Source organism: Streptomyces sp. NRRL F-5727 (assembly GCF_000719555.1).
Classification (GTDB): domain Bacteria; phylum Actinomycetota; class Actinomycetes; order Streptomycetales; family Streptomycetaceae; genus Streptomyces.
The window spans coordinates 112020-201549 of sequence record NZ_JOGX01000008.1; the positions used below are offsets into that span (position 1 = coordinate 112020).

At 72.5% G+C, this 89530-nt stretch carries 59 protein-coding genes (1 of these 59 running past the window's edge); 32 read left to right on the forward strand and 27 right to left on the reverse strand.

Annotated elements, in window-relative coordinates:
- The 4 genes from IF73_RS0108945 to IF73_RS0108960 all read left to right on the forward strand — a co-directional run.
- On the forward strand, positions 1-680 hold the 3' portion of the coding sequence (locus tag IF73_RS0108945; protein ID WP_051716630.1) for a peptidyl-tRNA hydrolase. It extends 76 nt beyond the left edge of the window; the window shows 680 of its 756 coding nt (coding positions 77-756); its start codon lies off the left edge, out of view; it ends in the stop codon at positions 678-680.
- An 82-nt stretch (positions 681-762) separates the two neighbouring features.
- The gene (locus IF73_RS0108950) at positions 763-2316 is read left to right on the forward strand and encodes a DUF692 domain-containing protein (RefSeq protein WP_037878643.1); all 1554 of its coding nucleotides are present in this window, start codon (positions 763-765) and stop codon (positions 2314-2316) included.
- Between the two features lie 5 nt (positions 2317-2321).
- Positions 2322-3335: a TIGR04222 domain-containing membrane protein gene (locus IF73_RS0108955; RefSeq protein WP_051716635.1), complete on the forward strand. Its 1014-nt coding sequence runs from the start codon at positions 2322-2324 to the stop codon at positions 3333-3335.
- A 45-nt stretch (positions 3336-3380) separates the two neighbouring features.
- Positions 3381-4100: a TIGR04222 domain-containing membrane protein gene (locus IF73_RS0108960; RefSeq protein WP_031005345.1), complete on the forward strand. Its 720-nt coding sequence runs from the start codon at positions 3381-3383 to the stop codon at positions 4098-4100.
- A 163-nt stretch (positions 4101-4263) separates the two neighbouring features.
- Here the strand turns inward: IF73_RS0108960 and hemQ are convergent, their stop codons facing one another.
- Together hemQ and hemG are read right to left on the reverse strand one after the other, a co-directional pair.
- The gene (hemQ, locus tag IF73_RS0108965) at positions 4264-4977 is read right to left on the reverse strand and encodes a hydrogen peroxide-dependent heme synthase (protein WP_031005351.1); all 714 of its coding nucleotides are present in this window, start codon (positions 4975-4977) and stop codon (positions 4264-4266) included.
- A 17-nt stretch (positions 4978-4994) separates the two neighbouring features.
- A complete protein-coding gene (hemG, locus tag IF73_RS0108970; protein ID WP_031005353.1) occupies positions 4995-6467 on the reverse strand; it encodes a protoporphyrinogen oxidase in 1473 nt (490 codons plus the stop codon).
- 136 nt (positions 6468-6603) lie between these two features.
- Here hemG and IF73_RS0108975 point away from each other — a divergent pair, with 136 nt between their 5' ends.
- The 3 genes from IF73_RS0108975 to IF73_RS0108985 all read left to right on the forward strand — a co-directional run bounded on the left by IF73_RS0108975 (position 6604) and on the right by IF73_RS0108985 (position 9657).
- A complete protein-coding gene (locus tag IF73_RS0108975; RefSeq protein WP_031005355.1) occupies positions 6604-7710 on the forward strand; it encodes a DUF4349 domain-containing protein in 1107 nt (368 codons plus the stop codon).
- Between the two features lie 9 nt (positions 7711-7719).
- On the forward strand, positions 7720-9093 hold the full coding sequence (locus IF73_RS0108980; protein WP_031005357.1) for an FAD-dependent oxidoreductase: 1374 nt from the start codon (positions 7720-7722) through the stop codon (positions 9091-9093).
- A gap of 66 nt (positions 9094-9159) precedes the next feature.
- Complete coding sequence (locus IF73_RS0108985) at positions 9160-9657, forward strand: hypothetical protein (RefSeq protein WP_031005358.1); 498 nt, start codon at positions 9160-9162, stop codon at positions 9655-9657.
- 34 nt (positions 9658-9691) lie between these two features.
- Here the strand turns inward: IF73_RS0108985 and hemE are convergent, their stop codons facing one another.
- Complete coding sequence (gene hemE / locus IF73_RS0108990; RefSeq protein ID WP_031005359.1) at positions 9692-10768, reverse strand: uroporphyrinogen decarboxylase; 1077 nt, start codon at positions 10766-10768, stop codon at positions 9692-9694.
- A 90-nt stretch (positions 10769-10858) separates the two neighbouring features.
- On the opposite strand from hemE, the gene IF73_RS0108995 reads away from it, so the two are divergent.
- From IF73_RS0108995 to IF73_RS0109005, 3 genes are all read left to right on the forward strand, one after another.
- On the forward strand, positions 10859-11584 hold the full coding sequence (locus IF73_RS0108995) for a DUF3000 domain-containing protein (RefSeq protein WP_078867991.1): 726 nt from the start codon (positions 10859-10861) through the stop codon (positions 11582-11584).
- Between the two features lie 275 nt (positions 11585-11859).
- Positions 11860-12525: a response regulator transcription factor gene (locus IF73_RS0109000; RefSeq protein ID WP_015037008.1), complete on the forward strand. Its 666-nt coding sequence runs from the start codon at positions 11860-11862 to the stop codon at positions 12523-12525.
- Positions 12526-12606: 81 nt separating this feature from the next.
- Entirely contained in the window at positions 12607-13890 is a 1284-nt protein-coding gene (locus tag IF73_RS0109005; RefSeq protein WP_031005362.1) for a ribonuclease D, read from the forward strand.
- A gap of 67 nt (positions 13891-13957) precedes the next feature.
- On the opposite strand, the gene IF73_RS0109010 is transcribed toward IF73_RS0109005, so the two are convergent.
- On the reverse strand, positions 13958-15079 hold the full coding sequence (locus tag IF73_RS0109010) for an alpha/beta fold hydrolase (RefSeq protein ID WP_031005364.1): 1122 nt from the start codon (positions 15077-15079) through the stop codon (positions 13958-13960).
- A gap of 294 nt (positions 15080-15373) precedes the next feature.
- Between IF73_RS0109010 and IF73_RS0109015 the strand changes: the two genes are divergently transcribed.
- Positions 15374-16588 carry a thiolase family protein gene (locus tag IF73_RS0109015; protein WP_031005366.1) on the forward strand — a complete coding sequence of 405 codons (1215 nt, stop codon included), beginning with the start codon at positions 15374-15376 and terminating at the stop codon, positions 16586-16588.
- Positions 16585-18723 (forward strand): 3-hydroxyacyl-CoA dehydrogenase NAD-binding domain-containing protein, encoded by a 2139-nt coding sequence (locus IF73_RS0109020; RefSeq protein WP_031005368.1) that lies wholly within the window; start codon positions 16585-16587, stop codon positions 18721-18723. Before IF73_RS0109015 ends, IF73_RS0109020 begins: the two co-directional genes overlap by 4 nt.
- A 69-nt stretch (positions 18724-18792) precedes the next feature.
- Here the strand turns inward: IF73_RS0109020 and IF73_RS0109025 are convergent, their stop codons facing one another.
- The 10 genes from IF73_RS0109025 to ngcE form a co-directional block, all read right to left on the reverse strand.
- Positions 18793-19878 (reverse strand): hypothetical protein, encoded by a 1086-nt coding sequence (locus IF73_RS0109025; RefSeq protein WP_051716631.1) that lies wholly within the window; start codon positions 19876-19878, stop codon positions 18793-18795.
- A 105-nt stretch (positions 19879-19983) separates the two neighbouring features.
- On the reverse strand, positions 19984-21462 hold the full coding sequence (locus tag IF73_RS0109030) for an amino acid permease (protein WP_037878647.1): 1479 nt from the start codon (positions 21460-21462) through the stop codon (positions 19984-19986).
- A 214-nt stretch (positions 21463-21676) separates the two neighbouring features.
- Positions 21677-23596: a 1-deoxy-D-xylulose-5-phosphate synthase gene (gene dxs, locus IF73_RS0109035; RefSeq protein WP_031005374.1), complete on the reverse strand. Its 1920-nt coding sequence runs from the start codon at positions 23594-23596 to the stop codon at positions 21677-21679.
- 219 nt (positions 23597-23815) lie between these two features.
- Entirely contained in the window at positions 23816-25105 is a 1290-nt protein-coding gene (locus IF73_RS0109040; RefSeq protein WP_031005376.1) for a sugar ABC transporter permease, read from the reverse strand.
- The gene (locus IF73_RS0109045; RefSeq protein ID WP_031005377.1) at positions 25102-25881 is read right to left on the reverse strand and encodes an ATP-binding cassette domain-containing protein; all 780 of its coding nucleotides are present in this window, start codon (positions 25879-25881) and stop codon (positions 25102-25104) included. Before IF73_RS0109045 ends, IF73_RS0109040 begins: the two co-directional genes overlap by 4 nt.
- A gap of 236 nt (positions 25882-26117) precedes the next feature.
- The gene (locus IF73_RS0109050; RefSeq protein ID WP_031005379.1) at positions 26118-27182 is read right to left on the reverse strand and encodes a sugar ABC transporter substrate-binding protein; all 1065 of its coding nucleotides are present in this window, start codon (positions 27180-27182) and stop codon (positions 26118-26120) included.
- A gap of 122 nt (positions 27183-27304) precedes the next feature.
- Positions 27305-28525 (reverse strand): ROK family transcriptional regulator, encoded by a 1221-nt coding sequence (locus IF73_RS0109055; RefSeq protein WP_031005381.1) that lies wholly within the window; start codon positions 28523-28525, stop codon positions 27305-27307.
- A 178-nt stretch (positions 28526-28703) separates the two neighbouring features.
- Positions 28704-29636, reverse strand: a complete 933-nt coding sequence (locus tag IF73_RS0109060; protein WP_031005383.1) for a carbohydrate ABC transporter permease — start codon at positions 29634-29636, stop codon at positions 28704-28706.
- Positions 29636-30565, reverse strand: a complete 930-nt coding sequence (locus IF73_RS0109065) for a carbohydrate ABC transporter permease (RefSeq protein ID WP_031005385.1) — start codon at positions 30563-30565, stop codon at positions 29636-29638. Before IF73_RS0109065 ends, IF73_RS0109060 begins: the two co-directional genes overlap by 1 nt.
- A gap of 102 nt (positions 30566-30667) precedes the next feature.
- On the reverse strand, positions 30668-32116 hold the full coding sequence (ngcE, locus tag IF73_RS0109070) for an N-acetylglucosamine/diacetylchitobiose ABC transporter substrate-binding protein (RefSeq protein WP_031005387.1): 1449 nt from the start codon (positions 32114-32116) through the stop codon (positions 30668-30670).
- A gap of 516 nt (positions 32117-32632) precedes the next feature.
- Here ngcE and IF73_RS0109075 point away from each other — a divergent pair.
- Complete coding sequence (locus IF73_RS0109075) at positions 32633-33580, forward strand: FG-GAP repeat domain-containing protein (RefSeq protein WP_031005389.1); 948 nt, start codon at positions 32633-32635, stop codon at positions 33578-33580.
- Positions 33581-33659: 79 nt separating this feature from the next.
- Here IF73_RS0109075 and acnA read toward each other — a convergent pair whose 3' ends face one another.
- Positions 33660-36374 carry an aconitate hydratase AcnA gene (gene acnA / locus IF73_RS0109080; RefSeq protein ID WP_031005391.1) on the reverse strand — a complete coding sequence of 905 codons (2715 nt, stop codon included), beginning with the start codon at positions 36372-36374 and terminating at the stop codon, positions 33660-33662.
- A gap of 269 nt (positions 36375-36643) precedes the next feature.
- Between acnA and IF73_RS38585 the strand changes: the two genes are divergently transcribed.
- The 3 genes from IF73_RS38585 (at position 36644) to IF73_RS0109095 (ending at position 39841) form a co-directional block, all read left to right on the forward strand.
- Positions 36644-37783, forward strand: coding sequence for a hypothetical protein (locus IF73_RS38585; RefSeq protein ID WP_031005393.1), 1140 nt, complete (start codon positions 36644-36646; stop codon positions 37781-37783).
- A gap of 75 nt (positions 37784-37858) precedes the next feature.
- Positions 37859-38215 (forward strand): VOC family protein, encoded by a 357-nt coding sequence (locus tag IF73_RS0109090; RefSeq protein WP_031005395.1) that lies wholly within the window; start codon positions 37859-37861, stop codon positions 38213-38215.
- A 96-nt stretch (positions 38216-38311) separates the two neighbouring features.
- Entirely contained in the window at positions 38312-39841 is a 1530-nt protein-coding gene (locus IF73_RS0109095; protein ID WP_031005397.1) for a helix-turn-helix domain-containing protein, read from the forward strand.
- Positions 39842-40106: 265 nt separating this feature from the next.
- On the opposite strand, the gene IF73_RS0109100 is transcribed toward IF73_RS0109095, so the two are convergent.
- On the reverse strand, positions 40107-41360 hold the full coding sequence (locus IF73_RS0109100; RefSeq protein WP_031005399.1) for an McrC family protein: 1254 nt from the start codon (positions 41358-41360) through the stop codon (positions 40107-40109).
- The gene (locus IF73_RS0109105) at positions 41357-43210 is read right to left on the reverse strand and encodes a DUF4357 domain-containing protein (RefSeq protein ID WP_031005401.1); all 1854 of its coding nucleotides are present in this window, start codon (positions 43208-43210) and stop codon (positions 41357-41359) included. The genes IF73_RS0109100 and IF73_RS0109105 overlap by 4 nt, the downstream gene beginning before the upstream one ends.
- A gap of 187 nt (positions 43211-43397) precedes the next feature.
- Here IF73_RS0109105 and IF73_RS0109110 point away from each other — a divergent pair, with 187 nt between their 5' ends.
- The 4 genes from IF73_RS0109110 (at position 43398) to IF73_RS0109125 (ending at position 53783) form a co-directional block, all read left to right on the forward strand.
- Complete coding sequence (locus tag IF73_RS0109110; protein ID WP_031005403.1) at positions 43398-44087, forward strand: hypothetical protein; 690 nt, start codon at positions 43398-43400, stop codon at positions 44085-44087.
- Positions 44088-44192: 105 nt separating this feature from the next.
- Positions 44193-45524 carry a serine/threonine-protein kinase gene (locus IF73_RS0109115; RefSeq protein ID WP_031005405.1) on the forward strand — a complete coding sequence of 444 codons (1332 nt, stop codon included), beginning with the start codon at positions 44193-44195 and terminating at the stop codon, positions 45522-45524.
- 83 nt (positions 45525-45607) lie between these two features.
- On the forward strand, positions 45608-48571 hold the full coding sequence (locus IF73_RS0109120) for a DEAD/DEAH box helicase (protein WP_031005408.1): 2964 nt from the start codon (positions 45608-45610) through the stop codon (positions 48569-48571).
- A gap of 13 nt (positions 48572-48584) precedes the next feature.
- Complete coding sequence (locus IF73_RS0109125) at positions 48585-53783, forward strand: hypothetical protein (protein ID WP_031005410.1); 5199 nt, start codon at positions 48585-48587, stop codon at positions 53781-53783.
- A 48-nt stretch (positions 53784-53831) separates the two neighbouring features.
- Here the strand turns inward: IF73_RS0109125 and IF73_RS0109130 are convergent, their stop codons facing one another.
- Entirely contained in the window at positions 53832-54035 is a 204-nt protein-coding gene (locus IF73_RS0109130; protein WP_031005412.1) for a DUF397 domain-containing protein, read from the reverse strand.
- Positions 54032-54892, reverse strand: coding sequence for a helix-turn-helix domain-containing protein (locus tag IF73_RS0109135; RefSeq protein ID WP_031005415.1), 861 nt, complete (start codon positions 54890-54892; stop codon positions 54032-54034). The genes IF73_RS0109130 and IF73_RS0109135 overlap by 4 nt, the downstream gene beginning before the upstream one ends.
- 149 nt (positions 54893-55041) lie before the next feature.
- Between IF73_RS0109135 and IF73_RS0109140 the strand changes: the two genes are divergently transcribed.
- The 3 genes from IF73_RS0109140 to IF73_RS0109150 all read left to right on the forward strand — a co-directional run bounded on the left by IF73_RS0109140 (position 55042) and on the right by IF73_RS0109150 (position 59881).
- The gene (locus tag IF73_RS0109140) at positions 55042-55482 is read left to right on the forward strand and encodes an ATP-binding protein (protein WP_031005417.1); all 441 of its coding nucleotides are present in this window, start codon (positions 55042-55044) and stop codon (positions 55480-55482) included.
- 104 nt (positions 55483-55586) lie between these two features.
- Positions 55587-56012, forward strand: a complete 426-nt coding sequence (locus tag IF73_RS0109145) for an effector-associated constant component EACC1 (protein WP_031005419.1) — start codon at positions 55587-55589, stop codon at positions 56010-56012.
- Positions 56009-59881: a caspase, EACC1-associated type gene (locus IF73_RS0109150; RefSeq protein WP_031005421.1), complete on the forward strand. Its 3873-nt coding sequence runs from the start codon at positions 56009-56011 to the stop codon at positions 59879-59881. The genes IF73_RS0109145 and IF73_RS0109150 overlap by 4 nt, the downstream gene beginning before the upstream one ends.
- Before the next feature lie 17 nt (positions 59882-59898).
- Here IF73_RS0109150 and IF73_RS0109155 read toward each other — a convergent pair whose 3' ends face one another.
- The gene (locus tag IF73_RS0109155) at positions 59899-60939 is read right to left on the reverse strand and encodes a beta family protein (protein ID WP_031005423.1); all 1041 of its coding nucleotides are present in this window, start codon (positions 60937-60939) and stop codon (positions 59899-59901) included.
- Between the two features lie 214 nt (positions 60940-61153).
- Between IF73_RS0109155 and IF73_RS0109160 the strand changes: the two genes are divergently transcribed.
- The 6 genes from IF73_RS0109160 (at position 61154) to IF73_RS38590 (ending at position 76156) form a co-directional block, all read left to right on the forward strand.
- The gene (locus IF73_RS0109160) at positions 61154-68116 is read left to right on the forward strand and encodes a DEAD/DEAH box helicase (protein ID WP_031005425.1); all 6963 of its coding nucleotides are present in this window, start codon (positions 61154-61156) and stop codon (positions 68114-68116) included.
- Complete coding sequence (locus tag IF73_RS0109165) at positions 68113-70371, forward strand: UvrD-helicase domain-containing protein (protein WP_031005427.1); 2259 nt, start codon at positions 68113-68115, stop codon at positions 70369-70371. The genes IF73_RS0109160 and IF73_RS0109165 overlap by 4 nt, the downstream gene beginning before the upstream one ends.
- Positions 70372-70725: 354 nt before the next feature.
- Positions 70726-72651: a hypothetical protein gene (locus tag IF73_RS0109170; protein WP_158821963.1), complete on the forward strand. Its 1926-nt coding sequence runs from the start codon at positions 70726-70728 to the stop codon at positions 72649-72651.
- Positions 72648-72935, forward strand: coding sequence for a hypothetical protein (locus IF73_RS0109175; RefSeq protein ID WP_031005431.1), 288 nt, complete (start codon positions 72648-72650; stop codon positions 72933-72935). Before IF73_RS0109170 ends, IF73_RS0109175 begins: the two co-directional genes overlap by 4 nt.
- Positions 72932-73579: a nucleotide exchange factor GrpE gene (locus IF73_RS0109180; protein ID WP_031005433.1), complete on the forward strand. Its 648-nt coding sequence runs from the start codon at positions 72932-72934 to the stop codon at positions 73577-73579. Before IF73_RS0109175 ends, IF73_RS0109180 begins: the two co-directional genes overlap by 4 nt.
- A 72-nt stretch (positions 73580-73651) precedes the next feature.
- On the forward strand, positions 73652-76156 hold the full coding sequence (locus IF73_RS38590; RefSeq protein ID WP_051716632.1) for an Hsp70 family protein: 2505 nt from the start codon (positions 73652-73654) through the stop codon (positions 76154-76156).
- Between the two features lie 18 nt (positions 76157-76174).
- On the opposite strand, the gene IF73_RS0109190 is transcribed toward IF73_RS38590, so the two are convergent.
- Together IF73_RS0109190 and IF73_RS0109195 are read right to left on the reverse strand one after the other, a co-directional pair.
- Positions 76175-77728: an MFS transporter gene (locus IF73_RS0109190; RefSeq protein ID WP_199806627.1), complete on the reverse strand. Its 1554-nt coding sequence runs from the start codon at positions 77726-77728 to the stop codon at positions 76175-76177.
- A gap of 225 nt (positions 77729-77953) precedes the next feature.
- Complete coding sequence (locus IF73_RS0109195; RefSeq protein WP_031005438.1) at positions 77954-78367, reverse strand: RidA family protein; 414 nt, start codon at positions 78365-78367, stop codon at positions 77954-77956.
- A gap of 278 nt (positions 78368-78645) precedes the next feature.
- Here IF73_RS0109195 and IF73_RS0109200 point away from each other — a divergent pair, with 278 nt between their 5' ends.
- The 3 genes from IF73_RS0109200 (at position 78646) to IF73_RS0109210 (ending at position 81958) form a co-directional block, all read left to right on the forward strand.
- A complete protein-coding gene (locus tag IF73_RS0109200) occupies positions 78646-80310 on the forward strand; it encodes an AMP-binding protein (RefSeq protein WP_051716633.1) in 1665 nt (554 codons plus the stop codon).
- Positions 80311-80314: 4 nt separating this feature from the next.
- The gene (locus tag IF73_RS0109205) at positions 80315-81136 is read left to right on the forward strand and encodes a PaaX family transcriptional regulator C-terminal domain-containing protein (protein ID WP_031005441.1); all 822 of its coding nucleotides are present in this window, start codon (positions 80315-80317) and stop codon (positions 81134-81136) included.
- 297 nt (positions 81137-81433) lie between these two features.
- Entirely contained in the window at positions 81434-81958 is a 525-nt protein-coding gene (locus IF73_RS0109210; protein ID WP_078867993.1) for an ATP-binding protein, read from the forward strand.
- 3 nt (positions 81959-81961) lie between these two features.
- Here IF73_RS0109210 and argF read toward each other — a convergent pair whose 3' ends face one another.
- From argF to mmuM, 5 genes are all read right to left on the reverse strand, one after another.
- Positions 81962-82975: an ornithine carbamoyltransferase gene (gene argF, locus IF73_RS0109215; RefSeq protein WP_031005445.1), complete on the reverse strand. Its 1014-nt coding sequence runs from the start codon at positions 82973-82975 to the stop codon at positions 81962-81964.
- A gap of 160 nt (positions 82976-83135) precedes the next feature.
- A complete protein-coding gene (locus IF73_RS0109220; RefSeq protein WP_031005447.1) occupies positions 83136-84368 on the reverse strand; it encodes an arginine deiminase in 1233 nt (410 codons plus the stop codon).
- A 224-nt stretch (positions 84369-84592) separates the two neighbouring features.
- Entirely contained in the window at positions 84593-87163 is a 2571-nt protein-coding gene (locus IF73_RS0109225; RefSeq protein WP_031005449.1) for a polynucleotide kinase-phosphatase, read from the reverse strand.
- On the reverse strand, positions 87160-88641 hold the full coding sequence (locus IF73_RS0109230; RefSeq protein ID WP_031005450.1) for a 3' terminal RNA ribose 2'-O-methyltransferase Hen1: 1482 nt from the start codon (positions 88639-88641) through the stop codon (positions 87160-87162). Before IF73_RS0109230 ends, IF73_RS0109225 begins: the two co-directional genes overlap by 4 nt.
- A gap of 233 nt (positions 88642-88874) precedes the next feature.
- Positions 88875-89530 (reverse strand): homocysteine S-methyltransferase (mmuM, locus tag IF73_RS0109235; protein ID WP_078867994.1); only part of this gene is annotated, 656 nt, incomplete at its 5' end.

The following is an 89530-nucleotide window of genomic DNA, read 5'->3' on the forward strand; positions in this document are numbered from 1 at the left end:
AGTTCGTCCTGCCCCTGGTGGTGCGCATCGAGAAGGACGCGCCCCCGGCCCGTACGGACGCCCTGGAGACCGCGGCCCGGGCCGTGCTCCGGCTCCTGACCGACGAGCGGGCGGCCGGCGAGGGGGAATGGGCGCGGGCCGTCGCCGACTGGGAGGACGCCCGCATCCGCAAGGTCGTCCGGCGGGCGCGCGGCGCGGAGTGGCGGCGCGCCGGGGCCCTGCCCGGCATCACCGTGACCGGCGCGGCGGCGGAGGTACGGGTCTTCCCGCCGGTGCCCCTCGACGGCTGGCCCAAGGAGCTGGCCAAGCTCCAGGTCTCCGGCACCGACCTCGACGACCCGGCCGCGCCCGGCCCCGTCCCGGACGGCGCGGCCGTGCTCTGGCTCAATCCGGGGCTCGCGATGTCGGCGGGCAAGGCGATGGCGCAGGCCGGGCACGGCGCCCAGCTCCTGTGGTGGGCGCTGGACGGGGCCGCCCGTACGGCCTGGCGGGAGGCCGGCTTCCCGCTCGCCGTCCGCACGGCGGCCGAGGCCGACTGGCCCGCGCTGGCCGCGAGCGGCCTCCCGGTCGTCCGGGACGCCGGCTTCACGGAGATCGCGCCGGGCAGCGCCACGGTGGTGTCGGCGTTCCCCGGCGTCCTGGACGCTCCCGGGGCGCCGGTGGCCGGGAACCTCAAATGAAGCTCTGAACCTCCTCCCTCCGGGGTTCGACCGGCACCGCCGGGGTCATCACGTGGATGACTGAGGACCGAAGGAGGGGGACATGACGGAACTCGGCATCGGCATCGGCTGGCGTCCGGAGATCGCGGACGCGGTCGAGGACCTGCCCGTCGACTGGGTGGAGGTCGTCGCGGAGAACGTGTGCGCCGGCCATCTGCCCGACTCGCTCGCCCGGCTGCGGGCGCGCGGCGTCACCGTCGTACCGCACGGGGTGTCGCTGGGGCTCGGCGGGGCGGACCGCCCCGACCCCGAGCGACTGGCCGCGCTCGCGGAGAAGGCCGAGGCGCTGGGGGCGCCGCTCGTCACCGAGCACATCGCCTTCGTCCGGGCCGGCGGGCCGCTGACGGCGACGCCGCCGCTGGAGGCCGGGCACCTGCTGCCGGTCCCGCGCACCCGGGACGCCCTGGACGTGCTCTGCGAGAACGTGCGCATCGCGCAGGAGTCCCTGCCGGTGCCGCTGGCGCTGGAGAACATCGCCGCGCTGTTCTCCTGGCCGGACGAGGAGCTGTCGGAGGGGCGGTTCCTGGCGGAGCTGGTGGAGCGCACGGGGGTGCGACTCCTCATCGACGTCGCCAACCTGCACACCAACCACCGCAACCGGGGCGAGGACCCGGCGCGGGCCCTCGCCGAACTGCCGGTGGAGGCCATCGCGTACGTGCACGTGGCGGGCGGTGTCGAGCGGGACGGGGTCTGGCACGACACCCACGCCCACCCGGTCCCGGCGCCGGTCCTGGACATCCTGGCCGACCTCGCCGGCCGGGTCGCCCCGCCGGGCGTCCTCCTGGAGCGCGACGACCACTTCCCGGCGGCGGATGAGCTGGCCGCCGAACTCGCCGCGATCCGTTCCACGGTGACGGCGGCCCGGCGCGCCCCGGCCCCGTCCGGCCCGCTCGCCGCCCGCCACGGCGCCGGTGCCGCCGCCCTGCGCGCCGGCCGCGCCCTCACCGGCGGCGACGCCCTGCACATCGGCGCCGGCGCCCGTGTCTCGGGCGGCCCGATGCCGACCGCCCGGCCGGCTCCCGCCGCGCCGACCGGTCCGGCGGCCGGTCCGGCGGCCGGTCCGGTGGCCGGTCCGGTGGCCGGTCCGGCGGCCGGTCCGGTGGCTGGCCCGCCGACCGGTCCGGTGGCCGGTCCGGCGGCCGGTCCGGTGGCTGTTCTGGCGCGGCCCGAGGCCGCCGTCACGAGAGCCGCGCCCTCCGCGGACGCCGCCGCGCGGCAGCGGGTCGGGGTCGCGCAGGCGGCGGTGCTGTCGGCGCTGGTCGCGGGGACTCCGGTGCCCGAGGGCTTCGACGTGCGGCGGATGCGCGTGCAGAGCCGGGCGCTCGCCGCCAAGCGGGCCTCCGTCGTGGCGCGGATCGCGCCCGAGCTGCCGAGGATCCTCGGCGCGGAGTTCCGGCCCGCGTTCCTCGCCTACGCCCGCAGCCGGCCCATGCCGGGCAGCTACCGGCGGGACGCGCTCGACTTCGTCGAGGGGCTGCTCCTCGACGAACAGCGGCCCGAGCGGCGGGAGCTGACCCGCTGGTGGCGGGAGCGGACCGAGACCCGGCCGGCCGGCCGGGTGGCGCGTGCCGCCCGGCGCGTGTTCGGGGGGCGGTGACCGTCATGGACCTGCTCCTCCTGGCGCTCCACCTCGCCGCCGCAGCCGTGCTCGTCCGGCTGTTCGTGCTGGCCCGCCACATCCGGGGCGGGGGCGGCGGACCGCTCCACGACGTCTACGAGGCCGCGTTCCTCGGCGGCGGCCCCGGCCGGGTCGCCGACACGGCGCTCGCCGCCATGCACCTGGACGGCCGGATCGTCATCGGCGGCCCCGGGGTCGTCGCGGTCGTCCACCGGATCGCCCACGACCCGGTGGAGCGGGCCGTCCTCGACACCCACGCGGCCGCCCCGAGCGGCTCGCTGCGCGGGCTGCGCCTCGGGGTGATGACCCACCCGGCGGTGCAGGAGATCGGGGACGCGCTCGCCGGGCGGGGACTGGTGACCCTGCCGGGCCCCCGCCGCGCCCTGCGGCGCTGGTGCGTCGGTCTCGTCGTGGGCGCCGTCCTGCTGTTCCCGGTCGGCATCGCGGCCACCGTCGTCGAGTTCGCGGTGGACGGGCCCACCGTGCCGTTCGTCGTGAAGCTCCTGCCGCTCTTCTTCGTCTGCCTCGTCACCGCCCTGGTCTGCGGCACCACCTACACCCGGCAGGTCAGCACGGCGGGGCTCGCCGCGCTCGCCGCCTACCGGAGCGCGTACGGCTACGGCGGCGTCAACACCGTCGCCCTCGGCGGGATCCGGGCGCTGCCCGACCGCGACCTGGGGGAGCGGCTGCGGGACGCGGCCCGGCCCGACGGTTCGTTCCGCGGCGGCCGGAGCCGTACCGGGTCGTCGTCGCACCACTCCGACACCACCGCCGCCGCGGCCGTCGTCCTGTGGTGCGCGGGGGCGGCCACCGGCGGCGGGGACGGCTGGGGCTCGGACTCCGGGTCGGGCGGCTCGTCCTGCTCGTCCTCGTCCTGCGGGTCCTCCTCGTCGTGCGGCTCGTCCTCGTCCTCCTGCGGCTCGTCGTCGTCCTCGTGCGGTTCCTCGTCGTCCTCGTGCGGCGGAGGCGGCTCCTCCTGCGGAGGGGGCGGCGGCTGAGCCGTTCGGGTGGCGGGACCGGCGGTCCTGCCGTACAACTCGATCATGGTCTGGATCCCGCTGCTCCTCGTCACGTGCGTCGTGACCGCCGTCGCCTGCGCCCGGCTCTGCCGGGCCGCGGTCGCCGCCGGCGGGCCCGGCGCCCTGGCGGCCGGGGAGGGCGAACTCACCCTGGGCGAGGCCGCGTTCCTCGCCGGCGGGCCGGGCCGGGTCACCGATCTGACACTGGTCTCGATGCACCGGGCGCGGCGGCTGCTGCTCGCGCACACCGGCTGGGCCACGGTCGTCGAGGGCTCCGGCGGCGGGGACGAGCTGGAGCGGGCGGTGCTCGGCGCGATCGGGCCGGACGGCCAGGCGCCGGTGCCGCGGCTGCGCCCCGCGGTCGCCGCCGCCGCGTGCGTACGCCGGATCGAGGACGGGCTCGTGGAGCGGGGGCTCGCGGTGCCGGGGGCGGGCCGGCGGGAGGTCGCGGCCGGGCTGCGGGCGGTGCGCGGGTCCTGGTGGCTGGCGCTGGCGCTCGGGGCGGTGTCCGTGCCGCTGGCGGCGGAGGCCGAGCGGGCCGCGGCACTCGCCGGGTTCGCGCTGCCGCTGACGGCCTCGGGGCTCTGCTGGGCGATCGGCGGGCATCCGCGCGGCCGGTGGGCCTCGCACGCCGGTCAGCGGCTGCTCGCCGGGCTGTCGGCGGAGGATCCGCTCACCGCGCTCGCCACCCGGGGGCCGGTGGTGCTCGAACCGGAGCTGCGGGCCGCGCTGGGCGGGCCCTGAGAGGAAGGGACGCCGGTGCGGCGCGCTCGCGCGCGCCGCACCCGGTGCCGGACCCGGTGTCGCTGGAGCGGCCGGCCATGGCGTGGCGGCCGTCTGATCTTCCGGGTCGAGGGGCGGACGCCCCGGCTGGGAGCCGGGGCGCCGCCAGGTCGTGGGGCGGCCGTCAGGCCAGGCCCGCCACCAGGTCCGCGACGCTCTTGCGGCGGCCGGTGTAGAAGGGGACCTCCTCGCGGACGTGCATCCGCGCCTCGGAGGCGCGCAGGTGGCGCATGAGGTCGACGATGCGGTGCAGCTCGTCGGCCTCGAAGGCGAGCAGCCACTCGTAGTCGCCGAGCGAGAAGGAGGCGACCGTGTTGGCCCGGACGTCCGGGAAGCCGCGGGCCATCTTGCCGTGGTCGGCGAGCATCCGGCGGCGGTCCTCGTCCGGCAGCAGGTACCAGTCGTAGGAGCGGACGAAGGGGTAGACCGAGACGTAGTCGCGCGGGGTCTCGTCGGCGAGGAACGCCGGGATGTGCGACTTGTTGAACTCGGCCGGGCGGTGCAGCGCCATGTTCGACCAGACCGGCTCCAGGGCGCGGCCCAGCCTCGTACGGCGGAAGAGGTTGTACGCCGCCTGGAGCTCGTCGCTCGTCTCGGCGTGCCACCAGATCATGACGTCGGCGTCGGCGCGCAGACCGGAGAGGTCGTACGTGCCGCGGACGGTGATGTCCTTGGCCGCGAGCTGGTCGAACAGCTCCTGGACCTCGTCGGCGTAGCCGGCTCGGTCGGCGGGCAGGACGTCGCGCAGCTTGAAGACGGACCACAGGGTGTAGCGGATGACCTCGTTGAGGTCCTTCGCCTTCTTACCGGCGTTCGGGATCTTTTCGGGCGCACTCATACGCCTATTCTCGCCCGTCACGAGGAGTGCCCCGCACCGGGGTGCCCCGTTTCCGGCGTGGCGATGATCTCGTCCGCGACGGCGTCGGCCGCGCGGTGCGCCGAGGCGACGCAGGCGGGGATGCCGACGCCGTCGTACGCGGCCCCGGCGAGGCGCAGTCCGGGCAGCCCGGCGAGGGCGGTACGGGCCCGGGCGACGCGGTCCAGGTGGCCGACCGGGTACTGGGGCAGGCCGTCGGTCCAGCGGGTGACGGTGGTGGCGACGGGGCGGGCGGCGAGCCCGGTGGCGGCGCCGAGGTCCTTGAGGGAGGCGGCGACCAGGTCCTCGTCGTCCCGGTGCAGCCACGCCTCCTCGCCGTGCCGGCCGACGGAGGTGCGGAGCACGAAGAGCTCGGGGGCGGCCTCGCCGACCCAGCGCCACTTCTGGCTGGAGAAGGTGGACGCCTTGATGGTGTGGCCGTCGACGGGCGGCACGAGGAAGCCGGAGCCGGGCAGCTCCGGCAGGTCCGCGCGGCGGAAGGCGAACGTCACCAGGGCCATGGAGGCGTACGCGATCGCGTCGAGGAGCGCGGCCGCCTCGGGGGCGAGGCCGCCGAGGAGGCGGGCGGCGACGGGCGCGGGGGCGGCGAGGACGACGGCGTCCGCGTCGAGGGTCCGCTCCGGGGTGACGACCCGCCAGCCGGCCCCGGCCTGCAGCAGCCCGGTCGCGGGGGTGTCGGTGAGGATCGTGCCGCCGGCGGCGCGGACGGCGTCGGCGACCGCGCCGGGGAGGGTGCCGACGCCGCCGTCGAGGCCGGCGAAGACGGACCCGCCGAGGCCGGTGGCCGCGCCCGCCGCGTCGGCGGGGACGGCGGCGCCGGCGGCCTGGACGGCGCGGACGGCCGCGGTGAGGGTGGGGTGGCGGCGGGCGGCCTCGAAGAGGGCGGGGACGGCGGCCCGCATCGAGATGCGGTAGGCGTCGCCGGCGTAGACGCCGCCGAGGAGCGGTTCGACGAGCCGGTCGACGACCTCGTGACCCATGCGCTCGGCGACGTACGCGCCGATGGCGACGTCGTCGCCCGGCTCGGTGGGCGGCAGCTCCAGGTCCCGGCCGATCCTGCGCAGCGCCTCCGCGGAGAGGAGGCCGGCGACGGCTCCGGCGTCGCCGGGGACGCCCATGACGTGGCCCTTGGGCATCGGGACGAGACGGCCCCGGGACCAGACGGAGGCGGTGGTGGTGCCGGGGGCCCGGAGCCGGTCGCCGAGGCCGACCGCCTCGGCGAGGGCGACGGCCTCGGGGCGGCGGGCGAGCAGCGACTCGGCGCCGAGGTCCACGGGGGCGCCGGCGATCTCCCCGGCGAGGAGCTTGCCGCCCAGCCGGCCGCCGGCCTCCAGGAGGGTGACGCGCGCTCCGGCGGCGAGGAGCCGGCGGGCGGCGGCGAGGCCGGTGATGCCGCCGCCGACGACGACGGCGTGAGGTCCGGCGTGGGGTCCCGAGGTGTCCGCGTTCATGGGACCACTCTCTCAAATCGCCCGCGCCGCCCCGTTCCGAGGCCGGACCGTGACCGCATCGCTACCGGGGAACGCAAACCCGGGGCGGGTCCCGCACGTCCTAGGAGCATCGGTTCCGGCGACCCTGGGGGGCTCGGTGCACATTTCGGACAGGACGACAAGGACGGCACGGCGCGGCAGAGCGGGGGCGGCGCTGCTGCTCGCCGCCTCGCTGGCGCTGACGGCGGGCTGCGGCGCGGGCTCCGCGGACTCGGGCGGTGACGCCAAGGGGTCCGCCGCGCAGGGCGAGCTCGACCACAAGGGGGCGGCGGACGGCACGACGGGCGGCGCCACGGGCGGCGCCACGGGCGGCTCCTCGGGCGCGGAGGCGGACGCGAAGCCGGGCACGGCGAAGCCGGGCGGGTCGCGGGCGCCCGCCGCACAGCACGTGATCCGTACGGCCTCGCTGTCGGTGGAGGTCGAGCGGGTGGCGGAGACCGCCGACCGGGTGCGGGCCGTGGCGACGGCGGCGGGCGGCCGGGTGGAGTCGGAGACGACCGAGCGCGTCGACGACGAGTACGACCACTCCACCATGGTGCTGCGAGTGCCGCAGGACCGGTACGACCGGGTCCTCGCCGAGCTGGCCGGCACCGGGAAGCTGCTGGCCCGCAAGGCGGAGGCGCAGGACGTCACCGACCAGGTGGTGGACGTGGAGAGCCGGATCGCCACCCAGCGGGCGAGCGTGGCCCGGGTGCGGGCGCTGATGGACCGGGCCGAGCGGCTGACCGACGTGGTCACGCTGGAGGGCGAGCTGAGCCGGCGGCAGGCCGATCTGGAGGCGCTGCTCGCCCAGCAGGCGTCCCTGAAGGACCGGACCTCGCTGGCGACGATCACGGTGAGCCTGAGCGAGAAGGCGCGGGTCACCGTCGAGGACGAGCGGACCGACGACAGCCGCCCGGCGGTCGGCGACGCCCTGTCGGGCGGCTGGAACGCGCTGGTCGCCGTGGTCGCCTGGACCCTGGTGGTGCTCGCGGCGCTCGCGCCGTGGCTGGCGGCCGCACTGGCCGCGTACGCGGTCTGGCGCTGGGGCGTCCGCCCGCGCCGCCGGGCCCGTGCCGCCGCCCCGGCACCCCGGCCCGCGCCCGTCCCCGCCGCCGTACCGGGGCAGGCGGCGCGGACGAACGCGGCCGGGCTCCCGCTGCCCGACGAGGCGCCCGACGGACAGCCCGCCGGAGCACCGGACGCGGAGGGCTCCGCGCCGTAGCGTGGGCGCATGAGCGAACGACTGGTGGTCATCGGGGGCGACGCGGCGGGCATGTCCGCCGCGTCGCAGGCGCGCAGGCTCAAGGGGCCGGACGAGCTGGAGATCACGGCCTTCGAGCGGGGCCGGTTCTCCTCGTACTCGGCCTGCGGCATCCCGTACTGGGTGGGCGGGGACGTGACCGGGCGCGGGGAGCTGATCGCCCGCTCCCCCGAGGAACACCGGGCGCGCGGGATCGACCTGCGGACCCGGACCGAGGTGACGGAGATCGACCTCGCCGGACAGCGGGTTCTGGCCAGGGACCTGGCGGCCGGTACGGAGGCGTGGACGGGCTTCGACAAGCTGGTGATCGCGACCGGGGCGCGCCCGGCCCGGCCGGCGGTGCCGGGGATCGACGCGGCCGGCGTGCACGGGGTGCAGACCCTGGAGGACGGGCAGGCGCTGCTGGACTCGCTCGCCGGGACGGCGGGGCGGCGGGCGGTGGTCGTCGGCGCCGGGTACATCGGCGTGGAGATGGCCGAGGCGCTGCTGAACCGGGGCTACGAGGTGACGGTCCTCAACCGCGGCGAGCAGCCGATGGCGACGCTCGACCCGGACATGGGACGCCTTGTGCACCGGGCGATGGACGGGCTCGGGATCCGTACGGTGGGCTCGTCGCCGGTGACGAAGATCCTCACCGGCGACGACGGCAGGGTCCGGGCGGTGGCGACGGACGCGGACGAGTACCCCGCGGACGTGGTGGTGCTCGGTACCGGCGTGGTGCCGGAGACCTCGCTGGCGGAGGCGGCGGGGCTGCCGCTCGGCGCGCACGGCGGGCTGCTGACCGACCTGGCGATGCGGGTGCGGGGGCACGGGAACGTGTGGGCGGGCGGTGACTGCGTGGAGGTCCTGGACCTGGTGTCGGGGCGGGAGCGGCACGTGCCGCTGGGCACCCACGCCAACAAGCAGGGGCAGGTCATCGGCGCGAACGTGGGCGGCGACTACGCGACCTTCCCGGGGGTGGTGGGGACGGCGGTGTCGAAGGTCTGCGACCTGGAGATCGCCAGGACCGGGCTGCGGGAGAAGGACGCCCGGGAGGTGGGGCTGCGGTTCGTGACGGTGACGGTGGAGTCGACGAGCCGGGCCGGGTACTACCCGGGGGCGGCGCCGATGACGGTGAAGATGCTGGCCGAGCGGCGGACCGGGCGGCTGCTCGGGGTGCAGATCGTGGGCCGGGAGGGGGCGGCGAAGCGGGTGGACGTCGCGGCGGTGGCGCTGACGGCCCGGATGACGGTGGAGCAGATGACCGCGCTCGACCTGGGGTACGCGCCGCCGTTCTCCCCGGTGTGGGACCCGGTGCTGGTGGCGGCCCGGAAGGCGGTGGCGGCCGTTCGGGCGGCCGGATGACCCGAGCGGCAGAGTCACGCGCGGTGACGGGTTGCATGCGATACATCACCGTGCGTGACTCTTCATATGATCAGACATGCCGCGCGTGCGCTCTGCGCCGCCTCCCTCGTCATCGCCCCGCTCGCCCTGACCGCCACGCCCGCCCACGCGGCGACGGTCTGCCGCGTCAACGGCGTCCCCGCCTCGGGCCCGACGGTCAACGGCACCGCCGGGGACGACTTCATCGAGTGCTCCTCGGTGGACCCCGGCCACACCGTGAACGGCCTCGGCGGCCGTGACTACATCGTGCTGACCGGCCCGACCGCCGGCACCGTCACCGGCGGAGCGGGCCGCGACTACATCACCTCGCGGTCGGACGTCGTGGTCAGCGGCGTCATCGCCGGCAACGAGGACTCGGACTACCTCGTCGTCGACGGCCTGCTGGCCTCCGGCGGCGCCGTGCGCGGGAACCTCGGCAACGACTACGTCAAGGTCAACGTCAGCGACGGCACCACCAACGGCGGCGACGGCTTCGACGTCTGCCGGGTGACCACGGGCAACCCGCCGGTCAACTGCGAGTACTGACCCCACCCGGCACCGCCCCGCGGACGGCTCGCGCTCAGCGGGCCGTCCGCGTGTGCACGTACTCGACCAGCCGCGTCAGGGCGTCCGGGTCCATCGACGGCATGACGCCGTGACCCAGGTTGAAGACGTGCCCCTCCAGATCCTTCGCGGCGGCCAGCACCTCGTCGGTCTTGGCCTCGACGACCTCGGTGGCGGCGAAGAGGACGGCCGGGTCGAGGTTGCCCTGGAGCGCCTTGCCGGGGCCGACGCGGCGGGCGGCCTCGTCGAGCGGGACGCGCCAGTCGACGCCGACGACGTCCGCGCCGGCCTCGCCCATGAGGCCGAGGAGCTCGCCGGTGCCGACGCCGAAGTGGATGCGGGGGACGCCGTAGCCGGCGACCGCGTCGAAGACCTTGGCGGAGGCCGGGAGGATCGAGCGGCGGTAGTCGGCGGGGGCGAGGGCGCCGACCCAGGAGTCGAAGAGCTGGATCGCGGAGGCGCCGGCCTCGATCTGCACCCTGAGGAAGGCGGAGGTGATCTCGGCGAGGCGGTCGAGCAGGTCGGCCCAGAGCTGCGGGTCGCCGTACATGAGCGCCTTGGTGTGCTCGTGGTTGCGGGAGGGGCCGCCCTCGACGAGGTAGCTCGCGAGGGTGAAGGGCGCGCCGGCGAAACCGATCAGCGGGGTGTCGCCGAGCTCCTCGGTGAGCATGCCGATGGCCTCGGTGACGTATCGGACGTCGTCCGGGGTGAGGTCGCGCAGCCGGTCGAGGTCGGCGCGGGTGCGGATCGGCTCGGCGACGACGGGGCCCACGCCGGGCTTGATGTCGAGGTCGACGCCGATGGCCTTGAGCGGGACGACGATGTCGCTGAAGAAGATGGCGGCGTCGACCTTGTGGCGGCGGACCGGCTGGAGCGTGATCTCCTTGACCAGCTCGGGCCGCATGCAGGACTCCAGCATGGGGATGCCCTCGCGGACCTTCAGGTACTCGGGGAGCGACCGCCCGGCCTGACGCATGAACCAGACGGGGGTGTGGGGCACGGGCTCACGCCGGCACGCCTTGAGGAACGCGGAGTCGTACGTCCGCGACTGCTGCTTCGTCTGCTGGCCCGTCGGGCTGTCCATGGCACTCACGCCCAAATCTTCGCATGTGGCCGGAAGCCGCTCGTGCCGGGCGGGTGTCCCTCCCCGCATGGCGGCCCCGTTCCGCCTACTCTTCCCCGCATGGCTGCGGCTCAGGGACATTTCTCCGATCATTCCGACGGCATTCGAGGGACGGGCGACAAGGCGGACAGTACGGCGGGGACCCCGGTGCCGACGGCGTTCCGGAGGGCGGTGGACGCCCTCCGGACGGCGCGGCTGCGGTCCGAGATGGAGATCGAGGCGACCCGCCCGCCGCAGCGGCTCGCGCCGTACGCGTACGCGGTGGAGGCGGCGGTCGTCGACGGCGAGGAGGACCTCGCGGACGGGCGCCTGGTGCTGCTGCACGACCCGGCGGGCCACGAGGCGTGGAAGGGCACCTTCCGGCTGGTGACGCTGGTGCGGGCGGAGCTGGAGCCGGAGATGGCGGCGGACCCGCTGCTGCCGGAGGTGTGCTGGTCCTGGCTGACCGGGGCGCTGGAGGCGCGCGGTCTCGCGTACGGGGAGGCGAGCGGGACCGTGACCATGGCGGGCTCGCACTACTTCGGGGGGCTCGCGGAGCGCCGGCCGGCCACCCAGATCGAGATCCGGGCGTCCTGGACGCCCCGGGAAGGGCTCGGCGGGGTGCCGGACACCGCGGCGCACCTGGCGGCCTGGTCGGACCTGCTCTGCCAGATCGCGGGCCTGCCGCCGGCCCCGGCCGATCCGCCGGGGGCGACCGGCCCGACGGGGGCGACGGGTCCGGCGGGGACGGTGTCGGGGGCGGGGGTCGTCTCGCTGCCCCAGCGGCGCGGACCGCAGGGCGCCTGACCCCGCGGTCCGGACCGGGTGTGCGAGGGGCCCTTCGGGGCCCCTTCTCGCGTTCGTACAGGGGTCCCCCGTGGGGGTGAGGGAACGGGGGCCGCTCGTAGGATGATCGATCGCGCGTCCGAATTGCCCCAATTGTTACTCACTAAATCGTGATCTTTCCCTAAAGGCGGGCGGCCCTGCTGCCGAAGGAGTCATTGACCCCTTCAGAGCACGGGTTCGCCCCCGGCTTCTTCCCCGAGCCGGCTCCGTCCCGCACCTTCCCCCCAGGAGGCCGAGTGTCCGTTCTGCTCGAGCAGCCCGCTAGCCTGGTCGCCTACCGCCCGAACAAGCCGACGGCCATGGTCGTCGTGGCCGACCCGCGCGTCCGCTCCACCGTCACCCGCCACCTGTGGGCGCTCGGCGTACGCGACGTGATCGAGGCGTCGTCCATCGCGGAGGCCCGTCCCCGCGTCGGCAACCCGCGCGACATCTGCGTGGCCGACGTCCACCTTCCCGACGGCAGCGGCCTCACCCTGCTGTCCGAGACCCGCGCCGCCGGCTGGCCCAACGGCCTCGCCCTCTCGGCCGCCGACGACATCGGCGCGGTGCGCAACGCCCTCGCCGGCGGCGTGAAGGGTTACGTCGTCACCGGCACGCGGACCAATATCGGCCACCCGACGCGCCCCGGCGCCGCGCCCATCGGCGCCGCGGCCGCCCGGCTCGGCCACCGCCGCCCCCCGGGTGCCCCGAGCCACCCGGGCGGCTACCGCGAGCTCTCCGGCCGCGAGGTGGAGGTCCTCCGCCTGGTCGCCGAGGGCCAGTCCAACAAGGCCATCGGCGTCTCCATGGGACTCTCCGCGCTCACCGTGAAGAGCCACCTCGCCCGGATCGCCCGCAAGCTGGGCACCGGCGACCGGGCCGGCATGGTCGCCGTGGCCCTGCGGACCGGGATCATCCACTGACACGGCGGTGACGGAAACGCGGCGCCTGCCGACGGAACGTTCCGTCGGCAGGCGCTTGCCGTCGGCGGATACCCTTGACAGGTGACCGACGCCCAAGAGACCGCAGCAGACACCGCACTGCGCACCACCGGGGGCGGCCCCCCGGACGAAAACGTCCCTGCGAATGGGCTTCCGATCCCGTTGCTGGAGCCCCGTGAGGGCATCCCGCCGGTCGTCGCGAGCGAGCAGGCCCTCGCCGAGGTGATCGCCGCCTTCGCCGCCGGGCGCGGGCCCGTCGCCGTCGACGCCGAGCGCGCCTCCGGCTACCGCTACGGCCAGCGCGCCTACCTCGTCCAGCTCCGCCGCGAGGGCGCGGGCACCGCACTGATCGACCCGGTCGGCTGCCCCGACCTCTCCGGCCTCGGAGCGGCCCTCGACGGCACCGAGTGGATCCTGCACGCGGCCACCCAGGACCTGCCCTGCCTCCGCGACATAGGCATGCGCCCCTCCTCGCTCTTCGACACCGAGCTGGCCGGCCGGCTCGCCGGCTTCCCCCGGGTCGGCCTCGGCGCGATGGTCGAGTCCGTCCTCGGCTACGCCCTGGAGAAGGGCCACTCGGCGGTCGACTGGTCCACCCGCCCCCTCCCCGAGCCCTGGCTGCGCTATGCGGCCCTGGACGTCGAGCTCCTGGTCGACCTGCGCGACGCGCTGGAGAAGGAGCTGGACCGGCAGGGGAAGCTGGAGTGGGCCCGCGAGGAGTTCGACGCCATCGCCGCCGCCCCGCCCGCCCCGCCGCGCAAGGACCCCTGGCGCCGTACCTCCGGCATGCACAAGGTGCGCCGCCGCCGCCAGATGGCGGTGGTCCGCGAACTGTGGACGGCCCGCGACCGGGTCGCCCAGCGGCGTGACGTCTCCCCCGGCAAGGTGCTCAGCGACGCGGCGATCGTCGAGGCGGCGCTCGCCGTCCCGGTGAACGTCGCCGCGCTCACCGCCCTGCCCGGTTTCGGCCACCGGATGGGCCGGCGCCAGCTGGAGCAGTGGCAGGCCGCCGTGGACCGCGCCCGCGCCCTCCCCGAGAACGAGCTGCCGCAGCCCGGCGCCCAGGTGGCCGGGCCGCCCCCGCCGCGCGCGTGGGCCGACAAGGACCCGGCGGCCGCCGCCCGCCTCTCGGCCGCCCGGGCCGGCGTCACGGCCCTCGCCGAGGAGCTGAACCTCCCGCAGGAGAACCTGATCACCCCGGACACCGTCCGCCGCATCTGCTGGGAGCCTCCGGCCCCGCCCACCCCGGACACGGTCGCCGCCGCCCTCACCACCCACGGCGCCCGGCCCTGGCAGGTCGAACTGGTGACGCCGCTCCTGGTGACGGCGCTGTCGGCGGGCGCGTAGCCCTGCCGGAAGAGCCCCCGGCGCCCGGGACGGCGCCGGGGGCTCTCCCCTCTCCCGCGGCCGGTCCCTACGGGGCCGGGCTGAGGATGCCGTCGGGGTCCATGTCGAAGACGCCCTGGGTCTTGCCGTCGACCTTGAGGTGGTCGAGCCAGTGCTTCGAGAGGTTGTGCAGGTTCTTGTGCTGCATCTCCCACACCACCGAGTGGCCGGCGCAGGCCAGCTTGACCATGAGCTTGTGGGGGCCCGCGATGGCGTCGTAGAGGTCGGGCACGGAGAAGTTGAGCTCCGGGTCGGGGTTGTGCGGCGAGGTGTTCGCCTGGGTGTCGTTGTCCCCGTACACGATGAGCACCGGCACGCTGCCGCCGAGCACGCCGCCCTTCGCCGCGGTGGTCCTGTTCCAGCCCCACCTGACGAAGTTCCTGATCCGGTTGAACCCGGTGGGCGGCCCCCAGGTGCTGCCGATCGGGTCGCACTTCATGATCGCGTCCCATGCCGCGTCGGCGACGCCGGGTTCGCGCTGGTCGACGCAGTGCACCTCGTTGTCCAGACCCCTGACGAAGCCGGTCTTCCCGCCGATGAACATCGGGAAGCCCGGCTGCGGCAGCGGGGACGGCGGGGTGGAGGAGCCGTCGGGCGGGAAGATCGGGGCCAGCAGGAACAGGCTCTCGACCTTGTCGGGGTGGGCGATCGCGTACGGCCCCATGTGGAAGGCGGCGGCCGACCAGCCGATGAAGGCGAGCTTCGAGGCCCCGCTCTCCTCCAGGACGAACTTCACGACGGTGTCCAGCTCGTGCCGGTCGCTGTCCGAGTTGGTCAGCTGGTACGGGTAGCTCGGTGGGCCGGGCGTGAATCCCGGCGGCCGCGGGGTCAGCAGCTGCTGCTGGGCCGGGTTGACGTTGTGCGGGTCGTCCATCTTCGGGCGCGGCGACAGACCGGACCCCTGGAGGTCCATCAGGAAGACGTCGTAGCCGGCCTTCGCCAGCGCCTCGGCCCAGCTGTACGTCTTGTACTGGAGGTCGCAGCCCGCGAGCACCGGGACGCTCCGGCCGTGGAGCATCAGGACCGGCTTGCGCGGCTGCCCCGGGGGCGTGCCGTTCCGCTCCCGCACGAACAGCTTGACGACCTCGTCCTTGTTCGCCGGGACGCTGGATGTGTGGGTGACCTTGTGATCGGTGGTGACGACGGGCATGGGGGTCCCTTCTGTGTGGGTGGCGCCGGGGCGTTCGCGCCGCGGCCCCGGCCAGCCTCCGTTCGCCCCGGAGGCCGCGCCACGGCACGGCTTCCCGTCTGGGCCCATCGGGTTGTGGAACCCTCCGATCGGACGGGCGCGCGCAGGGGGCGCGCGCCCTGCCCGGATGTGACCTTCACCGCTTGCCCCTCAGGGGGTGGGCAGCTTGGTTACCCACAAGTAGCATGGGGGAAGCAAGCGCACGCTTAGTGGTGCGCCGCAGCAGTGCCGTCCCGCACCTGGAGGAGAGCCATCGTGCCTCGTACCGTCAGGGACGTCGTCTTCGTCGACGGCGTCCGCACCCCGTTCGGCAAGGCGGGCCCGAAGGGCATCTACCACGAGACCCGCGCCGACGACCTCGTCGTGAAGGCCATCCGGGAGCTGCTGCGCCGCAACCCGGCCCTCGACCCGGCGAAGATCGACGAGGTCGCGATCGCCGCGACCACCCAGATCGGCGACCAGGGCCTCACCCTCGGCCGTACCGCCGGCATCCTCGCCGGGCTGCCGCAGTCCGTGCCGGGCTACTCCATCGACCGCATGTGCGCCGGTGCGCTGACCGCCGTGACCTCGGTCGCCGGTTCGATCGCCTTCGGCGCGTACGACGCCGTCATCGCCGGTGGCGTCGAGCACATGGGCCGTCACCCCATGGGCGAGGGCGTCGACCCGAACCCGCGGTTCGTCAGCGAGAAGCTGGTCGACGAGTCCGCCCTCTTCATGGGCATGACCGCCGAGAACCTGCACGACCGCTACCCGCACATCACCAAGCAGCGCGCCGACGAGTACGCCGTGCGCTCGCAGGAGAAGGCCGCCAAGGCGTACGCCGACGGCAAGATCCAGCAGGACCTGGTGCCGATCTCGGTGCGGCGCACCGACGCCGCCGCCGGCGAGACCGGCTGGGGCCTGGTCACCGCCGACGAGCCGATGCGCCCGGGCACCACGCTGGAGTCCCTGGCGGGCCTGAAGACGCCGTTCCGCGTCCACGGCAACGTCACCGCGGGCAACGCGGCCGGCCTGAACGACGGCGCCACCGCCTCGATCATCGCCTCCGAGGAGTTCGCCCGCGAGAACGGCCTCCCGGTCAAGATGCGCCTGGTCTCGTACGCCTTCGCCGGCGTCGAGCCGGAGGTCATGGGCTACGGCCCGATCCCGGCCACCGAGAAGGCCCTGGCCAAGGCCGGTCTGACGATCGACGACATCAACCTGTTCGAGATCAACGAGGCGTTCGCCGTCCAGGTCCTCGCCTTCCTCGACCACTACGGCATCGCCGACGACGACGCGCGCGTCAACCAGTACGGCGGCGCCATCGCGTTCGGTCACCCGCTGGCCTCCTCCGGCGTCCGTCTGATGACGCAGCTGGCCCGCCAGTTCGAGGAGCAGCCCGAGGTCCGCTACGGCCTCACCACCATGTGCGTCGGCTTCGGCATGGGCGCGACGGTCATCTGGGAGAACCCCCACTGGGAGGGCAAGTGAGCACCACCGCCGAGCTTCTGAAGGGCGCCGCCGAGCTCTTCCCCGACGAGGTCGTCACCCAGGCCCACGTGCGCCACTTCGAGCTGCCCTTCGGGGCCGGCCGGTTCGCGCTCATCACCCTGGACAACGGCTTCGACCACACCAAGCCGACCACCTTCGGCCCGCAGTCCCTCGCCAACCTGAACACGGCGATCGACCAGGTCGAGGCCGAGGCCGCCAACGGCGAGATCGTCGCCGTCGGCCTCACCGGCAAGCCGTTCATCTTCGCGGTCGGCGCCGACCTCAAGGGCGTCGAGCTTCTGAAGAAGCACGACGAGGCGCTCGCCATCGGCAAGGGCGGCCACGACGTCTTCAAGCGGCTCTCCGCGCTCGCCGTGCCGACCTTCGCGTACTACAACGGCGCGGCCATGGGCGGCGGCGTCGAGGTCGGTCTGCACTGCACCTACCGCACCGTGTCGAAGGCCCTCCCGGCCTTCTCGCTCCCCGAGGTCTTCCTCGGCCTGGTGCCCGGCTGGGGCGGCTGCGCGATCCTCCCGAACCTGATCGGCGCCGAGAAGGCCGTCCAGGTCATCATCGAGAACTCGCTCAACCAGAACCGCCAGCTCAAGGGCAAGCAGGTCTTCGAGCTCGGCATCGCCGACGCCATCTTCGAGGGCGCCGACTTCCTGGAGCAGTCGCTCGTCTGGACCGCCGGTGTCCTCAACGGCACCGTGACCGTCGAGCGCCCGGAGATCGACCGGGGCGAGGGCTGGGACGCCGCCGTCGCCAAGGGCCGCGCGATCGCCGACTCCAAGGTGCACGGCGCCGCCCCGGCCGCCTACCGCGCCCTCGCGATCATCGAGGCCGCCAAGGACGGCGACCTCCAGAAGGGCTTCGACGCCGAGGACCAGGCCCTCGCGGACCTGATCATGGGCGGCGAGCTCCGCTCCGGCATCTACGCCTTCAACCTGGTGCAGAAGCGCGGCAAGCGCCCCGCCGGCGCCCCGGACAAGTCCCTGGCCCGCCCGGTCACCAAGGTCGGCGTCGTCGGCGCCGGTCTGATGGCCTCCCAGCTGGCCCTGCTCTTCCTGCGCCGCCTGGAGGTGCCGGTCGTCCTGACCGACATCGACCAGGAGCGCGTGGACAAGGGCGTCGGCTACGTCCACGGCGAGATCGAGAAGCTGCTCGGCAAGGGCCGCATCAACCAGGACAAGGCCAACCGTCTCAAGGGCCTGGTCTCCGGTGTCCTCGACAAGGCCGAGGGCTTCGCGGACGCGGACTTCATCATCGAGGCCGTGTTCGAGGAGATGTCCGTCAAGCAGAAGGTGTTCGCGGAGGTCGAGGCGGTCGCCCCGGCGCACGCGATCCTCGCCACCAACACCTCCTCGCTGTCGGTCTCCGAGATGGCGTCCAAGCTCCAGCACCCGGAGCGCGTGGTCGGCTTCCACTTCTTCAACCCGGTCGCCGTCCTGCCGCTCCTGGAGATCGTCAAGGGCGAGCAGACCGACGACGCCTCCCTCGCCACCGCCTTCGGCGTGGCGAAGAAGCTGAAGAAGACCGCGGTCCTCACCAAGGACGCCCCGGCGTTCGTCGTGAACCGCATCCTGACCCGCTTCATGGGCGAGATCCAGAACGTCATCGACGAGGGCACCCCGGTCGAGACGGCGGAGAAGGCGGTCGAGCCGCTGGGCCTGCCGATGTCGCCGCTGGTCCTCCTGGAGCTCGTGGGTCCGGCCATCGGCCTGCACGTCTCCGAGACCCTGAACCGCGCCTTCCCGGAGCGCTTCACCGTCTCCCCCAACCTGAAGGCGGTCGTCGAGGCCGGCAAGCGCGGCTTCTACGTCTACAAGCCGGAGAACGGCTTCAAGCCGGAACTCGACCCCGAGGTCGCCGCGCTGCTCAAGCAGGGCGACACCGTCCTCACCGAGCAGCAGGTCCGCGACCGCGTCCTCGACGCGGTGGCGCAGGAGATCGGCCTCATGCTGGAGGAGGGTGTCGTCGCCGAGGCGCAGGACATCGACCTCTGCCTGATCACCGGTGCCGGCTGGCCCTTCCACCTGGGCGGCATCACGCCGTACCTGGACCGCGAGGGCGTCTCCGAGCGCGTCAACGGCAAGCGTTTCCTGGCGCAGGGCGTGGCGAGCGTCCCCGCGTAACACCCGGGACCCCATGCGGAAGGGGCCGGTGGCAGTCGCCACCGGCCCCTTCCGTCGTGTCCCGCCGTCCTACAGCCGCGTCCAGGCGGCCAGGGCGAGGCCCGGCTCGGCCTTCTGCCGGGTGACGACCACACCGCCGTCGGCCGCCAGCGCGGCGACCGCCGCCGAGCCCTCGGCGTCGGCCGTCAGGGTCGGCGGGCCGAGCACGGGCGGGCCGGACGGGGTCCAGTGCAGGCCGGTGTCCTCGCGCTCCGTGAGGTACGCCGCCAGGGCCGCGCCGCCCTGGTCGTCGCACTGGGCGAGCAGGGTGCAGTCGTAGCCGTCGATCATGCAGCGGCCGGCGTTCAGCGGGCCGCCGCCGACCGCGTCGGCGAAGGGGGTGGGCTCCAGGCCGCGGCCCGGGGACCAGGCGCAGATCCGGCCCTCGCCGTTCGCGTAGAAGAGCGTGACGTGCCCGGAGTCGCCGGTCACCGCGGCCAGCGTGCCCTGGACGACCGGGGTGGTCAGCAGCGGTTCCAGGACCGGGCGGGCGCCCGGCTCCTTCTGCACGTACCGGAGCAGCCCGCGGTCGGTGGCGGTGTACAGCTCGACGAGGCCGTCGCCGTTCACCGCTGCCACCGGGTTCTGGTCGGTGCGGCCGCCCTTCAGGTCCCACCAGGGGTGCCAGCCGCCGGCGTCCTTCTGGACGCGGGCGCTGACGCCGCCGCCGCGGTTGCGGACGAAGACGTGGACGCGGCCCTTGGCGTCCACGGCGACCGCCGGGTTGCCGTACCACTCGGCCTTGCCGTTGGCGTTGCCGATGGACTTCCACTCCACGTTGGGGCGGCCGGTCTGGAACTGGACGCTGTGCACCAGCTCGACGTGGTCCTCACCGGCCTCCGCGCCGGTGTCGGTGGGCCGGAGGCCGACCAGGTGCACATAGCGGTCGGGGCCCTGGGCGGCCGCCAGGAAGGGCAGCAGACCGCCGCCGCCGAGCGCCTCGGGACCGGTGAACCGGCCGCCGGCGCCCTCGGTCCAGCGGACCACCTCGCCGTCCCGGGGGACGTACACGCTGAAACGTCCCTCGGCACCCCGGGCCAGCCAGCCGCCGTGCAGGCGGGGGGCGCGCGGGGTGCCGCGGGAGGGGTCGGCGGGGGCCTGGGGTCGGTTCACCATGGGGGGATCCAGCGCTCCGGGTCGAGTGGGGTCGGTTCCCACCGACTGTATCGGCCCGGCCCGGCCGCCTTCCCCGCGCCCGCCGCTCCGTGGCCGGTACCGGGCCTAGTACAGGGCGTCCCGGCCCTCCCGGCCCAACCGGCTGTGCCGGCGCCCGTACAGGAAGTACACGACGATGCCGATCGCCATCCAGACCGCGAAGCGGAACCAGGTCTCGCCGGGCAGGTTGAGCATCAGCCAGAGCGAGGCGGCGATGGAGAGGATCGGCAGCACCGGCACCCACGGGGTGCGGAAGGCGCGGTGCAGGTCGGGGCGGGTGCGGCGGAGGACCATGACGCCGGCGGCGACCATCACGAAGGCGAAGAGGGTGCCGATGTTCACCAGCGTCGCGAGCTCGTTGATGCTGGTGAAGCCGGCCACGATGGCGATGACCACGCCGAGCAGGATGGTCGGGCGGTACGGGGTCTTGAACCGCGGGTGGGTGACCGAGAAGAAGCGGGGCAGCAGCCCGTCGCGGCTCATGGCGAAGAAGACGCGGGTCTGGCCGAGCAGCAGGATCAGACAGACCGTGGTGAGGCCGACGGCGGCGCCGAAGCTGATCACGCCCGCGTAGAAGGGATGGCCGGCGGCCTTGAAGGCGTCGGCGAGCGGGGCGCTGACGGACAGTTCGGTGTAGTGCTGCATGCCGGTGACGACCAGGGCGACCGCCACGTACAGCACGGTGCAGATGAGCAGCGAGCCGAGGATGCCGCGGGGCATGTCGCGCTGCGGCAGCTTGGTCTCCTCGGCGGCGGTGGCGACCACGTCGAAGCCGATGAAGGCGAAGAAGACGATGGAGGCGGCGGTGAAGATGCCCATCACGCCGAAGTTGGTGGGCTCGTAGCCGAAGAGGAGCTGGACCAGCGGGGAGTCCCAGTTCGAGCCGCCGCCCTCCGGGGTCACGGCCGGCGGGATGAACGGCTTGTAGTTGTCGCCGACGATGAAGAACAGGCCGGCGACGATCACGATCATCACGACGGTGACCTTGATCGCCACCACGACGGCGGTGATCCGGGCGGAGAGCTTCATGCCCAGGACGAGGATCACGGTCAGCACCAGGACCAGCAGGAAGGCCAGGATGTCGAAGGTGCCTCCCGGCGCGTCGGGGCCCTCCAGGGCGGCCGGCAGATGCCAGCCGATGTTGTCCATCAGCGAGCGCACGTACCCCGACCAGCCGACCGCCACCACCGCCGTGCCCAGCGCGAACTCCAGCACCAGGTCCCAGCCGATGATCCAGGCCGGCAGCTCGCCGATGGAGGCGTACGCGAAGGTGTACGCCGATCCGGCGACCGGCACCGTCGAGGCGAACTCGGCGTAGCAGAGCGCGGCCAGGGCGCAGACGATGCCGGCCGCGACGAAGGCGAGCGCGGTGGCCGGTCCGGCGTTCTCCTTGGCGACCTTGCCGGTCAGGACGAAGATGCCGGTGCCGATGATGACGCCGACGCCGAAGACCGTGAGGTCCCAGGCGGACAGGGACTTCCGGAGCGCGTGCTCCGGTTCCTCGGTGTCCCGGATGGACTGCTCGACCGACTTGGTCCGGAACATTCCGGTGTTGGCCCGTGGGGGGCGCTGGTCCGTGCTCACCGTCGTAACCTCCGCGTCGTCTGTGACGTCGGGTCTCGTGGCCCCGCGGACGGGAATGGGGGGGCGCTGCCCGCGGTGAAGTCAGGATGCACGCGAAAGGGCCGGTCGGCACCCCGGAGGGTGAGCCGACCGGCCCAATGGTGACGCCGGGTGACCGGTCCGCCGGGGGCGGAGGTCAGTCGCGGGCGGGCTCCACGGCCTGCTCCCGGGCCTCGAACCGTCCGTCGAGGCGCGAGACCAGTCCGGTGACCTGGCGCGCGATGTCGGGGGCGGTCAGCCCGATCTCGGCCATGACCTCGCCGCGGGAGGCGTGGTCGAGGAAGACCGGCGGGATGCCGAAGTCACGCAGCGGCACGTCGACGCCCGCGTCGCGCAGCGCCTGGGCGACGGCCGAGCCGACGCCGCCGACGCGGCTGTTGTCCTCGACGGTGACGACGACCCGGTGGTCGGCGGCGAGCGGGGCGAGGGCCTCGTCGACCGGCTTGACCCAGCGGGGGTCGACCACGGTGGTGGAGATGCCCTGCTGGTCGAGGAGACCGGCGATCTCCAGGCACATCGGGGCGAGCGCGCCGACGGAGACCAGCAGGACGTCGGGCCGGTCGGTGCCGGCCTCGCGGAGCACGTCCATGCCGCCGACCCGGCCCACGGCGGGGACGGCGGGGCCGACCGCGCCCTTGGAGAAGCGGACCACGGTGGGGGCGTCGGTGACCTCGACGGCCTCGCGGAGCTGGGCGCGGACCTGGTCGGCGTCGCGCGGGGCGGCGAGCCGCAGGCCGGGCACGACCTGGAGGATCGACATGTCCCACATGCCGTTGTGGGAGGCGCCGTCGGTGCCGGTGACGCCGGCCCGGTCCAGGACGAAGGTGACGCCGCACTTGTGCAGGGCCACGTCCATCAGGACCTGGTCGAAGGCGCGGTTGAGGAAGGTCGCGTAGACCGCGAAGACCGGGTGCAGACCGCCGGTGGCGAGGCCGGCGGCGGAGACGGCGCCGTGCTGCTCGGCGATGCCGACGTCGAAGACGCGCTCCGGGAACTCCTTGGCGAAGCGGTCCAGGCCGACCGGCTGGAGCATGGCGGCGGTGATCGCCACGATGTCCTCGCGCTCCTTGCCGAGCGCGACCATCTCCTCGCCGAAGACGCTGGTCCAGTCGGCGCCCGAGGTGGAGATCGGGAGGCCGGTGTCGGGGTGGATCTTGCCGACGGCGTGGAAGCGGTCGGCCTCGTCCTGGAGGGCGGGCTGGTAGCCGCGGCCCTTCTCGGTGAGGCAGTGCACGATGACCGGGCCGCCGAAGCGCTTGGCGCGGGTGAGCGCGGACTCCAGGGCCTCGATGTCGTGGCCGTCGATGGGGCCGACGTACTTCAGGCCGAGGTCCTCGAACATGCCCTGGGGGGCGATGAAGTCCTTGAGGCCCTTCTTGGCGCCGTGCAGGGTCTCGTAGAGCGGCTTCCCGACGACCGGGGTGCGCTCCAGGATGTCCTTGCCGCGGGCGAGGAAGCGCTCGTAGCCGTCGCTGGTGCGCAGGGTGGCCAGGTGGTTGGCGAGGCCGCCGATGGTGGGCGCGTAGGAGCGCTCGTTGTCGTTGACGACGATGACGAGCGGGCGGTCCTTGGCGGCGGCGATGTTGTTGAGCGCCTCCCAGGCCATGCCGCCGGTGAGGGCCCCGTCGCCGATGACGGCGACGACGTGGTCGTCCTTCTTCAGGATCTGGTTGGCCTTGGCGAGGCCGTCGGCCCAGCCGAGGACGGTCGAGGCGTGTGAGTTCTCGATCACGTCGTGCTCGGACTCGGCCTGCGAGGGGTAGCCGGAGAGGCCGCCCTTCATCTTCAGCTTGGAGAAGTCCTGGCGGCCGGTGAGCAGCTTGTGCACGTAGCTCTGGTGGCCGGTGTCCCAGAGGACCTTGTCCTTCGGGGAGTCGAAGACGCGGTGCAGGGCGATGGTCAGTTCGACCACGCCGAGGTTGGGGCCGAGGTGTCCGCCGGTCTTGGACACGGCGTCGACGAGGAAGGTCCGGACCTCCGCGGCCAGCTGGTCCAGCTGTTCCGGGGAGAGCCGGTCCAGGTCGCGCGGTGTCCTGATACGGGTCAGCAGGGCCACCCGTGCCTCCTTGCGTTCTGAGCTGGTCGAGCTTGCCGATTTTGCCGAGTCTAATGTTCCGTCTTGGATCGTGGGCATCGGGCCAGGCGGAGTGGCATCACCCGCATGGGGGATGTACTGCTCCGGACGCGACGGTGCCCGGCACCGGTTCACCGGTGCCGGGCGAATGTGGCGCGTCTTACCCGAGACGTGTCACACGCGTCGCGCGTGTCCCGCGTGTCACGCCCGTCCCGCGGACTTCTGGGTCTTGCGGGAGACGGAGTCGATGATCACGGCGATGAGGAGCACCGCGCCGGTGATCATGTACTGGATGGCGTTGGACTCCAGGTTGAGCTGGTTGAGGCCCTGGACGATCGACTGGAGCACCAGGATGCCCAGGAGCGCCGACCAGACCTTGCCGCGGCCGCCGAAGAGGGACGTGCCGCCGATGACCGCCGCCGCGATGCACATCATGAGCTGGTTGCCGCCGCCGAGGGAGCGGTCGGCGCCGCCGGTGGCGGAGGCCAGGAAGAGGCCGCCGACGGCGCCCAGGGTGCCGGAGATCATGAAGACGGAGATCCGGATCCAGGCGACGTTGATGCCGGCCCGGCGGGCCGCCTCGATGCCGCCGCCGACCGCGAAGACCTGGCGGCCGTAGGTGGTGCGGCGCAGGACGAAGTCGGTGACCAGCAGGATCACCAGGAAGATCACCAGGGAGAGGGGCAGGCCCTTCTCCTGGTTGAAGCCGTACGCGGCGACCAGGACGAGGGCCGCGAGGACGCCGGTGCGCAGCAGGATCTCGCTGTGCGGGCGGTGCGGCAGCTCGGCGGCCTTGCGACGGTTGGAGTCGCGCAGCTGGGCCAGGTAGAAGGCGGCGATCACCGCGACGGCGAGGCCGTAGGCGGCGGCGACGTCGGAGAAGTAGTACTTGGTGAGGTCGCCGACGAAGCTGCCGATGGGGGTGGGGATGGTGGAGCGCTCGCCCATCACCCAGGTCTGGAGGCCGGCCCAGCCGAGGAAGCCGGCGAGGGTGACGACGAAGGCGGGTACGCCGATCTTGGCGAAGACCAGGCCGTGGAAGGCGCCGAGGAGGGTGCCGGAGAGGATGCCGAGGAGGATCGCGAGCGCGTCCGGCATGTCGGTGGCGAAGACGCCCCAGACGGATCCGGCGAGGCCGGCGACGGAGCCGACGGCGAGGTCGATCTCGCCGAGCAGCAGCACGAAGACGATGCCGACGGCCATGATGCCGGGGCCGGCCGCGTACAGCGTGATCTGGTCGAGGTTGTACGAGGTGATGAAGTTGCCGGTCAGCGCCTGGAAGACGATGCCGATGACGATGAGGCCGACGACGACGGGCAGGGAGCCGATCTCGCCGGAGCGGATCTTGCGCTTGAACTCGTCGACGTAGCCCTTGAGGCCCTGCTCGCGGACGAGGAGGCGGGGGTCGACGGCGGGGATCGCGGCGGCGGCCTCGGCGGTGCGGGGCTCGGGGACCTCGGCCTTCTCGGTCGCCTCGGGGGTCGTGCTCACTGGGCTACCTCCGCGGTGCGGGCCTGCCGGCGGGTGACGGCGTTGTCCGTGGCGCCGGTGATCGCGGCGATGATCTCTTCGTGCGTGGTGGTGGCGACCGGGAAGGTGCCGTTGTTGCGGCCGAGGCGCAGGACGGCGACGGTGTCGGCGACCGCCTTCACGTCGGCCATGTTGTGGCTGATGAGGATGACGCCGAGGCCCTGCTCGCGCAGCCGCTCGACCAGGTCGAGGACCTGGGCGGTCTGCTCGACGCCGAGGGCGGCGGTGGGCTCGTCCAGGATCACGATCTTGGGGTCGCCGACCAGGGCGCGGGCGATCGCGACGACCTGCCGCTGGCCGCCGGAGAGGGCGGCGACGGGGATGCGGACGCTGGGGATGCGGATGGAGAGGGTGGAGAGCAGGTCCTTGGCGCGCTTCTCCATGGCGACCTCGTCGAGGACGCCGCCCTTCTTGAGCTCGCGGCCGAGGAAGAGGTTGGCGACGACGTCGAGGTTGTCGCAGAGGGCGAGGTCCTGGTAGACGGTGGCGACACCGAGGTGCTGGGAGTCCTGCGGGCGGGAGATCTCGACCGGGCGGCCCTCCCACTCGATGACGCCCTCGTCGATCGGGTGGACGCCCGCGATCGTCTTGACCAGGGTGGACTTTCCGGCGCCGTTGTCGCCGACGAGGGCGACGACCTCACCGGCGTGGACTTCGAGGTCGACACCGGAGAGGACCTGGACCGCTCCGAATCGCTTGAAGATCCCGCGCAACGCCAGGACAGGCGTCTGGGACACGTGAACCAACTCCTTCGCCGCCCGTGCGGTGGGCGGCGGCATGTCGCGCCGTGCGGCGCCGAGTTCGAGGGGGGCAGTGCTCGTCCGGCCCCGGACCGACAGCGGGGTCTGGGTCGGCCGGGGCCGGACGGGTCGGGGGCGGAGCCGCGGCTCGGGGGCGGGCGCGTTCCGCGTCCTGCCGGGGTCTGACGCCCCCGGCAGGAGGGGGCGGGCCCGGAAGTCCGGGCCCGGGGGGCTTACTTGATGCCCAGCTCGGCGCACTTGGCGGCGAGGTCCGCGGAGCAGATGTCGGCGGCGGCGTAGATGCCGTCCTTGATCACCGTGGACTGGATGTTGGTCTTGTCGACGACCACCGGGGCGAAGAGGGTGGACTTCACGCCGTCGGTCTCGCCCTGGGCGCCGAGGTCCTTGCCCTGGAGCAGGTTGACCGAGAACTTGGCGGCCTCGGGGGCCAGCTGGAGCGGCGACTTGTAGATGGTGAAGGTCTGGGTGCCGGCGACGATCCGCTGGATGCCCGCGACCTCGGCGTCCTGGCCGCCGACCGGGATGCCCTTGATGCCGGCGTTCTCCAGGGAGGTGATGATGCCGCCCGCCATGCCGTCGTTGGCGGAGTAGACGGCGCCGATCTTGTCCTTGCCGACGGAGGAGATGGCGGCGGCCATCTTCTCGCCCGCGACCTTCGGGTCCCACTCGCCGGACGCCTCGTAGGCGATCTTGCCGACCTTGCCGTCGAGGGCGGTGTGGGCGCCCTTCTTGAAGAGACCGGCGTTCGGGTCCTTCTCGTCGCCGTTGATCATCACGATCTGGGCGGTGGCGGCCTTGGCGCCGAGGGCGGAGAGCAGGGCCTGGCCCTGGAGCTCGCCGACCTTGTTGTTGTCGTGGCTGACGTAGGCGTCGGCGCCCTCGATCGCGCGGTCGTACGCGACGACCTTGACGCCCTTGCCCTGCGCCTCCTTGACCCAGCCGGCGGCCTTGGCGGAGTCGACCGGGTCGAGCGCGATGACCTTGACGCCGTCGGCGATGAGCTGGTCGAACTGCTGCTTCTGCTTCACGACGTCGGAGACGGCGTTGTTGTAGACGACCTCGCAGTCGCCGCAGGCCGCCTTGACGGCCTTCTCGAACTGCGGCTTGTCCAGGGACTCGTACCGCGCGGTCTTGTTCTCCGGGAGGAGCAGACCGATCTTGGTCGAGCTGCCCTTGTCCTCGCCGTCACCGCCGCCGGCCTGGCCACAGGCGGAGAGCGCGAGGGCCATCGAGACCGCGGCCGAGCCTATGACGACACGACGAGTCATTGCGTTCATGTGGGGTTGCCTCCCTGACGAGGCCGCGACGGTGCGGCCGAGGTGTCACGAAGTCAACTCGGCCGCAACACCGTCGTCAAGAAGTGAAAACTTAACGAGATGACAACGGTGGTTATCGTTCTCTAAGTGAAGGCGGGCACGGATACCGGCAGCGTGGCCGCGTGAGCACTCTCCGTACCGGTCAGCAGGGTCGCGTCACCCATCTCGCTCAGCACCAGCGCCAGCGCGCCCAGCACCTCGGCGCGGCCGCCCAGGGCCCCCTGGACCAGGGAGAGCTGGCGGGCGGCGCTGGGGATCGCGTACCGGCCGACCGAGTCCCGGATCGGGGCGAGCACCAGCTCGCCGGCCTCGGCGAGGTCGCCGCCGAGCACCACCCGGCTCGGGTTCAAGAGGTTGCAGAGGTTGGCGACCCCGCTGCCGATGTGGCGCCCGACGTCGGCGATGACCCGCCGGCAGCCCGGGTCGCCCTCGCGGGCCAGCTGCACCACCCGCTCCATGGTGAGGTCCGGCCCGTGGCTGGGCTGGAGCAGCGGCAGCACGTAGCGGGCGGCGGTGAAGGTCTCCAGGCAGCCGCGGTTGCCGCAGCGGCAGACCGGGCCCGACTCGTCGAGGGTGATGTGGCCGATCTCGCCGGCCGTGCCGCCGGGCCCCCGGTACACCCGCCCGTCGATCACGAGGCCGGCGCCCACACCGCTCGCCACCTTGATGTACGCCAGGTCCTTGACGCCCCGGCCGCTCCCCCACACCAGCTCGCCGAGCGCGCCCAGGTTGGCGTCGTTGTCGACGTGGACGGGGACCCCGAGCCGGGCGGAGAGCTCCTCGGCGGGGTTGATGCCGCTCCAGCCCGGCAGGATCGACGTGGAGCCGAGGGTGCCGGAGGAGACGTCGATCGGGCCGGGCACGCCGAGCCCGACGCCGATCACCTTGTCGCGGCCGATGCCGGTGGCCTCGATCAGCCGGTTGACCAGCTGTTCCGCCCGGTCGAAGCCCTCCGCGGCGGAGGCGTCCACGTCGAGCGGCTCGGCCTCCTCGGCGAGCACCTGGTGGGCGAGGTTGCCGACCGCGACCCGCAGGTGGGTGTGGCCGAAGTCGACGCCGATGACGATGCCGGCGTCGCCGGAGAGGGAGACGCTGCGGGCCCGGCGGCCGCCCGCCGAGGTCGGGGTGACCTCGACCGTGCCGCCGTCCTTGAGCTCGCGGACGATGTTGGAGACGGTCGCCGCCGACAGCCCCGTCGCCCGGGCGATCTCCGCCTGGGTCAGCGAACCGGCCATCCGCACCGCCCGCACGACCCGCTCCAGATTGGCCCTGTGCAGCGACGTCTGCGACCCCGGAGTCTCCATCGACTCTCTCACTCCCACCGTTTTCTCCAACATGTGAACTCTAAGGGGACGCTTTCGCCTTCGCTTCCGTCAAGACCCGGAACACCCCAGGGGGCGCGCGGAGACAGGCGAAGGCCCCCGCACGCGAACGCGCGCGGGGGCCTGAGAGCGCTCTCCTCCTTCTGGGGCGCCTTCTCCGCTACTTGACGGCGCCGGCCGTGAGTCCGGCCACCACCTGCCGCTGGAAGACGATGTACGCGGCGAGCACCGGCAGCATCGCCATCACGAGGCCGGCGAAGAGCCCGGACCAGTCGCCCTTGTAGCCCTGGCTGACGGCGAGCTGCACCAGCCCCTGGGAGAGCACCTTGTTCTCCGGGTCCGTGTTGAGCACCGTCGGCAGCAGGTACTGGTTCCACTGACCGAGGAAGTTGAAGATGCCGACGCTGATCAGGCCCGGCTTGGCCATCGGCAGCATCACCTGGAAGAAGGTGCGGGTGTGCGAGGCGCCGTCGATGAAAGCCGCCTCCGCCACCGAGGTCGGCAGCGTCCGGAAGAAGGCGGTCAGGAAGAAGACGGTGAAGGGCAGCGAGTACGCGATGTAGACCAGGATCAGGCCGTGCATGGTGTTCAGCAGGGCCATGTTCTGCATCACGTAGAAGAGCGGCACCAGCGCCAGGATGATCGGGAAGCTCATCCCCCCGATGAAGAGGAAGTAGAGGAAGCGGTTCCCGGGGAACTCGAAGCGGGCCAGCACGTACGCCGCCATCGAGCCGAAGAGCAGGGTGCCGGCCAGCGAACCGCCGACCACCACGAGCGTGTTCAGGAAGTACTCGCTCATGTGCGCCTGGGTCCAGGCGCGCGACCAGTTCTCGAAGTGCAGGGTGTCCGGCAGCGACCACGGGGAGGTGAAGATCGCCCGGTCGGCCTTGAAGGAGGTCATGACCGCCCAGAGCAGCGGCAGCACCACCATGATCGCCCAGATGATCAGGACGCCGTGCGAGAAGACGTTGAGGACGGCGCCCTCCCGCTTCTCCCCGGCGGGGGCGGCGACCTTCCTGATCTCGGGGCCCTGGGCCGCCCGGGGGGCGGGGATCCGCGCGTCGCCGGTGGGCGGGGTGTCGGTGGTCTTCATCAGAACTCCAGCCGCTCGCGCCGGCCCAGCTTCATCACGACCGCGGCGAACGCGAGCGTGACGAGGAGGAGCGCGACACCGATGGTCGTGGCGTAGGCGGCCTGACCGTCCCGGAACGCCTTCTGGTACACGTACAGCGGCATGACGATGGTCGAGTAGTCGGGCCCGCCGCCGTTGGGGCCGACGGTCATGATCTGCACGACCGCGAAGGACTCCGCGCCGAGCGCGAGGATGCCCATGTAGATCCAGCCCGACTGCACGGTGTCCCAGAGCAGCGGGAGGGTGATCCGGAAGAAGGTCGTGAAGCGGCTGGCGCCGTCGAGCAGCGCGGCCTCGTAGAAATCGCGCGGAATGGACGCCATGCCCGCCGAGAAGAGGACCACGAAGAATCCGACGGTGGACCAGACGAGAACCACCATCACGCAGATGAGGGCGAGATCCGGGTCACCGAGCCAGTCCGGCTGGATGCCGCCGAGACCGACCGCCTTCAGGAACGAATTGATGGCCCCGCTGTTCGGGTTGTACGCGAACTGGAAGAGCAGCGCCACGATGACGATCGACAGCACCTGCGGGAAGAAGTAGACGATCTTGTAGAACGAGGAGCCGCGCACACCGGTGACCGCCGCTCCCTTCCTCCGCCGGCCGCCCACATTCAGCATGAACGCCAGGAAGAGCGCGAATCCGACCGTCACCAGCGGAAGGACGACCGCGAAGGTCAGACTGTGCTGGAGCGACTTCCAGAAGATCTCGTCCTGGAACAGCCGGGTGTAGTTGTCGAGTCCGACGAACCCGAATTCGGGACTCAGGCCGGTCCAGTCCGTGAGCGAGTAGTAGATGGACTGGATGAACGGCCAGATGACGAAGAGCGCGTACAGCGCCAGGGGGACCGCCAGGAACCCCACGATGAAACGGTACTTGCCGTGCTGCATTCCTAACCGACCCCGATCTCCGGCGAAGGGCGCGCCGCGGCGCCGCGCGCCGAGCGGCCGGGGCCCGCTCCCGGTCGGCGGGAAGGGGCCCCGGCACGGCTGTCACTGGTGCTTGTAGTGCTTGATGTTCGGGTCCTTGGCCGCGTCGTCGGCGAACTTCTGGATCTTCTTGATCGTCTCGGCCGGGGTGGCGCGGCCTGCCATCATCTCGCCGATGCCGGCGACGCCGATCTTCTCCTTCTGGAGGGCCACGTACCAGTCCTGGAGGCGCGGGTTGACCACGTTGGTGCCGGCCTTCTCCAGGGCCGCGACGCCGGACTTGAGGCCCGGGGACAGCTCGATGCCGTCGGTGCCGCCGTTGAGCGCGCTGAGCGACTTCACGGACTGGGTGAAGTTCCTGGACGACGCCTCGCTGAGCATGATGCGCAGCTGCTCCATGGCGCCCTCGGGGTTCTTCGCCTTCGCCGGGACGATGAAGGGCTCGCCGCCGGCCGCCCACAGGGTGCCGAACGGCAGCTTGTCGGAGGAGTCGAGGCCGGTCGGCGCGGAGACCGCCAGGCCGAAGTCGGCCGGCATGGTCTTCGCGGCCTCGTTCTCGACCCAGGAGCCGTTCGGGATGAACAGCGCCTTGCCCTCGGTCCAGGCGGTCTGCGACTGGATGTGGTCGAGGCCGGGGGTGCCCTGGAGGATGTACCCCTTCTTGTAGAGCTCGTAGTACGCCTCGAAGCACGCCTTGACGGCGGGGTGCTCCCACGCCTTCGGCTCCAGGTTGTCGATGGCGTCGAGGACCTCGCGTCCGCCGACCTTGCCGATCATCGGGTAGAGCGAGAAGGGGATGTAGTACGGGTGCTTGCCCGCGTACGTCCAGGGAGCGATGCCCTTCTTCTTGGCCTTCTCGCAGAGGGCCAGCATCTCGTCCCAGGTCTCGGGGTACTTGGCGTCGAGGGAGTCCAGCGCCTTCTGCGAGTACCACACCCCGTAGACGGTGTAGGCGTAGTTGAGCATCCAGCAGGGCTCGCCGTCGAACTGGCCCATCTCGACGATGCCGGGGCGCAGGGTGTCGCGGACCTTCTTCGACGGGTCGTCGACGGAGGGCGCGTCGAGCAGCGGGGTCAGGTCGGTGAGCTGCTTCTGGCCGACGAGGACGCCCATGTCCATCTGCTCGGCACCGGAGTTGTCGATGAGGTCCGGCGGGGTGCCGCCGTTGAACCGCGGCTGGAGCTCCGTGGTGATCTTCTGGGTCGGGGTGAACTTCACCTTCGACTGGGGGTGCGCCTGCTCGTAGAGCTTGATCGCGTCCTTGGCGTACTGCTGCCCGAAACCGCCGTCGAAAAGGACGAAATCGAGCTCGGCCGACTCATTGACCCCGAGCGGGTTCTTGTCGGACTTGACGCCCTTCTCGACCTTGTCGTTGGTCTTTCCGCCGCCGCTGGCGCAGGCGGAAAGGAAGCCCATGGCCGGGACGGAGACCAGACCGAGAGCGGCGGAACGCTTGATCAGATCACGACGGCCGAGGCCGCCCTCGTTCGAGTGGGCGGAGGTGGATCCCATGCTCAAGTCCTCGCCTTCATTCAGGACTCAGGCGGTGTACCGGTCGCCCGTACTTCGTCTCGCCACCGGCGAAGGGCCCCGCCACCGCGGTCATTTGCAGCTGGGTCGTGCAGGCGTCGGGCCGTCGCCGGAGGTTCCGACGGGCTGGACGCCGACAGGTATAGTCCACTTCCCTCGACCGGAGCAAGATCGAAAGCAGCATTCGTCAGGCTTCTTTCCCGAGTTGAGACCTCGGGGATTTCCCGGCGCCCGCCGCCGGAAGCCTGCCCCGCCGAGCCGGAGCGCACCCCTCCGCGCCGCCTTCACGAGATGAATGGTCCATTCGAAATGCGGCGAAGCGGACGAGGCCCGGAGGAAGTTGCGGTGTGGCTGGAACCGGAGGGGCGCGGGCGCCGTCTTCCTGTCATGTACGGACTCGCCGCCGGGTGGGTGGAAACGGGGGAAATCCCGCCGAACCGGGCCGAGTTCGGTGGCCGTCCGTACTGTCCTGTTCTCGATATGGATCTGGAGATTTACGTGGCCAAGACTTCTGGCCTGAACCGCACGGGCGTGCTCGCCCGTGTCACGGTCGCCGCGCTGACCGCCGCCCTGGTGGGCACCACGACGGCCGCCGTGGCGGCGGAGCCGGGCCCGACGTTCAAGCCCGCGCAGCAGGCGAACCTCGCGGGCTCCGCGGGTGCCGCCTCCGCGACCTCCGCGGCCGCCGCGGCCGCCCCGGCGGCGCTCAACAACCTGTACGGCGTGCACAGCAACGGCGACGTCGTCGGCTACACCCCGGTCGGCGGCGGCTCCATCCAGCGCATCGCCGGCCTGTCCGGCACCGGCTGGGTGAACTACAAGCACATGAACCAGGCGGACACCGACGGGCGCCTGGAAGGCGACTGGTACCACTCCGACGGCTGGTACGCCATCACCACCGGCGGCCGGCTGCACTACGCCGCCGACGGTCCGGTCCGGGACCTCGGCGGCGGCTGGAACATCTACAACAAGGTCGTCTCGGCGGGCAACACCGGTGGCGGCGCCCCGGACGACGTCCTGGCCCGCGACTACTCCGGTGTGCTGTGGCACTACCTGGGCAACGGCAACGCCTCGCTGACCCAGCGCTACCGCGTCGGCTCCGGGTGGAACGCGTACACCCAGATCGCGGGCAAGGGCGACGTGACCGGCGACGGCCGCGCCGACGTCGTGGCCCGCGACCGCAACGGCGTCCTGTGGCTGTACAAGGGCACCGGCAACTACCGGGCGCCGTTCGCCACCCGCACCCGGGTCGGCTCCGGCTGGAACACGTACAACCTGCTGTTCTCCCCCGGTGACCTGACCGGCGACGGCCGCGCGGACCTGGTCGCCCGCGACGGCGCCGGCGCGCTGTGGCTGTACAAGGGCAAGGGCAGCGCGTCCTCGCCGTACACCACCCGCATGAAGATCGGCACGTCGGGCTGGAACGGCTTCCGCATGATGTTCTGATCTCCTCGGAGAGACGGAAGGGCCCCGCTCCTCGTGACGAGGAGCGGGGCCCTTCCCGCTTGCTACCGGGTCAGCGGGGTCAGCCGCGGATCAGGTTGCGCAGCACGTACTGCATGATGCCGCCGTTGCGGTAGTAGTCCGCCTCGCCGGGGGTGTCGATGCGGACGACCGCGTCGAACTCGACACCGGTGTCGGTGGTGACCTTCACCGTGCTGGGGGTGGTGCCCTCGTTCAGCTCAGTGATGCCGGTGATGGAGAAGGTCTCCTCGCCGGTCAGGCCCAGCGAGTCGGCCGACTGGCCGGCCGGGAACTGGAGCGGCAGGACGCCCATGCCGATGAGGTTCGAGCGGTGGATGCGCTCGTACGACTCGGTGATGACGGCCTTGACGCCGAGGAGCGCGGTGCCCTTGGCGGCCCAGTCGCGGGACGAGCCGGAGCCGTACTCCTTGCCGCCCAGGATGACCAGCGGGGTGCCGGCGGCCTGGTAGTTCTGCGAGGCGTCGTAGATGAAGGAGACCGGGCCGCCCTCCTGCGTGAAGTCACGCGTGAAGCCGCCCTCGGTGCCCGGCGCGATCTGGTTGCGCAGGCGGATGTTGGCGAAGGTGCCGCGGATCATGACCTCGTGGTTGCCACGGCGCGAGCCGTAGGAGTTGAAGTCACGACGCTCCACACCGTGCTCGGTGAGGTACTTGCCGGCCGGGGTGTCGGCCTTGATGGCGCCGGCCGGGGAGATGTGGTCGGTGGTGACCGAGTCGCCGAGCTTCGCGAGCACGCGGGCGCCCGTGATGTCGGTGACCGGGGTGGTCTCCATCGTCATGCCCTCGAAGTACGGGGGCTTGCGGACGTAGGTCGACTCGGCGTCCCACTCGAAGGTGTTGCCGGTCGGGATCGACAGCGACTGCCACTGGGCGTCGCCGGCGAAGACGTCCTGGTAGGACTTGGCGAACATGTCCTCGCCGATCGCGTTGGCGACGACGTCGTTGACCTCGGCCTCGGAGGGCCAGATGTCCTTCAGGAAGACCGGGTTGCCCTCGGTGTCGACACCCAGCGCGTCCTTGGTGATGTCCACCTTCATGGAGCCCGCGATGGCGTACGCGACGACCAGCGGCGGGGAGGCCAGGTAGTTCATCTTGACGTCGGGGTTGATGCGACCCTCGAAGTTGCGGTTGCCCGAGAGCACCGAGGTCACGGCCAGGTCGTGGTCGTTGACCGCCTTGGAGACCTCCTCCGGCAGCGGGCCGGAGTTGCCGATGCAGGTGGTGCAGCCGTAGCCGACGAGGTTGAAGCCGACCTTGTCGAGGTACGGGGTGAGACCGGCCTTGTCGAAGTAGTCGGTGACGACCTTCGAGCCCGGGGCGAGGGTGGTCTTGACCCACGGCTTGCGGGTCAGGCCCTTCTCCACGGCCTTCTTCGCGACGAGCGCGGCGGCGACCATGACGTACGGGTTCGACGTGTTGGTGCAGGAGGTGATGGCCGCGACCGTCACCGCACCGTGGTCGAGGGTGTAGGTGGTGCCGTCGGGGGCGGTCACCTCGACCGGGTTCGACGGGACCGTGCTGGAGACGGCCGGGGCGTCGGAGGCCGGGAAGGACTCCTTGCCCGCCTCGTCGACGGAGTCGACGTAGTTGCGCACGTCCTGGGCGAACTGCGCGGCGGCGTTCGCGAGGACGATGCGGTCCTGCGGGCGCTTCGGGCCGGCGATGGACGGGACGACCGTGGAGAGGTCGAGCTCCAGCTTCTCGGAGAAGTCGGGCTCGGCCTTCGGGTCCAGCCAGAGGCCCTGCTCCTTGGCGTACGCCTCGACCAGCGCGACCTGCTGCGCGGAACGGCCGGTGAGCTTCAGGTAGTTCAGGGTCTCGCCGTCGATCGGGAACATGGCGGCGGTGGAGCCGAACTCCGGCGACATGTTGCCGATGGTGGCGCGGTTGGCCAGCGAGGTGGCGGCGACGCCCTCGCCGTAGAACTCGACGATCTTGCCGACGACGCCGTGCTTGCGCAGCATCTCGGTGATGGTCAGCACCAGGTCGGTGGCGGTGGTGCCGGTGGGCAGCTCGCCGGTCAGCTTGAAGCCGACGACGCGCGGGATGAGCATGGAGACCGGCTGGCCGAGCATGGCGGCCTCGGCCTCGATGCCGCCGACGCCCCAGCCGAGCACACCGAGGCCGTTGACCATGGTGGTGTGGGAGTCGGTGCCGACGAGGGTGTCGGGGTACGCCTGGCCGTTGCGGACCATGACGGTGCGGGCCAGGTGCTCGATGTTCACCTGGTGGACGATGCCGGTGCCCGGGGGGACGACCTTGAAGTCGTCGAAGGCGGTCTGGCCCCAGCGCAGGAACTGGTAGCGCTCCTTGTTGCGGCCGTACTCCAGCTCGACGTTCTGCGCGAAGGCGTCGTTGGTGCCGAACTTGTCGGCGATGACGGAGTGGTCGATGACCATCTCGGCCGGGGAGAGCGGGTTGATCTTCGCCGGGTCGCCGCCGAGCGCCGCGACGGCCTCACGCATGGTGGCGAGGTCGACGACGCAGGGGACACCGGTGAAGTCCTGCATGATCACGCGCGCCGGCGTGAACTGGATCTCCTGGCTCGGCTGGGCCTGCGAGTCCCAGTTGCCGAGGGCCCGGATGTGGTCGGCGGTGATGTTCGCGCCGTCCTCGGTGCGGAGCAGGTTCTCCAGGAGGACCTTCAGGCTGTAAGGGAGGCGCGCGGAGCCCTCGACCTTGTCCAGCTTGAAGATCTCGTACGACTCGTCGCCCACGCGCAGCGTGCTGCGGGCGTCGAAGCTGTTCGCCGACACGACAGTCTCCTTCATCAATGTGCGCGTACTACCGTCATGCTGCCGCCACGGCTCCTCGCCGATCCGCTAAGGTAAGGCTAAGTTAGGTAACCCTTACCGATCAGGCGGCCACGGTGCGCCGTAAGCAGTTATCTCGATGTCGAGATAACTCTAGTGCATCCCCGCCCGTCGGTCATGCCTGGGCGTCCCCCGATCTCACGTGGCGCCCGTCGGGGCCGCCGGTGGGCGGGGCTTCCGGCAGCGGCGGCCCCGCGCCTACGATCACCCGCGTGACGGACGGCATGGTGGGGGCGATCCGGGGACTCTTCCGGGGACGCGGCGGACGCGACGGGGAACTGGCCCGGGTGGACGCGGAGATCACCGCGTTCGGGGAAGCGCTCGCCGCGCACCCCTTCGTCCCCGACCACCAGGCGCACGCCCCCGGCCTGCTCGCCGACTACCAGCGGGCGCTGGACGCGTACGAGCAGGCCAAACGGGACTTCACCGGCGACCGGACGCTGCGCGACGCCGCCGACGTGCTGCGCGCGCTCGACGCCGGGCGGCACGCGCTGGCCTGCGTGGACGCCGCCCTCGACGGCCGGCCGCGCCCCCACCGCCTCCCCCTCTGCTTCTTCGACCCGCGCCACGGGCGGGCCGCCGAGGAGGTCCGCTGGGCGCCCGCCGGCGGGGCGGCCCGGACGATCGCCGTGTGCGCGGCCGACGCCGTACGACTGGGCGAGGGGCGGCCGCCGATCGAGAGCGGGCTGCGGGAGCCGGAACCACCGGCAACGGCGCCGCGCCGCCGGAGCCGTACCGCGGCACCCCCGCCTCCCGACGCGCCGTCCGGCGACGCGTACGCGACCTGGCCCGCGCACACCGGAGAGCGGGCGCGGTGGGAGAGCCGGGGCCGCAAGGGGGTGCAGCTGCGCCGCGCCGATCCGCGCGAGCCGGCGCTGCTGGTGGTGCACCTGGAGCGGGCCGAGGGATCCTGGGTCGAGCTGACCGAGCCGCGCGGCGACGGGCCGGACCGGCAGCCCCTCACCCACGCCACCCGGCTGACCCGGGCGGTCGTGCCGGTCCCCGCCGACGGGCGGGACACGATCCACCTGGAGATGAACACGGACAAGGGCTGGCGCGTCTGGCTGCACCCGGCGGACGCGATCCCGCTCCTGGACGGCGACCTCGCGTCGGCCGGCTCGTACGTGGTGCGCCACCCCGGCGGCCGCGAACCGCTCCGGATCACCCAGCACGACGGCTCGGCCTTCTCGCTGCACGCCCTGCGCCCGGACCACCGGCCCGGGGCGCTGCTGGGCGAGGGGACCGGCGCCTTCACGACGGAGGCCGTCACCCCGCGGAAGCCCTGCCTGCTGTACGTCCGCTCGCGCGGCTCTTGGACGCTCACCCCGACGGGGTCGCCGAAGCGGCGCTGACCGCGCCCGCCCGGCGGCCACCCGTCCGGCGGCGCGCGCGTTGCCGGGGGACGGGGGCGGGCCGAGGATCGGTCCATGTTCAGCGGCGCGCACGTGATTCTGTACACCCGGGACGCGGAGGCCGACCGGACCTTCCTCCGGGACGTCGTCGGCTTCCCGCACGTGGACGCGGGGCGGGGCTGGCTGGTCTTCCGGCTGCCTCCCGCCGAGGTCGCGGTCCACCCGACCGACGGCGAGCCGAAGCACGAGGTCTATCTGATGTGCGAGGACCTCACCCGTACCCTCACCGCCCTGGAGGACAAGGGCGCGGAGATCTCACGGGCCATCACCGACCAGGGGTGGGGACTGCTCGCGGCGGTACGGCTGCCGAGCGGGACGGAGCTCCCGCTGTACGAGCCGCGGCACCCCACGGCGATCGACCTCCCGGCATGACTGAAACCGGACAAACAGCCTCATCCTTAACGAGACGTCACCCGACTGCCGCACCCCGATGATCGTCGCATCTCATATCTGAGATAACGTGACGGCATGGCAGACGACTACCTCGTACGCATCGGCAAGCTCATCCGTGACGCCCGGCAACACCGTGGCTGGACCCAGACGCAGCTCGCCGAGGCCCTGGCCACCAGCCAGAGCGCGGTCAACCGGATCGAGCGCGGCAACCAGAACATCAGCCTGGAGATGATCGCCCGCATCGGCGAGGCGCTCGACAGCGAGATCGTGTCCCTGGGCTACGCCGGCCCGATGCACCTCCGCGTCGTCGGCCGCCGCCGGCTCTCCGGCTCCATCGACGTCAAGACCAGCAAGAACGCCTGCGTCGCCCTGCTCTGCGCCACCCTCCTCAACAAGGGCCGCACGGTGCTGCGCCGCGTCGCGAGGATCGAGGAGGTCTTCCGCCTCCTCGAAGTCCTCAACTCCATCGGCGTCCGCACCCGCTGGATCAACGACGGCGTGGACCTGGAGATCGTGCCGCCGGCCGAGCTGGACATGGAGTCCATCGACGCCGAGGCCGCCATCCGCACCCGCTCCATCATCATGTTCCTCGGCCCGCTGCTGCACCGCATGGACCGCTTCAAGCTGCCGTACGCCGGCGGCTGCGACCTCGGTACGCGCACGATCGAGCCGCACATGATCGCGCTGCGCCGCTTCGGCCTGGACGTCACCGCCACCGAGGGCCTGTACCACGCCCAGGTGGAGAAGGCGGTGGCCCCCGGCCGCCCGATCGTCCTGACCGAGCGCGGCGACACCGTGACCGAGAACGCGCTGCTGGCCGCCGCCCGCCACGACGGCGTGACGGTCATCCGCAACGCCTCCTCCAACTACATGGTCCAGGACCTGTGCTTCTTCCTGGAGGCGCTCGGCGTCCGCGTCGACGGCGTCGGCACCACCACGCTGACCGTGCACGGCATCCCGGAGATCGACGTCGACGTCGACTACTCCCCCTCCGAGGACCCGGTCGAGGCGATGAGCCTGCTCGCCGCGGCCGTCGTCACCGAGTCCGAGCTGACGATCCGCCGGGTGCCGATCGAGTTCCTGGAGATCGAGCTCGCGGTCCTGGAGGAGATGGGCCTCGACCACGACCGCTCGGCCGAGTACGCCGCCGACAACGGCCGCACCCGCCTGGTCGACCTGACGGTCCGCCCCTCCAAGCTGGAGGCGCCGATCGACAAGATCCACCCGATGCCCTTCCCGGGCCTCAACATCGACAACGTCCCCTTCTTCGCGGCGATCGCGGCCACCGCCCAGGGCCAGACCCTCATCCACGACTGGGTCTACGACAACCGCGCCATCTACCTCACCGACCTCAACCGCCTCGGCGGCCGCCTCCAGCTCCTCGACCCCCACCGCGTCCTGGTCGAGGGCCCCACCCGCTGGCGCGCCGCCGAGATGATGTGCCCGCCCGCCCTCCGCCCCGCCGTGGTCGTCCTCCTCGCGATGATGGCCGCGGAGGGCACCTCGGTGCTGCGGAACGTGTACGTCATCAACCGCGGCTACGAGGACCTGGCGGAACGCCTGAACTCGATCGGCGCGCAGATCGAGATCTTCCGGGACATCTGAGCAGCCTCAGATACAACGCAGCTAATCCCCTCCTGACCCGCATGTATGCGAGCCAAGAGGGGATTTTTCAGCGCCTGTGGGACTTGTCTGGGACGTTGGTTCGCGATCGGGAGACTACCGGCCCCGGAGCCTGGGGGATGCTTGGTCGGTGCTCTATGTGATTCGTCATCGGAATCGTGCGGAGCAGCCAGCCCATCGGAGAAGAACCGGTACAACGAGCTGTCTCCAACTCGGTATGCGCAGCCGTGCGTCCCCATGCACCGGCTCAGGTACCCGAGGAACCCCCAGAGGGCGCGCTGCCCTGACGCGACATTGCTGAGCCGTGAAGCATGCGCCGAGCCAGCGCGTCGATCTCGGCGAGCAACCTCGCGGACTGCTGTTCCAAGTCAATGGCGTGCTGGTGGAGAACCGTACCGGCATGTCGCACACGATGGCTGATGTGTGGAGCGTTGCCCTTCGCGTACACCAGGTGTCCCTCCGGCAGCCCCAGGGCAGTGCAGTAGGCCAGCATTTGGTACAGGTCCTCATTCGGAAAGCCGCTTTTCCTGCGGGCCTTGTACTTGGCGTCCGCGACGATCAGTGGGGTGCCGGACTCTCCGTACCAGACGAAATCGGGTCGCAGGCGGATCACATCCCCTTCGTCCATGTGGATGTTCCGGGCCTGGAGGACACTTCTGCCGCCGTAGGGGCGCATGGCCTCCCGTAGTGCCGTACAGATGAAGTCCTCGTAGATGCCGTTCATGTCGAACAGGAATCCGTTCATGCGCAGCTGCCCGGGCAGATGCTCGGCCGACCATCCCCTCAGCACCGTTTCGGAGAGATGGAGTGCCGGGTGATAGCGGGTGTTGAGCCGCGTCGGATGCCAGCCGGGTGGTTTCTGCCCCCGGGTGAGCGGTGTGATGTCCACCAGCCGGGACCGCTGGTGCATCAGACGCGTACGTACGGTCCGGGGGACACCGGGGAGGCGCAGGAGCCGGTCGACAGCCGCGCGAAGAAGGCGGTTCTCAGCGATGTCCGTGGTGAATTCGTCGTACGTCACCTCCGCGGGCACGGGCATGCCGAATCGGCGGCGGATCTGTTCGGACTCGCGGAGCCGGCCGCGTACGACGGGGGACGACTCCTCGGCCGTCCGGTAGCCCTGGAGCAGGCCCTGCCGCAGTGCGCGGTCGATCTGGCGCTCGACGGCGTGCGCGAACGCCGGGAGGAGGTCGTCGTGCGCGGCCAGGTTCACGGTGCCGTCCTTCCAGCCCCGGGGGTCGCTGCTGTAGCCGAGCAGGAAGAGCAGGCGGGCGATCGGCACCTTGGGGTTGATCCGCACCGTGATGCCTTCGCCGCCGGGCACGGTGAGTGTGACGGCGCCTACCCTGCTGCCGGCGCGCAGTCGCCAGGCGCCCGGGTCATAAGGGTCCGGACCGGCCTCTTCCAGGATCCTGGACGCGGCCAGTGCGCGGCCCACGGCGTCGGGGAGCCGGACCGAGCGCGCAGGTCCGTGTTCGACGAGCGGGACGTCGGAGGTCACTGCGCGTCGGTCCCGTCGCCCGGTTGGGGAGAGGTGGTGCGTGACGCGAGGGCTCTGCGCAGTGCCGGCAGGCCGTAGCGGCCCTCGATGTCCACGCCTTCGCCGTAGTGGTGCTCCTCCAGGAGCGGGAGGATCTTGGTCCGCCAGGTCCGTTCCAGTCCGCCCTCGCGGTAGACGCCGGGCTTCATCAGGTACGACGGTCCGATCTTGAAGTCGGGGTCGTCGATCCGGGCGTTGAGGGCGTCGAGCAGGTCCGCGGGTTCGGCGTCCTTCTCCTCGGACTCCAGCCAGGAACGCAGCAGCCCTCGGGTCGGATCGATGCGCGGGGACAGCTCGACGAACGCGAAACGCCGGCGCATCGCCGCGTCGACGAGGGCGATCGAGCGGTCGGCCGTGTTCATGGTGCCGATGACGAAGAGGTTGCGGGGCAGGAAGAAGTCCTCGTCCGAGTAGGTCAGCCGCACCGACAGGTCGCGGTATTCGAGGAGGAAGTACAGCTCGCCGAAGACCTTGGCAAGGTTGGCACGGTTGATCTCGTCGATGACCAGGAAGTGCGGGATGTGCCGGTTGCCCTCCCTGCGGGCCAGTTCGGCGAACTCCCGCAGCGGGCCGGCCGTGAGCCGGAAGGCGACCTCGCGCGTGCCGGGGTCCTCGCGGGGACGGAAGCCTTCGAAGAAGTCCTCGTAGGAGTACGACGGGTGGAACTGGACCAGCTCGACCTGCTCCCGTCCGCCGCCGAAGAACTCGGCGAGCTTCTGCGCGAGGAAGGTCTTGCCCGTCCCGGGAGGGCCGTAGAAGATCAGCTGCTTCTCGTCGTGGAGCAGCTGCCTGATCTCCCGCAGCCATTCGAGGTGGTGCACGTGGAGCTTCTCGCGCAGTTCCTCGGTGGGCTCGGGCAGCTCCACGTCGCGGCGGGCGGCGACGGCCAGGGGCTCGGCGCTGATCCCGGTGCCGTCGGCCAGGGCCTCCTCCACGAGTTCCTCGTCGCTGACCCCGAGGCCGTCGACGACGGCCTTGACGGTGGTGAGGTCGACCACGTCGTGGCGCGACGAGAGCTTCTGGCGCAGTTCCTGCGGCAGTTCGTCCAGAGGGAAGCCCTCGCCTCCCCACTCCACGGGGCGCCAGAGGACGCGGCTTCCGTCGTCGGCGACGAGGTGCTCGACATTGCCGGTGATCTTCCCGGTGTGGAGCCGCCCGTCGGCGAGTACGCACACCGTGTCGCCGGGCCGCATCCGGGAGAGGAAGGCGTGCAGCTCTTCGACGAGCTGCGGCTTCTCGGTGTACGTCGCCGTCGGCCCGTAGTCCTCGTCGACGAAGGTGCGCAGCTGTTCCTTGCTGATGCCCTGGGTGGCGGCGGGGCGCAGGTGGGCGGCGGTCAGGGACACCCTGCCTTCGGGGAGCCACGCGCGCCGGAACAGGTCGGGGCCGGCCGAGTGCGGCCCCCGCACCAGCCAGGCGCGGCTCGGACCCGACCACACCTGGCCGAGGAAGTCGGCGAGCGGCCGGCCGTCCTCTGTCTTCCACTCCATCCACCCGTTGCTGCTGCGGCCCAGGAGGATCTCCCCCGCCGCTGAGGGCGAGTTGCACTCCACGTCCTCGACCACTTCGAGCCAGCCAGGCCACGTGGACGTTTCGCGTATCACCCCTTCCGCGATGAGCCGTTCGCGCAGGCGGTACGAGGAAGGCGTCTTCTCCGGGAACGACGGGACGACGTCGGGTCGCGCCGGGGAGCCCGCGAGCACCACCATCTTCTGGCTGCCGTTGGTCCCGCTCTCGGTCAGCAGCCGGCCTCTGGCCGTGGGCCCGCCGTACGGCAGGCGCAGCTGGAACTCCGGGTACGAATCGAGCATCGGTGTCCTCGGGTAGGAGCGTAGGGCCGGGTGCATTGTGGGGCGCTCGTGATCCACTTCGGCGTTGCTTCGCGTATTTCCGGCCAACTCCGACGCCTCGGCCGGCACAGTTCCGGCCGCGCGTTGCCGTGCACGGCGGCCGACGTCCATGATCGGGAGCGGGGCACCGGCACGGCGAGGGGGAACGGTGGGCACCGGAACGACGAGCGGACCGACCAGGCAGCGGCACACCGAGGACCTGCTGGCGGCGGTGTCCATGACGTCCGCGCAGCTTGCGCAGGCGGTCGGCCGGTTCGACGGTGACACCCTGGCCATGGTGACGGCCGCGATCCGCACGGCGGAGCGCGCCTTCGAGGAACTCGACGCCTGCTACGACGTCATCGACGACGCGTCCGCCACGGGCCGGGCGATCGCCGCCCGGCTGAGCGCTCTGCTCGCGGCGGAGGACGAGCAGGGCGTCGGCCCGGAGCTTGACGCCCTGGACGCGGTCTCCGCGCGCGTCCGCGGCACCGACCAGGCCCGAGAGCTGCTGCACCGTGTCCTCGGACGGGAGGAGGCGGCCGAGCGCGCCCTACCGGTGATGCGCCGCCTCACCGGGGCGGACCTGCCCGCTCTCCCTTCCGCGTACGCGGACGACGCGGGTTTCGACGACCTGATGGCCATGGCCGCCCGCGAGGAGGAGCTGGCGCCACGGCTGCGTGAGGCGCACGCCGAGCGCCTGCGCGAGGTGGCCGCGCACCTCGTCCACGTGGTGGAGCAGGTCGCGGCCGTGGGTTTCGCCGACGATGCCTTCGCCCGGGAATCGGTGCACGAGGCTCGCCGGGCCCACGAGCTGTGGGTCCGGTGCCTCGCGGAGCGCAGGCGGGACCTCGGATAGCCGGCCGCCTCCGCGCCCGTACAGCACCGGTCTTCGGCCGGATACCGTGTGCGGCGACCGGACACGTCAGCTCCGTCCCCCCGCTCACGAGCAGAAAGGCCCCTCGTGCACATCGCTCCCCTCAGCCCGCATGACCCCGTCGAGCTGGGCGGCTACGAGCTGCTCGGCCGCATCGGGCACGGTGGCATGGGGCAGGTGTACCTGGGCGAGTCCCCCGGCGGGGAGCCCGCAGCCGTCAAGGTGATCAAACCGTCCGTCGTGGACTCCGAGACCCGGCAGCGCTTCGCCCAGGAAGTGGAGATCCTCAAGACGATCTGGGGCGCGCGGATCGCGGCGCTGCTCGACGCCGACCCGGAGGCCGATCCGCCGTGGCTGGCCACCGAGTACATCGAGGGCCCCGACCTGAGCCGGCACGTGGCCCTGCACGGCCCGCTTCCCTCGCTACTCGCCGCCTCACTCGGGGCGACGCTCGCCGAAGCGCTCGCCACCGTGCACAAGCAGGGTCTGCTGCACCGTGACCTCAAGCCCGCCAACGTGCTGCTCGGCCCCAACGGGCCGAAGATCATCGACTTCGGGCTCGCGGTGTTCGCCGAGTCGAGCGTGTCCCTGACCGCGCCCAACACGGTGGTCGGCACCCCTGCGTGCATGGCGCCCGAACAAGCGCGAGGCGACCGGCCGCTGACGCCCGCTGTCGACGTGCACGCGCTCGGCGCCGTGATGCTGTTCGCCGTCTCCGGGCACCTGCCGTACCAGGCCGCGAACATCCACGTCCTCTTCCACCAGGTCACCGACCCGGACACAGCTCCCGACCTGTCGGGAGTCCCCGACGAGCTGGTTCCCCTGCTGACGGCGATGCTCGCGCACCGGGCCGAGGACCGGCCGGCGCTCAGCGACGTCGTCCAGCAGTGCCGGGCGGTCATCGAGGCGCAGGGCTTCAAGGTCGCCCAGGCACGGCGCCGGCTCACGACGAACACGGCGGCTCCCTCGCACCCGCTGGACAACCTGCCGCCGACGGTCACCCTCCCGCTGCCACCCACCGTCCCGGCGACCCCGGCGATTCCCGGGCCGAGCACGTCGCCGACGACAGGGCCGACCGTGACGCTCTCCCCGAACACCGTGGCGCTGTCTCCGGACGCCGTGGCGCTCTCCGCGGACGCCACCCCGCCGGCCGCCCCCGCGCCTGACGCCGACGAGCAGGCCGCCCCCGAGCCGACCCCTACGCTCGTCGACCGTCCCGCGCCGCCGTCCGGAAGCGACGCGCCCTCGTCCGCACCCGCCGCCCCGGAATCCACCTCGGGCACGGACAGCCCGTCGTCCACGCCGCCGACCGCTCCCCGCGCTCCCCGGGGCCGCTCCGGGCAGCGGCTGCATTCCGCCCAGGCCCGGATCACCGCACAGCGGCTCCGCGAGGTGTACGCGGCCCAGGCGGCGTTCTGACACCGGCGGGCTCCCGCTGCCGGCGGACCCGCGATACTGAGGGGCCTGCCACAACCGTCACGAAACACCACAGGAGGACACGGGTGACCGCCGTCCAGACCAGCCCCGAGCAGCACGGCGACGCGTCGGACGCGGCGGGGCAGGAGCAGTTCCCGGCAGGCGCGCAGGTGCTCGTACGCGACGAGGTGTGGCTGGTCAGGAACGCGGTGCCGACCGCCGACGACGGCACCAGGGTCGAAGTGGTCGGGGTGTCCGACTTCGTACGGGATCAGGAGGCCGTGTTCTTCACCGGCCTGGACACCGTCGAGCTCATCGACCCGCGCGACACCCGGCTGATCGCGGACGACTCCCCTACCTACCGGCGCTCCCGGCTGTTCCTGGAGGCCGTGCTGCGCCGCACGGCGCTGCCCCAGTCCGAGCGGCGGCTCGCGCTCGCCGACTCCTTCCTCCTGGACCCGCTCCCCTACCAGCGCCGCCCCGCCGAGCTCGCGCTCTCCGGCGCCAATCTGCGCCCCCGGCTGCTGATCGCGGACGTGGTGGGCCTGGGCAAGACGCTGGAGATCGGGCTGACGCTCGCGGAGCTCATCCGGCGCGGCCGGGGCGAGCGCATCCTCGTCGTCACGCCCCAGCACGTCCTGGAGCAGTTCCAGCACGAGCTGTGGACGCGGTTCGCCATTCCGCTGGTCCGCCTTGACTCGGTGGGCATCGAGCGGATCCAGCGCGAGATCCCCGCCGGGCGGAACCCGTTCACCTTCTTCAAGCGCGTGATCGTCTCGATCGACACGTTGAAGAACACCGACCAGTACCGCCACCACCTGGAGCAGATCCGCTGGGACGCGGTCGTCATCGACGAGTCGCACAACCTGATCAACCGCGGCTCCCTGCGCAACCAGCTCGCCCAGACCCTGGCGCCGCGGACCGACGCCCTGATCCTCGCCTCCGCCACGCCGCACAACGGGGACGCGAGGTCGTTCGCCGAGCTGATCGCCCTGCTGGACCCGGCGGCGATCCGCGACCCGGAGAACTACCGGGCGGAGGACATCGAGCACCTCTTCATCCGCCGTACGAAGGTCAGCACCGAGGTCCGCGAGCAGATGAAGGGCCAGTGGGCGGACCGCGGCCCGTCCCAGGCGGTGCACTGCCCGGCCACCCCGGCCGAGGAGCGGATCTTCGAGGAGCTGGCGGCCGTCTGGCTGCCGCGCGACGGCAGCCCGTCCGTGAGCTCGGTGCCGCTCTTCCCGTACACGCTCCTCAAGTCCTTCCTCTCCTCGCACGCGGCGCTCAAGGCCACCGTGAACGCCCGCATCAAGACCCTGGAGAAGAAGGACGACCCCCGGGCCACAGCGGCGGAGCTCGCCGCCTTGCGCAGGCTCGTGGAACTGACCGCGGACCTGACGGAGGCGGACTCGGCGAAGTTCGCCGCGCTGGTCGAGCAGCTGAAGGGCATCGGCGTCGGCCCGTCCTCCGACACCCGTGTCGTGGTCTTCTCGGAGCGCGTCCAGACCCTGGAGTGGCTCGCGACCGTCCTGCCCGCCGCCCTCGGCTTCCGGGGCCGGACCGCGAAGGACTGCCTGCGCGTCATGCACGGCGGTCTGTCCGACGAGCAGCAGATGCGCGTCGTGGAGGAGTTCGGACTGGCCGGCGCTCCGGTACGGATCCTGCTGACGGGCGACGTGGCCTCCGAGGGCGTCAACCTGCACCGCCAGTGCCACCAGCTGGTCCACTACGACGTGCCCTGGTCGCTGATCCGCATCGAGCAGCGCAACGGCCGCATCGACCGCTACGGGCAGGCCCACCCGCCGCAGTTCCGCGCCCTGATCCTCACCAGTGACACCGAGGGCGCGAAGGACGACACCCTGGTCTCCGAGCGGCTCCTGGAGCGCGAGGACCAGGCGCACCGTTCGCTCGGCACGGCGGAGGCCGTCACCGGCCTCTACCGCGCGGAGGCCGAGGAAAAGTCCCTCATCCAGGATCTGCTGCGCGGCAGGACCGTGGACGAGTCCCTCGACGGGCGCCGGTCCGGCGAGGACGCCGGCACGGATGCCATGGACGACTTCCTGGCGGACTTCTTCGGCTCGGTCGGTGACGAGCCGCAGGCGGAGGACGGCACCGCGGCCGAGGAGTCCACCCCCGAGACGGCGGCCGGAAGCACCACCGGCACCGGTACGGGCGGGGGCCCGGGCTCCGTCCTCCCCCGCCTCTTCGACTCGACCGCCCACTTCCTGGACGAGGCGCTGCGCGAGGTGTACCCAGACGCCCGCGACCGCCTGGACCTCGACCGTGACGAGCAGGGGCTGCTTTCCTTCCGTCCGCCGGCCGACCTCCTCCACCGCCTCAAGGCGCTGCCCGTGGACTACCTGCGCGAACAGCGTCTGCGCGAGCGCCTACTGGTCACCTTCAACCGCCGGCTCGCCCAGCACTCGCTCCAGCGGGCCCGCGAGGCGGGTTCCACCTCCAGCTGGCCGGAGATCTCGCTGCTGACCGACCTGCACCCGGTCGTCGAGTGGCTGACGGACAAGGTCCTCATCCGGCTCGGCCGCCAGGAGGCGCCGATGATCACGGCGGAGGTGGCGGAGCCCACCTATCTCGTCCAGGGCGTGTACTCGAACGCCCTGGGCCGGCCGACGGTCGTCAAGTGGATGGGCGTGACGCGCAGCGGGACCGTGAACGACGACATGGTGTCGCTGCTGCGCCGCTCCGGGGTCGGCCCGACGATGGCGAACAAGCTCCGCCACCGGGACCCGGCCCCGCTGGCCGCCGCCATCCCCGCCGTCCTTGAGGCAGCCGAGGGCTTCATGGAGCGGCACCGGGACGCCTGGGACCGGCCGCTGCGCGAGTCGATCGAGCGGCACAAGCTGCGCCTCGGCGACTGGGAGCAGCCCACGCTGGCGGGCGAGCACACCAAGCGGCGGCTCACCGACCTCGCCGACGACCTGCTGACCACCGGGCAGCGCCCGATGCTGCGTGTCCTAGCGGTGCTGCTGCCCGACCCCGACGCACCACCGGCCGCGTCCTCCTCCCCGTCCGCCGCACCCGCCGCCCTCTGAGAGAGCCACTGTCATGACGTACGACTCCCTGGTCAACCGCGGCGACTACTTCTCGGCCCACTACCTCGCCGAGGTGCTGCCCAAGGACCTCAAGACGGGCCTGCTCCAGACCTGGAAGGAACGGGAGGAGGCCGCCAAGCCCCCGGCCGGGACGGGCGAGGCGGCCCCCTCCGAGGGCCCCGACCTCCTGCGCGAGGACACCAAGCAGGCCCTGCCCGTCACTCCGCGGGCCGGTCTCCGGGCACTGCGCCGCGACTACTTCCGGGCCCGCTCCTTCTTCGCCCTCCCCGAGGACGCCGACGGCACCGCCTCCGTGCCCGACGCGGGCGACGACGCGGTGACGTACGACGCCCCCGCCTGGCGGGAGCAGGTACACGCGCTGAACGCCGAGGTCCTGCGCGCACTGGGCTACGACGCGAAGCCCGGCAACCTCACCGTCTGGCGGGCGGGCCAGAGCCATGAGATCACGGTCGCGCACGTCGAGAAGGGCCTCGTCGCCATCAACTGCGGCTGGGCCGCCGAGGCGGACGCCGCCCTGGACCCCGACGGCCCGGGCCGCCTTCTCGACCCCGTCGTCCTCGACGGTTCGACCAGCCTCGCCACCGGCTCCAAACTGGCCTCGTTCCTGTTCGCCTGCGACGAGGCCCCGCGCTATGTGCTGCTGCTCGTCGGCGGAGTCGTCGTCCTCGCCGACCGGATGGTGTGGGGCGAGGGCCGCTACCTCGCCGTCTCCCTCGACATCGCGCTCCAGCGCAACGACACCCGCCCGGGCGGCGAACTCGACACCGTCGCCGCGCTGTTCGGCGCCGACTCGCTCCGCACCCCGGAGGAAGGCGGCGAGAACCCGCTCGCCGAACTCGTCGGCAAGTCCACCAAGCACGCCGTCGGCGTCTCCAGCGAGCTGCGCGACGGCCTGCGGCTGAGCGTCGAGCTGATCGCCAACGAGGTCCTGGAACGCCTCCGCGAGCAGGGCGTGCAGCCGCAGGACATCGGCGAACTCCCCGAGCTCGGCCGCCAGCTGACCCGCGAGTCGCTGCGCTACCTGTACCGCATCCTGTTCCTGCTGTACGCCGAGGCCCGCCCCGAGCTGGGCATCCTGCCGTCCGACTATCCCGAATACCAGCTCGGCTACGGCCTCGGGCGGCTCGGCGAACTCGTCGCGGAGCGCGACCTCGTCGACGAGAAGTCGCGCCGCGGCTTCTACCTGTACGAGTCCCTGGACCTGCTATTCCGCAAGGTCCAGGACGGCTACCGGCCGCGCCGCACCCACGGCGAGGCGGCGGAGACGGCGGAGACGGTGGAGACCGCCGACGCGTTCGGCGCCGTCGGCGCTGTCGGCGCGAAGACCAGCGAGGACCTGGGCCTGCGCTTCGAGCCCCTGCACTCCACGCTCTTCGAGCGGGACTCGATCAAGCTGATCGGCGCGGACGCCGTCGTCGACCCCCGCCACGACGCCGACGAGGCCCTCGCCCGCGGTGAGGCCGTCCGCTACCTCGACACCCGGCTCCGCAATGCCACCCTGTACGAGGTCCTGCACAAGCTCATGCTCACCAAGGGCAAGAAGGGCGAACGCGGCGGCTTCATCTCGTACGCCCAGTTGGGCATCAACCAGCTCGGCGCCGTGTACGAGGGCCTGATGTCGTACTCCGGCTTCATCGCGGGCGAGGAGCTGTACGAGGTCGCCAAGGGCGGCGACCCGAAGGACGGCTCCTGGCTGGTGCCGAAGTCGAAGGCCGACGAGTACCCGGATTCGGTCTTCGTCCGGCGCCCGGACCGGGACACGGGCGAGGAGCTGCGCGTCCGGTACGCCCCCGGCTCGTTCGTCTACCGGCTCTCCGGCCGCGACCGCCAGACCTCGGCCTCCTACTACACCCCGGAGTCCCTCACCAAGGTCACGGTGCAGCTGGCCCTCCAGCACCGCCTGGACCAGGACGGCACGGAGACCGAGGCGCGCGAACTGCTCGACTGGAAGATCTGCGAACCGGCCCTCGGCTCGGGCGCGTTCCTCAACGAGGCGATCAACCAGGTCGCCGCCGAGTACCTGCGCCGCCGGCAGAAGGAACTCGGCCGCTCCATCGACACCGAGCAGTACGCCGTCGAGCTCCAGAAGGCCAAGGCGTACATCGCCCTCCACAACTCGTACGGCGTCGACCTCAACGAGACGGCGGTCGAACTGGCCGAGGTGTCGCTGTGGCTCAACACCATGCACCCCGGCATGGAGGCCCCCTGGTTCGGCCTCCACCTGCGGCGCGGCAACTCCCTCATCGGCGGCCGGCGCGAGGTGTACGGCCCCGAGCGCCTGAAGAAGGGCGGCTGGCTGGGAACGACGCCGGAGCGCTATCCGCTGGCGGACGCGCAGGCGGGCGTCCCGCTGCCGGAGGGCGCGGTGCACCACTTCCTCCTCCCCGCGAAGGAGTGGGGCGCTGTCGCCGCCGAGAAGGAGGCGAAGGCGCTGGCGCCGGAGGCCGCGAAGGCGCTCGGCGCGTGGCGCAAGGCGGTGACGAAGTCCCCGACGGCCAAGCAGACGGCCCGCTTGCAGGGCCTCGCCCGGCGGGCCGAGTACCTGTGGGACCTGGTGGTGCAGCGGCTGACGATCTCCGAGCGGGAGATCTCGCGGCGGGTGGACGTGTGGGAGGCGGAGCCGGAGTGGCTGCGCCGGCCGAAGGAAGCCGTGCCCCGGGAGAAGGTGCTGGCCGATCTCACGGCGGTGGACACGCCGTACTGGCGGCTGAAGAAGCTCATGGACACATGGTGCGCGCTGTGGTTCTGGCCAGTGCAGGAGGCTGCACTGCTGGACGGGACGGACGCGCGGTACCAGCGGGCGGAGGTCGTGCCCGCGCCCCGGGGCGGTGCCGTTGCGGAGTCCGGGGCGTCGGACGTGATCCGTACGTACGAGGAGGTCGACCTCCTCGGGAACGTCACCGTGAAGGAGGTCAGGCGCGGCGACATCGACAAGCGGCGGAAGGGGACGCGCAAGGGCGAGCAGTCCTTCGCGGGCCAGCGTCGAGAGGTCATCCCGCTGGCGAACCTGGACGACTGGCTGGACTTTGCGGAGGCGCTGCTGGGCACGCACGACGTGCCGGCGGAGTCGCTGGTGGCGTCGTTCGACTCGCTCGGCGACCTGGAGCGGTACGAGGACGAGCTGCCGGACTGGATGGGCATGGACCGGTCGCATTGGCTGGAGGGGCGGTTCCCGTGGGTGGGGGTTGCCGGGGATGTGGCCAAGCGGCAGGGTTTCTTCCACTGGGAGTTGGAGTATGCCCAGGTGTTTGGGGGGCGGGGCGGGTTTGATCTGCAGGTGGGGAATCCGCCTTGGGTGAGGCCGGATTGGAAAGAGGACACAGTCCTGGCTGAGCTCGAACCGTGGTTCAAGCTCAGCGACAGGCCCGGAGCGGAGGAATGGCGGCTGCGCAAAGCTGAGATGCTCAGCGTTCACGACGCTCGACGGTATCTCGTGAGCGAGCTGGCTGACCTCATCGGCCTGGCCTCTTTCCTTTCATCTCAAGCAACTTACGCTCTGCTCGTGAGCACACGGCCAGATCTGTACCGCGCGTTCATGATCCGAGTCTGGAGTAACGCATCCCCGCAGGGAATGGCTGGGCTCATCCACCCAGACACCCACTTCGCGGGCGTGCACGAGGGCAGATTGCGGGGGGCCGCGTACGCTCATCTCCGAACACACGCACACTTCTACAATCGAACTGGACTTTTTCCAGACGTTCACGCCAACCAAGAGTTCAGCATCAACATCTATGGAAATGCTTCGAACGTCAGATTCACGCACGCTAGCTGGCTCTTCTCCACAGAAACACTCATCGAGTCCTTTACACACGACGGCCTGGGAGCACTACCCGGGATAAAGCATCGAGGGAAGTGGGATACCCGCCCGCATCGCGACCGACTTGTCAACGTATCCGGACCTCTGCTGGCAAACTGGAATCGACTCACCGACAATCCGGCTATCCCATCAGCGCAAGCATCGCTCCTATATCCCGTCACCGTTGATGAACACGGAGCCATCGAGGCCCTCGCCACTACCACGTCACGAGTCGCCCAATGGGATCCACACATCTCGGTCGGAATGTTCGAAAACCTGGCGACTAAGAATCTGGGGCTATACAGGTGGCAGACATCGGACGTAGAAAGCTTCGATGAGGTAATCCTTCAGGGCCCCCACATCGGGTGCGCTACCCCACTGCTGAAGCAGCCCAATAACCAATGCAGGACCAATCGCGACTGGACTGCTCTCAATTCGCGGACGCTCCCCGCCGAAGCCGTTCCCCGCACCAACTACATTCGATCTTCCGATTCGAACCGCTACGAAGGTGCACAAGATGTATGGAACGGTCGACGGTACACGGAGCATTTTCGGCTCGTTTGGCGGAAGATGATCCCGTTTGATACAGAGCGAAGCCTCTTCGCCTCTATCATTCCACCCGGCCCTGCCCATATGGATAGCGTTTTCTCAATGGCCTTGGCCAGCAATCGCCTGACGGCACTCAATGCGGGATTCTGGGCATCCCTGCCATTGGACTACCTTCTCCGCATTACTGGCCGAGCCAACCTGGTTGCCTCTGAGGCGTTCAAAATGCCAGCCCCCGAACCACAGCACCCGCTCGCATCTGCTCTACTCATTCGAACCCTTAGACTCAACGCACTAACCAGGCATTACGCTCCCCTTTGGGAGGAACTCTTCGATTCTCGCTGGGCGGGGTACGAGGGCTGGGCCAATCCCGACTGGCCGGCACTGACACCCCTCGCTGCGGGTCTGCAGCCGACTTGGGAGTACAACACCCCGCTCCGCACCGAACACGAACGACGTGCCGCAATCGTTGAGCTGGACGCGCTCGTCTCCGTGTGGCTCGGCATTAGCGCCAACCAGCTAACGGCAATTTACAGGTCTCGCTACCCGGTCCTCTCTGACTACGAGGCTTCGATGTGGTTCGACGCGAGCGGCCGCAAAATTGCAGGAAACCACAACGCATACGGCCACGGTCAGACCAAGCAGGACTGGCTCGACTTCCAAGCCCATCTCGCCGACCCTGCCAACACCCCGCCCCCCACCGGCTACGTCGCACCCTTCTACAAGGCCGACCGTGAAGCCGAGATGCGGGCCGCGCATGCGCACTTCCAGGCGCGGCTGGACAAGGAGATCGAGCTCGGGCGTTGGACGCCTCCGGCGCGCAAGGCGGCCGTGGAGAGCGCGGCATGACATGCGGCTGCCCCGCCCCTCCGGGTCGGGGCCAGCCGCGCCTTGGTACTAGCGGCTCGCGAAGCCGACGAAGGCGGTCCACGCAGATCCGTCGATCACAAGTCCGGGACGGCGCGTGTCCTTGGAGTCGCGCACGTAGACGGTGTCTCGGCGTTCAGCCACCTCCACGCACTCCCCGCCGGAGCCCGTGCTGTAGCTGCTCTTGAACCACGCCAACTCATCCGTGGTCCCGGGGGGCTTTTCGGTGTTCATGACTCTCCCAGCAACTTCTCGACGAAGACCAGCGATGCCCGCGGAGTGAGCGCCTGGGCCCTGAGGATGCCGTACTGCTCCTCCAACTCACGGACCGGCTTGCGATCGGTGTGCAACCGACTGTCCTTGTATCCCTCCACATAGGCGATCCTCCGTCCGTCGCCCGTCTCGATCAAGGTGAAGGGGCCTTCGAGTCCAGCGTGCTCCTCCAGTTCGGTGGGCACCACTTGAATCTCGACGTTTCGGCGCTGGCCGATCAGCAGAACTTGTTCGAGCTGACCCCGCATCACCATCCAGCCTCCCAGGGGCCGCCGCAGCACCGCTTCCTCGATGACGAAGCTGATCGTCGGCAGCGGCACCCTGGCCAGAATCTTCTGTCGTGCGAGTCGTGCTGCTACCCGTTGCTCCACCGTCTCCTCAAGCAGCAGAGGACGCGACATGGTGAACACGGCTCGGGCGTAGTCCTCGGTCTGGAGGAGGCCCGGCACGGCCTTGGTCCCGTACACATGAAGCTCAACCGCCTCCGCCTCCAACTTCGCCGCGTCCCGGAAGAACGCCGGGTACTGCGCCCGCGCAACCTCCTCCTTCATCTCCTTCAGAACCTCGCCCGCGTCCAGCAACTCGTCCGCCTGGTCGATGAAGCGAGGCGGCGGCACCCGCCGCCCCTGCTCGTACGCCGCGATCGTCGACGCCGAGTACCCCAGCCACGCGCCGAACTCCGACCGCTCCACCCCGGCCCGCACCCGGAACCGTTTCAACTGGCGGCCAAAGACGCGCAGGATGCCCGAGCCCGGGTCCGGTAGGGCGGCGGCGCCGGCCGGGTCGTCGTCCTCTGCCCGCTGGGTGGATTCGTTCATGCCCGCCATCACCTCCACCGGCCAACGCCGCTCCGCGTCGGCCGTCACGCTCCGCGCCGCCTACAGGCGCCGACACCGCGCCTACCGCTGCCCCCTGTACGCGCGTCGGGTCTTACTCAGCGTAAACACCGCACGCCAGCCTGTGTCCCATGAACAGCGAAACTTCCCCCGCATCCCTTGCCCTTGAGTTCGCGATGCGCTTCACGTCCTCCCCACGCGGCGCCCGCCTCGCCCGGCGGCTCGTCTCCCATCGTCTGGACAGCTGGGGGCACCCGTACACCTCGACCGCCAACGAGACGATGACGCTGATCGCCGTCGAGTTGACCGGCAACGCCGTGCGTCACGGGCACGTGCCCGGGCGGAACTTCCACCTCCGGCTCACCGACTCGGCCGACACCCTGCGTATCGAGGTCACCGACACCCGTACCGAGCGCGTACCGCTGCTCTCCTCCCACGAGCCGCCCGGGGACGCCGAGTCGGGGCGCGGACTGCTGGTCGTGGCGCGGCTGGCGAGTCGGTGGGCGGTGGCGCCGCGCGTGGGCGCTCCCGGGAAGACCGTGTGGGCCGAACTGTGCCTTTCACGCCAATGACCAGCGGGTTTTCGGAAACGAGCCGACGGCCTGTCAGTGCGTGCCGCTAGCGTCGCCTGTCCGTGTGTGCACTGCACGGGGGAGCCCAAAGGAGAACAGCGCACGTGAGCAGCACCACCCACACCGACCCGGCCGCCGGTTACCGCATCTCCATCGTCGACGAAGATCCGCTGCGTGCCCGGCGCGAGGCCCGCGAGTTGCTCGCCGCCCTCGCCGGGGCCGACCCGCAGGCCGCGCTCGACGTTCCGGCCGCCCCCGCGACCACCGGCACCACCCCCGTCAAGGGCGGACCGGTCGCGGACCTCCTCAGTCTGGTGTTCGCCGGTGGCTCCCTGGCCGCCGCCACGCTTCAGCTGTGGCTGGCGCGCGTGCCGCAGCGGACGATCGTCGTCACGCGGCCCGATGGGGCGACGCTGACCATCTCCGGGAAGCAGGCCCGTGCGGACGACGCGCAGATCGAGCGGTTCCTCAACGGAGACTCCGGCCCCACGGAGGGCGACGGCGCGCAGGGCGGGCCGGGCGCGGCGTGAGTGACAACGACCGGTACGCCATGCTGATCGGCGTATCCACGTACGACAGCGAGCGGTACCACGATCTGCCGGCGGTGCGGGCGGACCTGCACTACATGCAGGCGGTGCTGGAGAGCACCGAGATCGGCATGTACAACGACTGCGCGATGGTCGCGGAGCCGACGCGCGCCGAGATGCTCCACGCCGTCGAGACGTTCCTGGAGGAGCGGCAGGCCAGCGAGACGGCGCTGCTCTACTTCAGCGGGCACGGGGAGTTCTGCGAGGCGGACGGGCAGCTGTACTTCCTGACGCGGGACGCCGATCCGGACGACCTGCCGGGTACGGCCGTGCCGGCCGAGTTCCTGGAGCGGATGCTCACGTCGTGCCGGGCCTCCTCGAAGGTCGTGCTGCTCGACTGCTGCTCCAGCGGCTCCGTCGTCCAGGGGTGGACGGCCAAGGGAGCGGCCGACGGCGGCGAACGGCCCGCGCCCAGCACGCTGCTGCGGCCGACCGGCGTCTACTTCATCACCGCCTCGGACGCCCTCCAGGCCGCCTCGGCACTGGCTCCGGCCGGTTCCTCGCTCGGCACGTCGCGGTTCACCGGGGAGATCGTCGAGGGGCTGCGCAGCGGGCGCATCAAGGACAGCGGCTGGATCACGCCGGACGACCTGTTCGAGTACCTGACCGCTCAGATGGTCCGCATCGGCGTGCCCGAGGAGCAGCGGCCCACGAAGTCCACCATCCGTGCGACGCATTCCCTGCCGCTGGCCCGCTCGGTTGCGCGGTCCGTCCAGCTCCCCGAGCCGCCGCCGGAGGCCGGTGGCGGTCTGCCGGTCTCCTCGGCGTTGTCGAAGGCCCGCGGCCTCGTCGCGCAGGACGAGCACGAGGGCGTGGACCGGGAACGTCTGCTGCGCTACTACGCGCACTGCCTGCGGGCGCAGGCCGAGTCGAAGATGCTGCCCGACCGGGACAGCGGCCGGAACTCCGAGTACTTCCTGCTGAGTCAGGGGCCGGAGACGATCCAGTCCGGACTGGGCTCCGGTCTTCCCGCACCCGGTGGGCTGCCCAAGGCGAAGAGCACGGGCGCGAAGGTCGACGAAGCCGGGCTGCAGGAGTACTGGTACGGGTACCCGGCCATCACGCTGCCCGAGCGCGGCGGGAACGGCGGCCGGCGGGCCGCGGTGCGCATCGCGCCGCTGCTGGTCCAGCCGATGGAGCTGGCGCCCGACGAGAACGGGCAGGACCGGCTGCGGCCGAGCGGGGTGCCGTCGCTGCACAGCGGCGTGCTCGCGGAGCTGCTGGAGGACGAGGAAGCGGCCGAGTTGCTCGGCCGCTGGCAGCCGACCTGGCAGGAGGGCAACGCCGCCCAGATGGTGAAGGCGGTACGGGAGCTCCTGACGCGGCTCGAACTCCCGGAGCTGGAACCACTCGACCTGTCCGCGCTCAGCGAGCGTTCCGTCATGGACTCGCTGCGTCCGGGCGCGCACAACGCCGCCGTTCTCCTCACGCCCTCGGGTCTGGAACGGACCGCGACCGAGGGCCTCGTGGAGAACCTGCTCCAGATGTCCACGCGCGCCGACCAGATCCCCGGCACCGCCCTGGACGCGCTGCTCACCGGTGGTGGCGACGGCGGACCGGCCGGGCTCGCGCCGCCCGTCCTGGTCTCCCCCGGGCCGTGCAACGAGAGCCAGGCGCAGGTGATCACGTCGGCGATGACCCGGCCGCTCACCGTCTCCACCGGGCCGCCCGGCACCGGGAAGAGCGAGGTGGTGGCGGCGGTCGTCGCCACCGCGGTGGCCGCCGGGCAGTCCGTCCTCGTCGCCTCCACCAACAACGAGGCCGTGAACGTGGTGGCCGAGCGCTGCGACGCCATCTCCCCAGGGCTGCTCATGCGGACGGGGAACTCCGAAGCCCTGGAGGCCGAGGCCGCGAAGCTGGAGCGGCTCCTCGCCGATCCGGTCGAGACCCCGGCGCGGGGTGCGGCGACCGTCGCGGGCGACCTCAGGAACCGGCACGCCCGGGCCGCAGCGCACGAGGCCGAGGCAGCGCGGCTGGTCGGCGAGGAGGCACGGCTGCTGGAGCTGCTGCGGGAGCGGGAGCGCCGCGCGGACGAGCTCGGGCTGCCGGCGGAGCTGCTGGAGCGGGCGTGGTCCGAGGGCGGCAGCGGGGCGCTCGCCGACTGGGAGGACCGGGCGCGGAGGGCCGCCGTCGCCCGCTGGTACTCCTTCGGCCGGTGGCGCAGAGGGCGGGCGCTGTCCGCGTTCGTCGCCTCCGCCGGGGAGGGCGGTACGGGCGCGTGGCCGGACTGGGCCGCGGAACGGCCCGTACCGTCCGAGCTGCTGCTGGCCCTCGCCGAGGCCGCCGGAGTGGAAGGCGCGCTCAGGAGTCTCGTACCCGGGCATCTCGCCCTGGACGAGCAGGCGCTGAAGCGGGCGCGGCTGGAGAGCCGGGCGGGGCTGTCGGAGGTGTCGGGCGAGCTGGCCCGGGCCGTGTCCGCCGAGGCGATGACGCGGGGGCGGTCGCTGATGGCCCAGCGGCTCCAGGCCCTGCGCCGGCGCTCCGGCTTCTGGAAGAGCCAGCGCAATCTGATGGCGCACCTGAAGGGCTGGGCCATCAGCACCCACTCGGTGCGCCAGCTCGAACTCGTCCCGGAGCTCTTCGACCTCGTCGTGATCGACGAGGCCAGCCAGTGCTCGATCCCGTCGGTGCTGCCGCTGCTGTTCCGGGCCAAACGGGCGCTGGTCATCGGGGACCCGATGCAGCTCGGGCACATTCCCGGGATCACGGCGCAGCAGGAGCGACAGGCCCGCGTGCTGGCCGGGCTGAGCGCGGCGCAGTTGGAGGATCACCGGCTCGCTTACCACGTGTACTCCGCGTACCACGCCGCGGCGCAGCACGGCGAGGAGACGCTGCTGCTCGACGAGCACTACCGGTGCCATCCGGCGATCGCCGATGTCGTCAACGGTCACTGCTACGCCGGGCAGTTGCAGGTCCTCACCGACGTCAGGAAGCAGGTTCCGGCGCTCGATCCGGTCGGGTCGGGCGGTCCGGCCCCCGCCCTCGGCTGGGTGGACGTGCCGGACGGCGTGTCCGCGCTGGGCCAGGGTGGCCGGTCCTCGCGGAACGCGGCGGAAGCCGCCCGGGTGCGGGAGACGGTGGACGAGCTGCTCGCGCGGCTTCCCGAGGACGCGACGGTGGGCGTGGTGACGCCGTTCCGTGCCCAGAAGGACGCCCTGGCGCGGGTGTGGGCGGACGACGACCGCGTGCGGGTCGGCACGGTGCACGCCTTCCAGGGCGGGCAGCGGGACGTCATGGTCCTCAGCCCGGTGGCCACCGACAATACCCCGCCCCGTACGACTCACTGGGTGTCGAGCCAGGTCAACCTGTGGAACGTGGCCGTCACCCGGGCGAAGTCGCAGCTGATCACCGTGGGCAGCCACGCCTTCTGGCAGGGGCAGGCGGGGCTTCCGGCGCTCCTCGCGGGGCGCTCGGAGGTGCTGGGAGCGGGATCGTCGGCGGACCGGCCCGGCGCGGCCTCCGGCGCGAGGCGGCGGAGCTCCTTCCGTGAGGAGCTCACGGACAGGCTCCAGGACTTCCTCGGGCGCCGTGGTGTGACCGATCTGGAGCGCGAGGCGGTGGTCGGCGGCCACGTCGTCGACCTGCTGTTCACGGTGGACTGCGCCAACACCGCCGTCCTCGTCGACACCGGGCCCGAGCACGGGCAGGACCCGGCCCGCCATCTGCGGCTGACGCACGCGCGCGGCGACCTGCTGCCCGGGCTGCCGTCCGGCGGCTCCGGCGCGAAGCCCGGACCGGTGGCGCGGACGGTCCGGGTGCCGGCGTGGCGGATCCTGGCGGGTGACGTGTCGCTGGAACCGCTCTTCGCCTGAGCGCGCACCCGGCGGGGTCAGGGCCGCAGGCTCCGGACGACGTGCGTGATGTGCTGGATGTTGCCGACGCGCAGCCAGACTCCGGCGTTTCCGGTGCCCTTGGGGCCGTGCCCGTGCGCGCAATCGCGCAGCCAGGTCTCGCCCGCGCTCGCTGCCGGACCCCGGAAGTCCGGCAGGGCGAGGATGTCCCGCGCGGCGGCCCGGACGGAGGCGGCCCGGTCGGGGCCTCGCGTCGGCACCTTCACGAGGACGTACGACTCGTCGGTGGTGTACCGCAGAACGCCCCAGGGCGGGCCGCCGCCGTTGTCGGTGGAGGGGCCGCGGGCGATCGCCTTGGTGGAGTCGATGCCGTAGTCGCCGTACGCGAGGGCCCGGACGAACTCCCGTCCGGCGCGGTGCAGATCGCGCCACACCCGCCAGTCCCAGCGGGGCTCCACGTCCGTGCCGTGCTCCGGAAGCCCGGCGGGGAAGGCACCGCCCAGGACGGCCGCCGTGCGCCAGGGGAACAGCGGCAGCAGGGTGTCGAGCGCGCGCCGTGTCTCCTTCGCGGCGTCGGTGCGGTCGGCGAGGACGGCGCCCAGGTCGAGCAGGAGGTCCGCCTCCACAGCGGGGTCGACACGGGCGAGGAGGTCGCGGACGGCATGAAGGGGCACGTCGTCCCAGTGGCCGGGCATCATGAGGCGAATGCCGACCCCGTTCCCCGTGGCACGAGCGTGCCGGAGCATCGCGTTCTGGTGAGCCTCGGAGCGGTCGGGGCCCGTCACCGGGCGCAGCGGACTCACGTCGGCGTCCGCGGACAGCGCCTCGGCCAGCGCCGACTGCTGTCCCTCGTCGGCGAACGGGCAGTCGACCCAGGCCGGATGATGGCGATGGGCCTTTCGGACGCGCCACAGGTCGTCCCGTACGCCCACGGCGAGGGCGTCGGGATGCACGCCCGGGCGGGGCGGAAGGTTCCACAGCGGCAAGACGGCCGCCTGCACCGCCGGGGTCAGCTGCCGGTACGCCTGGCAGGCGTGCTGCTTGGCCGGCAGGACGGGTACGTACAGCGGTCCGGACATGGCGGCTCCCCCTTGGCTCTGCCCGCGTCCTCTTCGCCGCGCCTGTCCTCGTCCGTTCCGTTGTCCGTTCCAGGATCCGCCGCGTCACCGCCACACGAAATGGCGTCTTTTCAGCCTTCATGACTGAAACTTCAATGAATCTGGAAGCGCTGTGATCACCGAGGTACTGTTCGTGAGGCTCGGCAGCGGTATCGGCAAGGTGAAAGGGACCGTCGTGAAGCCCACCATGGCCGCCGCCCAGTTGCGCGGCAGTCTGACGCAGTACCTCACGACGACGTACGCCCTCGCCGACGAGGGCACCCGGCGTGCCCTGGAGCGCTTCCTCGGGCATCCCGAGACGGGGATCTTCCGGGGGCCGTACCTCCGGATCCGGACACCGTTCCACGTGGCCGACGACGGCTGGCAGCGGGAGCTGGAGTGGACGGCCGGGTTCCCCGGCTTCGCCCCGTACCGGCACCAGGCCCGGGCGTGGGCGCGGTTGTCCACGCTGCACGGCCCGGCCCGGCCGACGCTGGTGACCACCGGGACGGGCTCCGGCAAGACGGAGTCGTTCCTGATCCCGGTGCTCGACCACTGCCGCCGCGAGCGGGCGCGTGGCAACCGGGGCGTCAAGGCCGTCCTGCTGTACCCGATGAACGCGCTCGCCACCGATCAGGCCGGCCGCATCGGCGACTACCTGGCCCGGCCCGAACTGGCGCAGGTGACGGCCGGTCTGTACATCGGCGACCGGCCCGACACGGACTTCCGCCGGGTGATGACCCGGCGCGAGGAGATGCGCGTGTCGCCGCCGGACGTGCTGATCACCAACTACAAGATGCTCGACCTACTGCTCCAGCGCGGCGAGGACCGCTCCCTGTGGGAGGGCGCCGACCTGACGTATGTCGTGCTGGACGAGTTCCACACGTACGACGGGGCACAGGGCACCGACGTGGCGATGCTGCTGCGGCGGCTGGCCGCGGCGACCGGTGCGTCGCGGCCGGGCCGGCCGCTCGGGTCGATCTGTCCGGTGGCGACGTCGGCGACCCTTGGCGAGGGCCCGGCGGACGCCGCGGGCAAGGAGGCGGGCGGCATCCTTGATGTGGCGTCGCGGGTGTTCGGGATGCCCTTCCCGGCCGACGCGGTGGTCGGCGAGGAGCGGATGACGGCCGAGGAGTTCACGGGTGCCGTGGACTACGAGCTGCCCGAGCCGCCGACGCCGCAGGAGGTCATCGCCTGTTCGGGCGGTCCGGGTGTGGAGGCCCAGCCCGATCTGCTGGACCTGGACGGGCTGGCGCAGCGGCTGCTCGGCCGCGCCGGCCTCGACGCCTTCCGCATCGGGCGGCTGCTCAGGCGCCACGACTTCACCCACGGCGTGCTGTCGCTGCTCGGCGGGGAGCCGCTGGACGAGTGGGGGCTGCGGGACCGGCTGGCCCGCTTCGGGTACGCGTGGGGGCGCACGGCGCGGGAGAACCCGCAGCTGGTGCTCCAGGCACTGTCGCGGTTCGTCGCCCTGCTGTCGGCGGCGCGCGACCCGGAGTCCGACGAGCGCCGGCCCAGGCCGTTGCTGCACATCGAGGCCCACCTGTGGATCCGGCCCGTCACCCGGGTGCTGCGCGGTGTGGGGGCGGCGCCGGAGTTCCGCTGGTACGAGGACGACCGCACCGCGGCGCGCCGGGCCGCGCTGCACGCCGCACCGGTCACCGACGAGGAGTCCGACGGCTCGTCCGGCGGCTGGCCGTCGGCCTCCGCCCGGCCGCAGCCGCTGCCCGGGGCCGACACCGCCGTCCGGCCCGCCGAGGTGCATCTGCCCGCGGTGTACTGCCGCAACTGCGGCCGTTCCGGCTGGGCCGCGCTGTCGCCCGAGGCGGACCCGCAGCGGCTGGTCATGGCGCAGGACCGGATCTGGCGGGCGTCCGTGGGCCGGGACAAACGGCGCCTGCGCTACTTCATCGCCGCCACGCAGGGCGAGCGGCAGCAGACGCTGGACGCGCTGACCGGTGCGCGGCCGTCGGACGGCGGCGGAGTCGACCCGCTGTCGGTGGTGGTGCTCGACGGCGGGCAGGGCACGTACCGGCTGCCGACGCCGTCGGACGCGGGCGACCTGATCGACGCCTGGTTCGCGCTGGCCGTGCTCGACAAGAAGTCGGCCGACCGGGCCGCCAAGGACGACCGCTGCCCGGCCTGCCACACCGACAACAGCATCCGCTTCCTCGGCACCGCGCAGGCGGCGCTCGCCTCGGCGACCGTCACCCAGCTGTTCACGGGCGGCGACATCGCGCTCGTACCGGAGGAGCGCAAGACGCTGCTCTTCAACGACTCCACGCAGGACGCGGCCCACCGGGCCGGATACGTCGCCAACGCCTCGTACAAGTTCTCGCTGCGCTCACTGCTCGCCCACAACCTGGACGAGTCGGGCGCGCCGACCGCGCTCAACGACCTGATCGGGCACGTCCTGGAGTCGGTGGACGACCCCGAGGCGCTGGCCGCCGTCGTGCCGCCCGACCTGCACGACGAGCCCGGCGTCGACCGGCTCCTCTCCGGACGCGGCACCGGCGACGCACGGACGTGGAAGCTCATCGGCGAGCGTCTCGCCTTCGCCACCGTCATGGAGTTCGGTCTGCGCAGCCGCATGGGCCGCACCCTGGAGCTCACGCGGACCGCCGCGGCCGAAGTGGTCGTCGCGGAGCCCGAGCGCGTCACGGCGCTCGCCCGCGACATCCACCTGTCCCTGCCGGGCCAGCTCCTCGTCACCGGCGGACTGCCCACGCCCGACCGCTACCTCGCTTACGTCCGCGGCCTGCTGGAGCGCCTGCGGCTGCGGGGCGCGGTGCACCACCGGTGGCTCGACACCTGGATGAAGGAAGCCGGCACCAACCGGTACCTCATCTCCGGCCGCAGGCCGGAAGGCATGCCCGCGTTCCCCGAAGGCGTCGCGCCGCCGCGCTTCCTGCTGGACGGACAGAAGGACAGGTCGGAGTTCGACGCGATCACCGGCCGGCTGGGTTGGTACCAGGACTGGACCCGCCGTTGTCTCGGCCTGGACGCCGCCGGTGCCACCGAGTACCTGCGGCGGCTGCTGCCCGCCCTCGCCGACGAGCGGGTGCTCGCGGTGCGCACCGCCCGGGACCGGCAGACGCGGCTCTACGGACTGCAGCCGGGGCACATCGAGGCGCGGCTGCTCGACGACGCCGTCGTCAACAAGGCCTTCGTCAGCTGTGAGGACTGCGGCTGGCAGCAGGTCGTGGCGCCGGAGCGCCGCACCCGCTGGTACGGGCACCCGTGCCCGCGCTACCGGTGCAAGGGACTGCTGACCCCGCCCCAGCCGGGCATGCCGCGCAGCGGGGCCGGCACCTCCGGGTTCGGCTCGGCGGTCCGCGAACGGGACTACACCGGCGACTACTACCGCCGGCTCTATCTGACGGGCGGGACGTTCCGCGTGGTCACCGCGGAGCACACGGGCATGCTCACCAGGCCCGAGCGCGAGCGCGTCGAGCGCAGCTTCAAGGCGGGCACGCACTACACCGACCCGAACGTGCTGTCGTGCACGCCCACGCTGGAACTCGGCATCGACATCGGCGAGTTGTCCGCCGTGCTGCTCGGGTCCCTGCCCAAGGGCCCCGCCAACTACGTGCAGCGGGCCGGCCGTGCGGGACGCCGTACGGGGAACGCGCTGGTGGTCGCCTTCGGCGGGCGTCGCGCCCGCGACCTGTACTACCTGGACGAGCCGTCGGAGATGATCGCGGGGACGATCCTTCCTCCCGGCTGCTACCTGTCGGCCGTGGAGATCCTGCGCCGCCAGTACACGGCCCGGCTCCTCGATCTCGCGGCGAGCGGCGGGCTGCGGACGTCCGACGGCGAACTCCTGCCGCCGGTGCCCCGGTTGTCCTCCGCGCTGTTCGGCACCACGGGCTGGTGCCAGGACCTGGCGGACGCCGCGCAGACCCACGGCGCCACGCTGATCGAGGAGTTCCTCGCCCTGTTCCCGGAGGGCGGCGACGATGCCGACGGTGGCGTGTCGCCGTACGCGGCGGACGAGCTCAGGGCGTACGCCACCGGCGGCATCGTCCGGGCTCTGCAGGAGGCGGAGGAGGACTGGACCGGCCGGCGCGAGGAGCTCCGGCGCAGGATCGCCGCGATCGACGAGGCGGCCGAGCACCTGGTCCGCACGGACGTCGTCCAGGACCGCGAACGCCGGGAGCTGCTCGCCGAACGGCGCAGCGCGGGAGACCTGCTGCGGGAACTCAGCCAGTCGAGTGCGCACGGCACGCTGGTGGAGCTCGGACTGCTGCCGAACTACAGCCTCACCGACACCACCACCCAGCTGGAAGCGACGCTGTACTGGACGGAGACCCCGGACGACGAGGAGGACACCCGGCCGGAGAACCCCGCGGGGGACCCGGCCAAGCGGGTGTACCGCAGCGAGACGCGGGACTACGAGCGCTCCCGCAAGCTCGCCCTGACCGAACTGGCCCCTGGGAACAGCTTCTACGTCAACGGCTACCGACACGTGGTGCGCGCGCTCGACGTCGGCACCCCGGACCGCCGGGCCTGGGCCGAGTGGCGGCTCTGCCCGGCGTGCGGGTACGTCCGTACGCACGACGCCAGGAAGGACACCAGCCCGTGTCCCCGCTGCGGCGGGCGGGAGATCGCCGACGCGGGCTGCGTGCAGTACGTGCTCCAGCCGCGGCGCGTCGTCTCCCGTGACAAGCGGGACGACGCCCGGGTGCGGGACGACCGCGACGAGCGGGACCGCCGGCACTACGCGGTGCTGACGACCGTCGACGTCGACCCGGAGCGGATCACCCCCGGGTCGTGGCGGCACGAGACGGCCGTCTTCGGCGTGGACTTCACCCGACATGCGAAGATCCGCACGCTCAACCTGGGTCTCGACCGGGAGGAGGGCAGCAGCACCGTGCCGCTCGCAGGCGCGGACGTGCGGCTCAACCCCTTTTACGTGTGCACCAGTTGCGGCGGCGCGACGGCCGAGGGCCGTCCGGTCGTGGACGTGCCCCAGCACGCGCTGACGGACTCCGGCGCGGCAAGCACCGCGGCCGCCGCCCACCACCTGCTGTGGTGCCCGCGCCGCCGGACCAGGGAGACCCCGACGGCCGAGCCGCAGGGCAAGGGTGAGGACGTGCCGCTGCTGCTCGCGCACGAGCTCACCACGGAGGCGGTGCGCATCCTGCTGCCCGCCTCCGTGGCCCGCGCCAAGGAACGCCTCGCTTCGTTCACGGCGGCCCTGTTCGCGGGCATCGCGGCGCAGTACGGCGGCGATCCCGACCACATCGACATCGCCGAGGCGACGATGCCCGACCACCTGGGCGCCGACGGCTCCGACTGGCCGCGGCGGTTCCTCGTGGTCTACGACCGCCTCCCGGGTGGCACCGGCTATCTGCACCGGCTCGCGTCCGCCGACGGCTTCCGGGACGTGCTGCTCAAGGCGCGGGACGTCATCGAGGACTGCGGGTGCCGCGAGAAGGGTCTCGACGGCTGCCACCAGTGCCTGCTGCGGCGCGTGCCGGCGGCCGACTACGACAAGGTCAGCCGCAACGAGGTGCGGCAGATGCTGGAGGACCTCCTCGGCGAGGACGGTTCGCGCTGGCGGACCTCACCCGTCGCGACGACCCGGCACATCCCGCTGGAGCGGCAGGCCGAGAGCGATCTGGAGATCCTGTTCATCGAGACGCTCCAGGAGTGGGCGAGGCTCGCCGAGTCCGCCGCCACCGCCGACGCGTACACCACGTCGGCCGGCACGTACGCGCTCGACCTGCGGCTGACGGGCGACGACGGGGCGACCGTGAGCTGGCGGGTCTCGCAGCAGCGTGCGCTGGACGGCACCCGGCCCGACATACTCCTCGAACGGCTCGACGCGCCCGGCCCTCGCGTCGCGGTGTACCTCGACGGCTTCGCCTACCACGCGACCCCCGAGCACAACCGGCTGGCCGACGACGCCACCAAGCGCACCGGTCTGCGCAGCGAGGGACTGCGGGTGTTCCAGCTGTCGTACGACGACGTCAAGGAATGGCGCGAGCGCGTACGGGACACCGGATACGCGGCGGCGGGCCCGGCCGACCCGGTCTGGCAGCCCTACCCGGCGGACGCGCAGAACCGGGCACGCGACTACTACAGCCGCATCGGCGGAGGACTGCCCGGCGAGCTGTCCGACGCCGTCTGGGTCAACCCCGCCCGGCTCCTGCTCGCCTATCTGCGGACGCCTGACGCCGCACGCTGGCAGCGGCGGGCCGAAGCCGCCGCCGCGGGGCTCGTCGGCGCGGCCGACGTCCGCGCCGCCGCCCTCGGGCCGGACGGCATCGGGCCGGCCCTGCTGTCGGCACTGGGCGGCGGGCCGGTCACGGGCCCTGCGGGACCGGTCCGGCTCGTGTACGGGCCCGACGCTTCCGGCTGCCGGCTCGTCCTGGCCGCGGACGGCCGGCGCACCCCGCCGGTCTGGACAGGTCTGACTGTGCTCGACGACAGCGCCGAGGCCATGGCCGACGCGCGGGCCCACCGGAGGCGCTGGCGGGCCTGGTTGTACTGGAGCAACGTGCTGCAGTTCCTGGACCACGGGGGCGGCGACAGCGCCCAGCTCACCACGAGCCTCGTCGACGGCTTCGCTACCGAAGCGCTGACCGTGACCGGCGGCGAGGGATGGCTGCAGTCCGCCCGGACCGAGATTCCCCGGGAGGAGTCGGCGCCGGTCGCGGCCGAGGCGGCGGCGGTCGAGGTCGGCGCCGTCCGGGACGGCGCACCGGCGGCCGTGGTCGTCGCGGCCGCGGCCTCTGCCGGAGTGGCGGCGGCCGCCGCCGAGCCGGTCGCCTCTCCGGCAACCGGCCGGGACCCGGGCTGGGACCCGGTGCTCGAACTCCTCGATCCCGACGAGGCGGGCCTGTCCGAACTGGCCTTGGCCCTGGCGGAGGCCGGGGTGCCGGCGCCCGAGGACGGTTACGAGCTCGACGAGCGGGGCTGGCAGGCAGAACTGGCCTGGCCCGCGGCCCGCGTCGGCGTGGTCCTCGCCGCCCGCGACGACGGCCCGGAGCCGGACCACGAGGCCGCCGACCGGGACAAGGCCTTCGCTGCGGCCGACTGGGACGCCCGTACGGCGACGGCCTGGGACGCCGCCGATCTGGCCGCCCGGCTGCTCGGACGGGGCCGGGACACGAACCACGACAGCACCAGTGACGGGGAGCACACACGATGACCGCCTCGGGCGTGACGCTGCGCCTGCTCGACAAGGCCGACAAGGAGATCCTCAAGCTCCCCCGCACGGTCAAGGGCGCCTTCTTCGACTTTCAGCACAAGTTCAAGACCAACCCGCACACCACCGGCCTCAAGCTCCAGCAGCTCAAGGGAGACAGCCGCCTGTGGTCGGCGCGCGTCAGCGACGACTACCGGGCGCTGCTGATCCGGCTCGCCGAGGACGACTGGCTGATCGTCTCCGTCAAGCACCGCAAGGACGTCTACGACCGGCTGTCGGCGCAGGTCAACCAGGTCACCGGTGGTATCGAGTACGTCGACCTGGAGGTCGTGGAGGAGAGCGTCCTCCGCCGGCTTCCCGCCCCGCCCGCCCCCGCGCCGGCCGCGCCTGAGGCCCCAGCGCCCGAGGCCGTCAAACCGCAGGAGCTCTTCGCGGCCTGGACCGATACCCAGCTGTCGGAGCTCGGCGTCGCCGAGCCGCTGCTCCCGGTCATCCGGACGCTCACCACCGAGGACCAACTGCTCGGCCTCGTCGAGTACGCGCCTCAGCTCACCGGCGAGGTACTGCTCGCCCTCGTCGACGGCAAGTCGTACGACGAAGTCCTCGACCAGGTGACGACTCCCGTCGCCGTCGCCGAACCGGTCGACCCCGAGGACTTCCAGGCCGCGGCGCAGCGCCCGGCCACGGTCGTCACCACCTCCGACGAGGCCCTCCGCGAGGCCCTGGAGGGCGGCGACTTCAGCCGCTGGAAGGTCTTCCTTCACCCCACCCAGGCCAAGCTCGTGGAACGGCGCTACTCGGGTCCGGCCCGGGTCGGCGGCGGGCCCGGCACGGGCAAGACCATCGTCGCCCTGCACCGGGTGCGTCATCTGGTGCGGCAGCTGCCGCCCGGCCGCGACAAGCCGGTCCTCCTCACCACCTACAACAAGAACCTCGCCGCGGACCTGCGCTCCCGGCTGCTGGAACTGGGCGGCGAGGAGCTGCTGGCCCGGGTCGAGGTCAGCCACGTCGACCAGCTGGCGCTGCGCATCGTGCGCGAGGCCGAACCGGGCAGCGGCAAGCAGGTGATGGACGACAGCCAGGCCGTACGCGAATGGCGGGCGCTGCTCGACGAGCTGGGCGAGGAAAGCTGGGACCCCGAGTTCCTGCACGACGAATGGACCCAGGTGATCCTGGGGCAGGCCGTCGCCACGCGCACCGACTACTTCCGCGCCCGACGGGCCGGCCGCGGCCGGAACGTCACCCGGGGCGAGCGCGCCGAGATCTGGCAGCTCGCGGAACGCTTCACCCAGCGCCTGGACCGGCTCGGACGCCAGACCTGGGACCAGGTCGCCGAGCGCGCCGCCCGGCTGGAGATGGGCCGCGAACAGCGGATCCTCTCCCTCGCACGGCAGCGGGAGGAGGCCGGCGGCCTCGACAACATCCACGTCGCGGACGGCTCCGGTGGCTGGCTGCGCTACCGGTACCGACACATCGTGGTGGACGAGGCCCAGGACCTGCGCCCGGCGCACTGGAAGATGCTGCGCGCGATGGCGCCCCGGGAGGCGGACGACCTGTTCCTGGTCGGCGACACCCATCAGCGCATCTACAAGAACCAGGTGACGCTCGGCAGCCTGGGCGTCAACATCCGGGGCCGGTCGTCGAAGCTGAGCCTGAGCTACCGCACGACGCGCCAGATCCTCCGCTCGGCGCTCGACGTGCTCGGTGAGACGGACTACGACGATCTCGACGGCGACAAGGAAACGCTGGCGGGCTACCGGTCCGTGCTCAGCGGACGGCAGCCGTCAGGGCACTCCTACCCGGACTGGGCCGCCGAGCGGGAAGGCATCGCGGCCCTCATCGCGGGCTGGGACGCCGACCCCGATCTGGCCATTCCGCACGAGCAGATCGCCATCTGCGTACCGACGAACCAGATGGCCGCCGAGATCGGCTACACGCTCGGCACGCACGGCATCCGGCCGGTGGAGATCCGTGCCGACGGACCCCAGGGCGACGGCGGCGTGCACATCGGCACGATGTTCCGGTTCAAGGGACTCGAATACCAGCGGATGATCATCGCGGGCGTGTCGGACGGCCTGGTGCCGCGCGAGGCGGTGAGCCGGCTGCGCACGAGCGATCCGGTGCGGTACCGCCACGAGATGCAGCGGGCCCGGTCCCTGCTGTTCGTGGCGGCCACCAGGGCTCGGGACAGCGTGGATGTCTTCTGGCATGGCAACCCCAGTCCGTTCCTGGGCCCCGGACTGACGCAACAGGAGTAGATCGGGGCTGGGCAAGGACCCACGAACACGCCCGCGGGGAGCCCTCTGGGACTTCCGGCCGAATCAACGAGCACGACCATGAAACAGCCGAAAGACGATCTGCATAGGCCAGTCACTCAGGGAGATGGATCTCGGCAGGTCACAGAATCGCCTAATTCTCCTCCAGGACATCTGACGCCCGCGCCACGACGACCGGTGTGCCGCCGCCACGGCGGCGCGCCGGTCGTCGTGCTTCCCCTCCAAGGCGAAATCGCGCCAAGGTCGACCGGCCCGCAGGGAGCGCGTTGACCTCGCCAACACGCCTCCCTACCGTGGGTGTTGCTGCGTCGGGGGCGGAGCGAGGGGGGCACGGGCTTGCGCGTGGACACGACCGGAGGGGCCGATCCGTCCGTCACGGCGGAATCCCTGCTGGACGCCGCCGTACGGGCTTTTCTGCGCGCCGAGTTCGACATCGTGCGGCCTCTTCTCCACCGGATCCGGAGCGAGTTCGGCGCGCCCGACACCGATCCCGCCGCCGTGCGGTACGACGTGCTCCTCGGCGCGCTGGCCGCGCGGGCCGGGAACTGGCCGGAAGCGGTCCGGCGCTGCCCCGACGCCCCCTACGGGGCGGAGACCGGGATCGTCCACTCCCTCGCCGTGAGCGCGCTGCGCGAACTGGCGCGGGAGGGACGGCACACCGACGCCGGCGTCGCCGCGGTCGTCATCGTGCTGTGGGCGTACCTCCTGGAGGACGAGGACCTGGGCGGCTTCCGCGCCCTGCTCCAGGAGCGGCGGGACGCGCCCGTACCGGACGAACTCTGGGAGCAGGCCCTCGGACAGCTCCGCGGCCGCGTCGCCGAGCTGCTGCGCGCCCACGACGTGCGGGCCGGGCGGGACGCGCTCGCCGCCTGGCACACGGCCTGGGAGGCCGAGTGCCAGATCGGTGCGGTCTTCCTCGCCGACGTGCCCACGGACGCGGGACCGCACGCCCTGGTCTCCGTCGAGGAGGCCGCCCGGCAGCTCGCCCACCACGGACGCGGAGACGAGCTCCTCGCGGCCTACGCCACCCGCCACCCCGGCCTCGGCACCTGGACCGAGGAGGCTCCCGCACACCGCGCGGCCGCGCCCTTCCTGCGCAGGGCCCTGGTGGACCGGGGCCGGGACCGGGTGCGGGCCGGCGCGTGGGGCGAGGCGCTCGCCGACCTCGGCGCGGCGGTACGCCTCGGGCACCCCCTCGGCGCCGACGAGCGGGCCGACGTCCTGCGCGCGGGCAAGAACGTCGGGCGCAGCCGTACCGGGCGGGACAACTCGCCCCTCGTACGGATCGACGGGCTCGAACAGGCCCTCGTCCTCCTGCCGGGCGACGAGGTCCTGACCGCCGAACTCACCGCCGAGCTGGTACGGCAGGGCGAGAGGACCGCCGGCACCGATCCCCGGGAGAGCCGGCGATGGTACGCGCGCGCCCTGGCCGTGACACCGGGTCACCCCGCCGCCCTCGCGGGCCTCGACGCGCAGCTGCGGGCGGACCTGGAGAAGGCGCTCCGGGGGACCTACACGGGGGACGGCATCCTGGCGGACGAGGTGCGCGGGCTGCTCACCCGCCACCCGGGCCACGCGCCGGCCCGGCGGTGGCTGGAGAACCACTACACCGAGCACGCCGTGGCCGCCGCCGTCGACGGACGCGTCGACGAGGCCCGGGGCGCCGTCCTCGCGCTGCTCCGCCACCAGGACCCGGCCGGCACGTACGACACCGAGCGCGTCGACGACCGGCTCGCGGCCCTCCTGGTCGGCGCGGCCACGCGCACCGTCGCGGGAGCGCCCCTCGCCGGCCCGCAGGACGGCCCCGCCCTGGAACACCGCGTCGCCCTGGAGGTCGCGGCCGCCCGGCAGCGCGGGGTCCTCCTCGTCCGCCGCGCCGAACTGGAACGCCGGGTCGAACTGCTGGCCACGGCCGCGGCGATCCCGGGGCCCGGCCGGGGCGACATCGCCGGGCTGGCCGACGGGGCGCTCCTCCACCTCGCCCTGCACCTCCAGGCCGACGCGGCCTGGACGGACATCATCGAACTGTTCCTCCGGGGCCGGATCCGGCCCGGCGCCGACCCGGCCCTCGACCGGGCCGTACGGGTCGCCTACCTGTGCCGCGCCCGGGCCCGCGAGCAGGCCGGCGACACCGACGGGGCGCGGCACGACCGCGCCCGCGCGGACGGCGTCCGCGCCGGCGTGCCCGCGCGTGCCCCGCTCTTCCGACGCGAGGGCCCCGTCCCCCGCACCTCCGACTCCGGACAGGACACCCTCTTTTGAGCACCGGCAGCGAAGCCCCGCAGACCTCCTCCGGTCCCTCCCCGCTCCCCTGGTTCGGGCCCACGCTCCACGAGCTCCTGTCCGACGCCCCGCTCGGCACCCGGCCCGTGGACCTCCGCAGGCGGGCGGCCCCGGAGCTGTCCGCCGCCGCGGCCCGGAAGGACCCGGCCCGGCACGCCCTGGTCCACCGGGCCAACCAGAACTCCCGGACGCCCGTCGCCGCGCTGGTCGCCGAGATGCTCACCCCGCCCCTGCCGCACCACGACACCGAGGAGCGCCCATGACCGGCCCAGGTCCCCTCCCCGCCGAAGCCGGCGGCCCGCCGTCCGAACTGGACAAGCTGCGCCGCCGGGTCGCCGCGCTGTCCGAGAAGCGCGACGAGGCCGAGGCCCGGCTGCACGCCCTGCTGGGCGCGCTGCTGTCGCTGGACGACGTGCTCGCCGACACCCGCCTCCGGGCCGGGGTCCTGCACGCGGCGCGGTCCGCCCGGGAGACCGCCTCGGCGGCGCTGGCCCTGGGCGAGCAGATCGACGCGGCCCACCTGATGCTGCGCGCCGAGTTCGAGCGGCACGACGTCAGCCCGATGGACGTCGTGGGCAGGGCCGTCGACCCGGCGGAGATGCGGGTCGTCGGCACGGAACCGCACCCGGACCATCCGGGCGGCACCGTGCTGCGGGAGACGGTCACCGGCTTCCGGCGGGGTTCCGACACCCTGCGGGCGGCGCAGGTGGTCGTGTCGGTGCCGGGGCCCGCGCCGGAGCCCGTGTCCGCACCGGAAACCGAACCCGGTCCCGTAACGGAGTCCGGGCCCGCGGCCGATGCCGTACGCGCCCAGCCGCGGCGCACCACCCGCGCGCAGCGGCGGCTGCTCCGCAAACCGTCGGTGCGCCGGACACGCCGCCCCCGCCGGCCCCGCCGCACCGACTGACCCGCGCCCCGCCAGACCCGACCCACCGCCCGCCCCGCCTCCGCCGGACCACGACGATCAGGAAGCGCCTTCATGCACCGGACCCTCGGCATCGATCTCGGCACCACCAACTCCGTCACGGCCTGGATGCGCGAGGGAGTCCCCGTCGTCCTGCGCAACCGGGACGGCGGCCAGGCCACCCCGTCGGCCGTCGGGGTGGACCCGCTCGGCAGCCTGCTCGTCGGACAGGAGGCCCTCAACTGGCGCTCCGCCCAGCCCGGTTCCGTGATCACGGAGGTCAAGCGGCTGATCGGGCGGCGCTGGGACGACGAGCTCGTCCAGAAGGCGCTGGCGACGCGCCCCGCCGACGCCCCGCCCGTCCGGGAGGGCCCCGACGGCACGGTGCAGGTGCGGCTCGGCACGCACTGGCTCTCCCCCGTGCAGGTCTCCGCCGTGCTGCTCCGCCGGCTCCGTAAGGACGCCGAGGACGCGGCGGGAGTGCCGTTCCGGCGGGCGGTGATCACCGTGCCCGCGTACTTCGCCGAGCCGCAGATCGCCTCGGTGCGCGAAGCGGGACGGCTGGCCGGGTTCCACGTGGCGCGGGTCGTGCAGGAACCGACGGCCGCCGCGCACGCCTTCGGCGTCAGGGCGGGCGAGGACGGGCTCAAGGAGTACGCCACCGTGCTCGTCTTCGACCTGGGCGGCGGCACCTTCGACGTGTCGCTCCTGACGATCGGCCCCGGCCACTTCTCGGTGGCCGGACTCGGCGGGGACAACCTCCTCGGCGGCGCCGACTTCGACGCGGTGCTCGACGGCTATCTGCGGGACCGGTTCGGCGGCCGGGAGCCCGACGGGGAGGGCGACGCCTTCCGGATCCGGAAGGCCGCCGAGCGGGCGAAGATCGAACTGTCCGGGCAGGACGCCTCCGAGGTCGTCCTCTCCCCGCTCGGACGCCAGGGCGGTTCCTGGGCGGGGACGGTGCGGCGCGCCGAGTTCGAGCAGCTCCTCACGGGCCACCTGCGCAGGATGCGGGAGACGGTCGAGCAGGTGCTGACCGAGTACAGCGCGACGCCCGAGGACGTCCAGCGGGTCCTGCTGGTCGGCGGCTCCACCCTCGTCCCGGCCGTCCGGCGCGGCCTCCAGGACCTCTTCGGCGCGGACACGGTGTCGGACGCGGTGGACCCCATGACGGCGGTCGCCCACGGCGCCGCCGTGGAGGCCGGGCTCCTCGACACGCTCGACTGCCCGTCGGAGACCTGCACCGGCGAGCGGATCCCCGTCGACGCCGACGCCTGCCCGGACTGCGCCACGCCCCTGCTCGGCCCGGCCACCGTCGACTGCCCGGGCTGTCACGTCCCCGCCGCCGAGTCCACCGCCGCCTGCCCCGTCTGCGCCGCGGACCTGTCCGGGCTGCGCGCCGCCGCGCCCGCCGTCGCGCTCGTCACCTGCCCGGCCTGCGGCCGCGACGACAACCCGGCCACGGCGGCCGTGTGCGGCGACTGCGACGCGCCCCTGGACACCGGCGGCCTGAAGTGCCCCAGCTGCGACATGATCAACGCCCCCGGTCTGAGCGCCTGTTCGAACTGCGGAGGCGACTTCGGCACGGCGCTCGCCGAGCAGGTCACGGCCCAGCCCATCGGCATGGAGCTGCGGGACGGCACCCTGAAGGTGCTCTTCCCCGGGGGCACCCCGTACCCGACCGAATGGCACCGGGTGGACGACCTCGAGATCCGCGGCGACAACGGCACCGCCGTCCGGTTCAACCTCTGGGAGGGCCGTCACCTCCGCTCCGCGCAGCGCAACGACTTCTGCGGCGGCTTCCTCCACGAACAGCCCGGGGGGCTCCGCGGCGAGCTGCCGCTCACCCTGTACGTACGGCTCGACGCCGACCGGACCATCGCCCTCAAGTACCGCATCGGCTCCGGCGACGAGCACGGGGCCCGGCTCCGGCGCAGCGTCGTCTCCGCGTCCGTCGGCCGGAGGGCCGCCGCCCTCCGGGCCGGCTACGCCACCTACCTGGACACCTGGCGGCAGGAGCTCACCCACGCCGAGATCGACGCGCTCACCGAGTTCACGGAGGACCTCGCGGCCCTCGGTCGCGGCGAGCCCGTGAGCCGGTCCCTCGACGGGTTCCTCGACTCCGCCCGCGACACCCTGGACCTGTGCACCCGGGCCAGGAGCGCCCAGGTGGGGGCGTGGATCATCTCCACGGGCGGCCGCGGCCTGCTGCCGCCCGCGCTCCTGGAGGATCTGCGGAAGGCGGGCGAGGCCGTCAAGGACGCGCGCGAGACGATGGACACCGACGCCCTGCGGACGGCCACGGAACGGGTGGAGACCCTGTGGCCCGGAATCGACCCGACGGTCCGCACCGCGCTGTACGCGATCCGCCTCGCCGAGCAGGAGTCCTATCCGGCCACCCTGCGCACCGAGGTGCTCGACGCCCGGGACACCCTGCGGAGCGCGATGGCCTCCGGTGACCGGGCCGCGCAGGACACGCAGCTCGTCCGTCTCGGCCGGCTCGGCGAGCAGGGCCGGGGGCAGTTCGCCGAGGACCGCGACCTCACGGCCCCGACCAGCGTCCTGCCGTCGCAGAAGTGAGGGCCGCCGGGCGGGTGCTCACCCGCCCGGCATCACCCCGCCGCCCTTCAGGCGTTCGATGTCCGAGGGGCGGACCTGGATGACGAAGAGGGCGATCAGGAAGGCGACCACCGCGAAGGCCGCGGCGACGATGAAGCCGGCCGAGACGCCCGAGGTGAGGACCTCGTCGCTCCAGGGGGGCGGGAGTTGGCCGGTCTCGGCGAAGCGGACCTTCTCCGCGGGGCTCGCCTGGGCGAGGAAGGCCGGGACCTGTTCGTCGGCCTCGTTGCGGCTGGCGGTGCCGAAGACGGTGACCAGGATGGAGAGGCCGAGCGAACCGCCCACCTGCTGGGTCGCGTTGAGCAGGCCGGAGGCCGCTCCGGACTCGGCGGGCTGGACGTTGGAGAGGGCCATCAGGGTCAGCGAGACGAACATCAGGCCCATGCCGGCGCTGAAGACGAGCATCGGGCCGAGGATCGAGCCCGCGTAGGTGGAGTGCACGTTCGTCAGGGTCAGCCAGGAGAGGCCCGCGGCCAGGCAGAGGGCGCCGAGGACCATGAAGGGCTTCGGGCCGAACTTCGGCAGGAGTTGGGAGGTGATGCCGGCCACCACCGCGATCACCGCGCTGACCGGCAGGAAGGCGAGTCCCGCCTCCAGGGCGCTGAAGCCGAGGACCTGCTGCACGAAGAGGGTCAGGAAGAAGAACATCCCGAAGATCGCCGCCGCCAGGCAGAGCATCATGCCGTACGTGCCGGCCCTGTTGCGGTCCGCGAACATGTGCAGCGGGGTGATCGGCTGCCGGCTCCTGCGCTCCACCAGGATGAAGGTGACCAGCAGGACCACCGCCGCGCAGAACGAGGCGATCGTCCACGGGTCGCTCCAGCCCTCCTGCGCGGCCCGGATGAAGCCGTACACCAGCGCCACCATGCCGAGCGTCGACGTCAGCGCGCCCGCCAGGTCGAAGTGGCCCGGGTGCCGCTCGGACTCCTTGACGTGACGTGGCGTCAGCAGGGCGATCATCAGCGCGATCGGCACGTTCACGAAGAAGATCCAGCGCCAGTCGAGCCATTCGACGAGCATCCCGCCCGCGAGCAGACCGATCGCTCCGCCGCCCGCCGAGACACCCGCGAACACGCCGAACGCCCGGTTGCGTTCCGGGCCTTCCTCGAAGGTGGTGGTGATCAGCGAGAGCGAGGTCGGCGAGGCGATCGCGCCGCCGACGCCCTGGAGGGCGCGGGCCGCGAGGAGTTGCCACGACTCCTGCGCGAATCCGCCGAGCAGGGAGGCGAGTCCGAAGAGCAGCACGCCGAAGATGAAGACGCGGCGCCTGCCGAGGATGTCGCCGGCCCGCCCGCCGAGCAGCAGCAGTCCGCCGAAGGTCAGCGTGTAGGCGTTGACCACCCAGGAGAGGCTGGTGGTCGAGAAGTCGAGGGCGCTCTGGATGTGCGGGAGCGCGATGTTGACGATGGTGATGTCCAGGACGACCATCAGCTGGCAGGAGGCGATGACGAAGAGGGCGATGCCCTTGCCGTCGCCCGCGCCGGTGGGAGTGGATTCCACCGCCGGAGTCGTCCGCTTCGGTGTACTACTCATGATCGCTCATGGCGCGTCGCGCCCTCACCCCAGGAGACGTGGGCCGGTCGGTCCACCTTTCGACACTAAGCCCGGCCTCCGGACGCGACCAGTCGATCAAGCGGCGTGCGGCACGCGCTCTCCGCACCCGCCGAGCATGCCGCGTCCGTTGGGCCCCCCGCGCCCCCGCGCCCTCCGCGCATGCCGCGTCCGCCGTGCCCGCCGTCGGGCACCGCCGTGCGCCGGTCAGACGCCGCCCGGCTCCTCCAGCACGGCGAAGCCGTCGAGTTCGACGAGCGCCCGCTCCTCCCGGAGCCGTACGACCTCCACCACCGTGAGCGCCGGATAGTCGATGCCGGCCATCCGCCGCCAGACGCGGTCCAGTTCGGCGGCCTCGGCGCGGTAGGCCGCCATGTCGGTCGTGTGGACCGTGAGCCGGGCCAGGTCGGCGGGGGCTCCGCCGGCGTGCCGCAGGGCGACGAGGAGGTTGCCGAGCGCCGCGGCGAACTGCTCGGTCAGCGTGGAGCCGACGACGGTGCCGGCGCCGTCGAGCGCCGTCTGTCCGGAGAGGAAGACCAGCCGGCTGCCGTTGGCGGTGACCGCGTGCGCGAAGCCGGCGGGCGGGGGGAGTTCCGCGGGGTTGTGGCGGTGCAGGCTCATGGGGCGGCTCCTCGACCGGAGTGGGAGGTGGGTGGAGGCCGTCAGGTCGTCCGTCGTGCCCCTGTCGGTGAATGGGGTGAGAATGCCCGCATGTGGGCCCTCTCCGACGCCCTCGGGCGTCCCGGTCGCCGTCCCCGGCCCGGACCGGGCGGTGCGACGACGCCGCCCTGTCGCGGACAGGTGACGTCCGTCATCGACACGATACGTCGCCGGGCCGCCGCCCGCCCGTCCGTGCCGCCGCTCCCCCACCCCCCACCGCCGCGCGGAGGGCGGGTCCCGTGGAGCTGACGCCCTCCGGGCACCTGGACCCCTTCGCCCGCGACCGGCTGCCGCCCGCCGCGCAGTGGCCCCGGCTGCTCTTCGAGCTGCCCGGACTCGGCTACCCCGAACGGCTCAACTGCGCCGCCGAACTCCTCGACGCGACGACGGAACGGTTCGGCGCCGCCCGTCCCGCCTTCCACGACGGCGAGGGCGGCACCTGGAGCTACGGGGAGCTGCGCGAGCACGTCGACCGGATCGCCCACGCCCTCACCGGCGACCTGGGGCTGCGGCCCGGCAACCGGGTCCTGCTGCGCGGCCCGACCACGCCCTGGCTCGCCGCCTGCTGGCTCGCGGTCGTGAAGGCCGGCGGGATCGCCGTCACCGTCCCGGCGCAGCAGCGGGCCGCCGAGCTCGCCGTCGCCGCGGAGACCGCCGCCTGCTCGCTGGCGCTGTGCGCCGCGGACGCGCTCGCCGAGCTGCGGGCCGCCGGCGTCCCGGACCTGGCGGTCGTCCCGTACGGCGGCGAGGGGCCCGGCGACCTCCTCGCCCTCGCCGGGCGCCGGACCGCCCGCCCCTTCCGGGCGGCGGACACCGCCGCCGACGACGTGGCGCTGATCGCCTTCACCTCCGGCACCACCGGCCGGCCCAAGGGCTGCGTCCACTTCCACCGGGACGTCCTGGCCGCCGCCGACACCTTCTCGGCGCACGTCCTGCGGCCCCGTCCGGACGACGTCTTCGCCGGCTCCCCGCAGCTCGCCTTCACCTTCGGCCTGGGCGGGCTGCTCGTGTTCCCGCTGCGCGCCGGGGCCAGCGCCGTCCTCCTCGACCGGGCCGGGCCGCAGCAGCTGCTCGCCGCGATCGGCCGGCACCGGGTCTCGGTGCTCTTCACCGCGCCCACCGCCTACCGGGCGATGGCCGGCCTGCTCGACGGCGGCTCGACCGCCGACCTGTCCTCGCTGCGCCGCTGCGTCTCGGCCGGCGAGAACCTGCCCGACGCCGTCTGGACCGCCTGGTACGCCAGGACCGGGCTCCGTCTCATCAACGGCATCGGCACCACCGAGCTCCTCCACGTCTTCCTCGCCGCCGCGGACGCCGACAGCCGCCCCGGCACCACCGGCCGCCCGGTGCCGGGCTGGCAGGCCGCCGTCCTCGGCCCGGACGGGCGGCCCGTCCCCGACGGCCGGGAGGGCCTGCTCGCGGTCCGCGGCCCGATCGGCTGCCGCTACCTGGCCAACCCGCGCCAGACGGAGTACGTCCGGCACGGCTGGAACATCACCGGCGACCGGTACGTCCGCGAGCCCGACGGCCGGTTCCGGTACGTCTCCCGCGCCGACGACATGATCATCTCGGCCGGGTACACCATAGCGGGCCCCCAGGTGGAGGAGGTGCTCCTCGGCCACCCGGACGTCGTCGACACGGCGGTCGTGGGCCGTCCGGACCCGCTGCGCGGCCAGGTCGTCGTCGCCTACGCGGTGGTACGGGACGGGGTGCCGCGCGACGCGGCCACCGCCGCCGCGCTGCGCGCGTACGTCCGCGCCCGCCTCGACCCGTACAAGTCCCCCCGCGCGGTCGTCTTCCTGGACGCCCTCCCCCGCACCGCCACCGGCAAGCTCCAGCGCCACCGGCTGCGCGGCCGGACGGGACCGGGGGCCGACCCGGCCGCGCGACACGGCCTAAAGTGATCACGTGGCCGAGCAGCACACCCCCCGTTCCCTGATCGTCTCGCTCTACGGCGCCTACGGCCGACCGTCCGAGGAGACGCCGATGCCGGTCGCCGCGCTCATCCGGCTGCTCGCGGCGGTCGGCGTGGACGCCCCGTCGGTGCGCTCCTCGGTGTCCCGGCTGAAGCGGCGCGGGCTGCTGCTGGCCCGCCGGACCCCCGACGGCGCGGCCGGCTACGCGCTCTCCGACGACGCCCGGCGGCTCCTGGAGGACGGCGACCGGCGGATCTACGCGAGGACGGAGCCGTCCCTCTCGGACGGCTGGGTCCTCGCCGTCTTCTCGGTCCCGGAGCAGGAGCGGCACAAGCGCCACCTGCTGCGCTCCCGGCTCGGCCGGCTCGGTTTCGGGACGGCGGCGCCGGGCGTGTGGATCGCGCCGGCCCGGCTGTACGAGGAGACCCGCCACGCCCTGGAGCGGCTGGACCTCTCCTCGTACGTGGACTTCTTCCGCGGCGAGCACCTGGGGTACGCGGCCACGGCGGAGGCGGTGGCCCGCTGGTGGGACCTGCCGGCGATCGCGCGGCTGCACGAGGAGTTCCTGGCCGGTCACGAGCCGGTGCTCGCCGCCTGGCGGGCGGCCCCGGGGACGGTGGCGGACGCCTACCGGGACTATCTGCTGACCCTGGACTCCTGGCGCCGGCTGCCGTACGCGGACCCGGTGCTGCCGGCCGAGCTGCTGCCCGCGGACTGGCCGGGCCGACGGTCGGCGGAGGTCTTCGCGGAGCTGCACGCGCTGCTGTGGGAGCGCGGCGCGGAGTACGTACGGGCCGTGGAGAAGGACCTGTAGGACGGGCCTCCCCGGGGCCCGCCCCTGAGCCCCTTCCGGGTCGTTCCCCGGGCCCTTCCCCGGGTCCCTTCCGGATGCCCTCCCCGCGCCCCGCCCCAGGTTCCCGTCCTAGGTCCTGCCCCGGCGGGGCGTCGGTCCCGGCGGGCTCGGGAGGGGGGTCTCTGTGGCCGGGAATCGCCCCCCACTATGGTTGAAACCAGGACGTCTCGGGTCGCGCCCCTCGCCGTTTCCCGTCGCCCCCCCCAAACACCGGCAAGTCGCCCGCCCCTCAACCACCGGCAAAGGGAGCCCGCCCCCATGCCCGATGTCACCGGCCCCACACCCGTCCCAGCCGTCCCGGCCGCCTCGATCGCCGCGCCCGCCGTACGTGCCGCGCCTGCCGTGCCCGGAGCCTGCTGGCGCGTCCCACTGCCGCGTACCACCGCCGCCGTGCCGCTCGCCCGCGCCCTGGTCCGTACCGCGCTCGGCGAGATCGGCCCCGACGCGCCCGAGCGGCCGGACCGGGACACCGCCGAGCTGCTCACCGCCGAGCTGGTGGCCAACGCGGTCGAGCACACCTCGGCCCAGGGGCCCATCGAGCTGATCGTGGAGCTGCTGGCCGCGCCGGGCGGCTGTCAGATCGAGGTGCACGACCCCGATCCGGCCCGGCCCGGGCAGCTGGAGTGCCCGGATCCGGACGCCGAGGTCGACCCCTGGCAGGAGCACGGCCGCGGGCTGCTGCTGATCCGGGCGCTCAGCAGCGACTGCGGCCACCGCCCGACCGCGCACGGCAAGGCGGTCTGGTTCACGCTGCCGCGGGTGCCCGCCCAGCGGAGGGCGTGAGGGCTACGCCGAGGCCGGGCCGGCGAGGGTCGCGACGAGGACCGCCTTGATGGTGTGCAGCCGGTTCTCGGCCTCGTCGAAGACGACCGAGTGCGCCGACTCGAAGACCTCGTCGGAGACCTCCAGCTCGGTCAGCCCGTAGCGGTCGTGGATCTCGCGGGCGACCTTGGTGCCCAGGTCGTGGTAGGCGGGCAGGCAGTGCATGAACTTGACGTCCGGGTTCCCGGTGGCGCGCAGGACGTCCATGGTGACGGCGTACGGGGCGAGGGCGGTGATCCGCTCGTCCCACACCTCCTTGGGCTCGCCCATCGACACCCACACGTCGGTGACGACGAAGTCGGCGCCCCGGACGCCGTCGGCGACGGACTCGGTGAGGGTGAGGGTGGCGCCGCTCTTCGCGGCGAGCTCACGGGCGGCGGCGACGACCTCGTCGGCCGGCCAGTACGCCTGGGGGGCGACGATCCGCACGTCCATGCCGAGCAGGGCGCCGGTGACGAGGTAGGAGTTGCCCATGTTGAAGCGGGCGTCGCCGAGGTACGCGAAGCTGACGTCCTCCAGCGGCTTGTCGCTGTGCTCGGTCATGGTGAGCACGTCGGCGAGCATCTGGGTGGGGTGCCAGTCGTCGGTCAGGCCGTTGAAGACGGGCACGCCGGCGAAGGCGGCCAGCTCGTCCACGGTGCCCTGGCTGTCGCCCCGGTACTCGATGCCGTCGTACATCCGGCCGAGGACGCGGGCGGTGTCGCGCACCGACTCCTTGTGCCCCATCTGCGAGCCGGAGGGGTCGAGGTAGGTGGTGGAGGCGCCCTGGTCGGCGGCGGCGACCTCGAAGGCGCAGCGGGTGCGGGTGGAGGTCTTCTCGAAGATCAGGGCGATGTTCCGGCCGCGCAGCCGCTGCACCTCGGTACCCGCCTTCTTGGCGGCCTTCAGCTCGGCGGCGAGGTCGACCAGGCCGCGGAACTCCTCGGCGGTGAAGTCCAGCTCCTTGAGGAAGTGGCGGCCGGAGAGGTCAAGGGCCATGGCGGGGCGCTCCTGAGGGTGGGTACGGTCGGGACGGGTGCTGCGGGGCACTGCGGGACGGTGGAAGTCTATACGTAACTCGGCATGCTTATACAGACTGGGGATGCGAGGCCCCTCACACCCCGCCGCCGCACGGACACCCCGCCCCCGGCGCGCCCCCTCACACCGGGTCCCGGACCACCGGGCAGCTCATGCAGCGCGGGCCGCCCCTGCCCCGGCCCAGCTCGCTCCCCGGGATCTCGATCACCTCGATGCCCCGCTTCCGCAGATGCGTGTTGGTCGTGACGTTCCGCTCGTACGCCACCACCACCCCCGGCTCCACCGCCAGCACGTTGCAGCCGTCGTCCCACTGCTCCCGTTCCGCCGCGTGCACGTCCTGCGTCGCCGTCAGCACCCGCACGTCCTGGAGCCCCAGCGCCGCCGCGATCGCGCTGTGCATGTGCTCCGGCGGATGGTCGGTGACCCGCAGCGCCTGCCCCTCGTCGCCCGGCTCGATCGTGTACGAGCGCAGCATCCCCAGCCCCGCGTACTGGGTGAAGGTGTCCCCGTCCACCATCGTCATGACCGTGTCGAGGTGCATGAACGCCCGCCGCTTCGGCATGTCGAGCGCCACGATCGTCCGCGCCGAACCCGCCGCGAACAGCCCCCGCGCCAGCATCTCCACCGCCTGCGGGGTGGTCCGCTCGCTCATCCCGATGAGCACCGCGCCGTTGCCGATGACCAGCACGTCCCCGCCCTCGATCGTCGACGGGTAGTCCGCCTGCCCCTCCGACCAGTGGTGGAACGGCCCGGCCTCCGGCCCCGTGAACAGGGGATGGTGCTTGTAGATCGCCTCGAAGTGGACCGTCTCGCGCTGCCGCGCGGGCCAGCGCATCGCGTTGATCGACACCCCGTCGTAGATCCACGCCGAGGTGTCCCGGGTGAAGAGGTGGTTCGGCAGCGGACCGAGGACGAAGTCGTCCAGTTCCAGCGCGTGGAAGCGGACCGACGTCGGCTCCCGGTGCGCGGCCAGGAACTCACGCTTCGTCATCCCGCCGACCAGCGCCTCCACCAGAGCGCCCGGGTCGAGCGAGTCGAACGCCGCCCGCAGGTGGTCGGCGGCGAGCGGACCGTACTCCTTCTCGTCGAAGACCCGGTCGAGGACGAGCGCCCGGGCCGCGGGCACGTCCAGCGCCTCCCGCAGCAGATCACCGAAGAGGTGCACCTCGACGCCCCGGTCACGCAGCACGTCCGCGAAGCCGTCGTGCTCCTGACGGGCGCGCCGCACCCACAGCACGTCGTCGAAGAGCAGGGCGTCCTTGTTGGTCGGGGTCAGCCGCTTCAGCTCCAGATCGGGGCGGTGGAGGATCACGCGGCGGAGCCGGCCGGTCTCGGAGTCGACATGGAATCCCATGCGCCCATCCTGACGGAGCGGACGGCCGTGCGCGTGGCACGCGCACGGCCGAATTCCGCACCGGGGCCGCTCCTCGGGCCCCTTGCGACCCGCTCCTCGGGCCCTTTGCCGGCCGCCCCCGCCTACGGCCGCGGGACACCGGGCCTCCAGCCGCGGGGCACCGGCCCCCTACAGCCTCAGGTCACCGGCCCCCCACAGCCTCTGGTCCACAGGCCCACCGGCCCCTAAAGCCGCGGGTCGACCGGCTCCGACTCCAGCGCCAGCACCGCGAAGACCGCCTCGTGCACCCGCCACAGCGGCTCCCCGGCCGCCAGCCGCTCCAGCGCCTCCAGGCCGAGCGCGTACTCGCGCAGCGCGAGCGAGCGCTTGTGCCCGAGGAAACGCTCCCGCAGCCGCGCCAGGTTCTCCGGACGGGTGTACTCGGGGCCGTACACGATCCGCAGGTACTCCCGGCCGCGCACCTTCACGCCCGGCTGCAGCGGACGGCCCGAGCCGTCCTTCACCAGCGCGGCGAGCGGCTTCACGACCATGCCCTCGCCGCCGGCGCCGGTCAGCTCCAGCCACCAGTCGGTGCCCGCCCGGACGGACGCCTCGTCGCCCGTGTCGACGACGATCCGCCGCGTCACCTGGAGCAGCCCCGTCGGATCGTGCTCCACGAGCCGGTCCAGCCACCCCAACTGGGTGTCGTGCGGCACGTCCGCCAGCATCCGGCCGCGCCCCGCGAGCAGCTGGAACGGCGCGAACCGCACCCCGTCCAGCCCCTCCGTCGGCCAGCAGTACCGCCGGTACGCCTCGGTGAACGCGCCCGCGTCCGCCGCCCGTTCGCGCTGCGCGGCGAGCAGCCCGTCCAGGCCCTCGACCCCGCGCGCCACGGCCGACTTCAACGCCCGTACGGCCTGCGGCAGTACGGCCCCGGAGGCCGCGCCGACCGCCGCGTACTGGTGCCGCAGCAGACCGCCCGACTTCAGCGACCACGGCATCAACTCGCCGTCGAACAGCAGCCAGTCCGTGTCCAGCTCGTCCCACAGCCCGGCCGCGCCGATCGCCGTCCGCAGCCGCGCCAGGACCTGCTCGGTGGCGTCCTCGTCGTCGAAGAACGGCCGGCCGGTACGGGTGTGCAGCGCACCCGTCGGCCCGTCCACGCCGAACCGCTCCCGGGCCGCGTCCGCGTCCCGGCAGACCAGCGCCACCGCCCGCGAACCCATGTGCTTCTCCTCGCACACGACCCGCTCGACGCCGTCCGCCCGGTACTGGGCGAACGCCTCCGCCGGATGCTCCAGATAGCCCTCGGCCCGCGCGGTCGCCGTCGGCGCCATCGTCGGCGGCAGGTACGCGAGCAGCCGGGGGTCGACCGCGAACCGGCTCATGACCTCCAGGGCCGCCGCCGCGTTCTCCTCCCGCACCGCCACATGGCCCAGGTGCCGGGTCTCCACCGTGCGCCGCCCGTGGACGTCCGCCAGGTCGAGCGGCCGCCCCTGGTGCCCGCCCGGTGCCTCCGACGCCAGCGGACGGGCCGGCTCGTACCAGACCCGCTCGGCCGGCACGTCGACGAGCTCGCGCTCCGGCCAGCGCAGCGCGGTCATCCGCCCACCGAACACGGCACCCGTGTCCAGGCAGATGGTGTTGTTGATCCAGGACGTCGTCGGCACCGGCGTGTGCCCGTAGACGACCGTCGCCCGGCCCCGGTACTCCTCCGCCCACGGGTAGCGCACCGGCAGCCCGAACTCGTCGGTCTCCCCGGTGGTGTCGCCGTACAGCGCGTGCGACCGGACCCGGCCCGACGTACGGCCGTGGTACTTCTCCGGCAGACCGGCGTGGCAGACCACCAGCCTGCCCTCGTCCAGCACGTAGTGACTCACCAGACCGTCGATGAACGTCCGCACCTCGTCGCGGAACTCGGCCGGTTCGCGCTCCAGCTGCTCGATCGTCTCGGCCAGGCCGTGGGTCTGCTGGACCTTCCGGCCCTTCAGCCAACGCCCCAGCTTGTTCTCGTGGTTGCCCGGCACGCACAGCGCGTTCCCGGCCGCCACCATGCCCATCACCCGGCGCAGCACGCCCGGCGAGTCGGGCCCCCGGTCGACCAGGTCGCCGACGAAGACCGCCGTACGCCCCTCCGGGTGCACCCCGTCCACATAGCCGAGCCGGCCGAGCAGCGTCTCCAGCTCGCTCCGGCAGCCGTGGATGTCGCCGATGATGTCGAACGGGCCCGTCAGGTGCCGCAGATCGTTGAACCGGCGCTCCAGCCGGACCTCCGCCGCCTCCACCTCCTCGGCCGACCGCAGGACGTGGACCTTGCGGAAGCCCTCCCGCTCCAGACCCTTCAACCCCCGGTGCAACTCGCGCCGGTGACGGGGAATCACATGGTCGGGCATGCCGGCCCGGTCGGCCCGCAGCGCGTTCCGCGCCCGGCACACCGACTCCGGCAGGTCGAGCACGATCGCGATCGGCAGCACGTCGTGCGCCCGCGCCAGCTCGACCAGCCGGCGGCGCGCCTCACGCTGCACGTTGGTGGCGTCGACGACGGTCAGCCGGCCCGCCGCGAGCCGCTTGCCGACGATGTAGTGCAGCACGTCGAAGGCGTCCCGGGACGCCGACTGGTCGTTCTCGTCGTCCGCGACGAGCCCCCGGCAGAAGTCCGAGGACACCACCTCGGTCGGCTTGAAGTGCCGCCGCGCGAAAGACGACTTGCCGGACCCGGTCGCGCCGACGAGCACGACGAGGGACAGGTCGGTGACGGGCAGCACCCGGCGGTCCACGGTGTCCGCCGTGGCGGTGGTGGTCGTGTCGGCACTCATGCCCGATCCTCCTTCTTCTTCTCGTCGTCCTCGGTCGCCGCGCGGGTGAACACCGCCATCTGCGTGGGCGCGCCGACCTCCGGGTCGTCCGCCCCGACGGGCACGAACTCCACGCCGTACCCGTACCGGTCGGCCACGCCCCCGGCCCACTCCCGGAACTCCGCCCGGGTCCACTCGAACCGGTGGTCGCCGTGCCGGACGTGCCCGGCGGGCAGCGACTCCCAGCGCACGTTGTACTCGACGTTCGGCGTGGTCACGACGACCGTACGGGGCCGGGCCGAGCCGAACACCGCGTACTCCAGGGCCGGCAGCCTCGGCAGGTCCAGATGCTCGATCACCTCGCTCAGCACGGCGGCGTCGTACCCGCCCAGCCGCTTGTCCGTGTACGTCAGCGAGCCCTGCACCAGCTTCACCCGGGCGGCCTGCCGCTCACCCAGCCGGTCCAGCCGCAGCCGGCGCGCGGCCACGGTCAGCGCCCGGACGGACACATCCACCCCCACGATCTCGGTGAACCGCACGTCCTTCAGCAGCTCCTGCACCAACTGGCCCTGCCCGCAGCCCAGATCGAGGACACGGGCGGCACCGGCGGAGCGCAGCGCGGCCAGGATCGCGGTCCGCCGGTGCTCGGCGAGCGGCACCGGCCGCTGCTCCGTGTCGCTCGTCTCGTCCACGGCGTTGTCGACGTCCTCGACGTCGAGCCCGTCGGCCTCGGCCAGCCGCACCAGTTCGAGCCGCTCCGACGCCTCGCGGGCGAGGCTCCGGCGGCGCGACAGGTAGCGGGTGGTGATCAGCTCGCGCCGGGGATGCGACGCCAGCCAGCCGTCACCGGCCCGCAGCAGCTTGTCCACCTCGTCGGGCGCCACCCAGTAGTGCTTGGCGTCGTCGAGGACGGGCAGCAGCACATAGAGCTGGTTCAGCGCGTCCGCCAGCCGCAGCTTCTCGCTCTCCAGCACCAGCCGCACGTACCGCGAGTCGCCCCACTCGGGGAACTCCGCGTCCAGCGGCACCGGTTCGGCGTCCACCGTCGCCCAGCCGAGCGGCCCGAACAGCTCCCGGACCAGCTCGGCACCGCCCCGGGCGGGAAGCACCGGCACCTCGATACGCAACGGCAACGGCTCGGCCGCCCGCTCCGGCAGCGCCTTGCACACCCCGTGCAGCGCCGTCTTGAACACCTGCGCCAGGGCGACCGCGAGCAGCGAGGACGCGGCGTACGGCCGGTCGTTCACATACTGCCCGAGCGCCGCGTCCGGGGCGCCGCCCCGGCCCTTGCCCTTGCCGCGGCGCACGAGCGCCACGGGGTCCACCTCCAGGAGCAGGGCCGCGGTGCAATGCTCCGCTGTCGCCTCGGGGTAGAGCACGTGCGCGGTGCCGTGCGAGGTCGAGAACGCCTGCGCCCGCTCGGGATGCTTGTGCAGCAGAAATCCGAGATCGGTCGCAGGACGCTCCGGGGTGCCGGTGGTACTGATCGTCAGGAACACACGCCCGAGTATGAGCGCGCCGCCCCTACCCCGACCATTGCTTTTCCTTCCCCGGGCCGACCGCGCCGGGCGGGGCTCGGTTGGGCGGCGGAACCGACCTCGGGGGCCGGCTTCCGGGGCGGCTCCGGCGCGGGCGCTCGGGAGGGAGGGCCCGTCCGGCGACGGCCCGTCCCCCGGGCGGGCACTCGGCGACGGCGGGTCAGTCCGGCGGGTGGGCGCTCGGCGACGGCGGGTCAGTCCGGCAGGTGGGGCGTCCCGGGGCGCTGGTCGGCCAGGGCGGCGACGGTCTCGGGGCCCACGCGGCAGCAGCCGCCGACGAGGCGGGCGCCGGCGCCGGTCCAGGCGGCGGCGAGGCGCGGGGCGGCGGCCGGGCCGTACGCGGGTGCGCCGCGCCAGCCGCGGGCACCGGCGTCCCAGCGCTCCCCGCTGTTCGGGTAGACGACCGCCGGCAGGCCGGTGGCGGCGACGGCCGCCGCGACGGCGTCGGCGGCCTCCGCCGGTTCGCAGCAGTTCACCCCGACGGCGACGACCTGCTCGTTCCCCACCGCGACCGCGAACGCCTCCGCGAGCCCCTGCCCGGCCCGGGTCCGCCCGCCGGCGACCGTGTACGACAGCCAGACCGGCACCCCGCACCCCTCGACCGCCCGCAGCAGCGCCTCCGCCTCGTCGGCGTCCGGCACCGTCTCCAGCGCCAGCACGTCCGGCCCCGCCGCCGCGAGCGTCTCCACCCGCGGCCGGTGGAACGCCACCAGCTCCCGCACCGACAGCCCGTACCGCCCCCGGTACTCGCTGCCGTCGGCGAGCATGGCGCCGTAGGGGCCTACGGAGGCGGCCACCCACACCTTCCGCCGTATCGCACTCCCCGGGGGCCCCTCCCCCTCCCCCACCC

Bases quoted from the DNA above. Each gene is read 5' to 3' on its own strand.
- IF73_RS0108950 (WP_037878643.1), top strand. From the start codon at position 763: ATGACGGAACTCGGCATCGGCATCGGCTGGCGTCCGGAGATCGCGGAC.
- IF73_RS0108955 (WP_051716635.1), top strand. From the start codon at position 2,322: ATGGACCTGCTCCTCCTGGCGCTCCACCTCGCCGCCGCAGCCGTGCTC.
- IF73_RS0108960 (WP_031005345.1), top strand. From the start codon at position 3,381: ATGGTCTGGATCCCGCTGCTCCTCGTCACGTGCGTCGTGACCGCCGTC.
- hemQ (WP_031005351.1), bottom strand. From the start codon at position 4,977: ATGAGTGCGCCCGAAAAGATCCCGAACGCCGGTAAGAAGGCGAAGGAC.
- hemG (WP_031005353.1), bottom strand. From the start codon at position 6,467: ATGAACGCGGACACCTCGGGACCCCACGCCGGACCTCACGCCGTCGTC.
- IF73_RS0108980 (WP_031005357.1), top strand. From the start codon at position 7,720: ATGAGCGAACGACTGGTGGTCATCGGGGGCGACGCGGCGGGCATGTCC.
- IF73_RS0108985 (WP_031005358.1), top strand. From the start codon at position 9,160: ATGATCAGACATGCCGCGCGTGCGCTCTGCGCCGCCTCCCTCGTCATC.
- IF73_RS0108995 (WP_078867991.1), top strand. From the start codon at position 10,859: ATGGCTGCGGCTCAGGGACATTTCTCCGATCATTCCGACGGCATTCGA.
- IF73_RS0109010 (WP_031005364.1), bottom strand. From the start codon at position 15,079: ATGCCCGTCGTCACCACCGATCACAAGGTCACCCACACATCCAGCGTC.
- IF73_RS0109025 (WP_051716631.1), bottom strand. From the start codon at position 19,878: ATGGTGAACCGACCCCAGGCCCCCGCCGACCCCTCCCGCGGCACCCCG.
- IF73_RS0109030 (WP_037878647.1), bottom strand. From the start codon at position 21,462: ATGTTCCGGACCAAGTCGGTCGAGCAGTCCATCCGGGACACCGAGGAA.
- IF73_RS0109050 (WP_031005379.1), bottom strand. From the start codon at position 27,182: ATGAACGCAATGACTCGTCGTGTCGTCATAGGCTCGGCCGCGGTCTCG.
- IF73_RS0109055 (WP_031005381.1), bottom strand. From the start codon at position 28,525: ATGGAGACTCCGGGGTCGCAGACGTCGCTGCACAGGGCCAATCTGGAG.
- IF73_RS0109060 (WP_031005383.1), bottom strand. From the start codon at position 29,636: ATGAAGACCACCGACACCCCGCCCACCGGCGACGCGCGGATCCCCGCC.
- IF73_RS0109065 (WP_031005385.1), bottom strand. From the start codon at position 30,565: ATGCAGCACGGCAAGTACCGTTTCATCGTGGGGTTCCTGGCGGTCCCC.
- ngcE (WP_031005387.1), bottom strand. From the start codon at position 32,116: ATGGGATCCACCTCCGCCCACTCGAACGAGGGCGGCCTCGGCCGTCGT.
- IF73_RS0109090 (WP_031005395.1), top strand. From the start codon at position 37,859: ATGTTCAGCGGCGCGCACGTGATTCTGTACACCCGGGACGCGGAGGCC.
- IF73_RS0109095 (WP_031005397.1), top strand. From the start codon at position 38,312: ATGGCAGACGACTACCTCGTACGCATCGGCAAGCTCATCCGTGACGCC.
- IF73_RS0109105 (WP_031005401.1), bottom strand. From the start codon at position 43,210: ATGCTCGATTCGTACCCGGAGTTCCAGCTGCGCCTGCCGTACGGCGGG.
- IF73_RS0109125 (WP_031005410.1), top strand. From the start codon at position 48,585: ATGACGTACGACTCCCTGGTCAACCGCGGCGACTACTTCTCGGCCCAC.
- IF73_RS0109130 (WP_031005412.1), bottom strand. From the start codon at position 54,035: ATGAACACCGAAAAGCCCCCCGGGACCACGGATGAGTTGGCGTGGTTC.
- IF73_RS0109135 (WP_031005415.1), bottom strand. From the start codon at position 54,892: ATGAACGAATCCACCCAGCGGGCAGAGGACGACGACCCGGCCGGCGCC.
- IF73_RS0109140 (WP_031005417.1), top strand. From the start codon at position 55,042: ATGAACAGCGAAACTTCCCCCGCATCCCTTGCCCTTGAGTTCGCGATG.
- IF73_RS0109155 (WP_031005423.1), bottom strand. From the start codon at position 60,939: ATGTCCGGACCGCTGTACGTACCCGTCCTGCCGGCCAAGCAGCACGCC.
- IF73_RS0109165 (WP_031005427.1), top strand. From the start codon at position 68,113: ATGACCGCCTCGGGCGTGACGCTGCGCCTGCTCGACAAGGCCGACAAG.
- IF73_RS0109180 (WP_031005433.1), top strand. From the start codon at position 72,932: ATGACCGGCCCAGGTCCCCTCCCCGCCGAAGCCGGCGGCCCGCCGTCC.
- IF73_RS38590 (WP_051716632.1), top strand. From the start codon at position 73,652: ATGCACCGGACCCTCGGCATCGATCTCGGCACCACCAACTCCGTCACG.
- IF73_RS0109190 (WP_199806627.1), bottom strand. From the start codon at position 77,728: ATGAGTAGTACACCGAAGCGGACGACTCCGGCGGTGGAATCCACTCCC.
- IF73_RS0109195 (WP_031005438.1), bottom strand. From the start codon at position 78,367: ATGAGCCTGCACCGCCACAACCCCGCGGAACTCCCCCCGCCCGCCGGC.
- IF73_RS0109210 (WP_078867993.1), top strand. From the start codon at position 81,434: ATGCCCGATGTCACCGGCCCCACACCCGTCCCAGCCGTCCCGGCCGCC.
- argF (WP_031005445.1), bottom strand. From the start codon at position 82,975: ATGGCCCTTGACCTCTCCGGCCGCCACTTCCTCAAGGAGCTGGACTTC.
- IF73_RS0109220 (WP_031005447.1), bottom strand. From the start codon at position 84,368: ATGGGATTCCATGTCGACTCCGAGACCGGCCGGCTCCGCCGCGTGATC.
- IF73_RS0109225 (WP_031005449.1), bottom strand. From the start codon at position 87,163: ATGAGTGCCGACACGACCACCACCGCCACGGCGGACACCGTGGACCGC.